This window comes from Mycobacterium sp. THU-M104 (genome assembly GCF_049197365.1).
In the GTDB taxonomy this organism is placed as follows: domain Bacteria; phylum Actinomycetota; class Actinomycetes; order Mycobacteriales; family Mycobacteriaceae; genus Mycobacterium.
This window is the reverse complement of record NZ_JBMIOP010000046.1, coordinates 1-114,218: the sequence shown is the minus strand read 5'-3', so window position 1 is coordinate 114,218 and position 114,218 is coordinate 1. Positions and strand designations below refer to the sequence as shown.

Sequence of the window (114,218 nt, the reverse complement as noted above, 5' to 3'; positions counted from 1 at the left end):
CGGCGGGAAGTCGGCGGCCATCGTCCTCGACGACGTCGACCTCGCCTCCGCGATCCCGATGCTGGTGTTCTCCGGGATCATGAACACCGGGCAGGCCTGCGTGGCCCAGACCCGGATCCTGGCCCCGCGCTCGCGCTATGACGAAATCGTCGAGGCGGTGAGCACTTTCGTGCAGGCGCTGCCGGTGGGCCCGCCGTCGGACGCGGCCGCCCAGATCGGGTCGCTGATCTCGGAGAGGCAGCGCGCCCGCGTCGAGGGCTACATCGCCAAGGGCATCGAGGAGGGCGCTCGGCTGGTGTGTGGCGGCGGCCGCCCCGAGGGCCTGGACGCTGGCTTCTTCGTGCAGCCCACCGTCTTCGCCGACGTCGACAACAAGATGACGATCGCGCAGGAGGAGATCTTCGGCCCGGTGCTGAGCATCATCGGTTACGACACCGAAGAGGACGCGATCACGATCGCCAACGACTCGGTGTACGGCCTGGCCGGCAGCGTGTGGACCACGGACATCGACAAGGGCATCAAGATCGCCGAGAGGGTCCGCGCCGGAACCTACGCCATCAACTGGTATGCGTTCGACCCCTGCTGCCCGTTCGGCGGCTACAAGAACTCCGGCATCGGTCGCGAGAACGGGCCCGAAGGCGTCGAGCACTTCACCCAGCAGAAGAGCGTGCTGATGCCGATGGGTCACACCGTCGAGGGCTAGCCAGGACTGACACCCCGCGCGCCGAGCGTGCACTCACTACGAGGTTTCGACTCCTCGCGGTGAGTGCACGCTCGGCGTTTTTGGCTGGTGCGCGAGCGAGGCCATTATGCGATAAACCATAGAAATCGGGGCGTAACCTTTCGCCTCCAGCCGATAGCGTGACGGCCGTCTCAGAGATTTACAATGGTGCAGGGTTTACTTAGGGAATAAAAATTGCTTGCTGGACGGATGCCTTCTATGATTCTTAGCATAATCAAAGGCCGGACACGGCTGGGGAGAAAATCATGTGGATCATCGAACTCAATGTCGCCGGCTACCGGTTCACCCGTGAGCTACCCGACCTCATGCGGCGCCCCTTCCGGTTTGGTCCGCGCAGCATCTTTTGGTCGGTACCCCGGCATTCGCACGCTTCATGAGGTCAGCCAGGGACGGTGCGACCGTGTCGACGGCTAGGCGGACCACCACTGACAAGGCGCCTGACCGTTCCGCCACGAAGCGGTGCGACACGCGCACGAACATGCTGATCAGCGCCGCCGAGGTGATGCGCGAACGCGGGGCGGCCGGCGTGACCATCGACGAGGTGCTCGCCCGCAGCGGCGCGCCGCGCGGCTCGGTGTACTACCACTTCCCCGACGGGCGCAACCAGATCCTCAGCGAGGCGCTGCGGTACTCCGGCGACTCCATCACCGCGATGATCGACGACGCCGCGGGCTGGGGTGCTCGGGCCCTGCTGCGCGAGTTCGTCGGGTTCTGGGAACGCCTGCTGACCGACGGAGACTTCGGCGCCGGTTGCCCGGTGGTGGCGGCCGCGATCGGCTCGACCGACGACGAGCGCGCGCTGTCGAAGGAGGCCGGTGCCGTCCTCGGCCGCTGGTGCGCGGCGATGACCCGGGCGTTCATCACCGACGGCTTCGACGAGGGCGATGCGGCGTCACTGGCAGTGATGTCGATCGCCGCGCTGGAGGGCGCGATCCTGCTGTCCCGCTCGACGCGCAGCATCGACCCGCTCCACCACGTCGGCGATCAGATCGAATTCCTCATCAAGGCAAAGGAATTCGTCATCCGCAACGGCCTGCCCGACAAGCGGGAGAGCTAGTCGCTGGCCGGTAGCGGCTTGACCTCTTTGAGCTGCAGCGGCGTCGCGCCGATGCTCAGGCTCCCGGCGCCGGGCTTGGTCACCAGCACCTCGGCGCCGTCGTCGTCGACGTAGCGCTTGCCCATCACGCTGCCCCCGGCGAACGCCGGGTCGAGCTCGCCCGACCGCTCGGCGCCGATGGCCACCATAGGCGCACCGCCGCACCGCAGGTCGTCGAGGCTGTCGGCGCTTCTGACCACGATGACCTGGGTGTCGCACACCTGGCTGGCCAGACGGGTTCCGTTCTTGATCATGCGTGCAGTCCCTCCAACTTCTCGATGATCTCCCGGCGCAGCACCTTGCCGGTGGGGGTGGTCGGCAGTTCATCGCGGAACACGACCCGGTCCGGGGTGCGTGACCCGCGCAGGTTTTCGCGGACGAACTCACGCAGTTCCTCCGGGTCGGGCTCGCACCCCGGGGCCGGCACCACCACCGCGACGATCGCCTGGCCCCACTGCGCGTCCTCCACCCCGACCACGGCGACGTCGCGCACGTGCGGATGCTCGACGAGCACCTCCTCCAGCTCGGCCGGGGCGATGTTCTCCCCGCCGCGGATGATGGTGTCGTCGCTGCGCCCGCCGATGAACAGGTAGCCGTCCTCGTCGAGCATGGCGATGTCCTTCGTCGGGAACCAGCCGTCCGCGTCCAGCACGGAACCGATCCCGGTGTAGCGTCCCGAGACCTGCTCGCCGCGCACGAACAACTCCCCGGTCTGCCCCGGCCCGAGCAGCGTGCCGTTCTCGTCGCGGATCTGCACCTCCACGCCGGGCAGGGGCCGCCCGACCGAGGCCAGCCGCCGGGCGCCGGCGGCGTCGGACGCGGCCTGCGCCGCGCGGTGGTCGTCGGGGGTCAGCACCGCGATCGTCGAGCTGGTCTCGGTCAGACCGTAGGCGTTGACGAAACCCACCCCCGGCAGCAGTTCCAGCGCCCGGCGCACCAGCGGCAGCCCGACCTTGGAGCCGCCGTAGGCCAGGTTGCGCAGCGACGGCAGCTCGCGGGAGGCTGCGCCGTCGGCCTCCAGTGCGGTGACGATGCGGTCCAGCATCGTGGGCACCACCGTCGCCGTGGTCACCCGCTCGGCGTTGACCAGCCGGACCCACTCGCGCGCGTCGAAGTTGGGCAGGTACACCATCTTTCGCCCGGCGTACAGGTTCGACAGCGCGGCGCTCACGCCGGCGATGTGGTAGGGCGGCACACAGATCAGCGCCGCGTCGGTGTCGGCGGCCGAGGCGAATTCGACGCTGCCGGTCACGTAGCTGGTGAGGTTGTTGTGCGTGAGCTCGACGGCCTTGGGTTGCGAGGTGGTGCCCGAGGTGAACAGCACGATCGCGACCGAATCCGGGTCGGCGAACGCAGGGACGTCGGAGCCCGGCTCGCACTCGCGCGCGGCGGTCAGGAAGTCGTCGGAGAGCATCACCCGCGGCGAGGCGTCCCCGACCGCGTCGCGGTAGCGGGCGTCGACGATCACCAGCGGTTCGGGCAGCCGCCGGATCAGGGTCTGGATGCCCTCGGCCGACAGCCGGTAGTTGATCGGGGTGAACGCCACCCCGGCGCGGGCGGCCGCGAAGATCAGCACGGGCAGCATGTCGCCGCCGGTGCCGACGTACGCCACATGCCCGGCGCCCGAGGCCGCGATGACGCCCGCGCCGCCGTCGGCGAGATCACTGAGCTGCTGCGTGCTCAAGCGCACACCGTCACAGACGACCGCCGTGCGGTCGGGGCTGTCCGACGCGGCCATCTCGAGCAGCAACGAAATGCTCATCCTCGATCTTTCTGATCACCAGGCATTTTCGGATCGCACCGAGACTCTACGAAAATAGTGCACCGGGGTCAGGAGCCTGTCCAGCGCGGCGGACGCTTCTCGGCGAACGCGATGGCGCCCTCCTTCGCATCGTTCGACGCGAACACCGGGCCCAGGATCTTCATCTGTTCGGCGAACATGGTGTCGCGGCTCCAGCCGCGGGACTCGACGATGATCCGCTTGGTGGCCGCCACCGCGAGCGGCCCGTTGGCGGCGATCCGCTCGGCCAGCGCGATCGCTGCTTCCAGCGCCCGGCCCGGCTCGGCCAGCACGTTGACGAGCCCGAGTTCGTGAGCGCGCTCGGCGGGCAGATTGTCCCCCGTCAGGGCCAGCTCCATCGCGACCGCGTAGGGGATGCGCTCGGGCAGCCGCAGCAGTCCGCCACCACCGGCGACAAGACCACGCTTGACCTCGGGGATCCCGAACGCCGAGTCCCTCGACGCCACGATCAGGTCGGTGGCCAGCGCCAGCTCGGTGCCCCCGGCCAGGGCGTAGCCCTCCACCGCCGCGATCAGCGGCTTGTCCGGCGGGCGCTCGGTGAACCCCATGCCGCGGCCTTCGACGACCGGAAGCTCGCCCCGCGCGAAAGCCTTGAGGTCCATTCCGGCGCAGAATGATCCGCCCGCGCCGGTGATGATCCCCACCGACTGGCCGGCGTCGGCGTCGAGCCGGTCCATCGCGTCGGCCAGGCCGCGCGCGACCGCGGCGTTGACCGCGTTCTTGGCCTTGGGCCGGTTGATGGTGATGATCAGGATCCGGCCCCGTTGCTCGACGAGGACTTCGGGTTCCTCGGTGCCGGCCTGTTCGTTGCCTGTACTCACGGTGCGCCGGAGCTCCTCACCCAGTCAGTGGATAGTCCTGACTGATGGTAGCGGCCCCGCGAGTGAACCGGAAATAGCATTGACATCCTGCGAGAGCCTCGTTTCCATCCCCGGGGTGCCCGTCGGGCCAGGTTGCGGCCAACCCGCAGACCGCCACAGAATCGCACCGGCGACGCGCGGCGTGGGCAATACTCGACCCATGCCCAACAGCGACGTTCGCCCCGATTTGCGCACAATTGCCCGCTTCACGCCGCGGCACCTGGTCAGCCCCCGGACTCTGCGGGTCGTGCGGGCGGTGACGAAGCTGCGCGGACGCGACGGCGCCGGCGACGTCGAGGTGATCGACCTGGGCCCGGGCAGCGGCGTGCGGTTGTTCCGGCCCGTCGGCGCCACCGGGACGACGCCCGCGCTGCTGTGGATTCACGGCGGTGGATACGTGATCGGCAGCGCCGAACAGGACGACCCCGTGTGCCGGCGGTTCAGCACCCGCCTGGGAATCACCGTCGCGTCGGTGGAATACCGTCTGGCGCCCGAACATCCCTATCCGGCAGCGCTGGAGGACTGCTACGCGGCGTTGACCTGGCTTGCCGAGCTGCCGTCCGTGGATGCGCGGCGGCTGGCCATCGGGGACGCCAGCGCCGGCGGCGGGCTCGCCGCAGCCCTGGCGCTGCTGGCCCGCGACCGCGCGGAAGTCAGCCCCCGGTTCCAGCTGCTGGCATATCCCATGCTCGACGACCGGAGTTCGGAGTCCGGACACGACCCACACCACCGGCTGTGGAGTGCGCGCAGCAACCGGTTCGGATGGGCGGCATATCTGGGCGGCGCCGACCCGCAGGTCGCCGTCCCGGGCCGGCGCAACGACCTGAGGGGGCTGGCGCCGGCGTGGATCGGCGTCGGCACCCACGACCTTTTCCACGACGAAGACCTCGACTACACCGAAAGGCTGCGGGCCGCCGGGGTGGCGTGCCAGGTCGACGTCATCCCCGGAGCGTTCCACGGCTTCGACCTGTGGGCACCCAACACCGCAGTGTCACAACGCTTCTGCGACAGCCAGTGCGACCGTTTGCGTGAGGCGCTGACCGCGGCGGCCTGACCGCCGCTCACATCGCGAAGTAGGCGAGCTCGCCGCCGATGACGGTGGCCGCGACCATGCCGGCGTCCAGCTCGGCCAGCACCGTGGCGGGCGGCTCACTGAGCACGCAGAGGTCACCCGGCTGCCCGGTTTCGATGCTGCGGAAGCGGCCCGGCCGATCCGCCCGGCCGGTGAACATCCTCACGGCCCGGCGCGCTGACACGCTCTCGCCGGCGTTGAGAACGGCCCCGCTCGGTGTGGTGCGGTACACCGCGGCACGCATCGCGGTCCACGGATCCCCGTGGCCGAAGGGCATGTCCGTGGACAGCGCCACGGGAACCCTCGCGTCGAGCAACGATGCGACGCGCCACAGCCAACCGTGTTCGGCGGCGGGGATGTCGGCGAGGTATTGATCGCCGCGCTCGGCGACGAAGTTGGGCTGCGTCACCACCGTGACCCCGAGATCGGCAAGGTCGGCCAGGGTGTCGTCGGGCACCACGGCGGCGTGCTCGATCCGGTCCCGGGGATGGCTCCCGGCGACACGCAGGGCCGCGACCGTGACCACCAACTGGGCAGCGGTGACGCAGTGAATGGCGACCGGCCCGCCGACGGCGTGGCGGTCGCTGATCCAGCCGGCGAGCTCGTCGAGGTCGAGGCGATCCTCCCGCAGGATTCTCTTGCCCGGCGACAGGAAGCACAACCGCGGCCGGAACTCGCCGCGGCTGTGCGCCGACGACAACGCCTCCCTGTCGGCCGGATCCAGGTCGGGGGTCGCGTCGGTGACACCGGTGACGCCGTAGCTGGTGATGCGGCGGCCGAGTTCGGCCAGGTCGCTTTCGCGCCGCATCAGGGCCTGCGACCAGCCGCGGTCGGCGCTGCGCAGGCGCCCATCGGGATGCCCGGCCAGCCCGACCCGGCCCAGCGCCTCAGAGTTCAGGATCCACAGTGCGCCGCTGCGGTGCTGGATGCGTGCCGGGATCGTGGGCACCACGGCATCGAGGAAGTCGCGGTCCAACTCCCCGGCGACCGATTCGTGGTAACCGATGGCGCGAATCCAACCGTCGGGACCCGGCGTGGCATTCGAGAGCAGTTGCCTCAGCTCGGCCTCGGCACTGACGCCGGGCGGCCCGACGACGAACGAGTCCAGCGCGGCAGCGGCCGAGCGGACGTGCACGTGGTGGTCGTGCAGGCCGGGCAGGGCCGTGCCGCCGTTGGCGTAGAGCACCCCTTCCCCGCGCCTGGCGGCCAGGTCGTCCGAGGCCACGCTGACCTCCTGCACGAGCTCCTCCACCCTGATGTCGACGATCCTCCCGTCGAGCAACGCCGCTTGTTTGATCAGCATGCCGAGCAACGCCTTTCGGCGACCAGTAGGCGCACGGCGGCGTTGTCGGCGCCGAGTTCGGGCGCGGGCAGGCACCCGGTCGGTGGCCGCGGTGGCGGCGCCGCATCATGCGCCACCGCCGGCGCCTGCGCCTGCGCCGACGCGGCATACGTCGCGGCGATGCCGGCCATCGACACCCGGATCAGTTCGCCGCCACCGCGCCCCAGCGATTCGGTCACCGCCGCGACCGCCTCCAGACCAGTCAGGGGGTCGGCGATGGCGTCCGCGCAGAAGACCGGCCCCGCCGGGCCGACGCCCACCAGGCCGCCGCCGACCGCGGCGTCGTCCCCGAATGCGGGCCTCTCGGGCTGCTCGTCATATCCACTGATCTGCAACCAGATTCGTCCTGTCCGGGGTGCGACCTGCCCGGGCCCGAGCCCGCGGCGCGCCAGGGCCGCCGGGCGTGAACCCTCGATGACGACGTCGGCGGCCCCGAGGAGCTCACGCAACTCGCCAGCTGCGCTGTCGAAATCGACTGCATAGGAGAGCTTTCCGCCGTTGATCCAGTCGAAGAAGGCACGGCTGCCGGCCCGGGTTCCGTCCGGGCGGCCCGGGCTCTCTACCTTCACGACGGTCGCGCCGCACCGGGCCAACACCTGCCCGCACAGCGGGCCGGCCCACATCGACGACAGGTCGGCCACCAGCAGACCCGACACGCCGCGGGCGGGCGCACGCGGGCCCGCGCGGCGGATCCGGGGCGGTGCGGGTGCGGCCTCACCCAGTCGGGCCGCCGGAATGTCCAGCAGGACAGCACGTTCGGCGAGCTCCGATGCCGGACGCGTTGCGACCCATTGCGCGAGTACCGGCCACGGGTCTCCGGCCACGTCGTCGGCCTGCAGTAGCGCCGGGACGGCCCCGACGTCGGCGGGCCGCGACAGCGTGAGCGCACACCAGCCGTCGCGGGCGCTCAGCAGTCGGGTGGCACCCCCGGCCGACACCCGCCCCCCGCGGGCCAGTCCGAGCAGCGCGGCCCGCCCGGTCAGCAGACCGGCGGCGTCGACGGCCACGCCCGTGCGCGCGGTGACCGCGGCGGCCACACGTTCGGCCCGGTCCAGCACCTTCGCCCGGGAGAAGTCGGCGGGGCCGTCGGGCCGCCCGGTCAGGTAGGCCAGCCCGCTGCTCCCCCAACTTCCGGGCCACGCGTCCGGTGCCGAACTCACCGCACCATGGTGCACCCGGGCGCGCCCGGGTGGGAGTGGCGACGGGCCGCCAAGCCCCGATGGGGGCAACACATCCGCACGCCTGTGAGGCCGATACCGATTTATCGCGACCACAATTATGTTTTGACGGCAAATTATCAGGATTCGGTATGTCGTGTGGGCCTGGCGGCGGACCCGATCTTCACCACTCCCGCGCTACCCCTTCTTGGAACCGGCCCTTCTTGGAACCGGCCCTTCTTGGAACCGGTTGGGCCGTCGCGTCGGCGGTGCCGGGAACTGGTTGCACCGGTGGACTCCCTCGGGCCGCAGGAGACGCCGTCGGCAGGGCGCCGGCACCCGCTCGCAGCGGCGGGTCCCACATCACCATCGCTGGCACGGTGCGCCCATCCGCTGGCCTGCGGCCATTTCACCCCATGGGGGTTCCGCGCCACCGCCCGAGGATGGGCGAGCGCGTCGGCCGCGCCGACTGGCCGGAAGGTGCGCCAGCAGCCGATACCACAACCGAGCCCGCCCCGGCGACAGCGGGTCGCCAGAACGTACCCGGCGGCATCGAATGCCGTAGCCGTGGGCAACCTGACCCCGATATTCCCCGGAAAGTCGTACTAGAGGTATGCTGATAACCGGGTTATAGAACTTTCCGTGTCACCTCGGTCACATTACTGGGAGTAGGTCTTGTTCTCAGGTACATTCTGGACGTTCGACTTTGCCGACTCGTCGGCGCCCAGGGGGGCCACACACACGACCTTGCGGGTCAGGAATCGCGACGCTAGAAAGTTGAGTGGTCTGGATGTTAGGACTGGTCACGGCGCTGACTCCATTCCTCACGACGTTCTTTGATGCCGTCGACGCTCTCGCGGAGGCCCCGACCGCGGCCGGCGTTGCGATTCCGCCTCCGGCGCAGCTGACGACTTCCGTAAAGACACGGGCATCGACATGATCGATTTCGGTGCTCTGCCGCCGGAGGTCAACTCCGCGAGAATGTATGCCGGCCCCGGTGCCGTGTCGCTGTCTACCGCCGCGGTCGCCTGGGACAACTTGGCCGCCGAATTGGACTTCGCAGCGGGCTACTACAGATCAGTGGTTGCCGGATTGACCGCGGGACGATGGCTGGGCCCTGCGTCACTGTCCATGGCATCCGCAATCGGACCGTATGTGGCATGGACGGTCGGGCTTGCCGCGCGCGCGGCGGAGTCTGCCAGCCAAGCCAGACTCGCCGTGGAGGCCTACGAGGCCGCGTTCACGACGACGGTGCCGCCGCCCGTGGTCGCCGCCAACCGGGTTCAACTCGCGACGTTAACGGCCACCAATTTTTTCGGCCAGAACTCGGCGGCGATCGCCGCCACCGAAGCCGAATACGGTGAAATGTGGGCGCGGGATGCCGCGGCCCTCTACGAATACGCCGCGCATTCGGCCATCGCTTGCGAATTGACGCAACTGGTCCAGCCGCCGCAGGTGGTGGACCCGGCGGGGGCGGCCACTCAGGCGACGGCGGTTGCCAACTCCGCGGCGGCATCGCCGGCACAGCAGCTGTCGCTGGCCAACCTGGTTTCCTCGATTCCTTCCATGCTGTCGGCACTTTCGTCGCCCGCTTCGACCCTGGCGGGCCTCAGCGGCTCGTCGGCTGGTTTCGACGTGGCGGCCTACGCATTGCCCTCCTGGTCCATGGCGGCGGCAACCCCGGTCTATGCACTGTCCTCCGTGCTCGGAATCGCCCAGAGCGGACAGGGTTTGGCGGGGGCCTTCACCGCTGTGGAAGGAGCCGCGGAAGGTGCGGCCGCCGAGGCGGCCGGGGCGGCAGCCTCGGGCGCCGAGGCGCTCGGATCGCTCGGACCCGGACTGTTGGGGAGCCTCGGCACCGCGACCTCGCTGGGCCCCTTGTCGGTGCCGGCGAGCTGGACGAGCGTCATTCCCTCAGCCCAGATGATGAGCTCCGTCACCCCTTTGTCGGACGCCGGCCTGCACGGAGCCGGCATGCCGCCAAGCGTGCTGGGCGCGGCGCCGCGCGCCGCCATGGCTGGTGCGGCGAGATCGGTCGGGCCCCGGTACGGCAACATCCCCACGATCATGGCACGCCCTCCCTCCGGCGGATACGTGTAGGCCGGGTGATGACCACGGACCGGCTCTTTCCCCGAGCACATTCAGCAGCGGCTACAGCCGGCGGCGTCGTCGACGGCGGCGGTTCCCCCCGCTACTGGTGGTCGCGGCGCCAAGGCAAGCAATCGTGCGTAGTCAGCTCTCACGTCAGCGGCGGGTGGGTGCCGGCGGGCGAGCACGGGATCTGCTGGCATGGAACGGAGTTCGACGTCGAATGGCCCCTGCCGGTCACAGCGATCTCGGAGGAGCACCTCGGCTGGCCCCTGGTGACGAGCCGATTGGCGGCGGTAACAAGGGCGGCATCATGCTGATCGCCCCCCCTGGAGCCCGGTGCCGCTTTGAGGTGTCATCGCATCACCAATCGCGAGAAAGCATCGCCATGATCCCCGATACGCGGCCCGCTGCCACTGTGCGAATGGCCCTCAGCGGCAACATCGTCGAGCGTCGCGAATTCGACGAAGTATTGTCGGTCATCGCGTCCCGCCTGCAGTCGGCATCGAGTGTCGGCTTGGCGGTGGGGTCGGTCAACCTCGACCACTTGTGCCATTTCCACAACGCCAGCACGGCGCAGGCCGGCGCGCTGGAATGGCTGTTACTGGCCGACGGCATGCCGATCTCCTGGCGAGGCCGGCTGCTCACCGGCAAACGGTGGCCTCGAATCACCGGCACAGACCTGCTCCCCGGCGTGCTGCTGTTGGCCGAAAGGACCGGTCAGCGGGTCGGCTTCTTCGGCGGCAGCGTCGAAACCCACCGCCTGCTCTCCGGTGTTCTCCGTGAACGTTTTCCGGCGCTTGCTATTTCAGGAATGTGGGCGCCGGACGCACACAGCATCGCGTCGTGCTCCGCCGAGTGGGCTGCGGCGATCCGCAATGCACGCACCGACATTCTGATCGTCAGCCTCGGCAAGCCGCGGCAGGAGCAGTGGATCGACCAGCACGGCTGCGCGTCGGGTGCCCGGGTCTTCCTGCCGTGTGGCGCCGCGATCGGCCACTTGGCGGGCAACGTCAAGCGGGCTCCCGGCTGGATGCAGGACTGCGGCCTCGAATGGCTCTTCCGGTTGATCAACGAGCCCCGCCGGCTGGCGCGGCGCTATCTGCTGAACGGTCCCATCGCCTTACTGCGCGTGACACGGGCACAGCTCATCCGCTACCCGGGCGCGCATCACGCGGTCACGCCGGTCGGCGCCTGCGCCGACCCGTCCGACACCGGCCAAGTTTGGGTGCAGTCCGAAACGACGAGTGTGTAGGCACAGGTTGACGGTGATGACCTCGGTAATCCAGCGGCCGACGAATGGTTCACCGGTCACCGCTTGTCCGACACCGCCGCAGGGTCGAAATTCCGGGCAACGCTGGCAGATCCAGTATTCGCACCGGATACGTGCCACCGATTCGCTGATCGTCTGCGGGTCGGTGATGCTCGCCCAATACCTGCGGTTCGGCGCCTACCCGGAACTTTCGGGTTACCCGGGCCCGCTGATGACGCTGTTCTCCTTGGTTTTCATCGGTCTGTGGCTGTCGTGTCTGACGATATTCAGGACAAGGTCGACGCACGTCATCGGAGCGGGGATCGACGAGTATCGACGCATCTGCAGCGCGTCGTTCTGGACGTTCGGAATCATCGCGATGGTGACGCTCCTCGCCAGGATCGAGCTGGCCCGGGGCTATCTGGCCGTTGCACTTCCCGTCGGCACCATCGGACTGCTGACCAGTCGCAGCATGTGGCGCAGATACATCTGCGCCAAGCGTGGGCACGGCGAGTACCAGACGGCGGTATTGGCGATCGGACACCGGCGCGAGGTTTCACGCATGGTGCAGGAAATGCAGTGCAATCCAGGCGACGGTTACGTCGTCGTCGGGGTATGCATACCGGGATACGGTCCCCCCCGCGGCGAATCCCTGACGGCCGGAGACCGCGAAGTACCCATCCTCGGCGACGAATCCCACGCGCTGGACGCGATCGCCTGCTGCGGTGCGGACGCCGTGGTGGTGACCCAGACGGAGAAATTGGGTTTCCACGCGATCAGAAACCTGATGTGGCAGTTGGAAACGACGGATGTGGACCTGACGGTGTCGCCGGGGGTCGTCGACGTCGCCGGGGCACGGTTGACCCTGCGGCCCATCGCCGGATTCCCGCTTCTGCATGTCGAGAAGCCGCGATACGAAGGGACCCAGCGGTTTCAAAAGCGCGCGTTCGACTTCTTCTTCGCGCTGGCAGCGCTCTGTGCATCGTCGCCGCTTCTGGTCGCGTGTGCGATCGCCATCAAGCTGACGAGCAGAGGACCTGTCTTCTACCGTTCCGAACGCATTGGTCTCAACGGTCAGCCCTTCACGATGCTGAAGTTGCGCACGATGACAACAGGCGCCGATGCCCAAGTCGACCGTCTGCTGCACCTCAACGAGGGAGCCGGCGGGATCTTGTTCAAAATGCGTGAAGACCCGCGCATCACACCCGTCGGCAGAGTACTGCGCCGGTTCAGCCTCGACGAACTGCCCCAGTTCATCAACGTGCTGAAACAGGAGATGAGTGTGGTCGGGCCACGGCCGCCATTGCGGCGCGAAGTCGAGAACTACGACCGTCATGTCAATCGGCGGCTGCTGGTGAAGCCGGGCGTCACCGGAATCTGGCAGGTAAGCGGCCGTTCAGAACTTTCATGGGACGAGTCGGTCCGGCTGGATCTGTCGTATATAGACAACTGGTCGATGGCGGGCGACCTCATGATCATCACCAAAACGGTGAAAGCGGTTTTAGCAGGCCACGGGGCATACTAGGTGGAGTGAAACATGCCGATCTATAACCGGAAAAGCTCACCGCATCAACCGATTCACCGTCCGGTTTGCCGGTCGCCGTTTCTCCCGCCGCCCCCGTGTCCCCAACCCCCGCGCAGGCACCGCGGCCGATCCGGCGCAATCGTCGGAGCCGCCTTTCTGGGAGCCGGGATCGCGATGATTGCCGTGTTCTCGCGACTGCAGAGCAGCGACTTCAGTTCCCAGGACAGGCACTATCTGGCGGTGATCCGCAATCCCTGCGAACACAGCGAGGTCTTGGACACGACTCGTTGCAGCAGTTGGGGCCAGCAGCGGTGGCACTGGCCGGATAACAAAACACTGGTCAAGGATGCAAACGACGTCTGCGCGGCGGAGGCCGGTGCCCAGTGGGAGGAGAAGATCCGGACCGGCGGCAGCTTGATCGCGGCACGCCATCCCGCTTTCTTCGATTTGCAAGTTGGGGTGGAGGAGGTCGCGGCGCGCAATGTCTATTGCCCGAACGTGATTGCGCCCGCCGGCGAGAGCCCCGATCTCGCTGCGGCGACCGGGCTCAAGGGTACGCCGTGACGGTTTCTGCCACCTACGCAGCGTTCTTGCCACGCCGCTCCCCCTACCGCCGCTCTCCGAGCACCCGCACTGCCGGCGACGGCGCCCTGGCCGCGAAGTGTGGGCCGGCTTCGGTGTAGGCATCTCGTCGGCGCCCGCGCAGAGGCCCGCGTCCAGGCCATGCCGGCCGCACCGCCGGTCATCACCGTACGTCGGCGACCGCCACGAGAGCGGCACGAATTCGCGCAGCGCGCGTCCACGTTCTGGTTTATTAGAGGTGCAAGCCGCCTGAGCAGGCATCTGAGCAGGCATCTGAGCAGGCATGGAGAACACGAGGTGGCCCCCGGTCATGACTGAGCCGACCGCACCCGGAACGGGCGCGCCGGCGATACCCGTCGCGCGGCTGGCCCATGCGTTCTCGATCCAGCTGGTCTGTCGGACACTCGGGATGCTGGCCTCGGCGGTGTCGGTGGCGATGACCGCGCGGTTTCTGGGCCCCGGACGCTACGGCCAACTGACCGTGGCGGTCGCGTTCGTCGGCATGTGGATCAGCCTGGTCGACCTGGGTATCGGTCGCGTGATCGTGCGCCGCGTCGCCGCCGGAGGCGCCGACCTCGAACGACTCGTGCGGGTCTACAACGGACTGTCCCTGGTGTACAGCGTGCCGCTGGCGGCATTGGCAGCGGGCTCCGGGTTGCTTCTCTACCACGATCACGACGTGCGCGTGATGCTTGTGGTGTTGTCGGCACAGCTGCTCATGTTGACGATGACGACACGGCTGGAGCCGGTTTTTCTGGTCACCGTGCGGTTTTCCGCGGTGGCGATCTCCGACCTCGTCAGCCGGCTGGCCACGCTGGCCGCGGTGACTTTTCTGGTGTTCGAACGCGAGGACGTCATCTGGTTCGCGGTCGTACAGCTGATTCCGACAGCGTTGCAAGTTCTGATCCAGAGCCGTGCGGCCGGACGGCACGTGTCGTTGCGACCGGTCTTCGCGCCGCGGGAGGCTGCGGATCTGTTGCGGGACAGCTTTTTTCTGATGGGGGTGACGGTTATCACCGTCCTGTACTGGCGCGTCGACGGGGTGATCTTGTCTTTGGTGAACACGCATACGGAGGTCGGCGTCTACGGGCTGGCCTTCTCGATCGCGATCAACACCCTGATCGTGTCGGTGTTCTTCCTCAAATCCACACTTTCGACTGCCACGGAGCTGTTTTCGCGTGATGTCGTGGCATTTGCCGGGTTCATCCGCCGCAGTGTCGAGTTGATGTATTTTCCGGCGGTCCCGATCGCCGTAGTCGGCGCGTTGGTCGCCGGACCTCTGATCGCATTGTTCGGCAGCCAGGCGTTCGTGGAGCGCGGCGCGCCGACGCTGACGTTGCTGTTGACCGCGGTGGCACTGCGCTTCGTCACCACCACCCTCGGCGAGGGTCTGTTCGCCAGCCACCACCAGCGGTTCTGGTTCGGTTTGTCCGCCGCCACCTTGGCGATCAACGTCGTGCTCAACCTGGCTCTCGACGGCCGGTTCGGCGCCGTGGGGGCGGGTGTCGCATTGGTGTGCACGGAAGCGTTCAACATGACCGTCGCCAGCTGGTGGCTGCGCCGCCAGTGCGGTTACCGTACGCCGGTGATGTTCTTGCTGCGGGTGCTGATACCGACGGGAGCGAGTGTCGCGGTGACGGAGCTCCTTTCGGGTCAGCACGTCGTACTGGTTCTGGCCGCCGCCGCCGTCGTCTACCTCGCGACCAGTGCGGCGGTCGGCCCGCTCACCTGGTCGACGATGTCCTCCCTGCGCCGGATGCAGGCGACGCCATGACCCGTCGGGAGCGGGCCTACATGACCCGTCGGGAACGGGCACAGATGAAGCGCCAGATGGACCGCGCCTATCTGCGCCGACCGGCCCGCGGCAGCGTCGCGCCGCATTCCGAGCGCCCGCTCGCCGTGCTGATCGTGTCCCACGCGCCCCACGAACTGCTCGAGATGTGCCTGGGCAGCGTCGCCGAGCAGGTACCCGAACTACCGGTTTACGTCTACCACAGCGGCGCCGACCCAGATCCCCGTCGCGCGCAACTCGCCACCCTGTTCCCCGCGGTCCACTGGGTGCTGCGACCGGCAAACCTCGGCTCCTGCGCAGCGTTCAACGCGTTGGTGGAACAGACGCCGGGCGGCACCGACCTGTTGTTGCTCCATGCCCACTACCGCCTGCAGAGCCCGTTGGACCGCACCCGTAAGTTGCTGCGCCGGCCCGGCGTGGCCGCCGTTTCGCCGATGGTCCGTGACGACGCCGCACCCGGTCGGGAGCCGTGGGACTGCGCGACACGCCGCCGGACACTGATTCGCTCGCTGGTCGCGGCCGCGGGCTACGCCGAACCGCTCCGCGGCACCCCCGTGTCACACCTCCATGCCCGGCAGCCTCCCGAATCCGAAAGCATAGAAGGCTCTCTGAGCGCCAACTGCCTGGCGATCAGTCGGGCGGCGTGGGACGCGATCGGCGGCTTCGACGAGGAATTCCTCGGCCACGGTGAGGAAGCCGATTGGCAGGACCGTGCCCGCAGGGCCGGTTGGCGCATCCTGCTCGCCGACGAACTCGGGGCAGTCCGCGCTCAGCCGGCGCCCGGCGCGGTCGGGCGCGGAAACGATTCCACGGTCGGTCGCCTAGCGGCTGGTCAGCGCCGCGACCGGGATGTGGAACGCACCAACACCGCCCTGCTACTCGAACACCAGGCCGGCGTGCACGCCGCGGACCTGTTTCTGGTCGGCACGACGCTGTTGGAACGACTGCAGCACCCGAAAACAGCTGTGCGGGTTCGTGATCGCCGTCGCACAGACCTGCCGGCGATCGTGATCACCACCAACCGCCTCGTCTACGGGGGCGCCGAGCGGCAAAAAGCCCTGCTGGCCGCGGAATTGGACCGCCGCGGCTACCCGGTCACCATCGTGTGCATGCAACGCTTCGGCCCTTTGATCAAGGAAATTCCCCGGGGCGTGCGCGTGGTGCGCCAGCCCTGGTGGGCGCCGTTCGTCGACCTGCCCACGGGTCCGGCGGTGCTCATCGGTGGCGACACCAACACCGAGACGGGATTCGCCACGTTGTGGCGCGCGGCATCCCGCGATCGGCGCTGGCTGGTCGCTCCGCATGTCCCTCCCGAGGAGGACCGGCCGATCTACTCGCGGCCGCTCGCCGGGGCGATGTGCCGCGCGGACGGCTTCGTCGCACTGGCACAACGTCATTGGGAGATGCTTACGGCTACTCATCGGCTCAGCGGACGGTGCTTCACCGCACCCAACGGCGTCGCCGGGACCGGCTCGCCGACCCCCCGCGTCCGGGCGGCCGGCGAGCCGCCACACCTGGTGATGCTCTCCCGGATCGTCGAGCACAAAAACCCGCATCTGTTGATCGACGCGCTGGGCGGCCTCACCGATGCGCGGTGGAGGCTTTCGATCTTCGGTGACGGTCCTGATCGGGAGCGGTTGCAGGCCCTCACCCCCGCCGGGCTGCGCGAGCGGGTGCGGTGGTGCGGATGGTCAACGGGCCCGGGACCCGCACTGGCCGACGCCGATCTGCTCTGCGTCCCGAGCCGCTCCGAGGCATTCCCGCTGGTGATTCTCGAGGCCATGGCCCGGGCCGTTCCGGTTGCCGCGTCGGCGGTCTGCGCCGTTCCGGAGATGCTGGATTTCGGAGCAGCCGGCTTTGTCGTGGAGCCCGTGTCGGTGTCGGGATGGCGCGAACACCTGGCCCGGATCCTGGCAGACCCCGCCATTCTGCCGTCCGTTGGCCTTCGCGGCTTCGAACGCATGCGCAAGCACTACACCGTGGGGGCGATGACCGACGCCTATCTCGACGCCGTCAACGCCGTACTGTGATCGCGCCTCGAGTGCTGTGGCTTTCGCCGTGGATGCGGTCGCTGGCGCGCGTGCAGGCCGAAGCTCTGCGCCGCCGGGGAACCGACGTGCTGTTGGTGACCACCGACCAGCATCCGGAGTCCGACGCCGCGCGCGAGTACGAACTGGTGCTCGAACCGGGTTTACGAGCCGCTGCGTCGTGGCCCGCTATCTTCGCGGCCCGGCGCCGCGTTCGCGCATTTCGACCCGACGTGGTGATCACCGAACTGGTGCGCGATCCCCGCTGGATCGCGCTGGCCGGCCGGACGCCGCGGATTCAGCTGGTGCACGACGCCGGCCCGCACGACGCCGTAGAACAGCGGCGGGCCTACGAACCGGTGATATTCGACCGATGGGGCGCCCGCTCGGCCGCCACCCTGAGCTACAGCGGCTACGTCGCAGCCGCCGTCGCCACTCGCCGCGACGTAGCCGGCACGCGTGTGTATGTGTCGCCGCTCACCAGCGACCTGGACCCCACGCTGGTTCCGCCGCTGGTGGGGCCGCAAGGACGACACGGCTTCGCCATGGTCGGCCGACTGTACCCGTACAAGAACGTCGATGTCGTGCTGGCCGCCTGGCAACGACACGTCGACGGCGGCGGCTGGCGCGGCGACGACCTCGCGCTCATCGGCGACGGACCTGGGTACGAGGGCGCCCTGCCCGAACACACGCACCGGCTCTCCGGCTGGTACCGCTACCGCGACGTCGTGGCGGTACTGGCCGCCGCGAAAGGGTCGGTCACCCACTACCGGCGTGCCTCACAAAGCGGCGTTCAGGTGCTCTCGATGCAGCTGGGCGTGATGCCGATCGTCTCCCCCGCCGGCGGCCTGCCCGAATACCAGCCTCCTGGCTGCCCGCCTGTCGGTGTGGACGACGTGGCAGGGCTCGCCGCCACCTTCGATGCCCTGGCAGACCCGTTCACCGCGGCGACCCAGGGCGCCGCGGCGGCGCGCCACTATGCGCGCCGATTCGCCGTCGACCGCGTCGTGGACCGCTTGCTGGACGTCATCGCCGAGGTGCTGGCCGGTGCGGTGTGACGGCGAAATCGGCATACCCGTTCACCCCTTCTGGGCGACCAGCGCGACATTGTCCGAGAAAAGACCGAGCGTGCACAGCAAGGTGCCACACCAGCGGCGCAACGCAGACGCGGGCAACAGCCCTAAAATCTTTTCGACTGACGACTCGATCCGCAGGAATAAGAATCCCAACTTGTCAGAGTCAGCGAAATTTCCGGCGCCCAGGATCGTCACGAGCACACGAAATCTCCGGGGCACGAAACCACAGTGGACAGAGACGAAACCGGCCCGCCGCACCGCCTCGGCCAGTTCGCGGTTCGTATATTCTTTGAGGTGCGTCCCTTGTGGTTCGGCGATTTTGAAAACACGAGAAACGTCGTGTGGTCCGGTATATCTGTTCGGCGTGTTGAATACATATCGCCCACCCTTCTTTAGGATGGAATGGACGCCCCGCAAATGACAATCCAGATCGTCGGGATGAAGATGTTCGATCACTTGATCGGAGACCACGGCATCGTAAGTCCCGGCCGGCTCGAAGGCGCCCAGGTGCACACCGTCCGACCTTCCCCAGGAAAGGTTCGGGTGCGCGTCGGCCACCAGCGCTTCTCCGCGTTTGCCGGTGATCTCGCTCCCCTTGCAATGGTGGCCGTTGCGGGCCAGGAACACAATCAGGTCCCCTTGCCCGGATCCGATTTCATAGACCGACTTCGGCGGTGGACCGACTAATTGCAACCATCTCGCGAATCTTTCAGCGGGCGGTGCGGTGTCGGCATCGCCGGAGAACTTGTTGAGCCAGTCCAACTCGTCGTAAAGCCGCGTGTAACAACGATCGAAGACGCCCGATCTTTCGCCGGGGGCGGATTGAAGCAATTCTGCCGTCAGTTGTCTTTCAAGCTGCCAATGATGCAAAATCATCCGCCGGGTAATATCGACCTCGGCCGGGATGCTGTAGATCTTCTTGTAGCGGGCGATCAACTTTTTTTCCCTGGGTTCCATCAAGCTTCTATCCCTAGCTTCGCGATGAGCGGCCAACGGCGCGGGACACGGTACTGCGTGAACACCCCGGCATCGACATTTCAGCGTCGCCGTGAAATGCGCCCGCTGCGCACCACGATGACCACGGCACCGACGACGGCCACGGCGAGCCACGCTCCGCCGAACCACCACAGCCAGCCCAGGCCGGAGTTGCTTCCCGGTGTTGCGCCCGCAGCGACCACGTTCCTGGGATCGACGGTCACAGGATCATGCCCGGGCACGGACACCACCGCGACACCCCTGATACCCGACCAGTGCTTCCTGTCGCTGCCGAGCCACCTGAGGAGTTCGTCGAGCTGCGCGGGCGCGCCGTTGGACGTCGCGACCAGCAACGACCGGCCACGGTCGAAGACCGCTTGCAGGGAGCCGAACTGGATTGTCGGGTCCAGTGAGAGCGTGGCCGGCTTGCCGTCGGTCCCGAAGGCGTTGAGGGTGATCGGCCCGCTGGACCCCGCGGACACCGGTAGCACGACGTCGGGATGGTTCCATCCGTCCGCGGCGATCACCACGGCGGGATCGGAGGATTCGAGCGCTTTTTGCGGCGTCGTCACGACGGTGCCGATCGGGATCGAGCTGATGCGCTGCAGGCCCACCATGATGTCGGCGGCACGCGCGGTGTCACTGAAGGAGTGTGGCTCGATGCCCACCTGTACCCTGGGCATGAGCGCCTGCGGCACAGAACGCAGGCCGTCGGGCACCGGCGGCTTGGCCGGTCTGCTCTGCACGACGGTGTCGCCGTCGATGGTCAACGTGAGGGCCCGGTCTCCGGCGCCGACGATGGAGAAGTCGCCGCAACGTCCGGCGTTGGCCGCAAGATCCAATGTCACGTCAAGGGCGGTCCATCGCTGCAGCAGCCGATCCGGGACATCGACCCAGCGGTCGATCACACCATGACCGTCGGTGGGCCAATGGTCGATGGTCTCCTGTCCGATCGCCACGGCGATCTGGCCGCCCATGTCGGCCGGCGTCGGCGAGTAGGAACCCTGCAGGTGTACCCGGACCGCGTGGATGGACCTGCCAAATCGGGTCTGGTCCAACGGGATCGACACCTGCGGCCGCAGCGCCGTGGACGTGGCGAAGGGCATGCCCAATTCCCGCAGCGTGGTGCTGTCGCCGGGCAGCCGGACGCTGGGCTTCAGCGATCGCACAGAAGCCCGCGAAGCAAGGGCGAGTCCGGACAGATCGCTGAACAGCAACGCCGCGTTTGATTCCTCGGTCGGCCCCAGAGTGCCCGAGATCAACAGCCACGGCACACCGGTCGCACCCTGCAGGGAAAGCCCGTTGTCCGGCCCCTCTTTGACGACAATCTGCCGCTCCTGCGGTCCCGGCGGCGTCGGCGGCGCCGCCTGTCCGTCCCCCAGCGGGGCCACGACGATGTCGGGATCCTGCTGGCCGTAGTGCGCGGCCAGGGAGGTGGCGAGTTGAATCGCCGTGTCGGACTCTGCGGGCGAAGGCGACCGCGGCACGAATATGGTGATTTTGCGCAGCACCGGGGGCAAGAATTGGGCCACGGTGATGGGCGGTTGCTCGACCCCGGTGTAGCTGATCGATGCGCGGACAAGACGCAACGGGCTCCACGGGTAGACGCAAAACCCTTCTTCGGGGACGAGATATGCGCGCACTGACAACGTCACCCAGTCGTCCACCACTTCTGCCCCGGTCAGCGGTATGACGATCGGCGCCTGATCGGCGGTGGGCAGGTTCATCCTCATGATTTCGCGATCGTCCTGGGCGACGGAGATGATTCCCGAGCGAAAATTGATCGGCGGCTCGACGGTCGCATTCAATGCGGACGGCGTCAATCCGTGCGGGACCGGTACGCTCAACTGCGTTATGCCGTCTAATCCGTAGAAGACCATGTCTGAGTCGAACCCCAGATCCTTCAACGGCAGAGTCAGCCTGGCGGTCGTGTCGGTTTCGGCAGGCTCGGTCGTCGTATCCGGTTCGTCGGGTTCGGCCCACGATGGCGGCGCACTCAGGGCCAGGAATCCGATCACACCGGCCAGTGCAATGGCTCTGCCCAGTGACTTCGGCATCCTCACCCGATCAGTATGCATTGCTCATTGGACTTCAACCCAATTCATTGATGGTTCACTCTGCCCAGGGGTGCGAAAACCGATCCGGCCGGGGTTCCCGCTATCGCGCCTCACCGCCGAAATGTCGACGTGAATTGAACGAATTCAACGCGCGAGGGAGGCGGCAACCGGGTGAACGCAGATATCCGTCATGACCGTGGATCGGCGATCTTCCCGGCGGGGTCCGGTCCGGTCGCGGTGACCATGCCGCCGGCCGGATCGGCCCGCGCCGTGCGGGCCCTAAAACCCTGAAGGCCGTGACATGTGTTTGCTAGGGTCTCGACTGACTCCGGCGCCGCCGCCGGGGATTCCCCAGCGGGATGCAGCAGGCCGCAAGGAAGGACGCCGTCGGGTGCGCGAAGCACGGCCGCCGAGAGAGCGTCGTCCGCCGCGTGGATCGGCTCGCGGGTGAAGGCACCGGCGGCGACACGGCAGCCGATCCGGGTGCTCACGATCGGCAACGCACCGGCCGGGCCCGACAGCCGCGGCGGCATGGCGACCGTGATGCGATTGATCATCGAGGACACCGACCCGCGGTTCCACATCCGCCTCGTGACCACCTATGTCGACGCCTCCGCCGCGACGCGGCTGCGGACGGGCATCTCGGGCATGCTGAAGGCATCGGCGCTGCTGTTGTTCGGGTCCGTCGACGTCCTACACGTCCACTACTCGTGGCGCGGCAGCATCGTGCGCAAGTCCGTCCCGTTGTGCGTCGCGCGACTGCGGGGCGTCCCGTCGATCGTCCACGGCCACACCTCGCATTTCTTCCCGTGGCTCGACGGCCTGCCGCCGCCGCTGCGACGCGCCGTGCGGGCGGCGCTGCGCGCCGACTACTCGGTCGTGCTCGCCAGATCCCACATCGAGAAGTCCTGCACGCGGCTGGGATTCGACGAATCCCGCACCCGGCTGCTCTACAACCCGGTGGTCATGCCTGCCGCCACGCCGTCGCCGCGTTCGGGTCGGCCGTTGCGCGTGCTATCGCTGGGCAGACTGGGCACCAACAAGGGAACCTACGACCTTGTCCGCGCGGTCGGCATGCTGCGCGACGACATCCGGGCCAACGTGCGGATCACGTTGGCCGGTGACGGGGATGTGGACCAGGTGCGCGCATTGGTCCACGCCAGCGGGCTGGAGGACATTCTCGCCGTCGTCGGCTGGGTCGACTCCGCCCAGCGGGACCGACTGCTGGCCGACTCGGCGATCTTCGTCCTGCCCAGCTACAGCGAGGGACTGCCGATGGCGGTGCTGGAGGCCATGGCCAACGGGGTGACGCCGGTGACCACCGCGGTGGGCGCGATACCCGAGGTGGTCACCGACGGGGTGCACGGCTTGCTGGTCAGGCCCGGCGATCCCGTCCAACTCGCGGCCGCGCTGCAGTCGCTCGTCGCCGATGCCGACCTGCGCAACCGCCTGGCCGCCGCCGCGCACGCGCGTGCCGGCGAGTTCGACGTCGCCCACTGGCGGGAGGCGCTGCACGACTTGTGGCTCACCGCCGCACGCCAGGGGGCCGGGGGGCCCGGAACGCGGCGGTGAGCCCGTGGCCGCTGCCGTAGCGGCGCGGCAGCCCCCCGGAGACCATGAGCCGGAAGTAGGCGAATGACGAATCGCTGCCCACTGCCAACCGCGGCAGCGCCAGCGGGTCACAGTGCGCATCGGCGAATCCGGGGGCGGTCGACAACGCCCAGCGCACGCCGCGGCCACGCAGGACATCCTTGGCGCGCTCGTCGAAATCATGCAGGCGGCCGTTGGGATACGCGAAAATTGTGGGCTTCGAACCGGTCTCATGTTCGAGCACCGAGCACGAATCGACGATCTCGCGCTCGACGTCTTCGTCGCTGCAGCGCGCCAGAATCGGATGGGTCACGGTATGGGGATGCAGCGTCACCAGGCCGTCGCTGATGATCTCGTGCGCTTCGCCCCAGGAGAGCATCTCGAACGGGCCCGGTTCGCCGTCGCGGTAGCCGAGCACCGCGAGAATCTGCTGCAGCACCGCGATCCGTCGCGCGTCGGCCAGGTCTTTGAGCCGATCAACAGCGGCCGCGTAGACCCCGCCGCGGGCCGCGGTACCGCCGAGGGAACGTGTGCCCAGTCCCAGCGCGCTCAGGTCGACCTCGGTTGCGGTGGTGCGGGCGATGGCCAGCCAGAGCCGGTCGGGCCACAGGGTCTGGTCGCTGCCCATCGGACCTGTCGCCACGAACACCGCCGCGGGAAGCGTCAAATCGCGTAACACCGGGACCGCGTTTGTCGCCAGGTTGCGGGTGCCGTCGTCGAACGTGATGGCCACAGCGCGCGGCGGCAACGTCCCCGCCGCTAGCCGATCCAGGGCCTCGGCGAGCTGCAGGACGTCGAAATGCGCGCGGAGATAATGCAGTTGACGGCGAAAAAGCGCCGAGCCGAGCACATGCCAGCAGGGCGGCGACAGTGGTTCGTGTTCGACACCGTGGAACATCACGATCAGGAGCCGGTCGCGGTGGCGCCGCCGCGCGAATGCCGGGACCCCGAGGGCGCACAGCAGTCCGGCCGCGACGTTTTTCGTCCACGTGCGGATCGCGGCCGGCGCGAACTCCCTGACCCCTGCCATCATCTGTGAGACCCTAGCCCCGTTTTCCGCACCGATCGAGCGCCGGGCCTGACCTGGAGACCGATGACCGCACCGCCGGCGGTCACGCGCACCCCGGACACCTGCGGCCCGGCGCGATGACGCAGGCCGACAACAGATCCCGGCTGCGGGACGCCGGTCCGATCCGGCCGATGCGGTGGGGCCGCGACGCGCCGCGGCGGGCCGTGAACCGGTGCAGCCATCGCCACCACAAGCGCGCCGAACCGTGGATACGGTCTAAGGTGGCGACGTGGCCAGGCCGAGCGATGAACGGCTCCCCGAAACCCGTCGATCGTTCGACGGGACCGCGACGCGTGGCCGCCACTGCTACCACGGATTTCGGGCCGAGGTTGCGGCCGGCCGGTGCGAGCACCTGCCGGTGATCGCGTGAGCGGGCCACTGCGGGACATCCTGTGCCCGGCGCGTCTGACACACATCGTGGATGTCGGGGCGAGCCGGAGCTGCGGCGACTGGCCCTACACGCCGATGCTCGAAGCGGGTTTGTGTCATGTGACAGGCTTCGAGCCGGCGCGCGAGGCGTTGCTCGCCCTGCAAAAAGCGTGCGGGCCCAACGAGTCCTACCTGCCTTACGCTCTGGGTGACGGCACCACGCAGACCCTGAAGGTTTGTCCGGCTCCGGGCGGGATGACCAGCTTGCTCGAACCCGATCTGACAGCGCAAGGACTTTTCACGCTCTTCGATCCGTTCGGCGTGGTGGTCGATCGCGTCCCGGTCGACACGCACCGGCTTGACGACATCGATGAAATCGAGCATCTCGATCTGCTGAAGATCGACATCCAGGGAAGCGAGCTTTCCGTCTTCGAAAATGGCCGGAACAAGCTGGCCGGGGCGGTGGCAATTCAGACCGAGGTGTCGTTCATCACGTTGTATCAGAACCAGCCCTCATTCGGCGAGGTTGATGTGGAGTTGCGGCGTCAGGGGTTCCTACCGCACTGCATTGCCGGAGACGTCAAGAAGTGGATGATCGGCGACTTCGCTGTCGGCGGAAATCCCGAGCGGGCGCTGAATCAGATCCTGGAAGCCGATATCGTCTATGTGCGTGATTTCTTCCGTCCGGACGGGATGACCGACGAGCAATTGAAGCATTTGGCGCTGATAGGGCACCACTGCTACGGGTCCTACGACTTGGCGTTTCGCTGTGCGCGATTGCTGGAGGACAGAAACGCGGTGCCGGCAGGCGGCGCGCAACGTTATCTGAAAAGCTGCAAGAGTTCCTTACGGGGCAAAAGAGCGCGCTGGTGGGCGGAGTACAACGTGGCACGCCTGAAACAGCGCGGACAAAAATGGGTGAGGTCGGCGGCGCCGAGTTAGCAAACCGGCTGGAGTGGCGCCCCGGCAGTTGATGCCGCGCAGATGTCTACGGTCGCCACGACCGGGGCGCCGCGCGCACCGGGAACGCTACAGTGAACTGGTGCTCACCCTCGAGACGATAGTCGCCGAGGGCCTCTTCATCTGCCCACGCTGCGCCGGCCCGGTGCGCCCCGCCGACGGATCATGGCGTTGCTCGAACGCGTCCTGCCGATACGCCGAGGAACCCTTTCCCGTGGTTTCGGGTGTACCGGCACTTGTCGACTTCGACCGCAGCGTGCTCGACGCCGACAAGTTGCGGGCTTCGGGGGGTGCATCGCCGATCCGCCGGACCAGGTTCCACCGCGTGCTGAATCGACTGCTCCATCCGGCCAACACCACCGCGTCCGCCGGCGTTGCCCGCATGCTGCGTCTGCTCGGGGCCGATGATGACGCGGCGCGGCGAAGACCCCGAATTCTCGTGATCGGGGGCGGTACCCGGGGCGACGGCCTGGCGGCACTGTATGCCGAGCCGGCGGTCGATCTCATTGCCTTCGACATCTACGTCAGCCCCGCGGTGCAATTCGTCGGGGACGGACACGCGATCCCGCTGGCCGACGGCTCCGTCGACGGCGTGGTCATCCAGGCCGTGCTCCAGCACATGCTGGAGCCCACGGTTGTGGTGAGCGAGATCCACCGCGTTCTGCGCAGCGGCGGAATCGTCTACGCCGACTCGCCTTTTCTCCAGCAGGTGTGCGAAGGGCCCTACGACTTCACCCGTTTCACCGATAGCGGCCACCGGTACCTGTTCCGCAGCTTCGAGTGCGTCGACTCCGGCTGTGTGGCCGGAGCCGGCACGGCGTTGCGGTGGTCGCTCGACTATTTCGTGCGGGCGCTGACCCGATCGGTCCGGGCCGGCAGAGTCACGTCGCTGTGCTTTTTCTGGCTCAGCTACGTCGACCGAATGCTCGACCCGGGGCATTCACTGGACGCGGCCAGCAGTGTTTTCTTCCTCGGCCGCAAGAGCGCCGCCCCGATCACGCCGGCCCAGATCATCGGCTACTACCAGGGCCGAACGTGAGGGCCTTCGGGGCCGCACCGGCACCGACTTCGCAAGCCGCCGAAGTCAGACGCGCGCAGCCGCATACGCCGGCGCCGGGTTGACACCGATCCGGGCCCCGTCCCGGCCCGTGCTTGCCATGCCGGCGAACGCCGTCGTCGCACCGAGAGCAAGGCCCAGCGCCAAGGCGTCGATCGGCATCTCCGGCAGCGGCCACACGGCCGATATCGCCAGGAGTGCGGCGCTGACCGCGGCACTGATCTTCGCCGGCGCCGACGCACGGCGCAGCGCACGGATCAGCGGAGTGAGGGCGAACAGAGCGAACACCACCATGCCTACCGCCCCGGCTTTGACGCACCACCACAGGTAGAAATTGTGCGAGTAGGTGGGTTGGTACTTGGTGCTGAACTCGTCGTCTCCCGACGGCAGCTGATAGACGTAACCCAAGCCGTGGCCGAACACGGGTGCCCGGGCGATCGCGCGGTTGAGGTTCCTGATTTCCTGCAGCCTGTCCAGAGTCGACGTGTCGACGGCGAGCGCCCCCGTCGAAACCCCGCCGAGCACCCGGTGGTTGAATGCGGCGAACTGCTTTGCCAGCCATACTCCGCTCGACGAATCGCGCAGCACGAACAGTGTTCCTGCGACCGTCACCGCTGCCACCAACGCGGTGATCACCGCAAGGGCGGCCACCCGGCTCAGGCTCGCCCACCTGAAGCTGGAGAGCAAGGCCACGATGGTGGCCACCGCCAATGCGATCAACGTGTTTCGGCTGACGGACAGCAGCGTGATGATCAGCGCCGGAGGACCCAGTGCGAGAAACACCGCGGGCCTGATCTGCCCGACGACCGCGGCGGCGGCCAAGCCGGCCAGTACGGCGACGGCCAGAGATTGGGTGGAGACAATGATGCGGAGGGCATCGCCGGCGTCGGTCCCCGTCAGGTTTTCCGCCCGGCCGGCCAGCCGGACGGCATGCAACGAACTCACGACTGCCATGCCCGCGGAGAACCACAGGATCAGGACCATCGTGCGCACCACCCCCTTGACGTACCCGCCGTACACGACCAACAACGCCAAGATGTACCCGCCGATCATTTCGAGCAGGGTCGTCGATTCGAGCATGACGATGTCGGCGGCATGTCCGGTGACCACTCCGACGACGGTGAAGAACAGCACGGTCAACGTGAGCAGTCCGGGCAACAGGTAGTCGGCGAACCGCAGTTTCACGACCGGAAGCAGATAGCAGATCGCCAGCAGCAGCGCCACCTGGTAGGCGTTGATCACGCCCGGGCCGACGACTTTGCCGACGTGCAAGCCCGCCGGCAGCGCCGCGAAAGCCCAGAACAATGCGACCCCCACCATCGCCTCCCGTTTAGCCCAGTAAACGACCAGACTGAACATCGCCGCGATCAGCAGCGCTCCGTGGACGCTGTCGCGCACCGAGAACACCCCGACCAGGAAGCAGCCGAGCAGGAAAAGCCCTAGCGTCAATCCAGCCACCGCGAAGCGGTAGCGACCCCCCATGTAGAGGATCACGCCGGTCTCCTGGCTTTTACCCGATAGGTCTGGGCCGCGGCCCTGGTATGTGCGGGCACGCGGGTGTCGGTCAGCACGACCCCGACGACCTTCGCGCCCGCCAAACGCAGGGCGCTCAACGCCTCGGTGAGTTCGTCGATCGTGGTCCGCCCCGCCCGCACGACCAATACCGTGGCCTGCGTGGCTCCAGCCAAAAGTCCGGTATCGGCCGTAGCCAGCACCGGTGGGCCGTCAACCACCGTCTGGTCAAAGTGTGACGACAGTTCCGCCAGTACCGTGTCGATGACTTCCGGAAGGTAGGCGCTGCAGGGCAAAGCGTCGCGGCGGATGGATCGCGCCGCGAGGATGAACAGCTTCGACGTCGCCGTCGGCTTGGTGGCCTCCGCGGCGATGTCGGGGTTGGCCAGCGCGCTCGCCAACCCTTCCCCCGATGCGACCTTCAGCAGACTGGCGATCACGGGTCGACGAATATCGCCCTCGACCAGCAACACATCTTCGCCGAGTTCGGCGAAGGCCATCGACAGATTCAGCGCCGTCGTCGTGGTTCCTTCACCGCCGAACGGCGCCGCTATCAGCACCCGGCGAACGTCGGGCCCCATTGCCCGGAGCAATCGGGTGCGCAAGCCGCGCACGGCGTCGTCGAAGGTGACGTCGGTGCCGAACCGCGGCGCGGTGCCGCGCTTTCCGGGCAGCTCCGCCAAAGTCGGCAGACCCGTGACTTGTTCCACCTTCGCCCGGTCACGCACGCTGCGATCGCTGGCGTCGCGGGTCAGCGCCACCGCGATGCCCAAAAGCACTCCGGCGATAAGCCCGATCGCCATGTTGCGCATCGGCACCGGCCTGCTCGGCCGATCGGGTATCTCGGCCTGTTTGACCACCGTCGCCTTGGCGACCGGTCCCGATTCATTCGCCCGCCGCTCACCCGCGTCCAGTGGGACAAGATTCGAATCGAGCGTCGCGACCACCCCGGCAAAAGAATCGGCCATCGCCGCCGCGAACAATGCGGCGCGCTTGGGACCGGTGTCGGTGACGGTAATGGTGAACAGCATCGATTTCGCCGCGTACTTCACCTCGGTTTCGCTCACCAGAGTGTCGGGGCTGACCTGGAGCTGGAATTGGTTGACCGCGCGTTCTGCCACGGCGCGACCACCGGCGATCTCGGCATACGACGACAATCGGTCCAGGGCGGCCTGCCCGCCGTAGTAAACGTCAGTGAGGTCGGTCGCCCCGGAAAAGGAGATGAGAATTGTTGCCGAGGACTGGTATGCCTTGTTCTGAAAGACTGTGACGACCGCCGCACCGACCAGACACGCCAGCAACGCGCTGACGACGAGTTTCCAGCGCACGAGGAGGATCCGGACAAAGGTGCGGAAATCCATCCATCAACCTTCCTCGATACGGGTCACGCGAATGGCGTTGGTCCTCTGCACTGAATACCGCGACGCAAATTCCAGTGGCATTATGCCGCATCGCCGGCGGGTGACATCCCAAAGCAGTCCCGCCGCCTGAGCGGGCAACGCATTGTGCCGCCTCGTGCCCGCCGGCCGATCATCCTTGCGGAAGGAGCGTTCCGGTGCTCCCCACGTCCAGCGTCGCAATCGGATACGACCCGGAGTCATCCCGCCCGTCGCGCGCCAACTGCATGGGCGGATAGTTCACCACGTGTGAGGCGCCGGGTACGTGCTGTTGCCAGTCGACCGATGCCCGCAGCGTGTAGCGTCCCGGCGACAAGCCCGACAGGTCGATGCGCACCACCTCGGTGCTGGAAGCCGGGACCACCGCCCCGCGCGACGAGCCGGGTTCGTCGTGAACGAGTTTGTCGAGCTGGACCTTTGCCGGTAAGGCCCACACCCGTTCCCCGGAGGAATCCACCAGCTTGTAGACCGGTGCCCACCGCTCGAAGGCGGCCGCGGCACCGTAGTTGGTCCACACCACCGGCACGGTCACCACCTTGCCCGCCACCGGGTACGGCTTCGAGACACGTATCGCCTGCGATCCGGGCCGGGCCTCGACCGAATACCGATAGCCGGAAGAAGCGTTGGCCTGCGCCCAGAGCGCATACAACGCCGGGTCCATCGTCGATGCCGAATCCCGGTCCGGGAAGTCGAAGCTCGACATCATGCCCACGTGATAGCGGACCACGTCGTCGAGGCCTCTCCGGTAGTACGAGTGGGGGTCGGATCCGCGGGGCAGCTGGCACCACTCGGTCATCACCAGCGCCGAAGCCAGCCGCTGTTTGATCGCAGCGACGACCGGATCGTGGGTCTGCACGTAGTGAGATTGGGCGGACTCAGCCCATTCCGGCAGCACCGGGTAGACACCGAGGCAGTCGGAGCGAATCCCGACCGGCGCGGACAGTTTCGCGGTCACCTCGCCGGAGAGCATTTGGCGCACGATCTCCGGATTCGGCGGGTTGACCACCAACTGTTTGTGCGGGAAGGCACCCACATTGGCAGCCACCAGTTGCCGAATGGCGCCGACGGTGATGCTCTGATCGCGGAATTGGCTGTAATACCCCAGTTCAGCGATGCTGCGGTCGGGAGCCGGACCCGGCGCACCCAGCGCGCTGCGCAGATAAGCGACGTGGTTCTCGCTGAAGTCCCCGTACCCGGAGAACTCGAACACACTGAGCCGCTCATCCCGGTCATAGCGGCGCCCGAGCGCGGCGAGCAGATGCGAAAAAGCATTCAGGTAATCGGGGTTGTTCCAGTTGGGCACAACCTGCGTCACCCAGGCCTCGGGACTGTTCTGCGGTCCCGGATAGCTGGTGGTGGCGCCCGGACTGGCGGCGACCCAATCGGGAACCGCGATATTCGTGTGGTTGGGATAGAACTCGTCGCAACAGGAGTTGTACGCGAACACGCGAAGGGTCAGCCTCATGTTGCGTTTTTCCAGCTTCGTCAACGCGTCGTCGATGATCCTGAAGTCGAATAGACGGTCGTCGGGAGAATCGGCCGGTAATGTGCGCGGGTCGACGGGTTGCAGCTGACGCCATGAGACGCGCAGGCTGGCGTCGTGGGAGCCGGGCCATGCCGGATACTGATTGTCGGCCGGATTGCTTTGCGGGAAAAGCGGCTCCAAGAGATCCTCGTACTGACCACGCAACGGATTGGATATCTCGCGAACGGTATTCGGTAGTTGGTGGCTCACCAGCGCGGACGACCTCAACCTGGCGCCGCGCGCCCCGGACAACGGTCCGTAGTTGATGTGCGCGGCACATCCGCTCAACAACGCACATCCGCCCAACAACACCGTCGCGCATGCGGCCACGACCGGCGCGATCTTCTGCAAGGGACGGGATGGCCTCGCGGTGGCCGCACAGCTCGGTTGGCCCGCGCGGCGAATCACGATGTTACGCCTCGGGCGACCGGCTACGCTCATTGCCCACCTCGTTACCCGTCGTGAACCGCGCAGCGGGACGCGGCGTCGGACTTCTTATTTAACTCCGGCGGCGCGACTTGTAAACCCGTTCGAGAGGTATTTTCCGTAGCCTCCAGAGGACTGCTGGATGGGCAAGCAGCAAAGGGATTCCGGCTTGATGCCCCCAGCGCCGTGCCGGCTCCCGCACCGGACCACGTGGGCTTACCGCCGCCCGGATGGTGGCCGGGCTCCGTTCATCGCCGGGTGAAGTGCGACGCGTCGCTTGGGATGTCCAGCGTCGCAAGGGGATAGCCGCCGGAGCCGTCTCGTCCGTCGCGCGCCAATTGCATCGGCGGATAGTTCACCACCCGAGAAGCGTCGGGTTTGTGCTGCTGCCAGTCCACCACCGCGCGCAGCGTGTAATGCCCCGGTGACAAACCCTCCAGGGCCACAGTCACGGATTCGGTGAACGACGCCGGCGCCGGTTGCGCACCGGAATCTTTACCCCCGGAAGCGAGCAGATTACGTAGGACAACGGTTGCCGGAATCGTACGGACCACCGCTCCCGAGAAATCCACCAGCCGGTAACCGGGTACCCATTTCTCGGTAGCCGCGGCGGCGCCGTCGTTGGTCCAGGTGACGTCGATTTTCGCATTCCCGCCACGCAGCGACTGTGAACCCGGGCGGGCTTCCACCGAGTACCGATACCCGGCGAACACGTTGGCTCGCGCCCACAACACATACAAATCGGGGGCCATCGGTGCGTCCGAATCCCGGTCTGGAAAGTTGTAACTCGCCGTCATCGACACGTGGTAGCGCACCACGTCGCGCAACGCCTTTTCGTAGTAGGACCGCGGGTCGGTTCCATCGGGTAACTGGCACCACTCGGTGACCACTGGCGCCGTGGCAAGCCGGTTTTTCAACTCGTCGACGAGCGGGTCTTTCGACTGGACGTAGTACGACCCCTCTGCGTCTGCCCACACGGGCAGTGGCGCGTAAACACCGAGGCAATCCGAGCGTATCCCCACCGGCGCGGACAGTTTCTTGGTGACGTCCTCGGCGAGCAGTTGGCGCACGATTTCCGGGTTCGGCGTGTTGACCAGCAATTGAGTGTGAGGGAAGGCGCTCACGTTGGCCGCGACCAGCCGGCGAATGGAGTCGATGGTGATGCTCTGATCGCGAAACTGGCTGTAATAGCCGAGCTTGGCGACGCTGTCGTCGGGCGACGGGCCGGGGGCGCCCAGCACGTCTCGCAAGTACGCGATGTGGTCTTCGCTGAAGTCCCCATAGCCGGAGAACTCGAAAACGCTCAGCCGCTCGTCGCCGTCGTAGCGCCGTCCGAGCGCGGCGAGCAGCCCGCTGAACGCGTTCAGGTACTCGGGGGCGTTCCAGTTCGGGACCACATTGCTCACCCCGGGTGTCCACCACACTCGTTCCGGCCCGGTGTAAACGGTCGCGGCAGGGCGCATCCAGTCCGGAATCGCAATGTTGGTGTTGTCCGGATAGGACGCGTCGCAACAGGAGTTGTAGGAATGCACCCGAAGCATCAGCCGCATGTTGCGGTCGCCCAGACCGGCCAGCGCATCGTCGATCACGCTGAAATCGAACTTGCGATCGTCGGGGGCGTCGGCGGGCAGGGTGCGTGGATCGGTGGGCTGCAACTGCCGCCACGAGACACGGATGCCCGCGTCAGAGGACGCGGGCCACGCCGGATACTGCTTGTCCGCCGAATTTCCCTGCGGGAAGAGCGGTTCCAACAGGTCCTCGTACTGGCCGCGCAACGGACCGGGAACGTCTTGAACGACGGCCGGAATGGCCGGACTGACTATCGCGGACAGTGGCCCGGGGTTGACATGCCCGCCACCACACCCGTCCAGTGCCAGCGCCATGCACAGCGCCGACACCCATTTCCTCGACAAACGCAACATCGCCGATAAGTATGCAGGTCGCACGGCGACGGTCACGACCCGCGGTCGGTCGAGATCCGGGGCCAGAGCAAGGTTTCGCTGCGGCCGCGCCAGCCGGGCACACCGGTCGACTATGCTGACGCCCAGCACACCGCTGCCGGAGAGACGACAGATGCCCGTCGCACACTCAGCCAGACATTGGCTCGCCCCCGCGGCACGATCTGTCGCGCCGCGCCTGTTCTGGCGACGCAAGTACCACATTCTCCGCCGTCTCGGAGAATCCCGCCCGGAGGTCCAGTTGGCGGCCTCCCTGTGCGACCCGAACCGGGTTTCGCTCGACATCGGCGCCGACGTCGGCGAGTTCACGATCGCGATGTCCGCATCATCGCGATCGGTCATTGCGTTCGAGCCCAGACCCGCCCAGGCCCGCGACCTGGCATCGATGTTCCACGCGGTCGGGGCGGCGGTGCGGGTGGAAGCGGTGGCGTTGTCGGACACATCCGGTGTGGCCACCATGCGGTTGGTCGAGTCCGAACCGGGCCGAAGCACCATCGACACCGACAACCTCCTGGGCAACGTGAACGGCAGCCGGGTCACCCACGTCGACGTGCCGGTCATGCGCCTCGACGATCTGCACCTGGGTGATATCGGCCTGATGAAGATCGACGTGGAGGGCCACGAATTCGCCGTGTTGCGGGGGGCCGCGGACACCCTCACCCGTGACCGGCCGGCGGTTCTCGTGGAAGCCGAGGAACGCCATCACACCAACGCCCTCGCCGAGATCACCGCGTTCTTGACCGGACTCGGTTACGCGGGCCACTTCCAGATCGGCGAGGCCCGGCTGCCGGTCGAGGAGTTCGACGCAGCCGAATATCAGAATCCGGCGAACATCGGCGGCCCGCAGGACGGGTGGTCGGCACATGGCGTCTACGTCAACAACTTCGTCTTCGTGCCCAACGAAATGCGAGATCGGCACCCGGCTACGTGGTGACCCCAAAGCCTCCAGGCCAAGGCGGGGTTGGCGGCTGGCGCCGGACCGACTTCCCCGGCGTGTGCCGTGCTCGCCGGCGCAACGCGCGTGCTCGCCGCAACGGTGCGGCCGGCCGCGAGGCCCTCCCATTTCGCCGGGAGCTGGCGCTAGCATCGCGTACCGGCCTTTGCGGGCTCACCACCGACGCGGGAGACACGTCGTGAACAACTTCCGGCGGGTAGTACGGGGTGATCAGCGGCGACTCTCCAAGGATGGCGCGAAAGAGCTGGCCCGCGCCCTGGTGTGGCGCACCGACAAGACCATCACCCCCGATCTCCGTCGACGATTCGTCGCCCTCGGGCCGGCCGAACTGGACAGGTTCCGCAGTCACCTTCGGGAGAACTGGTCGACAAAGGATTATTGGAATTCAGAAATCGGTCGCGAGCAGCTCGAAGCCCACACCGTCGGGCGCCTGACCTATGACCGACACGAATACGTCCCATGGCTCAACTCGTTGCATCGCCTCGATGGGGCAAGGGTTTTCGAGATCGGCTGTGGAACCGGCTCGTCACTCTGCGCCTTGGCCGAGCAGGGCAGCGACGTCGTCGCCATCGACGTCGCACCGGAGTCGGTGGCGGTGGCCAAGGCGAGGTTGCGGTTACTCCGGCTCGGGGCGCAGTCACTTCATGCGATGAACGCCACCGAGATGGACTCCCACTTCGAGCACCGAAGCTTCGACTTCGTGATCTTCTTCGCTTCGCTTGAGCACATGACGCTCGAAGAGCGTCTGCGTAGTTTGCGGGCAGCGTGGAAGCTCCTGGCAGATAACGGCATTCTTTGTATCGTCGAAGCACCGAACCGCCTCTGGCTTTTCGACGACCACACCGCGGACTTGCCGTTCTTCCATTGGCTGCCCGACGAGATGGCACTGGAGTATTTCCGGCAGACACCCCGGTATCAGGCGTCACCGTTCGACACGAGTGCGGCGGGGGCCGGGCTCGAACTCACCCGCCGCGGCCGCGGTGTCAGCTTTCACGACATCGAGCTGGCACTGGGGCCCATCGGCGGCCTGGAATTCGAGGCCGACCGGCACAGTTTCCAGATCGAGCACAACGCACTTCGCCGGCTTCGCTATCGCCTCTCCGACACCCGCCGCTACGCCGGCCTGTTGCGCCGACAGCGCCCCGACCTGCCGATCGGGCTGTTCTTGCCCTACCTCGACATCGCGATCCGTAAAAGGCCCGCGTAAAGGACTGGGGCCGAGGGTTTTTGGGTGAATCGGAGGGGCACTTCCGGCTGGCAGGGCACGAGGTTGTGTGCTTGCGTCTGGCGGCGGGAGGGATTAGTCTTTTCGCGGCGGTTGCCTCCCACGGGTGACACGCCGCGCGGTTCTTCGCTTTTCTCTCGCGGAGCCGACTTCACAGACCGGGGATGGATGTCGAACTGGTTGCGCGATGCGGTGACGGACGTCAATTCGAGGCGGTCATTGTCGGGTCGCGCCCGCACGCGGCGATGGCGGCATCTTCTCGAGTTCTTCCCGGCTTTCGCGGAGATGCGGGTGCTGGACTTGGGGGGCACACCCGAGTCGTGGCGACTCGCGCCGGTGCGGCCCGCGTCTGTCACCACGGTGAACCTATTGGCGCCGGACTCGGTGACCGAGGGCGTCATCGCGATCCAGGGCGATGCGTGCGACCCGCCGAGGGCGGTTGCCCAAGACCGCTTCGACCTCGTGTATTCCAATTCCGTGCTCGAACATGTCGGCGGGCACACTCAGCGCCAACGCTTCGCGGACAACGTCCACGCCCTGGCCGACCGCCATTGGGTGCAGACGCCATACCGGTATTTTCCGATCGAACCGCACTGGCTCTTTCCGGGCATGCAGTGGCTGCCCTACGAAGCCCGCGTGCAGGTCTCGATGCGCTGGAACCGCGGTCACGTTCGGACGTACACCCGTGAGGACGCACAGGAGCAGGTCGATGAGATCGACTTGATCGGAATTTCGCAGATGCGCCGCTACTTTCCCACCTCGGCCATCTGGTACGAACGATTTGTCGGATTGATCAAGTCTTTGGTCGCGGTCCAGACCTGACGGCCGAGCGGCCCCGCGGCGACACCGCACGGCGCCACCGCCGTTCAGAACTGCAGCGCGCTGAACCGCCAGTCCAGCACCGGCCGGTCGGGCTCGCCCGCGGTGTCGCCGGCCGCGTAGACGAGTGAGCGAAGCCCGAGCACGCCCCCGTCGCCGGTGGGCTCGGCGGATTCGACGTGCAGCTCGCTGTAGAGGGTGTCGCCCTCGTACACCGGGCCGGTGTGGTCGCAGGACTGCCAGCCCAGCACCGTTGCCAGGTTGGGCAGCAACCTGCTCGCCTGCGCGAGCGCCAGCCCGATGGTGTGGCCTCCGTAGACCAGTCTGCGCCCACCGGCACGCGAATCATGATGCGCGGCGGCGATGTTCAGCGTCAGCCGGGCCAGTTCCGGCGCGCTGCTGACCACGTCACCGGTGCTGTGCAGCACCGCACCGGTGAGCCCGGCGTCGAAATGCGGGCCGGGCACCCGGGCGCGGAACACCGCGCCGTCCCACCGGGCCGTCGGATCCGAGGCCGGTGGTACCGCGTCGTCGCCGATCGTGGATAGGTCGTCGCCCGGCCTGTCTTCGCGGGGCCGCCAGTCCGGGCCGGCCGGCAGCATGGCACACCGGTAGAAGTCGAGCACCAGCCGGTCGGCCTGGTCGATCGTGGTCATCCGCAGCACCGCCATGCCCGTCGGCGTACGGCCAGGCTTCACCGAATTCGCGCGCAGGCCAACCACTTCCGTGCGGGTGTAGATGGTGTCGCCGATCACCGGGAAGCCGTGGAAGACAAGGCCGCGGTAGAACAGGTTGGCCTTGACGCGCTGGGTGGCCAGCGTCGACTGGCCGATCGCCACATCGCAGACCAGCGCCGGGTGCACCAGCGGGCCCGCCACGCCGGTCACCGCGGTGCACAAAACGGCGTCCAGCGCCAGCCGCAGCCGGTCGCCGACGATCGCCTGGTGGGCGGCGGCCAACCCCGACGACAGCGTCATCGGCGGCGCCCAGTCGAACACCTGGCCCACCGAGAGGTCGTCGAAGTAGGGCCCGCCCTCGCGCCGGCCCGCGTACCCGTTCGCACTCACAACGCCACATGCTGGCAGGCTGTCCGACCGAGGGTCAACACGGAGGGTGGTTCGCGCGTGAACGACGAGGAAGAGATGCTGGTCGCCACGGTCCGGGCGTTCGTGGACCGTGACGTCAAGCCGGCCGTCCGCGAGATGGAGCACGCCAACGCCTACCCCGAGGCGTGGATCGAGCAGATGAAGCGCATCGGCATCTACGGCCTGGCCATCGGTGAGGAATACGGCGGGTCGCCGGTGTCCACGCCGTGTTACGTGCAGGTCACCCAGGAGTTGGCGCGCGGCTGGATGAGCCTGGCCGGCGCCATGGGCGGTCACACCGTGGTGGCCAAACTGCTGACGCTGTTCGGCACCGAGGACCAGAAGCGGACCTACCTGCCCCCGATGGCCACCGGGGAGCTGCGCGCCACCATGGCGCTGACCGAGCCGGGCGGCGGCTCGGACCTGCAGAACATGGCCACGACCGCACTGCCGGACGGCCCGGACACCCTGCGGGTCAACGGATCCAAGACCTGGATCAGCAACGCGCGTCGTTCCGGGCTGATCGCGCTGCTGTGCAAGACCGATCCGCACGCCACGCCGCGCCACACGGGCATCTCGATCGTCCTCGTCGAACCGGGCCCGGGGCTCACGGTGTCGCGGGACCTGCCGAAGCTGGGCTACAAGGGCGTCGAAGCCTGTGAACTGTCCTTCGACGGCTACCGCGCTCCGCGCTCGGCCATCCTGGGCGGCGAACCCGGCCAGGGCTTCGCCCAGATGATGAAAGGGCTTGAGACGGGCCGCATCCAGGTGGCCGCGCGGGCGCTGGGGGTGGCGACGGCCGCGCTGCAGGACGCGCTCGCCTACGCCCGGCAGCGGGAGAGCTTCGGCCGGCCGATCTGGCAGCACCAGTCCATCGGCAACTACCTGGCCGACATGGCCACCAAGCTCGCCGCCGCGCGCCAGCTCACCCGGTATGCCGCCGAGCGCTACGACAGCGGCGAGCGCGCCGACATGGAGGCCGGGATGGCCAAGTTGTTCGCGTCGGAGGTGGCGATGGAGATCGCCCTGAACGCCGTGCGCATCCACGGCGGCTACGGCTACTCGACCGAATACGACGTCGAGCGATACTTCCGCGACGCGCCGTTGATGATCGTCGGCGAGGGCACCAATGAGATCCAGCGCAACGTGATCGCCGCGCAACTGATATCCCGCGGCGGCCTGTGACGGGGACGTGCAGCCGCCGGTCCGGCGCCAACGGGTGCCGCCCGCCGTTGCGTGTCGCGGCGTCGGTGCACGTCGCCGGCTACTGGTCTATCGCGTCCACCAGCCCCCAGCGCAGGGCTGTGTGGGCATCGATCGTCCTCCCCGACAACACCAGATACGCCGTGCGCCAACGCCCGATGCGGCGGATCACGCTGACGGACCCGCCCGCGCCCGGGATCAAGCCCAGCGCCAGCTCGGGCAGCCCGAACACCGTGTCGGCTGCGGCGTCGACCCACCCGCAGAAGGCCGCCATCTCCAGGCCGCTGCCCAGCACCCGGCCGTGCACCTGCGCGCGGCAGCCCCGGCCCAGCCGGGCGGTGAGTGCGTGCAGCGCCAGCGCCGGGCTGTGCCGGGTGCGGGCCAGGTGTGCGCCCGCCGGGTCGGCGAGCGTGCCGAATTCGGCGAGGTCTCCGCCGCTGCAGAACGAGGGACCATTGCCGCGCAACACGATTCCCGTCACCGAGGGGTCCAGTTGAGCGACGGTCAGCGCGTCGAGCAGCGCCGCGCGCGCGTCGGTGGAGAACGCGTTGTGCCGTTGCGGCCGGTTGAACTCGATACGCAGGGTGTCACCGTCACGCTGCAGTCGCACCGGGTCGGCGATCTCGGGCATGCTTGTCGGGCCGCGCTCATCGAGCCAGCGCGCGAACTCCGGACCCGCCTGCAGGGTCGAGTAGGCCAGCGACTCGGTCAGCACGCCGGCCAGCGCCGGGCCGGCGGGATCGATGCTGCGCAGCACGTCGTCGCAGACGCTGCTGGCGTGCGGCCAGCGGCGACAGCGCTCGCCGAGCTCAACCAAGGCGTCGGGCACCGAGTCGACGGTGACGACCCGGCGGTCCTCGCAGCACTGTTCAGAGAGGGTGAAAGTTGCCCGCTCGAGCCAGTATTCGGGCGCACCGGCGACCCGCCCGACGGCGATCACCACCCCGGGCGGCTGCCCTGCCGGCATCCTCTCGTCGGCCTGCGCCGGCTCGGCCAGATCGACTACGCGCAGCGTCACATCGAGTACTTCTCGACCAGCTCCCCCTTGTAGAGCTTGCCGGTGTCGGTGCGCGGCAGCTGCGCCTCGAACGAGATCGACCGGGGACACTTGTAGTGCGACAACCGATCCCGCAGCCATCCCAGCAACTCGTCGGCGAATTCCTCGGTGGCGTCGGCCGGGTCCACGGTCTGCACCACCGCCTTGACACGCTGGCCCATCTCGTCGTCGGGGATGCCGAACACCGCCGCGTCCAGCACCTTCGGGTGGGTGACCAGAAGGTTCTCGGTTTCCTGCGGGTAGATGTTCACCCCGCCGGAGATGATCATGTGGTGACGCCGGTCGGTCAGGTAGAGGTAGCCGTCGTCGTCGACGTAGCCGACGTCGCCGACGGTGACCCACCCGCGCCCGTCGCGGGAGGCGGCGGTTTTCGCCTCATCGTTGAGGTACTCGAAGAAAAGGCCGCCCTCGAAGTAGATCTCGCCGGCCCGCCCCGGGGGCAGCTCGTTGCCGTCCTCGTCGAGGATGTGGATCTGGCAGGACATCGGCTTGCCGACCGAGCCGGGGTGGGCCAGCCACTCCTCGGCGCTGATCAGCGTCGACCCGATCGCCTCCGAGGAGGCGTAGTACTCGTCGATGATGGGCCCCCACCAGTCGATCATCTGTTTCTTGATCTCCACCGGGCACGGCGCCGCCGCGTGCATCACCCTTTGCAGGCTGGACAGGTCGTACGAATTACGCACCGCCTCAGGAAGTTTCAGCATCCTGGTGAACATCGCGGGCACGAACTGGCCGTGCGTGACGTGGTGGCGCGCGATGGCGTCCAGACAGCCCTGCGGGTCGAATTTCTCCATCACCACCGTGGTGATGCCCCCGGCCTGCGCGCTCATCGACCACACCGAGGGCGCCGTGTGGTAGAGCGGCGCCGGGCTCAGGTAGATCGAGTCCGGGTTCATCCAGAAGCTCACCAGCGCCGACATCATGCCGGGCGCCTCGGCCGGCGCGACGTGCGGGAGTTCGCGTTTGATGCCCTTGGGGCGGCCCGTGGTGCCCGAGGAGTACTGCAGCAGGTCACCCTCGAGTTCGTCGTCGATCGGCGTATCGGGTTGGTCGGCAACGCATTCGGGGTAGCGCTGCCACCCGGGCAGATCGGCATCCTCCTCGCCCGAGGCGATCAGCAGCAGCTCGGGCAGGCCGCCGGGCAGGTGCTCGCCCAGGTTCTCGCAGATTTTACGCAGGGCCGCCGAGCCGACGATCGCCTTGGCTGCGCTGTTGTCGACGATGTAGGCGGCCTCGGCCGCGGTCAGGTGAGTGTTGATCGGCACGTAGTACAGGCCGCTGCGGCGCGCCGCCCACATCACTGCGTGGATGTGCTCGTTGTTCTCCATCAGGATCGCGACGGCGTCCCCCTCGACCAAACCGGCCTTGCGGAAGTGGTGCGCCAAACGGTTCGCCCGTGCCTCCAGCTCGTCGAAGGTGACGACCGTGCCCGACGGGTGGAGGATGACGGCCGGCTTGCCGGCACCGAGGTGCTCCCGAATCTGCATGCGCCGACTGTACCGCCACGGAAATTGACGGGTGTCAACTGTCCGCCGGGCAGGCGCGCCGGTTACTCGGTCTCGGCCAGACGCTGCTTGAGCGCCTCGAACTCGTCCCTGACGCCGGTGGGCAGCTTGTCGCCGATGAACTCGAACCATTCCTCGATCATCGGCAGCTCCTCACGCCATTCCGCGGGCTTGACCGCCAGCGCCTGCGCTACATCGCCGGGATCCGCGTCGAACCCTTCGAGGTCAAGGTCCGCGACCGAGGGCACCATCCCGATCGGGCTGTCCTGAGCGCCGGCTTTGTGCTCGATGCGGTCGACGATCCACTTGAGCACCCGGCTGTTCTCCCCGAACCCGGGCCATAAGAACTTGCCTCCCTCGCCGCGGCGGAACCAGTTGACGAAGAACACCTTGGGTAGCTTTGACTCGTCGGAGTTCTTGCCGATATCGATCCAATGCTGGAAGTAGTCGCCGACGTGGTAGCCCATGAAAGGCAACATCGCCATCGGGTCCCGCCGCACGGTGCCCACCGCGCCCTCGGCGGCGGCGGTCCGCTCGGAGCCCATGGTGGCCCCTATGAACACCCCATGCTGCCAGTCGCGAGCCTGCGTCACCAGCGGCACCGTGGTCTTGCGGCGGGCACCGAACAGGATCGCCGAGATGGGCACGCCTTGCGGGTCGTCCCACTCGGGCGCCAGGATCGGGCACTGCGACATCGGGGTGCAGTAGCGCGAATTCGGGTGGGCCGCGGTGGTTTCGCTCTCCCGGAAGTACCAGTCGTTGCCCTTCCAGTCGATGAGGTGCGGCGGCTCGCCCTCGAGGTCCTCCCACCACACGTCGCCGTCGTCGTCGACCGCCACATTGGTGAACACCGTGTTGCCCGCGGCGATGGTCCGCATGGCGTTCGGGTTGGACTTCCAGTTCGTCCCCGGCGCCACGCCGAAGAACCCCGCCTCGGGGTTGACCGCGTACAACCGGCCGTCCTTACCGAAGCGCATCCAGGCGATGTCGTCGCCGAGCGTCTCGGCGCGCCAGCCCGGGACGGTCGGCTGCAGCATGGCCAGGTTGGTCTTGCCGCACGCCGACGGGAACGCCGCCGCGATGTAGTACGCCTTGTTCTCCGGGGAGATCAGCTTGAGGATCAGCATGTGTTCGGCCAGCCAGCCCTCGTCGCGGGCCATCACCGACGCGATGCGCAGCGCATAGCACTTCTTGCCCAGCAGCGCGTTGCCGCCGTAGCCCGACCCGTAGCTCCAGATCTCCCGGGTCTCCGGGAACTGGGTGATGTACTTGGTGTCGCTGCACGGCCACGGCATGTCCTGCTGGCCCGGCTCCAGCGGAGCTCCCACGGAATGCAGCGCCTTGACGAAGAAGCCGTCGTCGCCGATCTTCTCCAAGGCCGCCTTGCCCATCCGGGTCATCACCTTCATCGAGACGACGACGTACTCGGAGTCGGTGATCTCCACACCCAGCTTGGGGTCCTCGGCGCCCAGCGGACCCATACAGAACGGCACCACCCACATCGTGCGGCCCCGCATGCACCCGCGGTACAGGTCGGTCATGGTGGCGCGCATCTCGGACGGGTCCATCCAGTTGTTCGTCGGACCCGCGTCCTCCTCGCGCTCCGAGCAGATGAACGTCCGGGACTCGACGCGCGCCACGTCGGCGGGGTCGGACAGCGCCAAGAACGAGTTGGGGAAGTTCTTCTCGTTCACCCGCTTGAAGGTGCCGGCCTCGACGAGCTGCTCGGCCAGCCGTTGCCACTCCTCGTCAGAACCGTCGGCGAACATCACCCGGTCGGGCTCGGTCAGCTCGGCGACCTCCTGGACCCACGACAGCAGACCCTGATGCTTCGTCGGTGCGTTATCCAGACCGGGAATGGTCGCTGAGGTCATCGAACTCTCCTGAATTCTCCTGTGTGCTTACGGGCGCCTGTACTGGTCAGTACTCATAGCCACGCCCACACAACGATTGACAAGGTGGCGTTGACTACAGGTTATCGTGAGCAACTTGTCGAGTGAGGCTCGGGCAGGTATAAGCCTGCTCACAACAACGATTCAGAAAACAGTGCCGAAAGTCGGCGATTCCTGCCATGTGCGCTCCTCGAGGACGGTCAGCCGGTGTCGGCATCCGTGACACGGCTCTCGGGTGGGCGTATACCCGGTTCGTCCAGTTCCTCACGCACGATCTCGAGCGCGGCGCGCAGCGCCGGCATCTCCTCGTCCCGCACCGCGGCCGCACGCGCCGCGGCGAGGGCGTGCTCGCGCAGCTCGGTGTCGATGGCGCTGATCCGCCGGCCGAACTGAGCGTTCTCGGCCTCCTCGCGGGCGACCAGCGCGGTGCTCAGCGCCGCCTCGGCGGCCAGCACCCGCGTCGCGACCAGCTCCTCCACCACCGAACGCAGCGACGCCGTCAGGTCGCCGGCCCAGCGGTCCAGCACCGCGCGGTCGTGCAACAGGCCACGCAGGTTGACCACCGCGAACGTGACAGCCAGTCCGACCGCCACACAGGCCGCGGCACCGACGAACTCCACCGCGGCATTCGGCCGCGGAGCCAGACCCGACACCAGCCGGCTCAGGGTCAGCGCCACCCCCAACCCGAATCCGGCGCCCAGCAGGGTCATCAGCCAGGTCTCCTGCCTTCGCGACCTCAGGGGTGGGGCGGCGGCGTCGACGGAAGGCGGCACCCCCGAGCCGGCCCCCGGATCCGCCGTCGAGAACGGCAGGTCCACCGGCACGCCCACCGCCTGGGACACGTCCGCCAGGTGGGTGGCGGTGCCCTCGGCGACCTCGGCGACCACCTCGTCCGCCCGGGCACGCGCCTGGGCCTCGAAGCCCGGCATGTCCCGGCGCGCCAAGTTCGCGGCGTCCTCCTGCAACTCGCTGCGCACCGACGAGCAACGGTTGCGCGCGAAGTGGGACAACTGGACCCGCGCCTGCTGGATCTGGCCGCGCAGCGCGATGGTCCGCTCGGATCTCGCCTGTCGCCGCTCCCGCAACGCGGTGCTGCGCTCGTCGCGCAACGCATCGACCCTGGCCCGGCGCCCGGGCCCGTCGGCTTCACGGTCGAATCGTTGCGCGGCATGCTGCAGCCGCGCCTCCCACGCCCGTAACCGGTTGCGCCGCGCGATGTCGGGATCGGCGAGCCGGGCAGCGACGCACTCGACCACCTCGTCCGCCCTGGGCTCACCGAGGTCGGGCAGGGCCGCCGCGCCCACCCACGGCACCCGGGCGTAGCGCGGCGCGTGCCCGGCCAGCGTCTCGCGGTTGGCCTCGATCACGTCGCGCCAGGCGTGGTGGACGTCAATCTTGGACACGACCCCCACCACCACATCGGTGCTGCCGGCCGCGGCGTCCAGCAGCGCGCAGTCGGACGGGGTCAGCGGGGCCGCCGCGGAGACGACGAACACCACGGCGGCCGGCGCGTCACCGGGAGCCAGGTCCGTCGACTCGACGAACGTGTGCTGCGGCAGCCGCTCGCGCAGCGCCTCGGCGATCGCGCTCACGCCGGCCAACCAGGGCCCGGCGACCAGCACCACGTCGCGGCGGGTGACGGCGGGCAGACCCAGCCGGGGCGCCACCGCCGCGATTCGGACGTCCACCCGGGCGGCCGCGTCGCCGCCATCGCCGCTCACCACGCTTGCCCCCACTGGTGCGGCAACGAACCGCAGGCCTGCGACCACAACCGCAGCGAACCCCTGGCGATGTCCGCGCCGCAGGCCCGGTGCAGTTCGCTGACGGGGCCCATCCTGCCGACGCTGTAGCGCTGCCACCATACGGCCCGGGGCAGGTGTGCGGCCCCGTCGGTGTGGCGGCCGTCAGCGGAGGGGGTGTCAACCTCGAGCCCGGCCGCCTCCGCCACATCCAGCGCGGCCGCCATCCGCGCCACCACGGTGTCGTCGCGGCTGAGGAAGCCGCCGATCCGCTCGTCGCCGACGGCGAGGGCCTCCAGTTCGGCGACGGCGTCGAGCACGCGCCGGTAACGTGCTTCGGCACCGACCGCGGACAGCGCGTCGAGTACGGCATCGACGCAGCTCAACCGCCGCAGCAGGACCCGCACCTGGGCCTGTGTCCGGCCCTGGCGCACCGCGGCCACCGCGATCGCGGTGCCGAACAGGTGCAGCGTCTCCAGCAGGCGCAGCCGCACGTCGGCGGGAACCGTGGACCGCGCCGTCAGGAACCCGTCGCAGGAGAGATCGAAGAGGTCCACGTGGCCGGGATGGTCGGGATGGTCGGGATGGTCGGGATGGTCGGGATGGTCGGCCAGCATCCGCAGCGCGGCCCACAGGCCACCATCCAGGCCGCCGAACGCCGTGACGGCCAGCGACCCGATCATCGGCTCGACGGGGACCCCGACCAGCGCCGAAAGGTCGGCGGCCCGGATGCGCGCTGCCACGATCGGTCCGTCACCGGTGCGTCCCGACAGAGAGCCGACCAGGTCGGCCTTGTTCAGCACCACCAGAACCGGCTGTCGGGAGCGGGCAATCGCCTCGGCGTCCTCGGGTTTGATCACCTCGGTGACGACGTGGACGATCACCTCGACGTCGGGCTCCACCCCGCCTGCCGAGAGGACCTCGCAGGCCACCGCCGGCCCTGCGGTGGCCTGCTCACCCGCCGCCTGCAGCCCGCGCGCCACCGTGCCGCGACCCGCCCCGCGGCGCCCACGGACCGCCACACGCAGCGGTGCGGCGGTGCGCTCGGCGATCGCCGTCACGCGGGGGTCGGCGTGCCCGGCGGCGAACCGCGTCAGCTCGTCGACGAAAATCCGGTGGCCCTGCCGCCTCATGTCCTGCCCCAATCCGGTCGGCACGCCCGCCTGACCGGCGCCGGACTCGACCGGCCCGGCGCCGTCGTCGACCGCTGTAAGGTCATTTCTGAGGCCGGGAGCGTGAGCCGCCCTGCCGGTGGTCGGGTCGACTCCCGGCCCACCACGGCGGCCTGCCTCGGCCCGCGTCGTCGCTGTGCGGTTCCACCGAATGGTGGCATCTGGATGAGGGAGACGCGAGCCACCGTTTATCTGTTACCAGCCGAAGGCAACCGTTGGGTATCAATCCGGACCAGGGGCGGCTACATCGGACATCGATGGGCCACCATGAACAGATGCATGCGCAGCCCGGCGTGGGGTTCCGTCCCGACACACCGGTGGATGCGAGCGCACCGGACATGACGTCCATACCGGACCCGCCCGTGGACGGTCACGACCAGCGCCTCCCGGCCACGAGTTTCCGCTCGCGGCGCTCCGCGCTGTCCGGGGCCCAGCGCGACACCTGGGAACGCCGCTGGCCCGAGCTCGGGCTGTCGCTGGGTGACCGGGAATCGCGAGCCGGCGAGCCGCTGGACACCCGAGCCTGGTTCGGCCGCGTCGCACCGGTGGTGCTCGAGATCGGCTGCGGCAGCGGATCGTCGACGCTGGCGATGGCCAAGGATGAGCCGGGCGTGGACGTGATCGCGGTCGAGGTCTACCGGCGGGGTCTGGCCCAGCTGCTGGTCGCGGTCGACCGCGACCAGGTGGGCAACATCCGGATGATCCGCGGCAACGGGATCGACGTGTTGCAACGCCTGATCGCCCCCGGCTCGCTGATCGGCGTCCGCGTGTTCTTCCCGGATCCGTGGCCGAAGGCCCGGCACCACAAGCGCCGCTTCCTGCAGCCCGTCACGATTGGCATGATCGCCGACCGGCTACTCCCCGGTGGTGTCCTGCACGCGGCGACGGACCATCCCGGTTATGCCCAGCACATCGCGCAGGCCGGCGACGGCGAACCGCGGCTGCGCCGAGCGGATCCCGACGCCCCGCTGCCGATCTCGGTCGCCCGCCCCACCACCAAGTACGAGACGAAGGCCCACGACGCGGGCAGCTCCGTGACCGAGTTGGTCTGGGTGCGGCCGGGATGAGGAAACGAACATGAGCCTCGCAGAAGAAACCCCAGCAACATCCGAACACCTGGACTCCCCGGGGGTGATCGCAGGCGGCGGCCTGTCGGGCTTCCAGCCGTCGGGCGGGCGGGTCCTGCTGGTGTGGGACGCGCCCAATCTCGACATGGGCCTGGGATCCATACTGGGCCGCCGGCCCACCGCCCTGGAGCGTCCCCGCTTCGACGCGCTGGGCCGTTGGCTGCTGGCGCGGACGGCCGAGATCAGCGCCGGCCGTCCCGGCGCCGTCGTGGAACCCGAGGCCACCGTCTTCACCAACATCGCGCCGGGCAGCGCCGACGTGGTCCGGCCCTGGGTCGATGCCCTGCGCAACGTGGGGTTCGCGGTCTTCGCCAAGCCGAAGATCGACGAGGACAGCGACGTCGATCGCGACATGCTCGCCCACATCGACCGGCGGCGCACCGAAGGGCTCGCGGGGCTGGTCGTGGCGTCGGCCGACGGTCAGGCGTTCCGTGAACCGCTGGAGGAGATCGCACACACGGAAGTGCCAGTTCAGGTGCTCGGATTTCGCGAACATGCGAGTTGGGCGCTAGCGTCGGATACCTTGGACTTTGTCGACCTGGAGGACATCGCCGGTGTCTTCAGGGAACCGTTGCCGCGGATCGGCCTGGATTCGCTGCCCGATCAGGGGGCGTGGCTGCAGCCTTTCCGGCCGCTGTCAGCGCTGTTGACCACCCGTGTGTGACACTGGGAAATCTATGCGCGGGTCGGTACCGATCCAGTAAGGAGCTTGCGTGTTCGCCTGGTGGGGTCGAACTGTGTACCGCTACCGGTACATCGTTATCGGGGTCACGGTAGCTCTGTGCCTGCTCGGCGGCATTTTCGCGATAAGTCTGGGTAAGCACCTCACGTCGAGCGGCTACTACGACGAGGGCAGCCAGTCGGTGAAGGCCTCGGTCGTCGGCGACGACGTCTACGGCCGGGACCGCAGCGGCCACATCGTCGCCATCTTCAAGGCACCCGAGGGCAAAACCGTCCAGGACCCGGCGTGGTCGAAGAAGATCACCGACGAGCTCAACGCGTTCCAGAAGGACCACTCCCAGCAGGTACTGGGCTGGGCAGGTTACCTGCGGGCACCCGACACCACCAATCCCGTCGTCAAGGGCATGGCCACCGACGACAAAAAATACACGTTCGTGTCGATCCCGCTCAAGGGTGACAACGACGACACCATCCTCGACAACTACAAGGACATCGCCCCGGCCCTGCAGAAGCTCGACGGCGGCACCGTCCAGCTCGCCGGACTGGAGCCGATTGCCAACGCCTTGACCGGCACGATCGCCAGCGACCTGAAGAAGTTGGAATATCTCGGGGTACCGGCGGTGGCGGTGGTGCTGTTCCTGGTGTTCGGCGGAGCGGTCGCCGCCGGCCTCCCGGCCATCGTGGGCGGGCTGACCATCGCCGGCGCGCTGGGCATCATGCGGTTTCTCGCCATCTTCGGCCCAGTGCACTCCTTCGCCCTCATGGTGATCTCGCTGATCGGCTTCGGTATCGCCATCGACTACGGCCTCTTCGTGGTGAGCCGGTTCCGGGAGGAGATCGCCGAAGGCTACGACACCGAGGCCGCCGTGCGACGCACCGTCATGACCGCCGGGCGCACCGTGGCGTTCTCCGCGGCACTGATCATGGTCTCGACAGCCAGCCTCCTGGTGCTGCCGCAAGGTTTCGTGAAATCGATGACCTTTGCGATCTTCGCCGCGGTGGGGCTCGCGGCGCTGCTGTCGATCTCGTTCCTGCCGGCGTGCCTGGGAATTCTCGGTCGCCACGTCGACGCGCTGGGGGTGCGGACCGCGTTCCGGGTGCCCTTCCTGCGTAATTGGAAGTATTCGCGGGCCTACCTGAACTGGCTCGCCGACCGGCTGCAGAAGACCAAGACCCGCGAAGAGGTCGAGGCCGGATTCTGGGGCAAGCTCGTCACCCGGGTGATGAAGCGGCCACTGGCGTTCGCCATCCCGATCGCTGTCGGCATGATCCTGCTGGTCATCCCGTTGGGCAACCTGTCATTCGGCGCCATCAGCGAGAAATACCTGCCGCCGGACAACCCGGTGCGTCTGGCGCAGGAACATTTCGACAAGCTCTTTCCCGGGTACCGGACCGATCCACTCACGCTGGTGATCCGGTCGACCAACCACCGGCCCGTTACCGACGCCCAGGTCGCACAGGTGCGCAGCCAGGCCATGGCGATCAGCGGCTTCATCGACCCTGACAACGACCCGACGAAGATGTGGCAGGAGCGCGCCTACGCGCCGGGTGCATCGAAGGACCCCTCGGTTCGGGTGCTGCAGAACGGACTCGTCAACCCCGACAGCGCGGCGGCCAAGATCGGTGAGCTGCGCAGCATCGCAGCGCCCAACGGCATCGAATTGTTGGTCGGCGGCACCCCGGCACTGATTCAGGATTCGATCCACAGCCTGGTGGACAAGGCTCCGCTGATGGCGGTCGTGCTGATCACCAGCACCATGCTGTTGATGTTCCTGGCGTTCGGGTCGTTCGTCCTGCCGATCAAGGCGGCGGTGATGAGCGTACTGACGATCGGCTCCACCCTGGGCATCCTGACGTGGATCTTCGTCGACGGGCACTTCTCGACGTGGCTGGACTTCACGCCGACACCGCTGATGGTGGTGATCATCGCGCTGGTCGTGGCCGTCGGCTATGGCCTGGCCACCGACTACGAGGTGTTCCTGGTGTCCAGGATGGTCGAGGCCCGTGAGCGCGGTATGTCCACCGCGGAGGCCATCCGGATCGGCACCGCCACCACCGGGCGTCTGATCACGGCGGCCGCGCTGGTGCTCGCCGTGGTCGCCGGATCGTTTGTGTTCTCCGACCTCGTGATGATGAAGTATCTCGCCTTCGGGCTGATGGCGGCGCTGCTGCTGGACGCGACCGTGGTGCGCATGTTCCTCGTGCCGTCGGTGATGAAACTGCTCGGCGACGACTGCTGGTGGGCGCCCCGCTGGGCCCGACGCCTGCAGAACCGCATCGGCCTGGGCGAGATCGACCTGCCCGACGAGCGCAAGCGGCCCACGATCAACGGCCGGCCCGCCCGGCCCCCGGTCTCGGCGAGGGCTCTGGCCGCCGCCCCGCGTGCACCGCACGACCCCACCCACCCGGTGGCGCCCGAACCGGTACGGCCCCGCCCGTCCGGCAGTGCGTCCGTCCCGACCCGCCCGGACGGCAACGCCACGACCACCCGGACACCGGGCGACGACAAGACTGCGGGCGCCGCATCCGGCAGTCAGAAGCCACCAGGCCGCGAAAAGTCGGCGGACCCCCGCAGCCCGGGTCAGCCCGCTCCGCCCCGGCCACCCTCACCTCCGACCCCGCCGCCGTCCAGCGGTCAGACCCGGGCCATACCGATCCCGACGAACGACAACGACAAGGCCGATGCCCCCGAACGGGCGCAACCCGGCGAACCGACGAAGGCCCTGCCGATCACGCGGTCGGATGCGAACGACTCCGAGACCGCCACGGAGAAGCTCAACGCCTACGGGCAGCAGCCCGGACAGAAGGACGCGAGCGACAACGCGCCCCAGCGCCGTCGCATCGGTGGCGCGCTCAGCGCCCAGGATCTGCTGCGGCGCGAGGGCCGGTTGTAGCGTCGGGGCTCACTCCCCGTCGGCGTCCGAGAGGTCGTCGGGTGCTGCCTGCACGATCGCCCCGACACCGTCGTCGGTCTGCCGTGCGGCCTCGACTTCGGGATCGGCGGCGAGCAACACCTGTAGCGCGTTGTTGAGGAACGCGACGGTCGGCACGGCCAACAGGGCGCCGACGATCCCGGCAAGGACACCGCCGGTGGAGATGGCCAGCACCACCCCGAGCGGGTGAATCGAGACCGCCCGCCCCATCACCAGCGGCTGCAGCAGATGGGCTTCGATCTGGTTCACCACCACCAGGACACCCAGCGTGATGAGCGCGTAGAGGAATCCCTTGGCCAGCAGGGCGACCATCACGGCCAGGAAACCGGCGATCACCGCACCGACCAGCGGGATGAAGGCACCCAGGAACACCAGCGAGGCCAGGGGCAGGGCCAGCGGTATCCCCATGATGGCCAGGCCGGTGCCCACTCCGGCGGCATCGGTCAGCGCCACCAGGAACGTGGCCCGCACGTACCCGATCAGCGAGCCGTACCCGGCCCGGCCCGCCTGCAGCACCCGGTCGCGGGAATGGGCGGGAATGAGCTTGGCGACGTAGTGCCAGATGTTGCGCCCGCCGTACAGGAAAAAGGTCAGGGTGAAAAGGACCAGCACCGCCGCGGTGACCAACTCGGTGATGGTCGCCGCAGTGGACAGCGCCCCGCTGGTCAATTTCGCCTGATTGTTGCGCAGAGCCTCGATCGCGGCGTTGCCCGCGCTGTCGATCTGGTCACCGCTCAGGTGCGGCGGCCCCTGGATGAGCCACCGACGGGCGGAGTCGATGCTCTGGGTGACCTGGTCGGTGAGGCCGGGAAGGCCGTCGATGAACTGGGTGATGACGAACGCCAGGATGCCGCCCAGGGTCGCGACACCGCCGAGCAGGACCAGCGCCACCGCCCCGCCGCGGGGCAGGCCACGCCGGTCCATCCAGTCGACCGCCGGCACCAGCAGCGCGCTGAGCATCAGCGCCAGCAACACCGGGACGACGATGATCTCCAGCTTCTTGAGGACCCAGGCGAGGGCGACCAGCGCGGCGAGGATGACCAGCAAACGCCACGCCCAGGCCGCGGTCTTACGGACCAGGGGCTCGACCGCGGAGTCGTCAGAGGGCGTGTCGACGTTTCCCGACATTGCGCCAGCTTATCGGGGTACGCCGGCAGGCCCTCGCGGCCAGCACGATCCGGTTACGACGCCGACACGGTCGGCGTCGCGTCACGACTGCCGCGCCAACTGCACCGTTACCCTGAAGCACGTGTCTCACGACGCGCCCGCCCGCAAGCTCGACCTGCCCCGCGAAGAGACCTCGCGGGGCAAGTACTGGTGGCTGCGGTGGGTCATTCTCGGCATCGTCGGGACCGTACTCACCGTCGAGGTGTCGTTGGGCTGGGACCATCTGACCAAGGGCTGGGTCAGCGTCTACGAGGCCAACTGGTGGTGGCTGCTGGCGTCGGTGGCGGCGGCGGCGGCGTCGATGCACAGCTTCGCGCAGATCCAGCGGACGCTGCTGAAATCCGCTGGGGTCCACGTCAAGCAGTTGCGGTCGGAAGCCGCTTTCTACGCCGCCAATTCGTTGAGCACCACGCTGCCCGGCGGGCCGGTGCTGTCGGCCACGTTCCTGCTGCGCCAGCAACGAGCCTGGGGCGCCTCGACGGTGGTCGCGTCATGGCAGCTGGTGATGTCCGGGGTGCTGCAGGCGGTGGGCCTGGCGCTGCTGGGTCTGGGCGGGGCGTTCTTCCTGGGTGCGAAGAACAACCCGTTCTCGTTGCTGTTCACCCTCGGGGGGTTCGTCGCATTACTGCTGCTCGCCCAGGCGGTGGCGTCGCGCCCGGAACTGATCGACGGCATCGGTTGCCGGGTGTTGTCATGGGTCAACTCCGTGCGCGGCAGGCCGCCAGACACCGGCCTGGACAGGTGGCGCGAGACGCTGATGCAGCTCGAGTCGGTGAGCCTCGGTCGGCGCGACCTGGCCATCGCGTTCAGTTGGTCGCTGTTCAACTGGATCGCCGACGTCGCCTGCCTGGGTTTCGCCGCGTACGCGGCCGGCGACCACGCGTCGGTCGCCGGGTTGACGGTCGCCTACGCGGCCGCCCGCGCGGTCGGCACGATACCTCTGATGCCCGGCGGGCTGCTGGTCGTCGAGGCGGTGCTGGTGCCGGGCCTGGTGTCCAGTGGCATGTCGTTGCCCAGCGCCATCTCGGCGATGCTGATCTACCGGCTCATCAGCTGGTTGCTGATCGCCGCCGTCGGCTGGGTGGTGTTCTTCTTCATGTTCCGCACCGAGAACGCCGATGACTCCGGCGTCCCCGACGGCGAGGATGCCGCCCCGGCCGCCGGGTCGCCGTGCCGGGAGCAATCGCCGGCCGATCCGACAGGGAACGCCCTGCAGGGCCCCCTGCCGCCGCCCGATCACGACCCGGCGGACGGTAGTTAGCGGACGGTAGTTAGCCGACGGTGTTTCCCCGCGGCGCACCCGACAGCGGGTCGGCACCGGTCGTCCCGCCGACCGGCAGCGCGCCGGGCGCGCCCGGGAGGCCGGAAAGGCCGCCGCCACCCTGCATCTGCTGCATCAAGCCCATGACCTGAGGAAGACTGACCGGAAGCTTGCACTGCAGCGACAAGCCCGTCAGCGGCTCGGAGATCTTCTGCATGTCGGCGGCGACCTTGGGATTGGCCTCGAAATAAGTCTTCAGCGACCCGAACGACTGCGGCCCGGACTGTTCCTGCAGCAACGTGGTCATCGTCTGGTTGGCCTCGGGGTGAGCATCCAGGTAGTCGCCCATCGACTTCACGACCGAACCCGCCGTCCGGGCGACCTCGCTGGCCGAGCACGGGTCCTTGGCCCCGCTCGCGGGCGGCCCGGCAGCCACTGCGGCGCCGGCGACTACGCCGGCCACCAGGGTCGCGAGCAACCCTCCCGGTACTCTGCGGAGTCGGCTGCACGCGGTCACGGGGCCTGCGGTCACGGGGCCTGCGGTCATCGAAAAATCCTCCCTGCTCGCGCCGACGCGGCCGGTGTCCCCCAGGGGCCGGGCCGTCAGATCGGCTGCGGTCAACGGCCCTGTGTGTCGCGGGGTCACCCTGTCCTCCCACGCGGCCATCGGCCATCCTGCCAGCCGGGCGGTATGGCTACCACCGCGTGTGACCGACATCCCGCTCGGGACGGAACTCGCCCTCGCAGGGTCACCGATGCACAACGACTTGGCCGCGTCTTGGCAACATCGGTGTCATCGCAGCTCAGCAACCGAATCAGCCAGACACCTACACAAGCGTCTGCGGTATCCTCGCCTGCACGCGTTGCGCAAGAAGAAACCGGGGAGCCCGAGATCCAGCAGTACATGATGCGCGTCAGCCGCAACCTTCGCAGATGGCGCTGGTTTGTGTTCGCGGGCTGGCTGCTGGCGCTGGTGCCGGCGGTGTATGTGGCGCTGACTCAGTCGGGCAATCTCACCGGCGGTGGTTTCGAAGTGGCCGGCTCGCAGTCGCTGCTGGTCCACGATCAACTGCAGGACCAATACCGCGATCTGGGGGCGTCGTCGCTGGCGCTGGTGGCGGCGCCGCGCCCGGACGCCAGCTATCAGGACATGAGCGACGCGGTGGCAGAGCTCAGACACATCGTCACCCAGTTCCCCGGCGTCACCGAGGCGCCCAGCCCCGGGCAGCGGCCACCGCAGCCCGACCGGCCGTACGTGCTGTCGCTGCGGCTGGACGCCCGCAATTCCGGCACCAGCGACGTCGCCAAACAGCTGCGCACCAGGGTGGGCGTCAACGGCGACCACTCGGGCCGGACCGCCGACGGCCGGGTGCGCCTGTACGTCATCGGCCAGGGTGCGCTGAGCGCGGCCGCGGCGGCCAACACCAAGCACGACATCGCGGCCGCGGAACGCTGGAATCTGCCGATCATCCTGATCGTGCTGCTGGCGGTGTTCGGCTCCCTGGCCGCCGCGGCGATCCCGCTCGCCGTCGGCGTCTGCACCGTCGTGGTCACCATGGGCCTGGTCTATCTGCTGTCCACCTACACCACCATGTCGGTGTTCGCGGCACCGACCGTGTCGATGTTCAGCATCGCGCTGGCCGTCGACTATTCGCTGTTCATCCTGATGCGCTACCGCGAGGAGCTGCGCTCCGGCCGTCAGCCCCGCGAAGCCGTCGACGCCTCGATGGCCACATCCGGGCTGGCCGTGGTGTTGTCCGGGCTGACCGTCATCGCCTCCATGACCGCCATCTACCTGATCAACACCCCGGCGCTGAAGTCGATGGCCACCGGGGCGGTCCTGGCCGTCGCGATGGCGATGCTGACATCGACCACGCTGACACCGGCGGTGCTGGCGACGTTCGGCCGCGCGGCGGCCCGGAGGTCCACGCTGCTGCGCTGGTCGCGCCAGCCGGACTGCACCGAGTCCCGGTTCTGGACCCGTTGGATCGGCGGGGTGATGCACCGGCCGTGGATCTCGGCGCTGGCGGCCTCGGCCGTCCTGCTCGTCATGGCGGTGCCCGCCGCGTCGATGGTCCTCGGCAACAGCCTGCTGCGCCAATTCGACTCCTCCCACGAGATCCGCGCCGGGGTGGCCGCCGCGGCGCAGGCGCTGGGCCCCGGCGCGCTCGGGCCGATCCAGGTGCTCGTCACGTTCCCCGACGGTGATGCGGCCTCACCCGACCACAGCGAGCTGCTCGCCGCGGTCCGTCAGCGAATGGCGCAGGCCCCCGACGTCACCTCGGTCTCACCTCCGCGATTCGCCGACGACAACGGCAGTGCCCTGCTCTCGGCGGTGCTGTCGGTCGACCCCGACGAGCTGAGCGCCCGCAAGACCGTCGGCTGGCTGCGCGCGCAGTTACCCAAGGTGCCCGTCGCGGGAACCGTACGGGTGGACGTCGGCGGGCCGACCGCGCTGATCAAGGACTTCGACGACCGGGTGTCGCAGACCGAGCCGCTGGTGCTGGTGTTCGTCGCTCTCATCGCGTTCGTGATGCTGCTGCTGTCCATCCATTCGGTGTTCTTGGCGCTCAAGGGCGTGGTGATGACGCTGCTGTCGGTGGCGGCCGCCTACGGCAGCCTGGTCATGGTGTTCCAGTGGGGATGGCTGGCCGATCTCGGTTTCCCCCGGCTCAATTCGATCGACAGCACCGTGCCCCCGCTGGTGCTCGCGATGACGTTCGGGCTGTCGATGGACTACGAGATCTTCCTGCTCACCCGCATCCGGGAACGCTTCCTGCACACCGGCAACACCCGCGATGCCGTCGCGTGCGGCGTGAGCACCAGCGCCCGCACCATCACCAGCGCCGCCCTGATCATGATCGCGGTGTTCATCGGGTTCGCGTTCGCCGGCATGCCGCTGGTCGCCGAGATCGGCGTCGCATGCGCCGTCGCGATCGCGGTCGACGCCACCGTCGTGCGGCTGGTCCTGGTACCGGCGCTGATGGCGATGTTCGCGCAGTGGAACTGGTGGATCCCGACCTGGCTGTCGCGTGTACTGCCGTCGGTCGACTTCGACCGGCCGCTTCCCGAGGTCGACCTCGGCGACGTCGTGGTCATCCCCGACGACATCTCGGCGTTGGTCGCCCCCGGCGCCGACCTGCGAGTGGTGCTCAAGTCGGCCGCGAAGCTCAAGCACCTGGCTCCCGACGCGATCTGCGTGGCCGACCCGCTGGCCTTCACCGGCTGCGCCCGCAACATCGCCACGACCGGCGCCGCGCGGGACCGGGGGCGGGGCCCCGGCCAGATCCCCCACCACGTCGACATCGACGGGGACCGGGCGCTGGTCGCGGCGGGCCCAGCCCCAGCCCGCAACGGCAACCGCAACGGCAACGGCAACGGCGCCGCGAAGCCGGCCGGGGGGCGCGCCACCCGCAACGGCATCACCCGCGCGATCTCCGGGAGCGACCGTCCGGTGCATCCGATCACGCTGTGGCGGGGTCGGCTGTCGGTCGCCATCGACGCGCTGCAAACCAGCGGGGACACCGGCGAGGAGGCGAACTTCGAGCGGCGCAGCCCGGTGGAGACCGCCAACGTGCAGCTGCCCAGCGGGGATCGCCTGCTGGTCCCGACCGGTGCCGAGGCGCTGCGCCTCAAGGGGTACCTGATCATGTGCCGTAACACCAGCCGCGACTACGCCGAATTCGCGGATATGGTCGGCACGGTCGAACCCGAAACCGCCGCGCTGGTTCTGGGCGCAATGGACGAGTACTACTGTTGTCAGTCATCGGGGCGGGATTGGATAGCCACCCAATTGGTCCGTCGTCTCGCAGATCCACATCCTTGCGACTTCACCGCAGAGCGGTGGTCCGGACCGGACGCCGCGGCGGACTGGGACGACGTCAGGCAGCGCTGCTTGTCGGTGGCCGTAGCCATGCTGGAGGAGGCGAGGTGACGTTGACATCCGACCGGCGATCCGCGTCGCCGTCGCCCGACGGCGAACCCCGGCCCGACGGCGAACCCCTGCCCGACCCCGACCAGCTGGTCGAATTCTGGTCGACCGCCGCCGTCCGTTCGGCGTTGCAGGGCGGGGACATCGCGACCTGGAAACGGATCGCCGCGGCCCTCAAGCGCGACCCGTACGGGCGGACCGCCCGCCAGGTCGAAGAAGTACTCGGGGCCACACGGCCGTATGGGATCACCGGCATCTCCAGGGCCCTGTGGGAGGTGCTGGAACGAGCACGCACGCATCTGGAAGCCGACGAACGCGCCGAAGTGGCCCGCCATGTGCGCGTGCTGATCGACCGGTCGGGTCTGGCCGAACACGAGTTCGCCTCCCGCATCGGAGTGGACCCGAACGACCTGCTCACCTACCTCGACGGCCGCACCAGCCCGTCGGCCTCGCTGATGATCCGGATGCGCCGGTTGTCGGACCGGTTCGTCAAGGTCAATTCCCCGCGCGCCGCGCAATCCAACTGATCCCTCAGCGGGAGTTGACCGGCACCACGTCGGACACCAGCCACACGCCTCCCCGCTTGACCAGTCCCACCCGCAACGCCGGTGCCGCGCGGCTGGGCGGCTGACCGGGAGCGCTCTGCGTCACCCGCAGGATCACGGCCACACTGGCCACCGCCGGTCCGATGGCCTCGACGCCGGCCGCCAGCGCGGTGGCCTGCGCCGTGACGTTCTGTCGGGCGAGTTCGGCGCTGGACTTGGTGTACTGCTCCCTGAACGCCCCCGCCCGTTCCGGCACCGTCATCGCCGCAGCCCGGTCGATGGAATCCGCCGGCGCTCCCGGGGCGAACGACGCCATCGCCTCCGCCATCCCGGTGGCGGTCTGCACCACCGCGCGCGAGTCCCGGCCGAAGGCGCGGTCGGCCCTCGTCCAGTGCGTATATCCGGTCAGCACCGCCGCCGCCAGCGCGGCCGTGCACAGGAAGACGACCGCCAGCCGCAGCCCCGGGGCCTGGTCGTCGGTGCCGACGCTGACCGAGTCGCGGCGCAGCAACCAGGCGTTGATCGCCACGCCCTCCACGATCAGCAACACCAGCGCCGAGCATGCCGAGACCCACCACAGCGGCCAGTCGAGCACCACCCCGATCGCCAGCAGCGCGGCGATCGCGGCCGTCGGGGCCGCGATGTCGAAGGCCGCCAGCCGCCAGACATTTCTCATCGGATCGAACCCAGTCTCATCGGATCGACTCCAGCTTGGAGATCATCAGCTTGCCGTCCACCTCGGAGACGTCGAGCCGCAGATTCCAGTGCACCGTCTGCGGCTTGGCGCCGGCGTTCTCGCTGACCGACGTCGCGACCAGCAGCACCGAGTCCGTGCGGCTGGCGAACGGCGGCAACTTCGTCGTCACGAGGGACCTGGGGGGCGTCGCGCCGCCGGGCTGCGTGTCCAGGTTGCGGTGCAGCGTGTCGATCGCCACCGCCTCGATGCGGCCGCTGCTGCGCGACTGCAGCTTCTCCACCACCTGACGGTAGGGATGCACCGCCGCGTCGAACTCGGCACTGAGTTCCCCGACCGTCCCGTCGTGCAGCCGCTGCAGGCTGGTGTCGATGTTGCCGCTGTTCATGTTGATCAGCACGCCCGCCCAGTCGGCGGCGGTCTGCATGACGCGGGTCAGGTAGGTGCGCTCGGCGACCGCGTCGCGATGGCCCGACCAGACGAGACCCCCCAGCACGACGGCGACCACCGCGAGCACACCGAGAACGGCCGAGGCCACACCGTAAAGGGAGAAAATCCGGTCGCCGGTGGGCCCGATCTCCGGCGGGGCGGAGTCGTCGGGCTCTTCGCGCGCCGGTGACTCGGATTGCTCGCCGTCGGACATGGCCCGATCGTCGCACCCCCGCGCAGATGGAAGGATGGCAGGGTGACAGTTGAGGCCATCCGCTCGGGCATCGACCTGAGCCATGTCGACCGCAGCACCCGCGCCCAGGACGACCTGTTCGGGCATGTCAACGGCCGGTGGCTGGCCGAATACGCCATACCCGCCGACCGGGCGACCGACGGCGCGTTCCGCCAGCTGTTCGACCGCGCCGAGGAGCAGGTGCGCGACCTGATCGTCGAGGCCAGCGCCGGGGGTGCGGACGCGGGCACTGACCAGCAGCGCATCGGCGACCTCTACGCGAGCTTCCTCGACGAGCAGGCCGTCGAACGCCGAGGCCTGCAGCCGCTACTCGAGGAGTTGGCGGCCATCGACGGGGCCGCGAGTCCGGCCGCGCTGGCCGCGGTGCTGGGCGCCCTGCAGCGCACCGGGGTGGGCGGCGGCGTCGCGTTGTATGTGGACACCGACTCCAAGAACTCGACCCGCTACCTGGTGCACCTCACCCAGTCGGGCATCGGGTTGCCCGATGAGTCGTACTTCCGCGACGAGACACACGCCGAGGTTCTGGCCGCCTATCCGCGGCACATTGCGCGGATGTTCGCGCTGGTGTTCGGCGGCGACCCCGAGAGCCACGCCGAGTCCGCGGCCCGCATCGTAGCTTTGGAGACCAAAATGGCCGCCGCGCACTGGGATGTGGTCAAACGCCGCGACGCCGAGCTCACCTACAACCTGCGCACGTTCGCCGAGGTGCAGGAGCAGGGGGCGGACTTCGACTGGGACGGCTGGGTCACCGCGCTGGGTGGCACGCCCGATGCCGTCGCCGAAGTCGTTGTGCGCCAACCTGACTACCTCACCGCCTTCGCCGCATTGTGGGGAAGCGAGGACTTCGAGGACTGGAAGCGCTGGGCGCGCTGGCGGGTGATCCGGGCCCGCGCCGCCTGGTTGACCGACGTCGTCGTCGCCGCCGACTTCGACTTCTACGGACGGCTGCTGACCGGCGCCGAGCAGATCCGCGACCGCTGGAAGCGGGGCGTGTCGCTGGTGGAGAGCCTGATGGGCGATGCCGTCGGAAAGCTTTACGTGCAAAGGCATTTTCCGCCCGGCGCCAAGTCCCGCATCGACGCGCTGGTGGAGAACCTGCAGGCTGCCTACCGCCTGTCCATCAGCGATCTGGAGTGGATGACGCCGCGGACCCGCGAGCGCGCGCTGGCCAAGCTGGAGAAGTTCACCGCCAAGGTGGGCTACCCGACGAAGTGGCGTGACTACTCCACGCTGGTGATCGACCGCGACGACCTGTACGGCAACTACCGGCGCGGGTACGCCGTCGGCCACGACCGCGAGCTGTCCAAGCTCGGCGGGCCGGTCGACCGCGACGAATGGTTCATGACGCCGCAGACCGTCAACGCCTACTACAACCCGGGGATGAACGAGATCGTCTTCCCCGCAGCGATTCTGCAGCCGCCGTTCTTCGACGCCGAGGCCGACGACGCGGCCAACTACGGCGGGATCGGTGCGGTGATCGGCCACGAGATCGGCCACGGTTTCGACGACCAGGGCGCCAAGTACGACGGCGACGGCAACCTGGTCGACTGGTGGACCGACGAGGACCGCACCGAGTTCGCGGTCCGCACCAAGGCTTTGATCGAGCAGTATGACGCGTACACGCCGCGGGCGCTGACGCACCACCAAGGGCCGCCCCACGTTCAAGGCGCCTTCACGGTCGGGGAGAACATCGGCGACCTGGGCGGGCTGTCCATCGCGCTGCTGGCCTACGAGCTGTCGCTGGGCGGGCAGCCCGCCCCGGTCATCGACGGACTCACCGGGGTACAGCGGGTCTTCTACGGCTGGGCCCAGGTGTGGCGGACCAAAGCCCGTGACGCCGAAGCGATCCGGCGGCTGGCCGTCGACCCGCACTCACCCCCGGAATTCCGCTGCAACGGCGTCGTGCGCAACATCGACTCGTTCTACGAGGCTTTCGGGGTCGCCGAGGGCGACGCACTGTTCCTGGAGCCGGTGCGGCGGGTCCGCATCTGGAACTGAGCCCGGCACGCCAGTCCCGCGCGAGGGTGCTAGTAGTCGTGCCCGTTGATTCGTCGGGCCCGTTCGCTGAGGTGCCGAGACTGCGGTGGCGGCGCCGTCGGGCGAAAAAGGTAGCGCTGAACGCAGTCTCGACGTCGTCAGCGCAGACTCGGCACCAGCGGCGTCTGGCAATAACCCCCGACGAACTTACGAACGAGACCACTAGTTCATCCAGTCGGCAGAGCCGTCGTTCTTCTTGTAGCCGCCACCGGTGGAGTTCTTCACGATGATCGGGTCGCCCGCGCCGAAGTTGTCGTAGAACCATTTCGCGTTGGCGGGGCTGAGGTTGATGCAGCCGTGACTGACGTCGCGCTTGCCCTGGTCGTTCACCGACCACGGCGCGCTGTGCACGTAGTCACCGACGTTGTCGAAGCGGACCGCGTCCGCCACGGTCACCTTGTAGCCATAGGCGGAGTTGACGGGCACCCCGTACGTCGAGGAGTCCATCACCACCGAGGCCTTTTTGTCCTGGACGTAGTACGTGCCGTTGGGGGTCTGGTGGCCTCCGGCCGCCATCCCCATCGACATCGGGAAGGTCTTCTCCACCACGCCGTTTCGGGTGACGGTCAGCTGGTGTGTGGCGTCGTCGGCCGTCGCCAGCAGCGTGTCGCCGGTCATGAAGTTCGAGACGGTGCCCCCCGCGTCGATGGTCACCAGGGTGTGTGCGGGCCAGAAGCTCAGCGGCCGCCAACGCAGCTGCGTCGGGGTCATCCAGTAGAACTTGCCGGGCACCGCCGGAATCGACGACACGTGCACCGCGTCCACGGCGGCACCGGCGTCGTCGACGCGGCCGGGGAAATTGATGATGATCGGCTGAGCGACCCCGACCGTCGACCCGGTCACCGGGACGAACCTGGGCGTGCCGAACGGCGCGGCACCGGTGAACGGTGCCGGGTTCTGCCCGGCCATCGGGCCCACTGCGGTCGGCTGCGCCACGGGCCCCGGCGCCAGCGGCCCGGGCAGCGGATCAGCGGGGGGCACGCCCCACGGCAGCGGGGCGGGCGGGTCCAGGGGCCCGGCGACCAGCCCGGGATCACCGGGGGTCGGTTCCGGGTCCGCCACGGCGGGACCCGCGGTCAGCAGCAGCAGCGGCGCCACAACCGCGGCCACCCCGGCCGCGCTCCGAGACATGAGGCTCCCGCGGCTGCGGGCCCTCGTCCAGCGCGACATGTCGATCCCTCCCGTCACGTCACCTTCTGGACACAGTGTGGCACAGCGCGGTGACCAGCTACCTTTTGCGCGGCGGCCGTAGCGTCGCAAAACGACCTCAAACGGCACTTTGACGTGCAGATTTATGAATCACGTGCGCTTGTCGGTACGACGTGCAGCTTATTCCTGTTGGCGGCCGCGCCGACCAGTGCGACACCCATCAGGCCCGCCGAGGCGGTCAGCATCAGGGCGATGCTCCGCTCGTACAAGAGCCCGCCGGCCAGCGACCCCGCCATGATGCCCACCTGGAAGGCCGTCACATACAGGCCCGACGCGCCGTCGGGGTCGTCGGACCCGTTGCGCATCGCCGCGGCCTGCATCATCGGCGACACGGCGGTCGCCATGGCTCCCCACAGCACGATCGCGCCGGTCCCGATCAGCACGGTCACACCGTTGAGCCGGCCGCCGAACGCCAGCGCCGTCAGCACCGCGAACGCGGCCGTCAATCCCGCCATGCAGCAGATGATGGCGCCCCGGGGCCGGCGGTCCAGCGGGCGCGCCACCAGCGGCATCACCAGCAGGCCCGCGACGCCGTAGGCCGCCAGCAGCCAGGCCAGGTTGGGCCCGTGCACGCCGACGACGTTGCGGATGATCACCACGATGAACGTGTAGGACACGAAGTGGCCGGTGACCGCGACCATCGCCAGCAAACTCACCACGATCAGCGCTCCGTTGCGGTGGTGCCGCGACCGGCGGCCCACGTGGGCCAGCTGGCCCTCGCTGAGCACCATCTCGGGCAGCACGAGCCGGGCCGCCACCGTGACGACGGCCGCCGCGACGGTGATGCACACGACCGCCAGGCGCCAGCCCCACATCAGGCTCAGGGCGGCTGTCAGCGGGCTACCGACGACCAGCGCGAGGCTGGTCCCGACGTAGATCGACGTGGTCGCCCGCCCGGCGTGGCTGGGGGGCACCAACCGGGTCGCGATCGGGGCGATCACCGACCACAGCAAGCCGTGGGTGAGCGCACAGAGCACCCGGCCCGCGGCCAGCACGGCAAAGTTGGGCGCCAGCGCCGAGATGACCTGCGAGGCGGTCAGGCAGGTCAGGCTGAACAGCAGCGCGCGCCGACGCGGCAGGTGCGCCGTCCAGCGCACCAGCGGGACCGTTGTCAGCGCGGCGACCAATGCGTACCAGGTCAGCAGGGTTCCCACCGCGACGAGGCTGACGTGGAGGTTGCGCGCGATCGCCGGCAGTGCACCGACGGGCAGAAGCTCTGCGGTGACGTAGGTGAAGGCCGCCGCGGCCAGCACAGCGAGCTGCGCGGCAACCCGTGGCGTCCACGTTCGCGCGGCAACGGTGGCGGTTTCGGCAGTCATGGCAGTCATCGCTTCGGGGCGCGCGACTTCTCGGGCGAGGTGCTTGCGAGATCACGCTGCCCCTACGGTACGCACCGCATCGACGGGTTCCCCCGTCTTTGGGCTTCAACACGCCTGTGTCATCAGGAACGCACCAGACGCGCGATGGCGGCCGACGCCTCGGCCAGTTTGTCCTCGGCGTCATTGTCGCCCTCGGACACGGCGCGGGTCACGCAGTGATTGAGGTGCTCGTCGAGCAGGTTCAGGGCCACCGAACGCAGGGCGCTGCTGACCGCGCTGATCTGGGTGAGGACGTCGATGCAGTACTTGTCGTCCTCGATCATGCGGGCGATGCCCCGCACCTGCCCCTCGATACGCCGCAGCCGCTTGGCGTAATTGTCCTTTTGCTGCGAGTACCCGTGTGCGGTCGTCATCGGTTTTCTCTCCCCTGCCACTGCGCGCCTGCCGTGGGGCCGCCCCACGGCCCCGAATTCTACCCTGTACCCCGGTGGGGTATGACCCGCACATGTGCCGCGTCGCGGGCTCGCGCATACTTGCACGATGGCAACACCAACCGATTCGACGCCCGTCTCGGACATCAAACCGCGTAGTCGCGACGTCACCGACGGCCTGGAGAAGACCGCCGCACGTGGCATGTTGCGGGCCGTCGGCATGGGCGACGAGGATTTCGCCAAGCCGCAGATCGGGGTCGCCTCGTCCTGGAACGAGATCACGCCCTGCAACCTGTCCCTGGAGCGCCTCGCCGTGGCGGTCAAGGAGGGGGTGTTCGCCGCGGGCGGCTACCCGCTGCAATTCGGCACCATCTCGGTGTCCGACGGCATCTCGATGGGGCATGAGGGCATGCACTTCTCGCTGCCGTCGCGCGAGCTGATCGCCGACAGCGTCGAAACCGTGATGCAGGCCGAGCGGCTCGACGGCTCGGTGCTGCTGGCCGGCTGCGACAAGTCGCTGCCCGGGATGCTGATGGCCGCGGCGCGCCTGGACCTGGCGTCGGTGTTCCTCTACGCCGGCACCATCCTGCCGGGGATGGCCAAGCTCTCCGACGGCAGCGAACGCGAGGTCACGATCATCGACGCCTTCGAGGCGGTGGGCGCCTGCATCCGCGGGCTGATGCCGCGTGAGGACGTCGAAACCATCGAGCGCGCGATCTGCCCCGGCGAGGGCGCCTGCGGCGGCATGTACACCGCGAACACCATGGCTTGTGCCGGCGAGGCGCTGGGCATGTCGCTGCCGGGCAGCGCGGCCCCGCCGGCCACCGATCGCCGCCGCGACGGCTACGCCCGCCGCAGCGGCGAGGCCGTCGTCGGCTTGCTGCGGCGCGGGATCACCGCCCGCGACATCCTCACCAAGGAGGCGTTCGAGAACGCGATCGCGGTGGTGATGGCGTTCGGCGGCTCGACCAACGCTGTGCTGCACCTGCTGGCGATCGCCCACGAGGCCGACGTGGCGCTGAGCCTCGACGACTTCAACCGGATCGGGTCGAAGGTCCCGCACCTGGCCGACGTCAAGCCCTTCGGCCGGCACGTCATGTCCGACGTCGACCACATCGGCGGCGTGCCGGTGGTGATGAAAGCCCTGCTGGACGCGGGTCTGCTGCACGGTGACTGCCTGACGGTGACCGGTCACTCCGTTGCCGAGAACCTGGCCGCCATCGCCCCGCCGGACCCCGACGGCAAGGTGCTGCGCGTGCTGGACGACCCCATGCACCCGACCGGCGGGATCACGATCCTGCGCGGGTCGCTGGCCCCCGACGGCGCGGTGGTCAAGACCGCCGGCCTGGAATCTGACGTGTTCGAGGGCGCCGCAAGGGTTTTCGACGGCGAGCGGGCGGCGCTGGACGCCCTCGAGGACGGCACCGTCACCAAGGGCGACGCCGTGGTGATCCGCTACGAGGGCCCCAAGGGCGGGCCGGGCATGCGTGAGATGCTCGCCATCACCGGCGCGATCAAGGGCGCCGGGCTGGGCAAGGACGTGCTGCTGCTCACCGACGGCCGCTTCTCGGGCGGCACCACCGGCTTCTGCGTGGGGCACATCGCTCCGGAGGCCCTCGACGGCGGGCCGATCGCCCTGCTGCGCGACGGCGACCGGATCCGGCTCGACGCCGGCGCCCGCACCCTCGACGTGCTGGCCGATCCGGACGAATTCGCCGCGCGCCGCGACAGCGTCACACCGCCGGCGCCGCGGTACACCTCCGGTGTGCTCGCCAAATACGTCAAGCTGGTCGGGTCGGCGGCCGGCGGCGCGGTCTGCGGTTAGGCCGCGCCGCCGATCACCGCCGGCCCGGTTATCCCGGCCCTCCCCTGGTTCCGCGACACGTAAACCGTTGCGACGACACGCCGGTGGGAATCGCATTGATTTATGTCTCGCGCGGCGGATGCGCCCACGCTCCTCGCCCTGGCGTCGTCTAGCGAACCAGCGCGACGGCGAAGCCGTCCCAGTCTTTGGCTCCGACGGTCTGGATCACCGCGGTGTCCAGGCGGGGATGATCACCCATCAGCTGCAGCGCCTGGCGGGTCGCCAGCGCCGCCGCGTCCGCGGCCGCCGGGTCGAGGATCTTGCCCTCGCGAATCACGTTGTCCAGAACGATGACCGCGCCGGGACGGGCCAGCGTGACCGCCCACTGCAGATAGGCGACGTTGTTCTCTTTGTCGGCGTCGATGAACGCCAGGTCGAACGGGTCGCCGGTGAGCGTCGGCAGCGTCTCCAGCGCCGCCCCGACCACCACCTCAACCCGGTCAGCGACCCCGGCGCGCTGCAGATTGGCGCGGGCGACCTCGGCGTGCCTCGGCTCGTATTCCAGGGTGACCACCCGCCCGCGGGGGCCGGCCCCCCGGGCCAGCCAGATGGCGCTGTATCCGCCCAGGGTGCCGATCTCGAGGATCCGCCGGGCGCCGACCGCCCCGGCCAGCAGGCTGAGGAATTTGCCCTGCTGCGCGGAGACGGCGATCGGGGGCAGGCCGGCCGCGTGGCTGGCCTCCGCCGCCGCGGCCAGGGCCGGGTCGTCGCCCAGCATTGTGGTATCGAGGAATTCGTCGACGTCGCGGGGCGTGGGTTTCGGGCTCATGCCGACAACACTAGCCGGACGCGGCCCGTGTCCGCACCGACCGACGGGCCGCCGTGAAATTCGGCCGGCACCGTTCCCATATACCCGCGTGGGGTATACAGTGGGACGGCACGAGAAGTTCACGACATCAAGGGGTGATCCATCATGGCAAGCTACGAAGCCGGAACTTTGCTGACCTGTGGCCACGAGGGCTGCGGCTGCCGCGTCCGCATCGAAGGGCCCTGCCACTGCTCGGGCGCCGGTCAAGCCTACCGCTGCACCTGCGGCGACGAGTTGGTGCCCGTCAAGTAGATCCGGCACCGCCGGTCCTACCTTCGGGCTCCTGCCCTGCTGCCGCCACCGCCCGAACGGGCGGTCGGCGGGCCGGGCGGTGGCGGTCAATCGCAGGTCGGCCGCCCCGACAGATGCGCGACGAGCCGCCGGGGTCGGAGTTCCACCCGGTGAAAACCCAGAAAAGGCAAGCACCTTTCGGCGTCGGCGGTCAGATACAGCTCAGATACAGCTGCGTGATGTCGGCCCCTGCACGGTCACCGAGGTCGACGACGTCGACATCGGCGGTGATGCCGTCGCCACCGACGACCGACAGACCGCGATATTCGAAATCACTGCAGGACAAGCCGTGGCCGAACGCGAACATCGAGGTTTGGCCCGTCCGGGCGCGGCAGTTCAGCGCTGGCCACCCGCGGTCCGCGGCGGAGCCCGTCGAGCAGGTACACCGCCGGTGAATTCGCTCCGCTGCTTGGGAACTGGGCTTTGATGTCGCGCCCCATCGACGGTGCGGGCGCTTGCAGATACTCGACCGGCAAACCCTGTCGAGACAAGACCCGCCCGGTCGCCGGCCGGTAAATGCGACGTCACCGTCGATGGGGTCAACGTCAGCGAGGTCAACATCGGCCACGCCCGCGTGGCCGTCGCGGCGGCCGAGCGCCACCGGCGGGTGCACTTCCAGCTCGGTGACGCCGAAGATCTTCGACTGCCCGACAACGCGTTCGACGGGCCGGTCTGCGAATATCCGCTGTGCGTGTTGCCGGACGAAGACGCCGCCCGCCGGTTCCCGCGCATCCTGCGCCCGGGCGGCCTGGCCGGAATCAGCGATGTCACCATCACCGACGCGGGCCTACCGGCCGAGCTGACCGCACCGGCGGCGCGGGTCGCCTGCATCGCTGATACCCGGTCGGTCGCCGAATACACCGAGACCCTCGCCGGCGCGGGACCGCACGTACGACACACACCCAGGCTCACGACGACGGCCCGCTGACGATGATCGAACGCACCGACTCCCGGATCGCCGCGCTGCGCATCGCAGCGCCACGAACTCTCGCCGACCACGGTATTCAACCCGCTACCGTGCTCGCATACACCCGGTTGGCGACCGATGCCCTCAACGCGGGCCGCATCGGATACACCCTGATGATCGCGGAGGAAACATGACACACCCCCTGATGGCCGGTAAACCTCTCGCCGCACGCATTCAGCCGGCGTATCGCCGGATGACCGACACACTGAACGATCTCGGCTGGCTGCCGAACGTGGTGCTGCGGCTCACCGTCGGGTTCATGTTCTTCAGCGGCGCCGTGGGCAAACTCGGTGATCTCGGGAAGTTCACGGCCATGTTTGCCGGCCTGGGCATTCCCGCCGCGCAGGTGCTCGCCCCGTTTACGGCTGTGGTGGAACTCGCCGGTGGCGCGGCGTTGATGCTGGGCCTTGGCACCCGGCTGGTGTCATTGGTACTTGCCGGGGATATGGTCGGCGCGCTGATCACCGACATCGGTCCGAGCCTGGTGCAGAAGTATCCGGATCTGTGGCATTTCCTCAGCAATGTGTTTTATTCCCCGGAGTGGCTGCTGATAGGGCTGCTGGCGTGGCTGCTGTGTGTCGGAGCCGGCAAGGCCAGCGTGGACGCGGTCGTAGGTCGACGTTCGGCGGCGCTGACCACCCTGGGATGAGCGAGCATGGACCCACCGCTTGCACGCCGCCGGGGGCAGCGCCGGTACGGTCGGCGACCTCAGCCCGCACCTCAGGGACGACGGCCCGGCGGGACAATCCGGGTTCGCCGTAGCGCGCCAGAAAGCAGTTCTCCGCCGAAAACCGCAGCGGTGTGGCCGGCGCGGCGATGACGACGTCGACGACCTCGGTGCTCGTCGTCGGTCATCCGGGCCTCGACCTCGCGCCCCCACAGGGCCGGGTCGCTCACCGCGCGCCCTGGGTGGCGTAGACGACGCGCAGCACGTGCCCCGCCTCGGGCCCCATCACCAGTTCGGCCAGCGCGCAGCTGGTCGCGACGAACTCCGAACCGTGCGGCGGCTGCGCCCGGCACAGGTGGTGGGCCACCTCGTGGAGCACCACCAGCTCGCGCAGCGCCCAATCGGCGCTGTCGCGGTCCGGAACCGCGATGACGCCCGCGCCGTCGCGGCTTTCGTAGTGCGCCGCGATGGCGGACCGCCGCGAGCGCACCCTCAGCGGCGAGACGTCGGGCCACTGTCGCCGCACCGCCGGTAACGCAAGCACCTCGTCGACGTAGCGCTGCACAGAAGCCACCGAGCCGAATCGGGCCTCCGGCGGCAGCGTCAACTGCGTGCCGAAGAACTCGACCGCCGGTGACCCGTGCTCCGCGGCGCGGTCGAACAACATGCGGACGAACCCTTCGGCCGCATACACTTTGGCGCGCTGGGAGTCCCGCGGGGCACCCGCCGGACTCACCGGCCCAGCGCGGTCCGCGCCCCCGGGAGCTCGGGGCTGTCGCCCAGCCGCGCCCGCCGCCCCGCGTGGTCCCCGGCGCGCCGGGCCGCCGAGGAATATCCGGCCGACGCGCTGGTGGCCCGCCACGTCCCGCGCGCCTTCGATGCGCCGCGGTAGTGATCGCGCAGCTCGAGCTCCTTGTCCCGCAGCGCCACAGCAGTGCCCGGTGCGCGCTCGCGGTCCTCGGTGGCCTCCCGGCGGGCCTGTTCGCGGGCCTCGGCCAGGCGCCGGCCCACCCGCGCCCCGAAGGCGAGCTGGAAGTTGAGCCGGGCGGTGATGGTCGGGGTGGGCCGGTGCGCGCCCGAAGCCAGATAAGCGTCCGAGGCCCGCACCATCTGGACGACCAGGCCGGCGTAGAGCGCATGGGTGGCGTCGATGTCCTCGGCGAACCCGTAGGCGTAGAGAAAAGTCGAGTTCGACGCCACGTCGCAGCGCACGTCGTTGGCCGCCGCGATACCCACGAACAGCTGCACGTAGGTTCGCAGGCCTCGGGTGCCTGCCGTACCGATGGTGATGGTCCGCTGCGTAGGTGCCTGCGCCGGCGAGCGGCCGGCCGCGTGGGATCGCGCCACCGCCAGGTCGATGGACGCGGCCGTCGCCAGCCGTTGCGCGGCCCCCATGAACGCGTCGGCCTCGTGCGGGTTGTCGGTGCCTTCGGCCTGGCGCAGCAGGGCGGCGATGCGGGCCAGCATCTTGTCGTCGCTCATAGGCGCCAAACTACGGCAGGCCTACGACATCCCGCGCACGGGCGCTCACAGGCGCTGCAGGATCCAGGAGACCACGTCGCCGAGGACCTCGTCGCGCTCCGGTTCGTTGAAGACCTCGTGGTAGAGCCCCGGATACACCGTCAACTCGACGTCAGCCGAGCCCGCGCACTCGACCAGGCGGCGGCTGCCGGCGACGGGCACCAGCCGGTCTTCGGAACCGTGCACCACCAGCAGCGGCGCGGTCAGCGCGGGTGCGCGCTGCGGCATCGTCTCGCCGACCCGCACCAGCGCCCGGCCGATGCCGGCCGGGACCTTGCCGTGGTAGACCAGCGGATCGTCCTGGTAGGCCGCCACCACGGCCGGGTCGCGCGAGATGGCGTCGATGTCGAGTTCCTGTACCGGCAGGCCGGGAACCAGGATGCCGAGCACCTTGGCGGCGAGCACCAGCAGCGGCGACAGCTGATCCTGGGCCGCGACCGCCGGACCCGACAGGACCATCAGGTCGTAGCTGTCCGGACGTTCGACCCCGTAGGCGAACACGATCCCACCGCCCATGCTGTGCCCGAGCACCACGCACGGCAGGCCCGGGTGTTCGCGGGTCGCGATGCGCACCAGCGTGTCGAAGTCGCCGGTGTACTCGCAGATGTCGCGCACCAGCACCCGCTTGCCGCCCGAACGCCCGTGGCCCCGGTGGTCGAGCGCATAGGTGAGAAGGCCGGCGTCGCCGAAGCGCCGCGCGACGTGGTCGTAGCGGCGGGCATGCTCGCCGAGGCCGTGCGACACCACGACCAGCGCCCGCGGCGGAGCGTCGGGCGTCCACACGTCATAGACGATGCGCACGCCCCCGACGCCGTCGAAATCATGTTCGGAGCGAGTGGTGACCATTACGGGCAGCGTAATGGTTCAGGACGCGCCTCGCGGGCCGGCGAGCCGTTAGTCTCGTGCGGGTGGCGCCTCTCACGGAAAGGCTTCTTCGCCGGCTCGCCGTGACAACCTCGATCTGAAGACTTCACCCTGAAACCGGAGCACCGATGACCGATTCGCCCTACGCGACGCCCGTGCCCGGTGAGCCGCTGTTGCTGTTGGGGGCCTTCGGCCTCGGCGACGTCGGCTGTGTGGCAGAGGAGTTCTTCGTCTCCGGGACGGCGTGCGGCTACGTTCCGGCCGCTCCGCTGGGTCCGGATGGCCGGTGGAGCGTAACTGCGGGCGCGACAGCGGATTACACCACCCGGATGGTGGTGGTGACGCCGGCCGAGCGGGCCCGGTTCAACGGGACGGTGCTGGTCGAATGGCTCAATGTGAGCGGCGGCATCGACGCGCCTGCCGTGTGGATGATGGCGCACCGCGAAATCGTGCGGGCGGGATATGGCTACGTCGCGGTGTCGGCCCAGCGGGTGGGGGTCGAGGGCGGTGGCGGCCTGCTGGGTGCGGACCTGTCGCTGAAAAAACAGGATCCGCGGCGCTACGCGTCCCTGTGCCACCCCGGCGACGCCTTCTCGTACGACATCTTCTCCCACGTTGCCGGACTCCTCTCCGACAACGGCGCCGACGGCGTGTTGAGGGGGCTCGGCGCACGCCACGTGATCGCGGTGGGTGAGTCCCAGTCGGCCATGTTTCTGACAACCTATGTCAACGCCGTGGACCCGCTCGCCCGCGCCTACGACGGCTTTCTGGTGCACTCGCGGTTCGGGCCCGCCGCGCCACTGGACGGCGCCTCGATCTTCGAGGAATCCGCAGGGCCCGATGCCGTCCGGTTCCGCCGCGATCTGCGCGTCCCGCTCGTCGTGATCATCACCGAGACCGATCTTTTCGGCGGCGCGCGGCACGGCTACTACTTCGCGCGCCAGCCCGGCAACGAGCGGCTGCGGGTCTGGGAGATCCCCGGTGCCGCCCATGCCGACAACTACACGATCCAGGTGGCGCCCATCGACAGCGGCAGCGCGCCGCTCGACGACCTCGTGCGGGCTTATGCCCCCACCAGCACGCTGATGGGCCGACAACTGGGGCATGACATCAACTTCGCGCCGCAACACCATTACGTCGTTCAGGCGGCGCTCGACGCGTTGCACACGTGGGTGCGGACCGGCCGGCCGGCACCGCAAGCCCCACCCATCGAGGTCGACGACACCGGCTCTCCTGCCGCTGTTCTGGATTCCAACGGGCTCGCGCTCGGCGGCGTCAGGACCCCCTGGGTGGACGTGCCGACCGCGCGGACCTCCGGGGTCGGTGGCCAGGACAGCGTCATGTCGGCGCTCTTCGGCTCGGGGGAGCGGTTCGACTCCGCGACGCTGCGACGGCTGTACCCGGGCGGGGCCGGCCAGTACCTCGAGAGCTTCACCGCCGCGCTGGACAGCGCGATCGGCTCGGGGTTCGTCCTGGCCGCCGACCGCGAAGAGATCCTGCGGCTGGCCGCCACGACGTATCCGGATTAGAACAGGAGCAGCCGCCTGACCGGGCTGACGCCGGCGATGCTGGACGGCACACTGCGCGATGCGCAGCAACCGCTCACCATCGCAGTGGCCTGACCTAGAGTGGGCATGACGGACGGGAGCCGACATGTCTCAACCGCAGCCGCGGCACGCGGCGCCGAACTCCACCCGGAACGTCACCGCGATTCGGACCCTACGGTTCTGGGCGGCGCCGCTACTCATCACGCTGGCCCTGATGTCGGCGCTGTGCGCGCTGTACCTCGGCGGGATCCTGAACCCGAGGACCAACCTGCGGCACTTCCCCATCGCGGTGGTCAATGAGGACGCCGGCCCTGCGGGCGCGCGGATTGCCGACGGTCTGGTTGCGGGCCTGGACAGCCAGAAGTTCGACATTCGGGTGATGTCCAAGCAAGAGGCCATGCTGCTGCTGGACAGAGCCCAGCTGTACGGCGAGGTCGTGATACCGCCGACCTTCTCATCGAGCCTGCGCGAGTACGGTGCAAGTGCGATCACACCGACCCGGGCGAGCCGGCCGGTGATCACGATCGCGACCAATCCGCGGGCAGGCACGCTGGGAGCCAGTATCGCTCACCAGACTCTGGACATGGCGATGGCCATCGTGGAAGGTCAAGTGGGCCAGCGGCTTACCCAGGATGTCGCGGCCCAGGCCGAGGGAAACCCGCTGACCGGGGCGGCGGCGGTCGGGCTCGCCACCCCCATCGACATCAAAGCGACGGTGTACCGTCCGCTGCCGAACGGCACCGGAAACGGACTGTCGGCGTTCTACTACTCGCTATTGCTGCTCCTGGCGGGTTTCACGGGCAGCATCGTGGTCAGTGCACTGGTGGACACGCTACTCGGTTACGTGCCGGCCGAATTCGGCCCGGTGTATCGCTTCGCCGACCACGTCCACATCTCACGATTCCATACGCTGCTGCTGAAATGGGGCATCATGGTGATGCTGGCGCTGCTCGTCTCGGCGGCTTACCTGGCGATCGCCGACTGGCTCGGCATGCCCATCGACCTCGGCTGGCAGCTGTGGGCCTACGGGGCGTTCGCGATCGCCGCGGTGGGTGTCACGTCGGCTTCTCTGCTCTCGGCGCTGGGCTCCGTCGGCCTCCTGGTGAGCCTGTTGATCTTCGTGTTCTTCGGGCTGCCGTCGGCAGGCGCCACGGTCCCACTGGAAGCGGTGCCACCGCTGTTTCGCTGGCTGGCCGAGTTCGAACCGATGCACCAGGTGTTCCTGGGCGCGCGTTCGCTGCTGTATCTCAACGGTGATCTGGATGCCGGCTTGTCCCAGGCATTGTGGATGACGTCCATCGGCCTTGTCATCGGCGTTCTGCTGGGCGGCGTCGTCACCTATTTCTACGACCGCAAGGGTTTCCACCGTATCCACGGAGCGACCGAGATGGCGATCGCCGTCGACCACCAGACCCAGCATCAGGCGCGCCAACGGGCGGGCGGGGGCAAGCACGAGAACCCCTTGGGCACCGCGGCCGAAGACGTGGCCGAAAGCTCAAGCGGGCAAACGTAATTGGCACGCGACGCAAACGTCACCCGCACGTGACTTATGTTGACAGTGTGACGGGTGTGCACAATGCTGGCAGAGCTGACGTTCACCTCAGAGCCGAAAGGGCTACCGTGCCGACACTGACGGGCGTCCTGCGCCGACTGGCGGTCTTGGGCACCGCCGCGGTCGCTTACGCCCTGGCCGCTGCCACCACGGGCCAACCCGTGGCGAACGCTGCAGACGGGCGCGATCAGCTGGCCAACGCGATCAACGCCACCAAGGGCACCTACCTGGTCTACAACTTCGGCGGCGGCCACCCCGCGCCGATGCTCAACGCCGCCGGCAGGTGGTACGAGATGGGCAACGGCGGACACCTGATGATCATCAAGAACGCGTCCGCGCGGCTTGCACCGCATCTGCTGGTCGACACCCACCGGGGTGTGCAGGCGCGCTGTGAACACAAACCGGGTGCCCGCACGCACGAGGGGCTGTGGCAGGCGTCCGAGTTGTATACGCCGCTGAACGCCTGGCAGCGTATGGGGCAGCCGACGATCGCGGTCAACGCGAACTTCTTCGACGTGCGGCCGCAGTTGTCGGGGTCGTGGCGACACACCGGCTGCAGCTCGCCGCTGGGCGCCTTCGTGGACAACACGCACGGGCAGGGGCGGGCCAACCAGTCCGTCACCGGCACCGCCGTGTACCCGGGCAAACAGGGCCTGTCGGGCGGGGGGGAGGCGTGGAGCGCGCTGACGACGATGATCATGCCCACCGGCGGCGCGCCGTATGTCGTGTGGCCCAAATCCAAACAGGACTATGACGCCGCAACCCCGGTGGTCGCCGACCTGCTCGACAAGAACGCGAGGTTCGTCGCGGTGTCGGGGATCGGCTTGCTGGCCCCCGGCAACACCGGGCAGTTGAACGACGGCGGCCCCAGTGCGGCGCGCACGGCGCTGGCCTACGCGCGCCAGAAGGACGAGATGTACGTCTTCGAGGGGGGTAGCTACACCCCCGACAACATGCAGGACCTGTTCCGCGGTCTGGGCAGCGAGTCGGCGGTGCTGCTCGACGGCGGCGGCTCGTCGGCCATCGTGCTGCGACGTGACACCGGGGGCATGTGGGCCGGGGCGGGTTCGCCGCGCGGCTCCTGCGACACCCGGCAGGTGCTGTGCGACTCGCACGAGCGGGCACTGCCCAGCTGGCTGGCGTTCAACTGATGCGCGGCCGCCCCGTCAGACGTGCGGCGTCAGATCCAGCGAGGTGATGGTCGTCATCCTGGTCACCAGCCAGCGCCCGTCGGAGCGTTTCATGAACAACCGATAGGACAGGTACTTCAGCGCGGGGACGTTCTTGGTCAGCGGACTGGTCGACGACGTGTTCGTGTAGACGATGACGACGGCGTTGGGCCCATCCAGCGATTCGACCGCCGCGCCGGTGACCTCGGTGCTGTTGGTGACCTTGGCCTGCTTGTTGGGGGCCACGATCGAGTCGACGAATTTGCGGTACTGGGCTTCGAAGTCGCCGCTGAGATAGCCCGCTGCGCGATCGGCGAGGGTGTTCATGTTCTCCGGTGTGTAGGTCCACAGCGTGGTGATCGCATTGGCCGCGGTCCGCGCCACGCGGAGCTTCGTCGCGGCGGTGGCGCGGTCGACCAGGTAGGGCTGCACCGCCGCGCCGGCGAACGCCGCAGATCCCACGAACAACGACGCCGCGACGGCAAAAGCGACGGCGAGGCGCGTTCCGGCCGGACGCCTGGTCCGGGCGGAGCCGTGTTCGGGGGCCGTCGCGGTGCCGTCGGCGCTCTCGTCCGGGACGGCGGGCTCGGTCACGTCCGGTGGCGCCGCATCGGCGGTGACGTCGCCGCCCGCAGCGCCCGCAGCGGCGGTCAGATCACCTGTGCCAGGTTGCTGATCTTCCACTGATTTCCTTCCTGCGTCGCGGTTGCCATCCAACGGTTGGTGTTCTCGACCACTTGCTTCTCGTCCGCCGACTTGGATGTCACCGCGGTCGCCACCATCACGCTGGCGCTGCCGTCGTCGTTCCAGCGTTCCACGCCGGCGTCCAGCACGGTGCCCGTGGCCGGTTCGGCGCGGGCCAACTGCAGCAGGATGCTGTTCGCGTTCGCCCGGAACTGCTTGGCGAAGTCCCCGGTCGCCTCGGCCAGTATCCGTGTCACGTAGTCGTTGGCGTGAAAAGGATCGATGGAGGTGAACTGCGTCATGAAGCCGGTCACGTAGCCGAGCGCCGCACGGTCTCTGGACGCGACGCGCTCGTGGTGTTCGTGAGAGGCGAGCATCAGGCTGCACACCGCGATCGCCGCCGCCATCACCAACGCGGCGGCCGCGGCGATCAGCGGTAAGCCTCGCGGCCTTGGGCCCGGTACCGATCGCGTGACCAGCAGCGGCGCCTCGCCGGACTGAAACCTCCTTCGCGGACTCACTTTTCACCCCCGCCCGATTTGGGTTTGGTCAGCACGGTGAGGTCGTCGACGCGCCAGTCGGCCCCGCGTTTGGCGAAACGCACCCGAACGCTCGCGGTGATGTAGCGCTCGTTCGGGCTCGCGCCGCGGCGACCCTGCAGGAACAGCAGCATCGTGGCCCGATCCGGGCTCGCCGACTGGATCGAACTGTCGGTCACCCAGTATTCGTTGATGACGGGGTGGCCCTTCGCCACGACCTCCTGCTGCGTGGCCAGCGTGCCCCGGTAGCTGTCGGTGGCCAGCGATCGGGCGCGCGCGAAGTCGTCGTCGAGCGATTTCGGGTCGTAGGTCAGCATCTGCGTAACGATCGTCGGCCCCTGTATCGCGAGTTGCGCGACGGTCTGATCGGTCGCGCGTTCGCGGGAATAGACCAGCGCATAGCCGGCCGCCGAGCCCGCGACGCAGACCGCCGCCGCGGTGAGCAACGCCCCCGCGGTCCACCGCCGCATCGTGCGACGGTCCGTTTCGGCAGAGCGCACGTCGGTGCGCAACACCATGTCGGCGAACGTGCGGCGCCCGGAATCCCACAGCGGCCAGAGCCATCCCACCACCGAAGCCACGTCGAGCAGATGGGCCAGGTCCCGCAGCAACAACCCCCACGCGCCCGGTGCGCCGCCGTCGCGGCGCCGCACCGAAATCCCGCACACACCGCGGCCCGGGCTCGAGCCGGTGACGGCCGGCAGCACCCACCGATTCACCAGCACCCACAGGATCGCCAGCCCACCGACGGACACCCACAGCCACCACCACACCGGATGTTGCCGGACCGTCAATGCCACCAGTGCCGACGTCGTCGTCACCGCAGCGCCCGGGACGACGTCCAGCGCGAGCGCACAGGCGCGGAGGTGCCACCGCGCCAGAGCGCCCGGCGGTGAGACTTCCGTAGTGGGAGTTTCCTCGACCACCACCGTCACTTGGTCACCTGGTCGAGTTTGGAGATCTTGTACTGTCCGTCGGACAGGGCCATCTCGGCCCGCAACCGGTAGCCGGTTTCGTTCTGCGTCTCGTCGGTGGCGAACTTGACGCGCAACGCGACCAGCACATCGACCGAGCCGTCGTCGTTGTTGCGCTCGACCGCCGCCCGCACGTCGGACACCTGCACGTGGACGTTCGCGGCCTGATAGGCCTGCACCAGCATGCTCGTGTACAAGACGGCCTGCGCGCGAAAGGCGCCGGTGCCGCAGTCGATGATCTTCTGCTCGCTCGCCGCCATCGCGTTCGGGTCCGGCGCCTGGGTCGCCGACACACACTCCACCGCCGCCTGCAGCGCCGCGGCGTCGTTGCGGGCAACGGCCAGGGCTTCCCGATGAAAATGCTGCGCGAGGTAACCGCCGGCACCGACGGCGCCGGCGCCCAGTAGCAGCACCGCCACGATGCCTACCGCCCAGCCACGCCCCAGCCGCGACGGTCCGCGCCGAACCCCTGCATCGAAGGCCTCCCCCGCATCCGCGGACCTCGCGCCCGGGTCCCCCTGATCGGTGTCAGAAGCTGCGGAAGCCTCGGGAACAGCGGACGCCTCGGATTCCGGGAGGCCCCCGGTCATGTCCTGGGTGCGCAACGAATCATCCGCGTCGATGGGGTTCAACCGGCTGGCGCCAGCATCTCCTTCCATCCGTCGTCTCCTGTTTTGGTCGAGTTTTCGACGGAATACCTGACCCCGTCGGGCCCCACCAGTTCGCCGCTCTGGGGGCTGTAGACCGCGGTGGGAGGCCCGCCCGGAGTGTAGACGCACGGGTTGGGCTGCTGCCCGTTGCATTCCACCGAACCGGTCCCGGGCCGCGTCAGCGGGTCACTGGTGGCCGGGGGCGTGCCCGAGACCTGGTCCGACGGCGCAGGGTTGCGGCCGTTGTTGACCGACGGCGCCGGGATCACCATGCCCGGTTTGACCGGCTGGTCGCACCGCGCCCCGGGCGCCGGGCAGGTCAGGATCTGGTTGGGCTCGCCGTACCAGGGGTTGGTGCCCGCCGGGACGTACGGCTTGGGGTCGCGGCATTCTCGCGGTGTGGCGGCGCGCTTGCCGGGCACGTCCACACAGGGAATGTTGCGCGACCCGCGCACGCTGTTGGCCGGCGTGTCCATGGGAATCTTGCAGTAGGTGCCCGACGGCAGGGGTACCAGGCTGGTGTCCGCCGGTGAACGCCACTGCGAGGCGGGGATGAACCCGGTCAGGCACGGCGGCGGCTGGTTGATCGACAGCGCGAGGTCCAGGTCGGCCATGTTCGGGTTCGGCGCGGCGACCGTCTGGGCGGCCGAGGCGCCCTGCGGCAGCAACACCAGCACCTGCTCCACGCCGGCGTGGTAGCGCTTGAGCAGGTCGAACACGACCTCCAGGTTGGCCAGCGTCTGGGGCAGCGAGTCCCGGACGTCGCCGAAGATCTCGTTGACCTGATCGGCGGTCGGCGCCGCCTGGCGCAACACACTCTTGACGGTCTGATCCTGCTGGGCCGTCTGCGCGGCCAATCTGTTCAGATTATGCGCCCAGCGCTGGATCGCGTCCCCGGACTTGACCTGGCTGTCGAGCAACGGCCCTGAGTTCTGGACGATGTCGTTGACGTCGGCGACATTGGTGTTGAAGTCCCCGACGATCGCCTGGGTGGCGTCGACCAGCCGCTGCAACGCCGGGCCCAAACCACCGACGGATTGCGCTGTCTCGTCGAGTAGTTGGCTGATCTTGCCCTGGGGCAGCGCGGCCAGGCCCTTGTAGGCGGTGTCGAGCGCCGGCCCGATGGCCGCGGGCACCGTGCCCTTGGTGATCGTCTGCCCGGGCGAGAGGTACTTGCCGGGTCGACCTGCCGACACCAGGTCCAGGTACTGCTCGCCAACCGCCGACACCGAGTGCACGTTCGCCGTGACGTCGGCCGGGATCTTGTAGCGACTGTCGATGCTCATCGTCGCGTGGGCGCCCCGCTCGGTGGGTGCGACATCGGTGACCGTCCCGATCGTGACCCCGCGATAGGTGACGTTGGCCGTGGGATACAACCCCCCCGAGGCGGGCAGGTCCGCTTGGAGGGTGTAGCGGCCGATACCGACCAGGCTCGGGATCTGCAGGTAGTAGACGCCCAGGACCAGCATTGAGATCACCGTCAAGATCGCGAACGCGACGAGCTGGCGTTTGACGAAGGAGGTCAGCAATTCCGGTCTCCCCTCTCCACCAGCGGACCACCGGGCGCGTCGTTGGGGTTCGGGGTGTAGCGGACGTCGGGGATCATCGTCTCCGGGTCGTGTCCGAACGATTGCTCGAGCGCGCGCAATGCGCCCGACAGTCCGGTGCCGGTGAGGAAGGCGTTGTCGATGGCGCTGTAGGTCAGGTCCAGCGTCAGCGAGATGTTGAGGTAGTCACCGCGGAAGATGTTCGGCACGGTGTCGATGTCGAACGGCTGGGTGAAGATCAATTTCAGCGCGCCGATCAAAAACGGCGAGCCCCGTCCCAGCTCCTTGAGCGGGCACTGCAGCGCCTGCAGGTCGGTGTGCAGCGGCCCGCGCGCCTCCGAGAGGTACTGGTCGGCGGATTGGCTGAGCCGCCCTATCGCATCGGTGGCGTTGATGAGCAGGTCCTTGGTGGCGGCGAAATGCTCGAGCAGCGGCGAGACGTCGGTCAGCACCCGGTCGAGGACGTCGGCTCGTCCGCCCACGTAGGTCAGCAAACGGTTGGTCGAGTCGATCGCGTGGGTGATGTCGTGGCGCTGTTCGTCGAGCTGGGTGATGAAGGTGTCCAGCTTGCCCAGGAACGAACGAATCTCGTCGCCGCGCCCGTTGAGGATGTTGTACACCTCGTTCTGCAGCACCTCCAGGTTCGGGATGCCGCCACCCCGCAGGATCAGCGCGAGGCTGGCCAGGGTCTGTTCGGTGGTGGGAAACGCCGACGAGTGCTTGAGCGGGATGGTGTCGCCGTCGGTGAGCAGCTGCGTCGACGGATGCGGCGGTGCCGCCAGCTCCACGTGCTGGGAGCCCAGCAGGGACGTCTGGCCGATCTTGGCGGTGGTGTTCCTGGGCAGTCTGACGTTCTTGTCGATGCCCAGCGTCAGGGTGGCCACCCAGTTCTTCAGCTGGATCGCGCGGATGGAACCCACGTAGACGTCGGCGACCATCACCTTGCTGTTGCCGTTGATCGCCAACGTGTTGGGCACCTGCACGAAAATGGTGTAGGAATTCGCCCCCGTGCCCACACCGCCCGGGATCTCCACATTGGAAATCCCTCTCCAACCACACGAACTGACCAGCACCGCGACCACGCCGAGCGCCAGTCCCTGCCCGCAGCGGCGGCGGATCGCGCGCAACGCGCTCATCGTTACCCGCTCGGTCCGATTATTTGGTCCACTCTTCGCGCGCAACGCGCTCATCTTTACCCTCATTGGCCCAGCCCTGCGGCTATGGGCGCCGGTGTCGGTGCGACGGGACCAGGTATGACGCCCGGGCCCGGTGGCGGCGGCGGGATGGGAACCTGTGGCGGGATCTGGCCGATGACGGGAGCTATCGGGTTCTCGTCGTAGGCGTTCGGCGGCCCCGGCGGGGTTTGCAGGTTCGACTGGACCGGCTCGATGTCGGGGCCACCCATGAGTTCGGCCAGCGATTCCGGAGTCATCAAACCAGCGGTGACCGGACCCACCTGTTGCCCTTGCATCCCCGGGGCCACGATCCAGCCCGGCTGGGTGTTGCGGTGCGACGTGGGCGTATCGGGCACCCAGATACCCGGCACGGTGGTGTCCTTGTACCCGTTGGGCGGCTGCAGGCGCGGCTCGGAGTAGGCGACCTCCTTGGGCAGCACCTCGGCGGTGCTGAACAGATTCACCCCGAACGGCGGGTAGTTGAACTTGATCGCGTCCAGGATCGGCGCGAGGTATTGCGCACAGAGTTCGGCGGAATCCTGATATCCCAGCCGGCTGCCCGCCTGGATCGCGCTGCAGATGAACTGCATCGGGTTGGCGAAGTTGGTGATCGCGGTGATGGCCACCACCGAACCGTGCGACGGGTGGTACACCTGGTTGACGTTCGACAGCGCGGTCGGACCGACGTGGAGGAAGGTCTCCAGCCCGTTGAGGGAATCCGGTTGCAGCACAGTGTTTGTCGTGGTCTGCAGGTTGGCGATGTCCTGGACGAACACCTGCCGGTTCTTTTCCAGGAACGGGCGCACCGTGGACAACAAGCCGTCGAACTGCTGCACGGCATTGGCCAGGGCCCCGTCGGAACTCGTAAGCCGGGTGGTGAAATCGGCCAGGTTCTGGTTCAGCGCAACGAACTGCTGGTCGTCGGCGTGCAGCGCGTTGACGAACAGCGCCAGGCTGTGCACTACCGCAAAGAAGTCGCCGCGACCCTCGTTGAGTGCGGTCAACGCCTGCGAAAGGCTGTTGAGCGTCGTGTTGAACTGTTTGCCCTTGCCGGCCAGCCCGTCGGCGTAGGCCGTGATCACCTCGCCGAACGGCCCCGTCGGCTGCTCCTTGGTGGGGCCCAGCTTGGACACGATGTCGGTGATGCTGTTGCGCAGCTGGTCCCACTCCACCGGCACCTGGGTGCGGTTCTCCGGGATCACGGCGTTGTCGGCCAGCACCGGGCCGCCCTTGTACGGCGGCTCCAATTGCAGGGAGCGTGACGCCACCAAAGTGGGGTTGAGGATCACCGCGGAGGCGTTGGCGGGAACCTTGTACTTGTTCTCGTAGTGGAAGGTCACCTTCATCTTGTCGCCGGCCGGTTCGATCTTGTCGATCTGCCCGACCCGCAGGCCCATGATCTGGACCTTGTCACCCGGGTACAGCGCGTTGGCCGCCGGGAAATAGGCCACCACCGTGTTGGTGGTCAGCTTCTCGTACAGCCGGATGGCGACGTAGCCTCCGAACAAGGCCAGCGCCACCACCAGCGACCCGATGATCACCGACGCCCGCGACAAGGTGGGCAGTCGCAGGTTGCGGATGTCAAAGATGGTGCTCAATTCTGGCTACCTCCCCCGGCTGCGCCGCTGCCGCCGGTCCCGCCCGGGTTGATGAACGGCGCCGGTAGCTGCTCACCGGGCCCGGCCGGTGCCGCGGGCCCCGGCGGCAATCCCGGTGCGAATGTCGAGGGGGGCGGCGTCGGTCCGGCCGGCGCGAGTTGCTCGGTGCGCGCGCCCGGCGGTGCCTGCGTCGGCAGCGGCACCGGGGTGCCCGGCACGTCCGGCGGTGGGTCGCCCGGCCGCCCGGCGATCGGGATGCCCGGCGTGGGCGGCAGGCCGTCCGGGTTCGGCGGCGAGGTCTGCACGTCGATCGGCGCAAGGAAGCCCGGGCCACCGAACGGCCCGCTGATGGCGCCGAGGCAGGGCAGCGGGTTGTCGGGCCGGGGCAGCGCGTCGGCGGCCGGCGCGTACGAGCACGGCGACCCGGGCGGTACGGCCGGTCCGGGGTGCTCCGGCGTCCCCTCCAGGACCGGGGGCGCCGGTGGCGGCGCGCCGTTGGGGAATCGGGTGCCGTTCGGGTCGGGGAATCGGTAGGCCGGCAATCCCGCGCTGCGCCAGAAGTTCTCCGGGTCGATGCCGCGCTTCTTGAACGCCGCGTCGACCCAGGGCTGAACGATTTGATACAGGGCCAGGTTGTGCAGGACCACCTTGAAAAATGGTCCCGACGCGACGGCCTCGTTCAACGACGGAAGGAACTTGCCGACCTCGGTAAGCCCTTCGGCGATGTCGTCTTTGCGCTGCACCAGGATGTCGCTGAGTTGATGTAATTGTTCGAACAGGTGGTTGAGGTTCGGGTTGTCGTCGATGAATCCCTTGATCTGCTGCGAGAACGCGGCGACGTTGGCCAACAGGGCGTCGATGGCCTGGCCGCGTTCGTTGAAGGCCGCCAGCAGGGCCTTGGCGTTGACCAACGCCCGATCGACCTGTTCGCTACGGTCCCCCAGCACGGCGGCCACCTGATTGGACTGGGCCAGTAGATGTTTGATCTGCTCGTCGCGCTTTCCGAGGGTGTCGGAGAACTTGGCCACCCCGTCCAGCGCGGCACTCAGGTGGGGGTAGGTCTGGTCGATGGTGTGCGACAGCACGTGCAGCGACTGCTTGACCGCGTCGATGTCCCACCCGGAGGCGGCCTTGGTGACATCGAAAAATGCGTCGTAGATCTGGTACGGGGTGGTGCTCTGGCCGATCGGCAGGGTGGCCCCGGGCCGCAGCCGCGCCGAACCCCGCGTCTCGATCTCCAGCACCTTCTTGCCCAGGATCGTGTCGGTCTTGACAGCCAGCCGGCTCTCGGTGCCGATCGTGTGGGTCCCGATCGAGAACTTCATGAGCACGTGGTCGCCGTCGATCTCGAGGCCCTCCACCCGGCCGACATTCATGCCCGCGATGCGGACCTTGTCGCCGGTGCTGATGCCCCCGGAGTCGGAGAACTGCCCGTAGTAGCTGGGTTTGGCGAAGAGCATCGGAACACTGGTGAAGCTCTGGGCCACGCCGAGGACGAGCAGCATCACCAGGATGCCCATCAAGCCGATCCGGGGCCGGTTGGCCGGTTCCAGTGTCCTCATTGCGGAGTGCACCTCCCCGTCGGCTGCTGGAAGAGCCGGACCGTGCGGACCGGACCACCAGGCTGCAAACCGTTGAGCTTGACGGTGATGTCGCAGGCGTAATAGTTCACGAAGTCCCCGTAAGAGCCGATGGCGCGTCCGATCATGTTCAACGCGGTCGGCACCTTGTGGAGGTAATCGTTCAAGGCCTCGCGCTGGTCGATGAGCGGCTGCTGCACCGCGTCCAGGTAATTGAGGTTCTTGTGCAGCAGAACGCGATCCTCGGCCAACAGGTCGGCCACCGTCCCGGCGGCGTTGCTGATGTGCGCGATCCCGTCGGCCAACTGCTGACGGTGGTCGTTGAGCCCGGTGATCAGCACCTCGAGTTTGTCGATCGTCTGGTCGAATTGTTTGCGGTGCCGGACCGTCGTGTCCAGGACGATGTTGAGGTTCTTGACGACCTCGCCGATCGCCTGGTCGCGTTCGCCGAGTTGGGCGGTCAGTTGCGCGGTGTGATCCAGGATGTCGTTGATCGTGCCGCCCTGACCCTGGAACACCGTGATCAGCGTGGTGGCGATGGTGTTGACCTTCTCCGGGTCCAACGATCGGAACAGCGGCTTGAATCCGCCGATCAGCGCGTCGAGGTCCAGCGCAGGCGAGGTGCGCGACAGCGGGATGAACCCGCCCGGTGGGAGCACCTTGTCGGCGCCCTCCCCCTCGCCGCGGCCCAGTTCCAGGTAGCGGTCACCGATCAGGTTCAGGTAGCGGATCTGTGCGGTGGTGGACTGGTACAGCGGCAGGCCGCGCTGCACGGCGAAGTCGACCCGTGCCCGCTTGCCGCCGTCGACCAGATGCACCGCGCTGACCTTGCCGACCTCCACTCCGGAGGCCCGGACGAACTGGCCGGGGCGCAGCCCGCTGACGTTGCTGAACTCGGCCGAATACCCATTGGTACGGTCGAAGCGCATCTGGCCGAACACCACGATGATCATCACGGTGAACAGCAGCAGCACCGCCGAGAAGATGCCGAGTCGGATGAGCGTACCGGTGATTTTCATGGGTTGATCGTGTTATCCCCTACCTGGCGGCCCCAGACATACTCGATCGCATACGGCGACCCGGTGTCGAGGTGGTTGTACGGCGCGAGGCTGTTGCCGGTGTCGACGACGAGCTCGGGCGCCGGCCACAGGTCGCGGGTGATCTGCTGCCAGCACCCCGGGGCACCACCCGGGCCGCCGTGGGCGTTCACCCGCGGCAGGTTCTCCGGATACATGTAGGGGTTGGGCGCCCCGCCGACCACACCGGCGATGCCGCCCAGTCCCATCGTCAGCGCGGCGGAGGCGACCAGCGACAGCGGATTGAGCACCAGCCCCAGCCCGGACAGAGCCTCGGTGTGGGTGTTCTGCGAGTAGCCGTTGCCGCCGAGGAACGATGCGACCTTGGGTTCGATGTCGTGATAATTACGCAGGCCGCAGTAGATCTCGGGGCTGTAGGTGTCCAGCAGCTGCGCGGTGGGCACCAGGTCCTTGGCGCCGCGCGCCAGATACGGACCGCCCTTGTCGAACAGTTCCGCACCGGTGTTGCCCATCCCCGCCGCCGACAACAACGCCGCATCCAGGTCCTTCTGCTGCGCGTTGAGGGTGCGCGAGGTGATCACCGCGTTGTCGAGGAAGTCGAACAAGTCCGGCGAGGCGTCGGCATAGGTGTCACCCAAGTTTGCCAACTGTCTTATGTTCGAGCGGATCTGGGGCATCTGCGGGTTCACGTCGTCGAGCACCGCGTTGCCGTTGACGATCGACTGCCCGAACTTGTCCCCCAGCCCCGACAATGCCTCGGCGGCCGCACTCAGCGTCAGGTTCAGCTTCACCGGATCCACCCGCTGCGCGATCGAGGTGATCGTCTGGAACAACGTGTTGATCTCGGTCGTCACACTGCGCGCGTCGATCACCGTCGACGGCGTGATCCGTTGCGCCGTGGGATTCTTCGGCGCCGTCAGCGACACGTACTTGCCGCCGAACACCGTGGTCGCCTCGACGTTGGCGGTCACGTTGGCCGGGATCAGATGCAGGTACTTCGGTTCGACGTCCAGGGTGAACTTCGCCGCGGGCCTGCCGTCGCGCTGCGTCTCGACGATGTCGGCCACCCGGCCGATCTCGACCCCGTTGTAGGTGACCTTCGAGCCCGGGTCCATCACCAGCCCCGCCCGCGACGCCAGCATCGTCAACTTCGCCTTCGGCGTGAAATCACCCCGGAACTGCCCGTACACCAACGCGAAAATCACTGCGAGAGCGACCACCACCGCGAGGCCGGCCGATTTGTAGGGCGGCTTGTGCTGCTTGTTGATCTGGACTGTCATGGCAGCTACACCGTCAGCGCGAAGTTGGGGTTGACGCCGTAGAGCGCCAGCGCGGCCGACAACACGACAACTTGCACCGAGACCAGCGAGAAGCGCATCGAACGGCCGACGGCCTCGCCGACGCCCACGGGCCCGCCGCCGGCTTCATACCCGTAGAAGCAGTGCGTGATCATCACGATCGCGGTGATGATGATGGCCTCCAAAAATGACCAGAAGACGTCATCGGGGCGCAGAAACGTGCGGAAATAGTGGTCGTAGGTGCCATAGGACTGCCCGTAGAACATCGTCGTGGTGATCTGCGGGGACAAAAATGACATGATCATCGACAGCGAGTAGAGCGGGATGATCACGACCAGCCCGGCCATGATCCGCGTCGTCGCCAAGAACGAGATCGACTTGATGCCCATCACTTCCAGGGCGTCGATCTCCTCGCTGATGCGCATCGCGCCCAGCTCGGCGGTCGCTCCCGCGCCCACCGTGGCCGCCATCGCGATGCCGGTCACCACCGGGGCCGCGATACGCACGTTGATCAGTGCGGCGAAGAACCCCGTGAACGCCTCGACGCCGATGTTTCCCAGCGACGCGAAACCCTGGATGGCGACCAGCGAACTGCCCGACAGTGTCACGAACCCGACGATCGCGACGGTGCCGCCGACGACGGCCATTGCGCCGGTGCCCATTCCGATCTGGGCGATCAGCCGCAGCGTTTCCTTGCGGTAGTTGCGCAGCGCATGGGGAATCTGCCCGATGGCCACCGCCCCGAACCAGCCCATCCTGCCGATGTCGTCGAGCGCGCGGCCCGCCGCGCCGCCGTAGCGGTCGAGGTTTTCCACCGCCCGCGGGAAGCGGGAGCGCACCACACCAGAAGTCGTCACGTCAGTGCCCCGTCCCGAACCGCACACCGATCGTGGTCAGCACCACGTTGACCGCGTACAACGCGACCACGCACAACACCACCGTCTCGTTGACCGCGGTGCCCAGGCCCTTGGAGCCGCCGCGGACCGTCAAACCCCGGTAACACCCGACCAGCCCGGCGATCAACCCGAACATGGCCGCCTTGACCGTCGCGATGACCACCTCGGGCAGGCCGGTGATCACCGTCAGCGTGGCCAGGTACGCACCGCCGGACACGTTCTGCAGGTAGACCCCGAACAGGTATCCCCCGACGAGCCCGACTGTGATCACCAGCCCGTTCAGCAACGTGGCGACCAGGGTGGCGGCGATCACCCGGGGCACCACCAGCCGGTGGATGGGGTCGATGCCCAGCACTTCCATCGCGTCGATCTCCTCGCGAATGGTGCGTGCGCCCAGGTCCGCGCAGATCGCCGTCGACCCGGCGCCGGCCACCACCAGCACCGTGGTCAGCGGCCCCAGCTGCGTGACCGCGCCGATCGCCGCGACCGAACCGGACAGATCGGCGGCACCGAACTGGATCAGCAGGACATTGAGGGTGAAGATGAGCAGCACGGTCAGCGGGATCGAGACCATGATGGTCGGCAGGAATGCCACCCTCATGATGAACCAGCACTGCAGAAAGAACTCCCGCCACTGGAACGGCCAGCGGCCCAACGCCTTCCCGGTCAGCACGCACATCCGGAAGAATCCGCCGATCACCGTCAGCGGCCCCTGCATCTGGTCGCGCAGATAGCCGGCCAGGTGAGGGCCGCGCCGACTGGTCGACGTCGACGTCACCGCGAGCCCCTCACGCCGGTCGCGCCCGGCCGAAGGGATCCAAGGTGATCGTGCCGCACGCCCCCTCCTTGCCGCCCGACTTGTGTGACAACCGCCCGGCTACGCACGAGCAGTAACCAGGACCACAGGAATGTACCCGATGGCCATGCACGTGTGAACCGCATCGGCACAATTAACCCTTCGTTGACGGTGGGTAAACGTTACAGTTTCCGTCAACCGCCCTCGGTGTCGATGGAATCGTTTGTCGCGGAATGCTTTTGAGAACTGTCCAGAGCCCCGTAGCGGATCCGCAATTCGTTCTTGAGCACCTTGCCGGCGGGATTGCGCGGCAACGCCTCGACGATCTCGAGCGCCTTGGGATGCTTGTAGCGCGCCAGCCGTTCGGTCAGGAACTCGTCGAGCTCCTCGAGCCGCAGCTGCTCACCGCTGATGGCCACAACCGCGATCGGCACCTCGCCCCACTTCTCGTGGGCCCGGCCGACGACGGCGACCTCGACGATGCGCTCGTGACTCGCCAGGACGTTCTCCACCTCGGCGCAGTAGATGTTCTCGCCGCCGGAGATGATCATGTCCTTCTTGCGGTCGACGACCCAGACGTAGCCGTCGGAGTCCATGCGCACCAGGTCCCCGGAATGAAACCAGCCGCCCGCGAACGCCTCGGCAGTCGCCTGCGGGTTGTTCCAGTAGCCGCTCATCAGCGTGGGCGCCCGGTAGACGATCTCGCCGACCTCGCCGACGGGAACGTCGTTCATGTTCTCGTCGACGACGCGGGCCGCCACCGTCGGGATCACCTTGCCGACCGAGCCGCGCTTGCGGATCGCGTCCTCGCCCAGCAGCATGCATGTCACCGGCGACATCTCGGTCTGGCCGAACGCGGCCAGGATCTGGGCCCCGGGGAAGGTCGCCGACATCTCCCGCAGCAGCGCGTCCGGCGCCGGCGCGGCACCCCAGGAGATCACCCGTAACCTCAGGTCGCGGGGTCGGGCCCGCTGCTCGGCGCACACGGCCTGCCACTGCGCCGGGACCAGGAAGATGCCGGTGACCTTTTCTGCCTCCAGAACGTCGAGCAGCTGTCCGGGCTCGAAGGCGCCGAGCGGATAGATCACCGTCGGCGTGCCCAGCAGCATCCCGGTCAGCATGTTGCCGATTCCGGCGATGTGGAAGAACGGGACGCCGATGAAGCCGACATCGTCGTTGATGCTGGCTCCCATCGTGTACAGGCCGGTCATCGCCTGGCCGGTCAGGTTGGCGTGGGTCAGCACGGCGCCTTTGGGGCGGCCGGTGGTGCCCGAGGTGTACATGATCAGCGCCGGCGACTCGGTCGGGACGTCCACCGGCTGGTGGGAGGCGCCGGTCTCGCCGATGAGGTCTTCGTATCCCAGCCCGTCGCCTTCGGTGGCGCCGCCGGCGACCACCATCGTCTCCAGCAGCGGCTGGCTGCGGCACACCGCGGCGGCCACCGGAGCCAGCACCGACTCGGTGACGACCACCCGCGCTTGGCAGTCCGCGACCAGGCAGGCGACCTCGGAGGGGGTGAGGCGAAAGTTCAGTGGGACGGCGATGGCCCCGAGCATGTGGGCCGCCAGCACCGACTCGACGAACTCCACGCGGTTGAGCATCAGGACCATGACCCTGTCGCCGAAGCCGACTCCCCTACGACTCAGCGCATCGGCCAGGGCCGAAACCCGGCGGTGCAGTTCCTTCCACGTCACCGTCCCGCCGAGGAAGCGCAGCGCGGTCGCGTCCGGCTGCATCAGCGCGTGTCGCTCGAGCTGGTTGACCCAGTGATGCCTGCGGGCCCGGTAGGGCTGTTCCCCGTAGGACTGTTCCCCGTAGGGCTGTTGTGGCGCCGATTTCCGGGACTGTGCAGTCGCTGTCCGCTGGCCGGCCGATTGCGCGGTCAACTGATGCCTTCCCCTTCACCCTCGCATCGCGTGCGCAGGTTTGATATTTGATTAAACATGGTGTTGTGTAGGTCACAGTATGGCCTCGACGGCCCCCCTGACAAGCTCCGAAAGCCCTGGCAACCCGCGTGAACGCTCCGCTATCGATCCGGCCGAGGAAACGGCGGCCGCTGCGCCGGGCGCAGTTGTCCGACGAGGTGGCGGGCCACCTGCGTGCGGCGATCATGTCGGGGACGCTGCGCCCGGGAACGTTCATCCGCCTGGACGACACCGCGGCCGAGCTCGGGGTCAGCGTCACGCCGGTGCGGGAGGCCCTGCTCAAGCTGCGCGGCGAGGGCATGGTGCAGCTGGAGCCGCACCGCGGCCATGTCGTGCTGCCGCTGACCCGCCAGGACATCCAGGACATCTTCTGGCTGCAGGAGACGATCGCCAGGGAGCTGGCGGCCGCGGCCACCGAGCGCATCACCGACGCCCAGATCGACGAGCTCGAGTGCACCAACCACGCCCTGGCGGCGGCCGTGGAGTCCGCGGACGCCGAGGCGATCGCCGACATCGAGTTCGCGTTTCACCGCGTCTTCAACCAGGCCGGCGGCCGGATCAAACTGGCCTGGTTCCTGCTGAACGCCGGGCGCTACATGCCGGCGCGGGTGTACGCGGGCGACCCGGAGTGGGGCGCGGCCGCGGTCGACAACCACCGGATGCTGATCGCCGCGCTGCGCCGCCGCGACGCCGCCGCCGCCGTCGAGTACACCGTGCGGCAGTTCACCGACGCCGCGCAGCGGCTCACCGACATGCTGGAGCGCGCCGGGATCTTCGCCTGACCCGGATTTCACCGTGGATGGCCGTAGGCCTCGATCCACCGATGAAGTAGCTGTCCGTAGGGCGTCCGGATCAGGAAAAGCGCCCCTCGAGCTGTGCTGATTGATGGCCTTGACGCAGTGATCGCCCGAGGTCGGAAAGGCACTTCCGGTGCACGTGGGTTCAGGCCGTCACGATCGGGTCGCGAGGTAGATGGTGGCGGCCGACTGGCCCCGGGTAAGGGGGTTGTCGAACCAGATCTGCTGGGCGTCGACGTCGGTGAAGACGGTGTGGAGGACGGAGCGGAAGTCGTCGTCCGGTGCATCGTCGGACCACATGGCGAACGTGCCGCCGGGGGCGAGATGAGCGGATGCGGCTTGTAGGCCGTCGTGGGTGTAGAAGGCTGCGTGCGGTTGGTGCAAGACGTGGCGGGGCGAGTGGTCGATGTCGAGCAGGATCGCGTCATAGGTTCGGCCCGGCTGCTGCGGATCGAAGCCCACCGAACCTGTCGCGGCCGCGAAGAAGTCCGCGCACACGAGCGAGACGCGGGGGTCGGTGGCCAGACCGGCTGTATCCGGGAGCAGATCGCGCTCGTGCCAGTCGATGACGGCATCGGAGTATTCGATGACCGTGACTGTGTGAATCCGGTTGCACTTCAGAGCTTCTCGCGCGGTGTAACCAAGCCCGAGCCCTCCGATGATCACGTCCAAACCCAGCCCCGGCGTCCTTGCCAGTCCCAGCCGTGCCAGCTCGCTTTCGGCGACGGTGAAGAGGCTGGACATCACATACTCGTCGTCGAGCTTGACCTCGTAGACGTCGGCACGCACCGTCAGGTCGAATCGGCGCCGCAAGCTGATCACACCCATCGGCGTCTGCTGCCAGCCCAATTCCACGAAGCGTGGGGTCATCGACGCGATGATAGCCGAGCGTGAAAGCGATCCCGGTGGCGGAATTCCGCTTGGGTGCAGGGGGATGGTTGCAACACTTCGTGGTCACTTCGCCCCGAAATAAGCTCGCGCCGGCCTGGAGTGCGGGTCAAAGCGCGGTCGCACTATGCCTCGGTTTCCCGCTCTCTGAGTCGTTCCGGCTACTGTCCGGGGCCCTCCCGTGTGGGAGGATCCGGTCTGGGAGTACCGATGTCGACTGGGAGAGCGGGAAATCGGGTGGATACTCGGTATCGAGGTCGAGCTGCGGCTGGCTCGGTGGTCCTGTCGCTGTGGGGCCGGAACCGTGCCGGTGAGCCGGGGATGCCGCGGCGCCGGTTGGGCGGACGGCCCGGTCGTTGAGGTGACCGGCGGCGCCGGCGTGGTGGGCTTGAATCAGGTGGGCGATCTTGACGCTGTTGTGGGTGAGCACGCCGAACCCGCACGAGGTTCGCGCGCCGGTGAGTCCGTCGAGCAGGATGCGGTCGAAACCGCAGCGGCGTTTCATGTAGGAGATGCAGTCTGACCGAGGACCCTCGCGAATACCCTGGATTTGCCCGACGCCGTACATCCCTTCCGTCTTCAACCCGATCAACAGTCCAAAACGTAGGCAGAACACGGCGTTGGAGCCCAAAACCCCTGGTCACGGACCCGCGACTATGGCAGAAGAGCCGAAACGAGTCCGGGCATGACCACTGTCGACCCCGCCGAGATTGAAGCCGCAGCGGAAACTCTCACCGCGGTGCGCGGTAATCTCCGCGCTGCGGCCGATCTGGCAGCTTTGCATACGACACAGCTGCTGCCTTCAGCGGCTGACGAAGTCAGCACCGCGCTCACTGCACTGTTCAACGCACACGGGCAGTGGTACCAGCAACTCGCACAGACAGCAGATGAGCGGCATCAGCAGTTCATTCGGGCGCTCTCCGCCGCCGGCGACACGTACCAGCAGACCGAACTGACGTCGGCCGCAGCGATGGGTGGATCGAACCAGATCGCATTCATCATGGGCCCAACCGCGCTGCCGAATCCCACACCGGCATATCTCGCCGAAGTGGATCGAATGTTCATCCAGCCCTACTTTCCTGGGGCTACGCCAGTGGGGCTCCCTACCCCCGAGCAACTGACACCGCTGTTCGGGTCGATGCCGCTTGATCGGTCGATCGCGATCGGCCTCGCCGATCTCCAATCGGCGCTTGCGGCTCCACTCAGCACGGGACAGCACGCCGTGGTGTTCGGCAACTCGCAGTCGGCGATGATCGCAACCGAGGAGATCAGATCGCTGATGGCGGCCGGAGCTCCGGACACTCACCAGCTGTCATTCATCCTCGCGGGGAATCCGAACAATCCCGTCGGCGGTCTCGCCGAGCGATTCACCGGCGGCTACATCCCCGGTTTGGGGATCCCACTGAACGGTGCGACGCCACCGAACTCGCCGTACTCAACATGGATCTTCACCAACCAGTACGACGGAGTTGCCGACTTCCCGCAGTACCCTCTGAACCTGGTGTCGGACGCCAACGCACTAGCTGGCATCGCACTGGGAACTCACGATTATTCGGGGCTCTCGCCTCTCTCTGGGGCAAATGCGTTGGCCCTACCGACATCACCCGGCTACTCCGGAAATACGCAGTACTTCATGGCGCTCACGCAGAACTTGCCTCTCGTTCAACCGCTTCGCTGGCTGCCGTCGCCGTACGGCAACGCGATCGCTGACCTGCTACAGCCTGACCTGCGCGTGATCGTCGATATGGGGTACGGATCGGGGGAGTACGCCAACCTCCCGACACCGGCATCTCTGTTCGAGATACCGAACCCGGGCGCGATCCTGCCGGCGTTGGCGCACGGAGCGATCCAGGGCCCGACCGCGGCGCTCGTCGACCTTGGATTGCTGCCGTCGACCTATTACCCGATGGGTCAATATCCGTTCAGCCCGGTGCTCGATCCAGGATTGAACTTCCCGATATCGCAGACACAGGTGACGGGTGTGTCCGTGCTGATGGGGTTCGAAGGGTCACTGGCGCGATCACTCTGACTCAGTTATCCAAGCAATCGAGTTGGGCAAGCAAACCGGACGCCAAATCATCATCTACACGAAAACAGGAGGATGATATTGATGCGTCAGCGACTAAATCAGAAGCCTCCAGTAGCCACCCAAACCAGGCACACTGTCCCGACCATCGCAGCTCATCCAAGAATTCGAGATCAAGCGGACAGTTGTTCGGCGCGCTGCTTGAGGTTGTCGGCGAGATGGTCGAGGACGGTGTTGAGCAGTTGCTTGACCATGGGCACGGGGATCGGCATCGAGGTCTCGACGTCCATGTCGACCGTCAGCAGGCTCGACGCCCCGGTCTCCACCACGCTGAACAGCTGCTCCTGCTTGGAGAAGAGGTCACCCTGCTGCAGCACCGTCTGGATCTGGTTCTCCCCCGGATAGTAGACAGCCTGGATGAAGGTGCTCTCCATGCCCTGCACCTCGGTGTCGAGCCGCAGCTGGCTGGGCCGCCCATCGTCGTAGCGGGCGAGCACCCACAGGCCCCGGATTCCCTCGTTCCACTCCGGGTACCGCTCGAAATCGCCGACGATGGCCATGATCGCCGCGGCGCCGGCGCCGACTTCGACCGTCTTGCTCAGAACTGGCATGGACAAAGCATATCTATTGGCCCACATGGGCCGTCGACAGCAGCGCGCGGATCGGGTCGGGAATCGGCACCGGCTTGCGGGTGTCCCGGTCGACGTAGACGTGCACCCAGTGGCCCAGCGCAGTGATCGGCCGGGCATCTCCTTGACCGTTGTCCGTTCGGAACAACCCCAACCGGTAGGTGACGCTGCTGTTGCCGAGCCGCGTCACCGCCACGCCTACCGCCAGGCTTTCGGGGAAGGCCAGCTCGGACAGGTAGCGGCAGCCCGACTCGGCGACGATGCCCAGCGCGGGCGTGGTGATCGGGTCGAGGCCGGTGCTGGTGTTGATCCAGGCGTTGATCGCGGTGTCGAAAAGCTGGTAGTAGACCGCGTTGTTGAGGTGGCCGAACATGTCGTTGTCGGCCCACCGGGTGCCCACCGGCCACAACACCGGGAAGTCGTCGCTGGTGAGCCCCTCCGGTGCGGGCGGAATTGCCATGGGTTGATTCCAGCACGGCGCCGCCACCTCGGGCGCAGGGGCGCGACCGGTTCGGCGTGCGACTCGTCGAGGCGGTGGCCGTCGTCGGTGCGCACCGTAGTCACCGATTGCTGCGCCGGCCGTCACGCCCGCGCAGAGGCTTGGGTCCTGCGCGAGGGTCACCGCGCCGGCCCCGCAGCGCCGCGCAGCGCAGTGCAGTGGACAAGGAGTGCCCCTGCAGCGCGAACAGAAACTCGGAGACCGCCCAGTCGGGCAGCAGCGAGTCGCAGCCGTGGCAGGTGCGCGGAAACACGTGCAACTCGGCCGAGACTCCGGCGCGCAGCAGCGTCGGCGCGTAGTCGACGGCCTCGTCGCGGAACGGGTCGATCTCCGCGCAGGTGATCACCGCCGGCGCCAGACCACCGTACCGGTGGCCGGGCCCAGATAGTGGCGCCACATCAGGTCGGCGGCCTCGCTGTCGAAGGCCGGGCTCGTGGTGAACTCGGCTTTGGAGGCCGTCGATCGGTCGTCCAGCACCGGCTGGTGCAGCAGCTGGAACGCGACCGGCGGCAGCGACCCGTCGGCCGCGCCGTGCGCCGGGCAGGCGGCCAGAGTGGCCCCGGCGCTGCTGCCGGCGACCGCCAGGCGCGCCGGGTCGACGCCGAGTCGCGCAGCATCGTTTGCGACCCAGCGCAGCACGGCGCTCGCGTCGTCGAAGGCGGCTGGGTAGGGGTGCTCCGGGGCCAGCCGGTAGTCCACCGAGACCACCGTGCAGCTGCCGCGACGGGCGAGTTCCAGACACTGGCGGTGGTCGGTGTCCAGGTTGCCCAGCGCGAAGCCTCCGGCGTGACAGTCGACGACCTGGACGCCCCGCGCATCGGTCAGCTCGGCGGCCAGGCGGCGCCGCTGGTTGAACGGCTCGCGGATGAGTTCGATTGCGAACGGGGAGAAATCAGTACGCGTGGTGGCGACGGCACGCAGGGCGGGGTCGAGCCGATCGGCCCCGGCCAATTCCGTCATCGGGACGCCCCGCCCGCTGACGTGGCCGTGCCGGCGGGGGCGGGGGCGGGGGCGTCGAGGCTTGAGTAGCCGGGCTTGAACCTGCGGGTCATCCCCCAGAAGCTGCGCGCGCTGCGCAGAGTCAGCGTGCCCGCACCTGCGCGTTGCCGACCGCCTTTTCGAGCAGTCGCAGGGGTCCGCCGGGGCTCCGTGGCTTCCACCGGGCGCCCAGCACGCGCATCATCGGCTGGTAGGCGCCGGTGAACATCTCGGTGAAGCTCGCGCTGCGCCCGCGGCCCAGCGCGAGGGCCTTGCACAGGGAGTGCAGCGTGTGGCCGTAGTACCTCTTCATCGCTCGAGCCGGACCAGCTGCGGCTCGGCCGGAGACCACACATCGCACAGCAGCTTCTCGACGGGATCGCCTGTGGCACAGTTGTTCCCAACCGCAGCCAGGGCATGGCCCTTGAACGTCCGGGCCGCCGCGCTGAGCACGTGCTGGGCCCGGCTCATCGCCCGGTCCACGTTGGGTGGCCACTCGTCGCCCCCCAGCGCGACCTCGGTCAGCCGCCCGTCCAGCGACGCCAGCACCCGGTCCCGGACGCGCGGGTCGGCCCGGAACGCCGCCGCACTGACGGCCCGGCTGCGATCGGCGATCTCGGTCTCGCACCACCCGGACCGGCATTCCGACACCGCGACGCCGAGGATCCGCAGTGCGCGGGTGTCGCAGCTCTGCGGCAGCCGCACGCTCACCTCCCAGCCGGCCATCACGCGGTCGTAGAGCCAGCCCCCGGCCGATTCCACGACGTCGGCGGCGCCGGTTGCGACGACGTCGAGCCGGTAGCGCAGCGGTGCGGCGTCGGCGGGGGTGACCCGCGTGGCGGCGGCCCGACCGCTCGCGCGGAGGTCGAACGTTGGGGTGACCATCAATCCATCCCTCACCGCCGGACGCCAGGAGGAGCTGGCGTGTCGGCGCTTGCGTTGGGACGCGACTCACCCGACAGCGTGACACTTTGACGACTATTTGCAACGGTTCGGCGGGCGGGTCACGACCCGCGACGCGCCTCGAGTTCGGCGAGGATCTCGTCGGTGTGCTCTCCCAATTCCGGTGCGCCAGAACGTGGTGCCCATGGCGTGCCGTGGAAGTCCGCCGGCGTGGCCACCATCGTCACGCCGGCCTCACCGTCGGGCACGTCGACGATCCCGCCCGCGGCGTGGAACTGCTCATCGGCGACCACGTCCTCGAGCGTGTTGACCGGTGACCAGAAGAAATCGGGTTCGGCGGCGAAGGACTGCGCCCATTCGTCGAGCGGTCGGGTCGCGAAAATCTCGTCGAGCGCGGCGATGAGCGCCACCGCGTTCTGGGCGCGGGAGCGAGCGTCGGCGAACCGCGGATCGATCAGCCATTCCGGACGGCCCACGGCGCGGCACAACGCGGGCCAATGCCGGTCGGCCTCGAGGCCGACGATCCAGAATCGGCGCCCGTCGCCGGCGGTGTAGTTGTTCATGCACGGGTTGCCCATCGATTCGCGCTGCCCGATGGCGATCTGCTGGCCGGTCAGCAGGTAGGTGTTCAGATCGAAGCTCACGGTGTAGGCGCCCTGCCGGTACAGCGACGTGCTCACCAGCTGACCGGCCCCGGTGCGTTCGCGCGCGATCAGGGCCGCACAGATGGCCGCGGTCAGGGTCATGCCGGCCGAGTGGTCGCCCATGCCGCCTCGCTGGAACGGGGGCGTGTCGCCGGGCCGGGTGAGCAGGTGCGCCAGCCCGGCGCGGGACCAGAACGCGGCGACGTCGTAGGCGGCGCGGTCGGCGTCGGGCCCGGCCTCGCCGTAGCCGGTGATCAGTCCGTAGACCAGCCGGGCGTTGCGGGCCGACACCGACTCGTAGTCCAGACCGAGCCGCTGCAGCGCGCCGGGGCGCACGTTGGTCACGAAAACGTCGGCGCCGGAGAGCAACTCGAAGGCGGTGTCGCGATCCGCCTCGGTGGTCAGGTCCAGCACGATGCTGCGTTTGCAGCGGTTGTCCATCTCGAACGGCGGGTTGACACCGAGGTCGCACCCCAGCATCCGGCCGAACATGCGGCCCGGATCACCGCCCGGCGGTTCGATCTTGATGACGTCGGCACCCCAGTCGGCCAGGATTGCCCCGGCGGCCGGGCCGGCCACCCAGACCCCGAGTTCGACGACTTTGACGCCCTCCATCGGTCCGGCCATGGGTAAGTTCCTACTCCGCGGTGGTGGTTCCCGCCGTCGGCGGGTCCCCGGCGACGCGTCTCAGGCGCTCAGGGCACCGGCACTTGCGGCGGGCCGGCCGCCACCGGGACGATACCCGGCGCCTGCAGCGGACTCGGCGCAACCGGACCGAGCCCCGGCAGCTGGAGCGGGCCAGAACCTCCCCCGAGCCCCGGCAGCTGGAGCGGCATGCCGGAACTGCCACCCAAACCCGATAGCACGGAGGGCATTTGACCGCTGGCCAGCGACGACATGACGCTCGGGCATTGCGACTGGATCGCCATGCTGGCGACGCCTCCGATCATGTCCGGCGGCAAGCCCGGTTTGCCCGACAATTGCGACGCGAGCGTGGCCAACGTCGCGCCGGGCTTGACCAGCATCGGGCACAGCGACTGCCCGATACCGGTGAGGGTGTCGTTGAATGAGCCGGCACCGCCCGCGCCGGCGCCATTGAGCACGCTGGTGATGGGGTCGGCGGGCGGGTCGGCGTGCGCGGGGGCCAGCGCCATCGCTCCAACGGCGACGACGCCCACCGTCACCGCGAGCGGCCGCAGCGCTGCGGAGGCCGCCGGGCGGACCGCGGAGGCGCGATGGGCCATCTGCTCGATCCAGGGGGGGTACATCTTCAGTGGGGTCATGTTCAGTGGGGTCATGCGTCGCTCCTCAGCGGTCCTCAGCGATGTCCAGCTGTCGTGGAAATGCATCAGCACCAATCAATTTCACTTTGGTAACAGTGGTCCCCTTACGTCACATTTACAACACGGTCAGGTCAAGGTTTGTGATCTGAGCGTTTCCTTACCGTTGTCATAACGGCGCTCGTGCGACGCTCCCCGGTTTGCTATCGAGGAGCCCGAGCGTCGGTATGGCCGGAGTTGGCACTACGAGCGGCATCGGCCGGCTTCGCCGGCAGCGCGAACCGAGGTACCTGATTGTGGGTTCACTAAGGGATATCCGCCGAAATTCTCATTCCCCCCAAGGAGCACCAGGACCGTTTCTGAGCACTGGGCGAAGCTGAGTTTTGCTCGGCGGGCGGCCTCGAACGGTGGTGGTTCGACTGACGTTCCGCGTTCTTCGCCCCGGGTGGGCGCACGCATCGGGGTAGGCCACCGCCCGGTTAGCGGCGCTCCCGTCCGCCTAGCGATAGCTGGGGCGCCCGAGGCCCAGCGCGTGCTGGGCGATCATGTTGCGGAACACCTCAAGGGTGCCGCCGTAGATCCCGGTCGGAAGTGCCAGTCGGAAAAGGTATTCGGTCACGCCGTCGTCGGCGGAGCCTTCGGCGTCGGTGGGCAGGGCCGCCGCGGTCCCCAGGATGTCCATCAAATCCGGGGAGATGTCACGCATGGTCTGCGCGATCGCCACCCGCCCGAACATGGTGGGCGTCGACAGCGCCGCCGCCATGCGCGCGAAGCTGCGCCCGAGTCGGTGTTTCACCGACTCGTCGTCCAGCCGGCGATGCCCGTCGCGGTCGGGTCGCGACGCGATCGCCGCGACGGTGTCCACCGCCTCGGCCATCACCACACCGTGGCCGGCCATGGTCGCGACGTCTTGCAGGCCATGCTCTTCGCGTTGGCCGGTGCCGTGCTCGACGTCCAGCGCCGAGCGCATCACCGTCCAGCCCGCGTTGACCTCGCCAATCCGGTAGAGGTCGTCGACGCGCACGTCGGTGTAGTAGGCGATGTTGGTTCGGTCGCCGTCCACGGTGCGGATGGGCTGTATCTCGATGCCCGCGGAGTCCAGCGGCACCAGGAACATGGTCAGGTTCTTGTGCTTGGGCCCCTGCACGTCGGTGTTGGTCAGCAGGAAGACGTAGGTGGCGTTCTGCGCGTTGGAGGTGAACATCTTGGCGCCGTTGATGACCCAGCCGGTTCCATCGCCGGCCCGCGCCGCCCGCGTCTTGCAGGTGGCGACGTCGGAACCGCCCTCGGGCTCGGTGTAGCCCAGGCACAGCAGGATCTCGCCGGACAGCACCCCCGGTAGCACCGCCTCACACAGCCGCGGTTCACCGAACTGCTGCACCAAGCGCGCGACCACCGACGTGGTTCCCCAGTGATACCAGGGCGTATGGGCCCTGGCGATCTCGAGTTCGAAGATCGGCCGGCGCACCGGGCTGAACCCGCCGTCTTCCTCGGACCGCCAGTCCGCGGCCAGGTATCCGGCCTCGCCCAGAGCCAGATGCACCTGCTGGTCGAAGTTCTCGCCGGTTTGGCGATCGCGGCGACGCACCTCGTCGGTGACGTGCTCGGCGATGAAGGCGCGCGTCTCATCGAGGAACACCTGGCCGGCGACCGACAGTTCGACCCGGGAGAAGTCCATCAGCGTCCTTGGATGACGAGTTTCCCGAAGCGCTCGATGCTTTCCAGCGCGTGCGCCAGACTGTCGCCGGGCAGCCCGACCTGCAGCCAGTTCACCCCGAGGGACGCCAGCTTGTGCAACCCGGAAAGATAAACGCCGGAATGGAATTCGTCACCTCACGGGCCACCGCCGGCGGAGTTGGCGAACGCGATGTCCAGCGTCGAGAAGTCCCTGCCCGCCTCGTCGCAGCGGCGCCGCAGGTCCTCGATACCCGCGGCGAGGCGGTCCTGCGAGTCGATCGAGGCGGTGCCCGCCGTCTGCGCCAGCGCGGCCGGAGCCGGAAACGGGCACCAGCCGTCGCCGTACTGCGCGCACGCCGGCGCGCCGACGCGGTGTTGCCGCCGATCCAGATCGGCGGGTGTGGCCGGCTGAGCGGGCGCGGGCGCGCGGTGATGCCACGCGCGGTGAAATGCCTTCCCTCGAACGACAAGTCGTCGGTGGTCCACGCGGCGCGGATCACCTGCAACGCCTCCTCGAACAGCTCGGCACGCTCGTCGTAGTCGACGCCGAGCGCCGCGAACTCCCGCTTGAGGTAGCCCACGCCGACCGCCAACGTGAACCGGCCGTTCGACAGCAGGTCCAGTGTCGCACCGGACTTGGCCACCACGAACGGGTTTCGGTACGGCAGCACCACGATGTTGGGTATCAGCCGCAGCGTGGTGGTCGTGGCCGCCGCGAAGACCAGGGCGACAAAAGGATCCAGGGCGTCGTGGCCGCCGGCTTCCAGCCACCGCTGCGACGGCGCTGGGTGGTCGGTGAAGCCGAACCCGTGGAACCCGGCCGCCGCCGCGACCGCCGCGATGCCCTCCCCGGTCACCAGTTCCGAATTGTAGGGATGGGTGTGCATCGGGTGGGTGAAGGCGAAGCGCATCGATCCGCCCGTCAGAACCGTGAGCGCGCGTCGATCGTGGTGTCGCTGGTGCGCAGCGGCCGGATCAGCGCCTCCTGGGCGAACGAGGCCAGCAGCGCACCCTCCTCGGAATGCACCGTGCCGCGCACGTAGGACATTCCCGCGCCGACCTGGGTGCTCTCGTGGGTGTAGAGCAGCCAGCCGTCCCAGCGCACCGGCTCGTGGAAGGCGACCGAGATGCTCATCGGGGCGGTGGACACCGTCAGGTGCGCCTGGTCGGTGCCGATGCCCGGGTGCGCGCGCATGGTGGTCGAGATGCCCAGGTGCCCGGTGAAGTACGCGACGAGCGCCTTGGCCAGGTCGTCGCGGGTGGGGATCGGATCGTAGTGCAGCCACGCGTGCAGCTCGGGCGGGCCGACCTCGTCGGGGCTGTTGACGTCCACGACGTCGACCAGCCGCAGCTGCCGCCCGGCCGTCGGCATCTCGGACACGTGGGAATCGGCCGGGGCGGCCACATCCGGCCGCGGCAGGTGGTGGCGGATGACGTCGGCGGTGGGGACGTCGGCCAGCACCGTGATGCTCAGGCAGCGCCGGCCGTTCTGGTGCACGGCGACGACCGCCGTGGCGGTAGACCGGCCCTCGGCCACGACGTCGAGGACGAATTCGACCGGCGGACCGACCGCCACGGCGCGGGAGAACACCGCGTGCGCCGAGCGCACCGACTTGTCCGGGAATCGTTTGGCCACCGCGACGATCGCCTGGGCCAGCACCTGAGTGCCCTCCGCGACCCGCCGTTCGTCGCCGCCGGCCCCGACGTCGACGCCGGTGTCGCCGAAGAACCGGTCCTGGCCGTCGGCCCGCACGTCGAACAGGTCGAGCAGGCCCTGCACCGTCCACTCGGTCTGCTCGGATTCCTCGGAGACCTTGCTCAAGTCCGCTCTACCTCTCGCGCTCGCAGCTCAGGGTTCAGCGTGACAGTTTCCGTTGGTGTTGTAAACATTGGTGACGCGAGGCAATGCTTCTCACCGGACGACAAGGCCGGTACACGCGCCCAGCGGGCATTGCGTTTCCGGAAAGGAGCGCACCGCCGGGCACTTGTCCGGCACATTGACACCGAGACCCGCGGTGCACGACACTTTCTCGGTGGTTTGTAACGGCGCGGGCCGCGTCTTCGCCGGCGAACCCGACGGCCCGCCCGACGGCATGGCGCTGGGCGGCCCCAAGCGCCGCGCGCTGTTCCTGCTCTCGGGCACCGGCGCCTACCCTGAGCTACTGCGGGACACTCGGCTGTCCCGCCTGGACGCGGTGACGGTCGACACGCCCGGCGCCGGCCTGCCGTGACATCCGAGAGGCGCACATGACCGACTCCTATTACGAGCTCATCGACGACGCGGACGCCCTCGGCCAGAAGTTTCGGGCCACCGACCTGGTGCGCGGCACCTGGTCGGCGACGATCCAGCACGGCGGCCCGGTCTCGGCGCTGCTGGTGAGGGCCATGCAGCGATGCGAAAACCGCGACGACACCCGACTGACCCGGGTCGTGATCGACCTGCTGGGCGGCGTGCCGGCCGACGGCGACCTGTGGGTCGGTGCGCAGCTGCAGCGCGGCGGCAAGCAGATCGAGCTGGTCGGCGCCGAGATGCTGGCGCCGGGCCCCGAGGGTGAACCCCGTCCGGTCGCGCGCGCCACCGGGTGGCGGTTCCAGCAGCAGGACACGACGGCGGTGGCGCACGCCGCGACTCCCCCGCCCCGCCCCCGGACCGAGGCACGCGACCGTAACCTGAAGGCCAAGGACTGGGACCGCAACTACGTGCACAGCCTCGACTGGCTGTGGCTGACCGAACCGATGGGCGAGGGCCCGGGTGAATCCTGGATCAACCCGACCGTGGACCTCGTCAAGGGCGAGACCATGACGCCGCTTGAGCGGCTGTTCGCGGTCGCCGACTGCGCCAACGGCATCGGCAGCAAGCTTGATATCCGCGCGTGGACGTTCCTGAACACCGATCTGGCCGTGCACGTGTTCCGCATCCCCGAGGGCGAGTGGATCGGCATTCGCGCCGAGACCAGCTACGGTCCCGACGGCGTCGGGACGACGAACGGCACGCTGTTCGACGAGTGGGGCGCGGTCGGCTCCATCCAGCAATCGGTGCTGGTGCGCCGGCGCCCCGGCGCGACTTCGTAGAGTTTCAGCCATGAGCCAGCCGGCGTCGGTCACGGACACCGACACCTCGACGCGCCAGCGGATCCTGGCGGCCACTGCCGAGGTGCTGGGCCGTAACGGCAAGACCAAACTGAGCCTGTCCGAGGTCGCCGCCCAGGCCGGGGTGTCGCGTCCGACGCTGTACCGCTGGTTTGCCTCCAAAGCGGAACTGCTGTCGGCGTTTTCGAACTACGAGCGGCAGACCTTCGAGAGCGGCCTGGTGCGGGCCACCGCCGGACTCAAGGGCGTCGACAAGCTCGACGCCGTCCTGCGGTTCATCGTCGACTACCAGCATTCGTACTCGGGGGTGCGCATGGTCGACGTCGAACCCGAGCACACCATCGCCCAGTTCGCCCGTGCCATGCCGGAGATGCGCGCGGGCCTGCAGCGGCATCTGCCCGGCCCCAATGCCGCGGTGAAGGCGGCGACCGTGATCCGCATCGCCATCTCGCACTACATCGTCCGCAGCGACGACGCCGACCAGTTCCTGGCTCAGTTGCGCCACGCCGTGGGGATCAAGCCGCAGGGCTGATCACTCGAAGAGCACCGCGGCGTTGAGATAGCCGGTCGGGTCCAGCGCTGCCTTGACCGCCCGCATCGCGGCGATGTCGGCGGGTTCGCGCGACATCCCCAGGTACTGGCGTTTGCGGCTGCCGACGCCGTGCTCGGAGCTGACGTTGCCGCCGCACCCGGCGATCAGGTCCATCATCGGCCCGTACACCGCCTGCTCTCGTTCGACCGGGCAGCGCAGCACGTTGAGATGCAGGTTGCCCTCCCCGACGTGGCCGAACAACAGCGGCAGCGCGTCGGGCGCGTGCGCACCCAACAGCGCGACCGTCTCGCGGGCGAACCCGCCGATCGCCGCCAGTGGCAGCGACACGTCGAACTTCAGCGGCGGCCCGTACACACCGAGCACCTCGGCCAGCGACTCCCGAACCTGCCACAACCGTTGCTGGGCAGCGACATCCACGCCCACTGCGGGTTCCCCGCACAGCTGCACACCGTCGAGCAGGTCGGCCAGCCGTTCGGTCTGGTCGTGGTCGGCCGCCAGTTCCACCAGCAGCATCCAGTCGCCGTCCACCGGCACCGCCACCCCGAGGTGCGCACGGATCAGCGCGCCCGCCCGGCCGTCGATCAGCTCCAGCGCCGCGATCCCGTCCACGTCGCGGAACGTCCGGCCGGCCGCCACGAGCGCCTCCAGGTCGGCGAACCCGCACACGGCGGTCACCCGGTGCGTCGGCGCGGGGTGCAGCCGCAGGTCGAGCGCAGTGATGACGCCGAGGGTGCCCTCGGCGCCGACGAACAGCGCCGGCAGGTCGTAGCCGGTGTTGTCGCTGCGCACCAGGCTGTGCCGGCGCAGCAGCGAGCCGTCGGGCAGCGCCACCTGCAGGCCGAGCACCTGCTCGCCCATGTTGCCGTAGCGCACCGTGCGCAGGCCGCCGGCGTTGGTCGAGGCCATGCCTCCCACGGTGGCCGTGTCCCGGGCGGCCAGATCCACCCCGAACACCAGGCCCGCGGCGGCGGCCGCGTGCTGCACAGCGGCCAGCGTGGCCCCGGCACCTGCCTCGACGCGGCGCTCCACGGTGTCGACGTCACCCAGCGCGCGCAGCCGCTCGGTGGACAGCAGCACGTCGTCGTGCTCGGGTACGGTGCCGGCCACCAGGGAGGTGCGGCCGCCCTGCACGGTGACGTGTGCCCCGGCGTCGCGACACACCCGCAGCACCGCGGCGGCCTCTTCGGCCGAACCCGGCCGCACCAGCGCGCCGGCCCGGCCGCGGTAGCGCCCGGTGTGGTCGACGGCTCGGCCGGCCAGGACGTCGGGGTCGGTGACGACGTGGCCCGGCCCGACCACGGACTGAAGCGCGCGCAGCATGCTCGCGGTTATAGCACCGCAGCCGTCAGAACTCCTTGTGCGGCACGTCGGCCACCAGGCCGCCGTCCATGACGAACTCGGCGCCGGTCGCATACGACGACTCGTCGCTGGCCAGGAACAGCACGAACGTGGACACTTCCCGCATCTCGCCGGGGCGGCCCAGCGGGATGGTCACCAGGTCCTCGGGCAGGTTCGCGGTCATCGGGGTGCGGATGAAGCCGGGGTGCACGGAGTTCACCCGGATGTTGTGCGGCGCCAGCTCCAGGGCCGCCGACTTGGCCAGGCCGCGCACCGCCCACTTCGAGGCGACGTAGGGGTGCACCGCCGGCGCGCCGCGCAGACCCTCGATCGAGGACACATTGATGATCGAGCCGCCCCCGGCCGCGGTCATCGGCTCGACGGCCACCCGCATGCCCAGGAAGGTGCCGGTCAGGTTGACGTCGATCACCTTCTGCCACTTGCCCAGATCGAAGTTCTTCAGCTGCCCCAGTGCGACGATGCCGGCGTTGTTGACCAGCACGTTGAGCTTGCCGAACTCACCGGTGGCGGTCGCGACCGCGGCGTCCCACTGGTCGGGCTGGGTGACGTCGAGGTGGACGTAGCGGGCCGCGTCGCCGATCGTCTCGGCCAGCGCCTTACCCTCGTCGTCGAGGATGTCGCCGATCACCACCTTGGCGCCCTCGGCGGCCAGCAGGCGCGCGTGCTCGGCGCCCATGCCGCGGGCGCCGCCGTGATTGTGGTCGCCTTTGCGGCTGCTCGGCACGATGTCCACGGCGTAGGACGGCTCGCCGGTGATCTCCACGCGGTAGGAGCCGTCGCCGGAAGCGGGCTGGGGCAGGTCGGGCCGCAGGTCGGGCCGCAACCGGGTGATGTGCTCGATGACGATGGCGGGGTGGCCGCCCACCATCCCGCGGATCTCGAACTGCAGCACGGCCAGCGTGCTCTTGGCCACGCGAACGACCGCGATGTCGAAATCCTCGGGTGCGGGCTCGCGCTGGTAGGACTCGGCGATCTCGTCGACCTCGATGCCCAGCCCGGCCGCCAGCTGCCGGATCGCGGTGCCCCAGGCGATGCTGAGCACGCACGGTTGCAGCAGCATCGGGATCTCGTCGAGCGGACGGCCGAAGCCCATGTAGTGCATCACTTCCGCGCCGTCGTAGCCGGCGTAGTCGTGGATCTCCATGCAGCGCACCTGTTCGACGCGCCGGCAGGTCCCGGCCAGGGCCAGCGGGATCAGGTCGTTGACGAATCCCGGGTCGACACCGCTGATGAAGTTGCTCGAATTGCCTTGCCGGGCAGCATTTTCGACGCGCGCGATGTACTTGTCGGGCATCACGCCCCACGGGTACTGCAGCAGCCCTGGCGACGACCCGACGACGTTGATCCCGGCGGCCAGGATCCGCATGACGTCGGCCATCGCGTCCGGTAATCGGGTGTCGCCCATCGCGCAGTAGACGACGCACTCGGGCCCGGTGGCCAGCACGGCGTCAAGATCGGCCACCGCCGGGACACCTGTGACGACCTCGTCGTCGAGCGCGACGCCGCACAGCGCGCCGGCGTCCTTGGCCACCTTCTCCGCCGACGAGGGAACGACGTTCGCCGCCGTGGTGGATCAGGTGCGCAAGGAACTCGCCCCGCAATACCTGGCAGATACGCGGATCAGCCTGTCCCACCTTGCGCGTGAACTCGGTTACGCCGAGCAGAGTGTGACACAAGCAGCCGCGGCGTCGAATTCCCCGGCGGCCGGGCTGTGGGCCCCGTGCTGCGACGTGTTCCGCCGACGACCGACTCGGCAGGGCCGGGACAGGACGCGCCGGAGCTCTTACGGACCCAGCGGCGAGGTCTGGCGGATCGTCTCGTCGCGGATGAGCCCCCGCAGCAGCGCGGTGCTGAACTCGGCGGCGATCTCCTTGGCGCTGCGCCGCCCGCTGGGCCGCAGCCAGCGGTAGCTGCCCAGCGTCATGCCGATGTAGCCCAGTGCCACCACGTGCGAGTCGCACTCGTAGAACTCACCGCTGGCGATCCCGCGGTCGATGAGACCGTGCACGTGCTCGTAGACCTGCGCTTCCTTCTCCCGCACCTCGGCAACCTGTTCGGCGGTGAACCACTCGGTGATGTAGGGCGCTTCCTGGAAGTAGACGGCGGCGCGCTCGGGGTTGTCGGCGATCCCGCCGAGCAACCGTGCGGTGTACTGGTAGAACGCCTCGCGGGCCGTCCACGACGGGTCGTCGTGGACGGCGGCCAGCGTGCCCTCGGCGGCCTGACGGTAGATGTCGAACAGGATCAGCGCCTTACTGGCGTAGTAGTGGTAGACAGTCGCCTTGTTCAGCCCGATGACATCGGCCACGTCGTCCATCCGGGTGCCGTGATAGCCGCGGGCGGCGAACAGCGTGGTGGCAACGGCCAGCAACTCCTCGCGGCGGGAAACCCCGTTCTCGGTTGGCATCTGCACTCGCTATCGTCCATTGCCGGGGCCGGGCGCGACCCCGGACCAGGCTAGCCGTCAATCAACTGGTTGGACAGTTTATGCGGGTGTTGCGCCGCGGTGGAGGGGACTAGACTGACCGGCGAACCAGTCGCGACTGACCACAGGGGTGGCCCAATGGATCCGAGCCCGGACTACGACGCGAGCGACGAGATCGAGTTCTTCTTCCGTTACGTCCCGTGGGGTCTGCGCGGAGTCGTCGACGGCAACGGCTACCCGCCGCCGGCCTATCCGCCCGTCTGAGCCCGTCTGACCGGCAGCATCGGCGCTCGAAACCTGCTCAGAGCGCCTTGAGCTCCTCGGCGATCTCGGTCACCGACTTCTTCGCGTCCCCGAACAGCATGGTCGTTCCCTCGCCGTAGAACAGCGGGTTGTCGATGCCCGCGAACCCGGAGTTCATCGACCGTTTCAGCACGATCACCGACTTGGCCTTGTCCACGTTGAGGATGGGCATGCCGTAGATCGGGCTGGACGGATCGTTGCGGGCCGCCGGGTTGGTGACGTCGTTGGCGCCGATGACGATGGCGACGTCGGTGCGGGCGAACTCGTCGTTGATGTCGTCCATGTCCTTCATCGCGTCGTAGTCGACCTCGGCCTCGGCCAGCAGCACGTTCATGTGCCCGGGCATGCGGCCGGCAACCGGGTGGATCGCGTACTTCACCGGTACGCCGCGCTTCTCCAGCAGGGACGCCATGTCCTTGACCGCATGCTGGGCCTGCGCTACGGCCAAGCCGTAGCCCGGGACCACGATCACCTGGTTGGCGTAGGCCATCTGGATCGCCGCGTCGGCCGCCGAGGTCGCCTTGACGACCTTGTTACCGCCTTGACCACCAAGGCCGCCGGCCGGCGCCATGCCGCCACCGCCGAACCCGCCCGCCACGATCGCGGGGATGGAGCGGTTCATCGCCTTGGCCATCAGATTGGTCAGGATCGAACCGGAAGCACCGACGATCATGCCGGCCACGATCATCGCGGTGTTGTTCAGCGCCAGCCCCGCCGCGGCGGCCGACAGCCCGGTCATCGCATTCAGCAGGGAGATGACCACCGGCATGTCGGCGCCACCGATGGGCAGCACCACCATCAGGCCGAGCACACCCGAGGCGGCCAGCAGGCCGATCATCCACCACAGCGACACGCCGCCGCTGCAGGGATGCGCGTGCAGGCCGATGACCACCGCGGCGGCCACCGCCGCGATCAGCAGCAACAGGTTGACGAGTTGCTGAGCCTTCCCCAGGCCGATGGGCCGGCCGGGCAGGATTTCCTGCAGCTTGCCGAACGCGATGATCGAGCCCCAGAACGAGATCGAGCCGATGATCGCGGCGAACAGCGAGGCCACCACGATGTGCACCGTCGGTGACTCGTTGTGCTGGAAGGCCGAGAAGCCGGTGGTCTCGAGGAATTCCGACAGCGCGATGAGCGCGACGGTGCCGCCGCCGACGCCGTTGAAGAACGCCACAAGCTGCGGCATGGCGGTCATCTTGGTCAGCCGTGCCGGCGGCACGCCGAGCACCACACCGACGACCAGACCGGCGATGATCAGCGGCCACTGGGTGGTGTCGCGGATCATGACCAGCGTCGCCGCCACCGCCAGCGTCATGCCGACCGCGGCGATCAGGTTGCCGCGCACCGCGGTCTTGGGGCCGGTCAGGCCCATCAAGCCGTAGATGAACAGCGAGAACGAGATGATGTAAAGGACGGTGATCAGGTAATTCATTTGCCCGCAGGCCCTCCTGCTTTGTCGCCCTTCCCGGCCGCGGCGGCCGCAGGCTTCTTGCCCTTGAACATGCCCAGCATCCGGTCGGTGACGATGAATCCGCCGATGACGTTCAGCGTTCCGAACACCACCGCCACGAACATGATGATCTGTAGGGCGATCGACGGGTGCTCGACCTTGCCGAACACCACCAGCGCGCCCAGTACCACGATTCCGTGGATGGCGTTGGTCCCCGACATCAGCGGGGTGTGCAGGGTGTTGGGGACCTTGGAGATCACCGCGAACCCGACGAACCCGGACAACACCAGGATCGCCAGATTCTGCAACAGCTCGTCGTACATCAGGAGTCCTCTCCGGTGCGCGTCACGCAGGCCGCCGCGATGATCTCGTCGCCGAAGTCGGGGGCCAGCGTGCCGTCTTTGATCATCAGTTCCAGCAGGGCCGTGATGTTCTTGCTGTACAGCTCGCTGGCGTGCTCGGGCATCGTGGCCGGCAGGTTCAGCGGTGCCGCGATGGTGACGTCGTGGCGGACCACGGTCTGGCCCGGTTCGGTGAGCTCGCAGTTGCCGCCGGTCTCCCCGGCCAGGTCCACCACGACGCTGCCGGGTTTCATGCCCTGCACCGCCGCAGCGGTCACCAGTCGCGGCGCGGGCCGGCCCGGCACCAGCGCGGTGGTGATCACCACGTCGAATCCGGTGATGGCCTTCTCCAGTGCTTTTTGCTGCTGCGCGCGCTCCTCCTCGGTCAACTCCCGGGCGTAACCGCCCTCGCCCGCGGCGTCGATACCCAGGTCGAGCCACTGGGCGCCCACCGAACGCACCTGGTCGGCCACCTCGGGGCGCACGTCGTAGCCGGTGGTGCGCGCGCCGAGCCGCTTGGCGGTCGCCAAGGCCTGCAGCCCCGCCACCCCGACGCCGAGCACCAGCACGGTGGCCGGCTTCACGGTGCCCGCCGCCGTGGTCAGCATCGGGAAGAACCGCGTCGACTCCCAGGCCGCGACCAGCACGGCCTTGTAACCGGACACGTTGGCCTGCGAGGACAGCGCGTCCATCGCCTGGGCGCGTGAGATACGCGGAATGGCCTCCAGCGCGTAGGCCTGCACCCCGGCGCTTCTCAGCGCGCCGATGCAGTTGTCGGCATTGCGGGGCGCCAGGAAGCCGACCAGCGTCTGGCCGCTGTGCAGCTTGGCGACCTCGGCAGCGCTGGGCGGGGCCACCTTGACGACGACATCGGCGCCCCACGGGTCGCCGATGCTCGCCCCGGCCTCGATGTAGAGGGCGTCGGGAAGCAGCGCCTTCTCGCCGGCGCCGGATTCGACGACGACGCTGACACCTCTTTTCACCAGCGGTGCGACCGCCTTGGGGACCAGCGCGACCCTGCGCTCGCCGGCCCCGGACTCGGCGACCACACCAACCCTGACCGGCGTTGTCTGCGAATCTGTCATGACACGTACATCTACTTTCCCGTGCTTTCTGCCGATGGATGTCCCCACCGATGGATACGGCGCCGGCCCAGCCGCGCGCTTGGCTACCTTAACGCGCGCCGCGTCCGCCACCGACCTGTGATCACCCGGGCAGACTTCCCCGGCAACCGGTCGGCTGTCCCGGTCGATGCTTCGCCGCCCTGCGGCGATTCGCTAGCCGTTGCCGCGTTGTGGGGCCACAAGAAAGCGTTGTGTTGCGACGCCGCGTTCAGAGAGCCGCGTGTCCACCAGCCGCGCCGTCACCACATGCCGTCACCACACCGGCCTTCACCACATCGGCCTTCACCACATCGTGATGTCCTGGTCACGTTCGGCGGCCGGGCGTGGCCCGAAGTAGCGCCGCTCGGATTCTTCGATGGGCACGTCGTTGATGCTGGCCTCGCGGCGCGCCATCAGCCCCGACGGGTCGAACTCCCACAGTTCGTTGCCGTAGCTGCGGTACCACTGGCCGTCGCGGTCGCGGCATTCGTACTGGAACCGCACCGCGATGCGGTTGCCGTGGAAGTCCCACAGGCTCTTGCGCAGCGAGTAGCCGAGTTCGCGCCGCCACTTGCGGGTCAGGAACGCCACGATGGCGTCGCGGCCGATGACGTGTTCGCCGCGGTTGCGCCACCGCGACTCCGGTGTGTAGGCGCGGCTGACGCGTTCGGGGTCACAGGTGTTCCAGGCGTCCTCGGCGGCCTGGACCTTGTGTATCGCCGTCGCGCGGGTGAACGGGGGAAAGGGGGGCAACGTCTCGGTCATGGCACAGATCGTGCGGGAAGTTGACCGCCTGTCAAATGCGAGCGGCCGCAGGTGCCCTATCGTGACGGGCATGGACTTCGCGATGTCGGCCAAAGCAAGCGACTACCACCAGCGGCTGGCCGACTTCATGACCGAGCACGTCTTCGAAGCCGAGGCCGCCTACGACGCCTACCGTCTCGAGGCCGGCCCCCATGACCACACCGTCCCGCCGGTCGTCGAGGAACTCAAGACCAAGGCCAAGGACCGCGGCCTGTGGAACCTGTTCCTGCCGGCCGAGTCGGGCCTGACCAATCTCGAGTACGCCCCGCTGGCCGAGCTGACCGGCTGGAGCCTGGAACTCGCGCCCGAGGCGCTCAACTGCGCCGCGCCCGATACCGGCAACATGGAGATCCTGCACATGTTCGGCACCGAGGAGCAGCGCACCCGGTGGCTCCACCCGCTGCTCAACGGAGAGATCCGCAGCGGCTTTTCGATGACCGAACCCGCGGTGGCCAGCAGCGACGCCCGCAACATCGAGACCACGATCGAGCGCGACGGCTCCGACTACGTCATCAACGGCCGCAAATGGTGGACGTCGGGGGCCGCGGACCCGCGCTGCACGATCCTGATCGTGATGGGCCGCACCAATCCCGACGCGGCGAGCCACCAGCAGCAGTCGATGGTGCTGGTGCCCATCGACACGCCGGGTGTGACCGTGCTCCGCTCGACGACGGTGTTCGGCTTCCACGACCAGCCCGGGCACAGCGAGATCGTCTACGACAACGTCCGGGTGCCGGTCACCAACCTGCTCGGCGAGGAGGGGGGCGGCTTCGCGATCGCCCAGGCCCGGTTGGGCCCGGGCCGCATCCACCACTGCATGCGCGCGCTGGGCGGCGCCGAACGCGCGCTGGCCCTGATGACCGAGCGGGCCCGCAACCGGGTGGCGTTCGGCCGGCCGCTGGCCGAGCAGGGCGTGGTGCGCGAGGCGATCGCCGCGTCGCGCAACGAGATCGACCAGGCCCGGCTGCTGTGCGAGAAGGCGGCGTGGACGATCGACGAGCACGGCAACAGGGCCGCCCACCTGCTGGTCTCCCAGATCAAGGCGGTCGCCCCGCAGGTGGCCTGCGACGTCATCGACCGCGCCATCCAGGTGCACGGTGCCGCCGGCGTCAGCGAGGACACTCCGCTGGCCCGGATGTACGGCTGGCATCGCGCGATGCGGATCTTCGACGGACCCGACGAGGTGCACATGCGGACCATCGCGCGCGCCGAGATCGGCCGGGAGAAGTCGCCGTTGGCCGCGGCGGTCACGTCGCGTGGCTGAGGCGTTACGGGAACTGTCGGGGACCTGGAACTTTCGCGACGTCGCCGACACCGTATCCGCGCTGCGACCCGGGCGGCTGTTCCGTTCCGGCGAGCTGAGCCGGCTCGACGACGAGGGCCGCGCCACGATGCGGCGGCTGGCGATCACCGACGTCGCCGACCTGCGGTCGTCGCGGGAGGTGGCCCGGCGCGGGCCGGGCCGGGTGCCCGACGGCGTCGACATCCACCTGCTGCCGGTCCCCGATCTCGCCGACGACGACCCCGCCAACGGCGAGGCCGGGCAGGCGCCGCACGAGCACGCGTTCCAGCAGCTGCTGCAACGCGAGGAGGGCCTGCCGGTCGACGAGGCCGCAACCCGCTACATGATCGACGAATACCGGCAGTTCCCGGTGCGCAACGGGGCGCAGCGCGCGCTGCGCCGCGTCGTCACGCTGCTGGCTGCCGGGCGCCCGGTGCTCACGCACTGCTTCGCGGGCAAGGACCGCACCGGCTTCGTGGTGGCGACGGTGCTGGCGGCGGTCGGTGTCGACCGGGACGCCATCGTCGCGGACTTCCTGCGCAGCAACGACGCCGTCCCCCAGTTGCGGGTGCAGATCACCGAGATGATCCACCAGCGCGCACAGGCCCCGGTGACCGCGGAGGTGGAAACCTTCGCCGAGGCCCGGCTCTCGGACGGGGTGCTGGGAGTGCGCGAGGAGTACCTGGACGCCGCATGGCAGCGGATCGACGGCGAGTTCGGGTCCCTGCAGGCGTATCTGCGCGACGCGGGCATCACCGCTGCCGACGTGGGCCGGTTGCGCGACGCACTGTTCGCCTGAGCACCGGCGCCGTCACACTTTCGGAAAACGAGCCGCAAAAGATGCATACCGAGACGCAGATCACGTCTAGGATGGCACGAGCCGACTGCTGGGCCGGCCGCGAAGACGGTGATGCGCGGCCCGACGTCGGCACAACTCAACAGTCCTGGCCGGAAGGGAATGCCCGATGACGAGCATGCTTGTACAGCCCCAGTTGATAGGGTCGGCCGCGTCGGACGCGGCGGGAATCGGCGCGGCGATCGACCAGGCCCGCGCCGCGGCCGCGGCGCAGACGACCGGGCTGGTGGCCGCGGCGCAGGACGAGGTGTCGGAAGCCACTGCAGCGCTGTTCGGCTCATTCGGCCAGGACTACCAGGCGCTGCTGGCGCAGGCGAGCGCGTTCCACGAGCAGTTCGTGGCGGCTTTGAGCGGCGCCGGGAACGCCTACGTGCAGGCCGAGGCGGGTGTCGCCGGCACCCTGGGC

At 68.3% G+C, this 114,218-nt stretch carries 100 protein-coding genes and 5 pseudogenes (1 of these 105 running past the window's edge); 42 read left to right on the top strand and 63 right to left on the bottom strand.

The window, feature by feature from the left end; genetic code table 11:
* Positions 1-703, top strand: the final stretch of a protein-coding gene (locus ACOJVU_RS04890; RefSeq protein WP_421528746.1) for an aldehyde dehydrogenase. It extends 767 nt beyond the left edge of the window; 703 of the gene's 1,470 nt are visible here — the last part of the coding sequence; its start codon lies beyond the left edge, outside the window; the stop codon is at positions 701-703.
* A 517-nt stretch (positions 704-1,220) separates the two neighbouring features.
* Positions 1,221-1,799: a TetR/AcrR family transcriptional regulator gene (locus tag ACOJVU_RS04885; RefSeq protein ID WP_421528745.1), complete on the top strand. Its 579-nt coding sequence runs from the start codon at positions 1,221-1,223 to the stop codon at positions 1,797-1,799.
* On the opposite strand, the gene ACOJVU_RS04880 is transcribed toward ACOJVU_RS04885, so the two are convergent.
* From ACOJVU_RS04880 to ACOJVU_RS04870, 3 genes are all read right to left on the bottom strand, one after another.
* Positions 1,796-2,092, bottom strand: a complete 297-nt coding sequence (locus ACOJVU_RS04880; protein ID WP_421528744.1) for a hypothetical protein — start codon at positions 2,090-2,092, stop codon at positions 1,796-1,798. The genes ACOJVU_RS04885 and ACOJVU_RS04880 overlap by 4 nt on opposite strands.
* Complete coding sequence (locus tag ACOJVU_RS04875; protein ID WP_421528743.1) at positions 2,089-3,600, bottom strand: class I adenylate-forming enzyme family protein; 1,512 nt, start codon at positions 3,598-3,600, stop codon at positions 2,089-2,091. Before ACOJVU_RS04875 ends, ACOJVU_RS04880 begins: the two co-directional genes overlap by 4 nt.
* Before the next feature lie 68 nt (positions 3,601-3,668).
* Positions 3,669-4,460, bottom strand: coding sequence for a crotonase/enoyl-CoA hydratase family protein (locus ACOJVU_RS04870; RefSeq protein ID WP_421528742.1), 792 nt, complete (start codon positions 4,458-4,460; stop codon positions 3,669-3,671).
* A gap of 199 nt (positions 4,461-4,659) precedes the next feature.
* Here ACOJVU_RS04870 and ACOJVU_RS04865 point away from each other — a divergent pair, with 199 nt between their 5' ends.
* A complete protein-coding gene (locus ACOJVU_RS04865; protein ID WP_421528741.1) occupies positions 4,660-5,553 on the top strand; it encodes an alpha/beta hydrolase in 894 nt (297 codons plus the stop codon).
* A gap of 7 nt (positions 5,554-5,560) precedes the next feature.
* Here the strand turns inward: ACOJVU_RS04865 and ACOJVU_RS04860 are convergent, their stop codons facing one another.
* Entirely contained in the window at positions 5,561-6,874 is a 1,314-nt protein-coding gene (locus ACOJVU_RS04860) for an amidohydrolase family protein (protein ID WP_421528740.1), read from the bottom strand.
* A complete protein-coding gene (locus ACOJVU_RS04855) occupies positions 6,868-8,073 on the bottom strand; it encodes a CoA transferase (RefSeq protein ID WP_421528739.1) in 1,206 nt (401 codons plus the stop codon). Before ACOJVU_RS04855 ends, ACOJVU_RS04860 begins: the two co-directional genes overlap by 7 nt.
* A gap of 933 nt (positions 8,074-9,006) precedes the next feature.
* Here ACOJVU_RS04855 and ACOJVU_RS04850 point away from each other — a divergent pair.
* The 7 genes from ACOJVU_RS04850 to ACOJVU_RS04820 all read left to right on the top strand — a co-directional run bounded on the left by ACOJVU_RS04850 (position 9,007) and on the right by ACOJVU_RS04820 (position 18,394).
* Complete coding sequence (locus ACOJVU_RS04850) at positions 9,007-10,170, top strand: PPE family protein (RefSeq protein WP_421528738.1); 1,164 nt, start codon at positions 9,007-9,009, stop codon at positions 10,168-10,170.
* Between the two features lie 154 nt (positions 10,171-10,324).
* Positions 10,325-11,413, top strand: coding sequence for a WecB/TagA/CpsF family glycosyltransferase (locus tag ACOJVU_RS04845; protein ID WP_421528737.1), 1,089 nt, complete (start codon positions 10,325-10,327; stop codon positions 11,411-11,413).
* A gap of 16 nt (positions 11,414-11,429) precedes the next feature.
* Positions 11,430-12,935, top strand: a complete 1,506-nt coding sequence (locus ACOJVU_RS04840) for a sugar transferase (protein WP_421528736.1) — start codon at positions 11,430-11,432, stop codon at positions 12,933-12,935.
* 174 nt (positions 12,936-13,109) lie between these two features.
* On the top strand, positions 13,110-13,499 hold the full coding sequence (locus ACOJVU_RS04835; protein WP_421528735.1) for a DUF732 domain-containing protein: 390 nt from the start codon (positions 13,110-13,112) through the stop codon (positions 13,497-13,499).
* A 328-nt stretch (positions 13,500-13,827) separates the two neighbouring features.
* Positions 13,828-15,291, top strand: a complete 1,464-nt coding sequence (locus tag ACOJVU_RS04830) for an oligosaccharide flippase family protein (protein ID WP_421528734.1) — start codon at positions 13,828-13,830, stop codon at positions 15,289-15,291.
* Positions 15,292-15,335: 44 nt separating this feature from the next.
* Positions 15,336-17,339, top strand: coding sequence for a glycosyltransferase (locus tag ACOJVU_RS04825; RefSeq protein ID WP_421528765.1), 2,004 nt, complete (start codon positions 15,336-15,338; stop codon positions 17,337-17,339).
* An 11-nt stretch (positions 17,340-17,350) separates the two neighbouring features.
* Positions 17,351-18,394: a glycosyltransferase gene (locus tag ACOJVU_RS04820; protein ID WP_421528764.1), complete on the top strand. Its 1,044-nt coding sequence runs from the start codon at positions 17,351-17,353 to the stop codon at positions 18,392-18,394.
* Positions 18,395-18,415: 21 nt separating this feature from the next.
* Here ACOJVU_RS04820 and ACOJVU_RS04815 read toward each other — a convergent pair whose 3' ends face one another.
* Both ACOJVU_RS04815 and ACOJVU_RS04810 read right to left on the bottom strand, forming a co-directional pair.
* Positions 18,416-19,369 (bottom strand): class I SAM-dependent methyltransferase, encoded by a 954-nt coding sequence (locus ACOJVU_RS04815; protein ID WP_421528763.1) that lies wholly within the window; start codon positions 19,367-19,369, stop codon positions 18,416-18,418.
* Between the two features lie 80 nt (positions 19,370-19,449).
* A complete protein-coding gene (locus ACOJVU_RS04810; protein ID WP_421528733.1) occupies positions 19,450-21,465 on the bottom strand; it encodes a hypothetical protein in 2,016 nt (671 codons plus the stop codon).
* A gap of 426 nt (positions 21,466-21,891) precedes the next feature.
* Between ACOJVU_RS04810 and ACOJVU_RS04805 the strand changes: the two genes are divergently transcribed.
* The gene (locus ACOJVU_RS04805) at positions 21,892-23,016 is read left to right on the top strand and encodes a glycosyltransferase family 4 protein (protein WP_421528732.1); all 1,125 of its coding nucleotides are present in this window, start codon (positions 21,892-21,894) and stop codon (positions 23,014-23,016) included.
* Here ACOJVU_RS04805 and ACOJVU_RS04800 read toward each other — a convergent pair.
* Entirely contained in the window at positions 22,970-24,067 is a 1,098-nt protein-coding gene (locus ACOJVU_RS04800; protein ID WP_421528731.1) for a polysaccharide deacetylase family protein, read from the bottom strand. The genes ACOJVU_RS04805 and ACOJVU_RS04800 overlap by 47 nt on opposite strands.
* 265 nt (positions 24,068-24,332) lie before the next feature.
* Between ACOJVU_RS04800 and ACOJVU_RS04795 the strand changes: the two genes are divergently transcribed.
* The 3 genes from ACOJVU_RS04795 to ACOJVU_RS04785 all read left to right on the top strand — a co-directional run bounded on the left by ACOJVU_RS04795 (position 24,333) and on the right by ACOJVU_RS04785 (position 26,471).
* Complete coding sequence (locus ACOJVU_RS04795; protein ID WP_421528730.1) at positions 24,333-24,473, top strand: hypothetical protein; 141 nt, start codon at positions 24,333-24,335, stop codon at positions 24,471-24,473.
* Positions 24,470-25,414, top strand: coding sequence for an FkbM family methyltransferase (locus tag ACOJVU_RS04790; RefSeq protein WP_421528729.1), 945 nt, complete (start codon positions 24,470-24,472; stop codon positions 25,412-25,414). The genes ACOJVU_RS04795 and ACOJVU_RS04790 overlap by 4 nt, the downstream gene beginning before the upstream one ends.
* A 100-nt stretch (positions 25,415-25,514) precedes the next feature.
* Complete coding sequence (locus ACOJVU_RS04785) at positions 25,515-26,471, top strand: class I SAM-dependent methyltransferase (protein ID WP_421528728.1); 957 nt, start codon at positions 25,515-25,517, stop codon at positions 26,469-26,471.
* A 45-nt stretch (positions 26,472-26,516) separates the two neighbouring features.
* On the opposite strand, the gene ACOJVU_RS04780 is transcribed toward ACOJVU_RS04785, so the two are convergent.
* The 4 genes from ACOJVU_RS04780 to ACOJVU_RS04765 all read right to left on the bottom strand — a co-directional run bounded on the left by ACOJVU_RS04780 (position 26,517) and on the right by ACOJVU_RS04765 (position 33,271).
* Positions 26,517-27,983 carry an O-antigen ligase family protein gene (locus ACOJVU_RS04780; protein ID WP_421528727.1) on the bottom strand — a complete coding sequence of 489 codons (1,467 nt, stop codon included), beginning with the start codon at positions 27,981-27,983 and terminating at the stop codon, positions 26,517-26,519.
* Positions 27,980-29,362, bottom strand: a complete 1,383-nt coding sequence (locus ACOJVU_RS04775) for a Wzz/FepE/Etk N-terminal domain-containing protein (RefSeq protein WP_421528726.1) — start codon at positions 29,360-29,362, stop codon at positions 27,980-27,982. The genes ACOJVU_RS04780 and ACOJVU_RS04775 overlap by 4 nt, the downstream gene beginning before the upstream one ends.
* 169 nt (positions 29,363-29,531) lie before the next feature.
* Complete coding sequence (locus ACOJVU_RS04770) at positions 29,532-31,364, bottom strand: hypothetical protein (RefSeq protein WP_421528725.1); 1,833 nt, start codon at positions 31,362-31,364, stop codon at positions 29,532-29,534.
* 233 nt (positions 31,365-31,597) lie between these two features.
* Entirely contained in the window at positions 31,598-33,271 is a 1,674-nt protein-coding gene (locus tag ACOJVU_RS04765; protein ID WP_421528724.1) for a hypothetical protein, read from the bottom strand.
* A 151-nt stretch (positions 33,272-33,422) separates the two neighbouring features.
* Between ACOJVU_RS04765 and ACOJVU_RS04760 the strand changes: the two genes are divergently transcribed.
* From ACOJVU_RS04760 to ACOJVU_RS04750, 3 genes are all read left to right on the top strand, one after another.
* On the top strand, positions 33,423-34,241 hold the full coding sequence (locus ACOJVU_RS04760) for an FkbM family methyltransferase (protein ID WP_421528723.1): 819 nt from the start codon (positions 33,423-33,425) through the stop codon (positions 34,239-34,241).
* Positions 34,242-34,440: 199 nt separating this feature from the next.
* Positions 34,441-35,469 carry a class I SAM-dependent methyltransferase gene (locus tag ACOJVU_RS04755; protein WP_421528722.1) on the top strand — a complete coding sequence of 343 codons (1,029 nt, stop codon included), beginning with the start codon at positions 34,441-34,443 and terminating at the stop codon, positions 35,467-35,469.
* A 186-nt stretch (positions 35,470-35,655) separates the two neighbouring features.
* A complete protein-coding gene (locus tag ACOJVU_RS04750) occupies positions 35,656-36,309 on the top strand; it encodes a methyltransferase domain-containing protein (protein ID WP_421528721.1) in 654 nt (217 codons plus the stop codon).
* A gap of 44 nt (positions 36,310-36,353) precedes the next feature.
* On the opposite strand, the gene ACOJVU_RS04745 is transcribed toward ACOJVU_RS04750, so the two are convergent.
* The gene (locus ACOJVU_RS04745; RefSeq protein ID WP_421528720.1) at positions 36,354-37,373 is read right to left on the bottom strand and encodes a MaoC family dehydratase; all 1,020 of its coding nucleotides are present in this window, start codon (positions 37,371-37,373) and stop codon (positions 36,354-36,356) included.
* Positions 37,374-37,430: 57 nt separating this feature from the next.
* Here ACOJVU_RS04745 and ACOJVU_RS04740 point away from each other — a divergent pair, with 57 nt between their 5' ends.
* Positions 37,431-38,576, top strand: coding sequence for an acyl-CoA dehydrogenase family protein (locus ACOJVU_RS04740; RefSeq protein WP_421528719.1), 1,146 nt, complete (start codon positions 37,431-37,433; stop codon positions 38,574-38,576).
* A gap of 79 nt (positions 38,577-38,655) precedes the next feature.
* Here the strand turns inward: ACOJVU_RS04740 and ACOJVU_RS04735 are convergent, their stop codons facing one another.
* The 5 genes from ACOJVU_RS04735 to ACOJVU_RS04715 all read right to left on the bottom strand — a co-directional run bounded on the left by ACOJVU_RS04735 (position 38,656) and on the right by ACOJVU_RS04715 (position 45,920).
* Positions 38,656-39,561: an enoyl-CoA hydratase/isomerase family protein gene (locus ACOJVU_RS04735; RefSeq protein WP_421528762.1), complete on the bottom strand. Its 906-nt coding sequence runs from the start codon at positions 39,559-39,561 to the stop codon at positions 38,656-38,658.
* A 47-nt stretch (positions 39,562-39,608) separates the two neighbouring features.
* A complete protein-coding gene (fadD4, locus tag ACOJVU_RS04730; RefSeq protein ID WP_421528718.1) occupies positions 39,609-41,138 on the bottom strand; it encodes a fatty-acid--CoA ligase FadD4 in 1,530 nt (509 codons plus the stop codon).
* A gap of 62 nt (positions 41,139-41,200) precedes the next feature.
* On the bottom strand, positions 41,201-43,030 hold the full coding sequence (locus ACOJVU_RS04725; RefSeq protein ID WP_421528717.1) for a phosphoenolpyruvate carboxykinase (GTP): 1,830 nt from the start codon (positions 43,028-43,030) through the stop codon (positions 41,201-41,203).
* 218 nt (positions 43,031-43,248) lie between these two features.
* A complete protein-coding gene (locus ACOJVU_RS04720) occupies positions 43,249-44,769 on the bottom strand; it encodes a hypothetical protein (RefSeq protein WP_421528716.1) in 1,521 nt (506 codons plus the stop codon).
* Positions 44,766-45,920 (bottom strand): hypothetical protein, encoded by a 1,155-nt coding sequence (locus tag ACOJVU_RS04715; RefSeq protein WP_421528715.1) that lies wholly within the window; start codon positions 45,918-45,920, stop codon positions 44,766-44,768. Before ACOJVU_RS04715 ends, ACOJVU_RS04720 begins: the two co-directional genes overlap by 4 nt.
* 296 nt (positions 45,921-46,216) lie before the next feature.
* Between ACOJVU_RS04715 and trmB the strand changes: the two genes are divergently transcribed.
* From trmB to ACOJVU_RS04700, 3 genes are read left to right on the top strand one after another with little or no spacing between them, the layout of a single operon-like run.
* A complete protein-coding gene (gene trmB, locus ACOJVU_RS04710; RefSeq protein ID WP_421528714.1) occupies positions 46,217-47,026 on the top strand; it encodes a tRNA (guanosine(46)-N7)-methyltransferase TrmB in 810 nt (269 codons plus the stop codon).
* A gap of 10 nt (positions 47,027-47,036) precedes the next feature.
* Positions 47,037-47,750, top strand: a complete 714-nt coding sequence (locus ACOJVU_RS04705; protein ID WP_421528713.1) for an NYN domain-containing protein — start codon at positions 47,037-47,039, stop codon at positions 47,748-47,750.
* Positions 47,751-47,799: 49 nt separating this feature from the next.
* Complete coding sequence (locus ACOJVU_RS04700; protein WP_421528712.1) at positions 47,800-50,661, top strand: MMPL family transporter; 2,862 nt, start codon at positions 47,800-47,802, stop codon at positions 50,659-50,661.
* Positions 50,662-50,670: 9 nt separating this feature from the next.
* On the opposite strand, the gene ACOJVU_RS04695 is transcribed toward ACOJVU_RS04700, so the two are convergent.
* Positions 50,671-51,828, bottom strand: coding sequence for an AI-2E family transporter (locus tag ACOJVU_RS04695; RefSeq protein ID WP_421528711.1), 1,158 nt, complete (start codon positions 51,826-51,828; stop codon positions 50,671-50,673).
* A gap of 121 nt (positions 51,829-51,949) precedes the next feature.
* Between ACOJVU_RS04695 and ACOJVU_RS04690 the strand changes: the two genes are divergently transcribed.
* On the top strand, positions 51,950-53,128 hold the full coding sequence (locus ACOJVU_RS04690) for a lysylphosphatidylglycerol synthase transmembrane domain-containing protein (protein ID WP_421528710.1): 1,179 nt from the start codon (positions 51,950-51,952) through the stop codon (positions 53,126-53,128).
* Positions 53,129-53,138: 10 nt separating this feature from the next.
* Here the strand turns inward: ACOJVU_RS04690 and ACOJVU_RS04685 are convergent, their stop codons facing one another.
* Positions 53,139-53,675: a hemophore gene (locus tag ACOJVU_RS04685; RefSeq protein WP_421528709.1), complete on the bottom strand. Its 537-nt coding sequence runs from the start codon at positions 53,673-53,675 to the stop codon at positions 53,139-53,141.
* A 357-nt stretch (positions 53,676-54,032) separates the two neighbouring features.
* Between ACOJVU_RS04685 and ACOJVU_RS04680 the strand changes: the two genes are divergently transcribed.
* Both ACOJVU_RS04680 and ACOJVU_RS04675 read left to right on the top strand, forming a co-directional pair.
* On the top strand, positions 54,033-57,062 hold the full coding sequence (locus tag ACOJVU_RS04680) for an MMPL family transporter (protein WP_421528708.1): 3,030 nt from the start codon (positions 54,033-54,035) through the stop codon (positions 57,060-57,062).
* Between the two features lie 68 nt (positions 57,063-57,130).
* A complete protein-coding gene (locus tag ACOJVU_RS04675) occupies positions 57,131-57,586 on the top strand; it encodes an XRE family transcriptional regulator (protein ID WP_421528761.1) in 456 nt (151 codons plus the stop codon).
* A gap of 4 nt (positions 57,587-57,590) precedes the next feature.
* Here the strand turns inward: ACOJVU_RS04675 and ACOJVU_RS04670 are convergent, their stop codons facing one another.
* Together ACOJVU_RS04670 and ACOJVU_RS04665 are read right to left on the bottom strand one after the other, a co-directional pair.
* Positions 57,591-58,280: a hypothetical protein gene (locus ACOJVU_RS04670; protein WP_421528707.1), complete on the bottom strand. Its 690-nt coding sequence runs from the start codon at positions 58,278-58,280 to the stop codon at positions 57,591-57,593.
* A gap of 16 nt (positions 58,281-58,296) precedes the next feature.
* A complete protein-coding gene (locus ACOJVU_RS04665; protein WP_421528706.1) occupies positions 58,297-58,941 on the bottom strand; it encodes a hypothetical protein in 645 nt (214 codons plus the stop codon).
* A 42-nt stretch (positions 58,942-58,983) separates the two neighbouring features.
* Between ACOJVU_RS04665 and ACOJVU_RS04660 the strand changes: the two genes are divergently transcribed.
* On the top strand, positions 58,984-60,978 hold the full coding sequence (locus ACOJVU_RS04660; protein WP_421528705.1) for a M13 family metallopeptidase: 1,995 nt from the start codon (positions 58,984-58,986) through the stop codon (positions 60,976-60,978).
* Between the two features lie 201 nt (positions 60,979-61,179).
* Here ACOJVU_RS04660 and ACOJVU_RS04655 read toward each other — a convergent pair whose 3' ends face one another.
* The 3 genes from ACOJVU_RS04655 to ACOJVU_RS04645 all read right to left on the bottom strand — a co-directional run bounded on the left by ACOJVU_RS04655 (position 61,180) and on the right by ACOJVU_RS04645 (position 63,958).
* On the bottom strand, positions 61,180-62,187 hold the full coding sequence (locus tag ACOJVU_RS04655) for a L,D-transpeptidase (RefSeq protein ID WP_421528760.1): 1,008 nt from the start codon (positions 62,185-62,187) through the stop codon (positions 61,180-61,182).
* 122 nt (positions 62,188-62,309) lie between these two features.
* A complete protein-coding gene (locus ACOJVU_RS04650; RefSeq protein WP_421528704.1) occupies positions 62,310-63,554 on the bottom strand; it encodes an MFS transporter in 1,245 nt (414 codons plus the stop codon).
* Positions 63,555-63,667: 113 nt separating this feature from the next.
* On the bottom strand, positions 63,668-63,958 hold the full coding sequence (locus ACOJVU_RS04645) for a metal-sensitive transcriptional regulator (RefSeq protein ID WP_421528703.1): 291 nt from the start codon (positions 63,956-63,958) through the stop codon (positions 63,668-63,670).
* Between the two features lie 127 nt (positions 63,959-64,085).
* On the opposite strand from ACOJVU_RS04645, the gene ilvD reads away from it, so the two are divergent.
* A complete protein-coding gene (ilvD, locus tag ACOJVU_RS04640) occupies positions 64,086-65,801 on the top strand; it encodes a dihydroxy-acid dehydratase (RefSeq protein ID WP_421528702.1) in 1,716 nt (571 codons plus the stop codon).
* A 148-nt stretch (positions 65,802-65,949) separates the two neighbouring features.
* Here ilvD and ACOJVU_RS04635 read toward each other — a convergent pair whose 3' ends face one another.
* Positions 65,950-66,609: an O-methyltransferase gene (locus ACOJVU_RS04635; RefSeq protein WP_421528701.1), complete on the bottom strand. Its 660-nt coding sequence runs from the start codon at positions 66,607-66,609 to the stop codon at positions 65,950-65,952.
* Between the two features lie 144 nt (positions 66,610-66,753).
* Between ACOJVU_RS04635 and mymT the strand changes: the two genes are divergently transcribed.
* Positions 66,754-66,900, top strand: coding sequence for a metallothionein MymT (mymT, locus tag ACOJVU_RS04630; protein ID WP_407684854.1), 147 nt, complete (start codon positions 66,754-66,756; stop codon positions 66,898-66,900).
* 190 nt (positions 66,901-67,090) lie between these two features.
* Here mymT and ACOJVU_RS04625 read toward each other — a convergent pair whose 3' ends face one another.
* Together ACOJVU_RS04625 and ACOJVU_RS04620 are read right to left on the bottom strand one after the other, a co-directional pair.
* Entirely contained in the window at positions 67,091-67,246 is a 156-nt protein-coding gene (locus tag ACOJVU_RS04625; protein ID WP_421528768.1) for a hypothetical protein, read from the bottom strand.
* A gap of 55 nt (positions 67,247-67,301) precedes the next feature.
* Positions 67,302-67,427, bottom strand: a pseudogene (locus ACOJVU_RS04620) (diacylglycerol acyltransferase/mycolyltransferase Ag85A); the annotation flags it as partial.
* On the opposite strand from ACOJVU_RS04620, the gene ACOJVU_RS04615 reads away from it, so the two are divergent.
* The 3 genes from ACOJVU_RS04615 to ACOJVU_RS04605 are packed head-to-tail and all read left to right on the top strand — an operon-like array spanning position 67,385 to position 68,555.
* On the top strand, positions 67,385-67,867 hold the full coding sequence (locus tag ACOJVU_RS04615; RefSeq protein ID WP_421528700.1) for a methyltransferase domain-containing protein: 483 nt from the start codon (positions 67,385-67,387) through the stop codon (positions 67,865-67,867). The pseudogene ACOJVU_RS04620 and the gene ACOJVU_RS04615 overlap by 43 nt on opposite strands.
* Positions 67,868-67,869: 2 nt before the next feature.
* A complete protein-coding gene (locus ACOJVU_RS04610) occupies positions 67,870-68,040 on the top strand; it encodes a hypothetical protein (RefSeq protein WP_421528699.1) in 171 nt (56 codons plus the stop codon).
* Between the two features lie 59 nt (positions 68,041-68,099).
* The gene (locus tag ACOJVU_RS04605; RefSeq protein WP_421528698.1) at positions 68,100-68,555 is read left to right on the top strand and encodes a DoxX family protein; all 456 of its coding nucleotides are present in this window, start codon (positions 68,100-68,102) and stop codon (positions 68,553-68,555) included.
* 244 nt (positions 68,556-68,799) lie between these two features.
* Here ACOJVU_RS04605 and ACOJVU_RS04600 read toward each other — a convergent pair whose 3' ends face one another.
* From ACOJVU_RS04600 to ACOJVU_RS04590, 3 genes are read right to left on the bottom strand one after another with little or no spacing between them, the layout of a single operon-like run.
* Positions 68,800-69,309 carry a TIGR04338 family metallohydrolase gene (locus tag ACOJVU_RS04600; protein WP_421528697.1) on the bottom strand — a complete coding sequence of 170 codons (510 nt, stop codon included), beginning with the start codon at positions 69,307-69,309 and terminating at the stop codon, positions 68,800-68,802.
* A complete protein-coding gene (locus ACOJVU_RS04595) occupies positions 69,306-70,055 on the bottom strand; it encodes a DUF2786 domain-containing protein (RefSeq protein ID WP_421528696.1) in 750 nt (249 codons plus the stop codon). The genes ACOJVU_RS04600 and ACOJVU_RS04595 overlap by 4 nt, the downstream gene beginning before the upstream one ends.
* 45 nt (positions 70,056-70,100) lie before the next feature.
* Complete coding sequence (locus ACOJVU_RS04590) at positions 70,101-70,940, bottom strand: alpha/beta hydrolase (RefSeq protein ID WP_421528695.1); 840 nt, start codon at positions 70,938-70,940, stop codon at positions 70,101-70,103.
* Between the two features lie 146 nt (positions 70,941-71,086).
* On the opposite strand from ACOJVU_RS04590, the gene ACOJVU_RS04585 reads away from it, so the two are divergent.
* The 3 genes from ACOJVU_RS04585 (at position 71,087) to ACOJVU_RS04575 (ending at position 75,208) form a co-directional block, all read left to right on the top strand.
* Positions 71,087-72,487, top strand: a complete 1,401-nt coding sequence (locus tag ACOJVU_RS04585) for an alpha/beta hydrolase domain-containing protein (protein ID WP_421528694.1) — start codon at positions 71,087-71,089, stop codon at positions 72,485-72,487.
* Between the two features lie 124 nt (positions 72,488-72,611).
* Positions 72,612-74,018 (top strand): DUF3533 domain-containing protein, encoded by a 1,407-nt coding sequence (locus ACOJVU_RS04580; RefSeq protein WP_421528693.1) that lies wholly within the window; start codon positions 72,612-72,614, stop codon positions 74,016-74,018.
* Between the two features lie 56 nt (positions 74,019-74,074).
* On the top strand, positions 74,075-75,208 hold the full coding sequence (locus ACOJVU_RS04575) for a phosphodiester glycosidase family protein (RefSeq protein WP_421528692.1): 1,134 nt from the start codon (positions 74,075-74,077) through the stop codon (positions 75,206-75,208).
* 15 nt (positions 75,209-75,223) lie between these two features.
* Here the strand turns inward: ACOJVU_RS04575 and ACOJVU_RS04570 are convergent, their stop codons facing one another.
* The 13 genes from ACOJVU_RS04570 to fadD5 form a co-directional block, all read right to left on the bottom strand.
* Positions 75,224-75,910: a hypothetical protein gene (locus tag ACOJVU_RS04570; RefSeq protein WP_421528691.1), complete on the bottom strand. Its 687-nt coding sequence runs from the start codon at positions 75,908-75,910 to the stop codon at positions 75,224-75,226.
* On the bottom strand, positions 75,877-76,431 hold the full coding sequence (locus ACOJVU_RS04565) for a mammalian cell entry protein (RefSeq protein WP_421528690.1): 555 nt from the start codon (positions 76,429-76,431) through the stop codon (positions 75,877-75,879). The genes ACOJVU_RS04570 and ACOJVU_RS04565 overlap by 34 nt, the downstream gene beginning before the upstream one ends.
* The gene (locus ACOJVU_RS04560) at positions 76,428-77,384 is read right to left on the bottom strand and encodes an RDD family protein (protein ID WP_421528689.1); all 957 of its coding nucleotides are present in this window, start codon (positions 77,382-77,384) and stop codon (positions 76,428-76,430) included. Before ACOJVU_RS04560 ends, ACOJVU_RS04565 begins: the two co-directional genes overlap by 4 nt.
* Positions 77,381-78,082: an Mce protein gene (locus tag ACOJVU_RS04555; protein WP_421528688.1), complete on the bottom strand. Its 702-nt coding sequence runs from the start codon at positions 78,080-78,082 to the stop codon at positions 77,381-77,383. Before ACOJVU_RS04555 ends, ACOJVU_RS04560 begins: the two co-directional genes overlap by 4 nt.
* Positions 78,052-79,602, bottom strand: a complete 1,551-nt coding sequence (locus ACOJVU_RS04550; RefSeq protein ID WP_421528687.1) for a virulence factor Mce family protein — start codon at positions 79,600-79,602, stop codon at positions 78,052-78,054. Before ACOJVU_RS04550 ends, ACOJVU_RS04555 begins: the two co-directional genes overlap by 31 nt.
* Positions 79,596-80,756 carry a virulence factor Mce family protein gene (locus ACOJVU_RS04545; protein ID WP_421528686.1) on the bottom strand — a complete coding sequence of 387 codons (1,161 nt, stop codon included), beginning with the start codon at positions 80,754-80,756 and terminating at the stop codon, positions 79,596-79,598. The genes ACOJVU_RS04550 and ACOJVU_RS04545 overlap by 7 nt, the downstream gene beginning before the upstream one ends.
* Positions 80,757-80,818: 62 nt before the next feature.
* Positions 80,819-82,393, bottom strand: coding sequence for a virulence factor Mce family protein (locus ACOJVU_RS04540; RefSeq protein ID WP_421528685.1), 1,575 nt, complete (start codon positions 82,391-82,393; stop codon positions 80,819-80,821).
* A complete protein-coding gene (locus ACOJVU_RS04535) occupies positions 82,390-83,955 on the bottom strand; it encodes an MCE family protein (protein ID WP_421528684.1) in 1,566 nt (521 codons plus the stop codon). Before ACOJVU_RS04535 ends, ACOJVU_RS04540 begins: the two co-directional genes overlap by 4 nt.
* On the bottom strand, positions 83,952-84,992 hold the full coding sequence (locus ACOJVU_RS04530; protein WP_421528683.1) for a virulence factor Mce family protein: 1,041 nt from the start codon (positions 84,990-84,992) through the stop codon (positions 83,952-83,954). The genes ACOJVU_RS04535 and ACOJVU_RS04530 overlap by 4 nt, the downstream gene beginning before the upstream one ends.
* Positions 84,989-86,290 carry an MCE family protein gene (locus ACOJVU_RS04525; RefSeq protein WP_421528682.1) on the bottom strand — a complete coding sequence of 434 codons (1,302 nt, stop codon included), beginning with the start codon at positions 86,288-86,290 and terminating at the stop codon, positions 84,989-84,991. The genes ACOJVU_RS04530 and ACOJVU_RS04525 overlap by 4 nt, the downstream gene beginning before the upstream one ends.
* A 5-nt stretch (positions 86,291-86,295) precedes the next feature.
* A complete protein-coding gene (locus tag ACOJVU_RS04520; protein ID WP_421528681.1) occupies positions 86,296-87,165 on the bottom strand; it encodes an MlaE family ABC transporter permease in 870 nt (289 codons plus the stop codon).
* A 1-nt stretch (position 87,166) separates the two neighbouring features.
* Positions 87,167-87,922 carry an MlaE family ABC transporter permease gene (locus ACOJVU_RS04515; protein ID WP_421528759.1) on the bottom strand — a complete coding sequence of 252 codons (756 nt, stop codon included), beginning with the start codon at positions 87,920-87,922 and terminating at the stop codon, positions 87,167-87,169.
* A 272-nt stretch (positions 87,923-88,194) separates the two neighbouring features.
* Positions 88,195-89,886: a fatty-acid--CoA ligase FadD5 gene (gene fadD5, locus ACOJVU_RS04510; RefSeq protein ID WP_421528680.1), complete on the bottom strand. Its 1,692-nt coding sequence runs from the start codon at positions 89,884-89,886 to the stop codon at positions 88,195-88,197.
* A gap of 128 nt (positions 89,887-90,014) precedes the next feature.
* On the opposite strand from fadD5, the gene ACOJVU_RS04505 reads away from it, so the two are divergent.
* On the top strand, positions 90,015-90,707 hold the full coding sequence (locus tag ACOJVU_RS04505; RefSeq protein WP_421528679.1) for a GntR family transcriptional regulator: 693 nt from the start codon (positions 90,015-90,017) through the stop codon (positions 90,705-90,707).
* A gap of 168 nt (positions 90,708-90,875) precedes the next feature.
* Here the strand turns inward: ACOJVU_RS04505 and ACOJVU_RS04500 are convergent, their stop codons facing one another.
* Positions 90,876-91,592 carry a spermidine synthase gene (locus ACOJVU_RS04500; RefSeq protein ID WP_421528678.1) on the bottom strand — a complete coding sequence of 239 codons (717 nt, stop codon included), beginning with the start codon at positions 91,590-91,592 and terminating at the stop codon, positions 90,876-90,878.
* 703 nt (positions 91,593-92,295) lie between these two features.
* Here ACOJVU_RS04500 and ACOJVU_RS04495 point away from each other — a divergent pair.
* The gene (locus ACOJVU_RS04495) at positions 92,296-93,639 is read left to right on the top strand and encodes a PE family protein (protein ID WP_421528677.1); all 1,344 of its coding nucleotides are present in this window, start codon (positions 92,296-92,298) and stop codon (positions 93,637-93,639) included.
* A 170-nt stretch (positions 93,640-93,809) separates the two neighbouring features.
* On the opposite strand, the gene ACOJVU_RS04490 is transcribed toward ACOJVU_RS04495, so the two are convergent.
* The 10 genes and pseudogenes from ACOJVU_RS04490 to ACOJVU_RS04445 form a co-directional block, all read right to left on the bottom strand.
* Positions 93,810-94,247 carry an SRPBCC family protein gene (locus tag ACOJVU_RS04490; protein WP_421528676.1) on the bottom strand — a complete coding sequence of 146 codons (438 nt, stop codon included), beginning with the start codon at positions 94,245-94,247 and terminating at the stop codon, positions 93,810-93,812.
* 13 nt (positions 94,248-94,260) lie between these two features.
* Positions 94,261-94,725, bottom strand: a complete 465-nt coding sequence (locus tag ACOJVU_RS04485; protein ID WP_421528675.1) for an acyl-CoA thioesterase — start codon at positions 94,723-94,725, stop codon at positions 94,261-94,263.
* Positions 94,726-94,825: 100 nt separating this feature from the next.
* Positions 94,826-95,724, bottom strand: a pseudogene (locus ACOJVU_RS04480) (alpha/beta hydrolase).
* A 121-nt stretch (positions 95,725-95,845) separates the two neighbouring features.
* Positions 95,846-96,055, bottom strand: coding sequence for a hypothetical protein (locus tag ACOJVU_RS04475; protein ID WP_421528674.1), 210 nt, complete (start codon positions 96,053-96,055; stop codon positions 95,846-95,848).
* Positions 96,052-96,627, bottom strand: coding sequence for a hypothetical protein (locus tag ACOJVU_RS04470; protein ID WP_421528673.1), 576 nt, complete (start codon positions 96,625-96,627; stop codon positions 96,052-96,054). Before ACOJVU_RS04470 ends, ACOJVU_RS04475 begins: the two co-directional genes overlap by 4 nt.
* A 119-nt stretch (positions 96,628-96,746) precedes the next feature.
* Entirely contained in the window at positions 96,747-97,916 is a 1,170-nt protein-coding gene (locus ACOJVU_RS04465) for a CaiB/BaiF CoA transferase family protein (protein ID WP_421528672.1), read from the bottom strand.
* Positions 97,917-97,984: 68 nt separating this feature from the next.
* On the bottom strand, positions 97,985-98,647 hold the full coding sequence (locus ACOJVU_RS04460) for a hypothetical protein (RefSeq protein ID WP_421528671.1): 663 nt from the start codon (positions 98,645-98,647) through the stop codon (positions 97,985-97,987).
* A gap of 421 nt (positions 98,648-99,068) precedes the next feature.
* The gene (locus ACOJVU_RS04455; RefSeq protein WP_421528670.1) at positions 99,069-100,247 is read right to left on the bottom strand and encodes an acyl-CoA dehydrogenase family protein; all 1,179 of its coding nucleotides are present in this window, start codon (positions 100,245-100,247) and stop codon (positions 99,069-99,071) included.
* Positions 100,247-101,157 (bottom strand): annotated as a pseudogene (locus ACOJVU_RS04450) (LLM class F420-dependent oxidoreductase). Before ACOJVU_RS04450 ends, ACOJVU_RS04455 begins: the two are co-directional and overlap by 1 nt.
* 11 nt (positions 101,158-101,168) lie before the next feature.
* Positions 101,169-102,068, bottom strand: coding sequence for an acyl-CoA thioesterase (locus ACOJVU_RS04445; RefSeq protein WP_421528669.1), 900 nt, complete (start codon positions 102,066-102,068; stop codon positions 101,169-101,171).
* 205 nt (positions 102,069-102,273) lie between these two features.
* Here ACOJVU_RS04445 and ACOJVU_RS04440 point away from each other — a divergent pair.
* The 3 genes and pseudogenes from ACOJVU_RS04440 to ACOJVU_RS04430 form a co-directional block, all read left to right on the top strand.
* A pseudogene (locus ACOJVU_RS04440) lies at positions 102,274-102,477 on the top strand (SMP-30/gluconolactonase/LRE family protein); the annotation flags it as partial.
* A 16-nt stretch (positions 102,478-102,493) separates the two neighbouring features.
* Positions 102,494-103,318 carry a thioesterase family protein gene (locus tag ACOJVU_RS04435; RefSeq protein ID WP_421528668.1) on the top strand — a complete coding sequence of 275 codons (825 nt, stop codon included), beginning with the start codon at positions 102,494-102,496 and terminating at the stop codon, positions 103,316-103,318.
* Positions 103,319-103,328: 10 nt separating this feature from the next.
* Positions 103,329-103,868: a TetR/AcrR family transcriptional regulator gene (locus tag ACOJVU_RS04430; protein WP_421528667.1), complete on the top strand. Its 540-nt coding sequence runs from the start codon at positions 103,329-103,331 to the stop codon at positions 103,866-103,868.
* Here ACOJVU_RS04430 and ACOJVU_RS04425 read toward each other — a convergent pair whose 3' ends face one another.
* From ACOJVU_RS04425 to ACOJVU_RS04410, 4 genes and pseudogenes are all read right to left on the bottom strand, one after another.
* Entirely contained in the window at positions 103,869-105,209 is a 1,341-nt protein-coding gene (locus ACOJVU_RS04425; protein ID WP_421528666.1) for an FAD-binding oxidoreductase, read from the bottom strand.
* Positions 105,210-105,234: 25 nt separating this feature from the next.
* Positions 105,235-105,975: an SDR family oxidoreductase gene (locus ACOJVU_RS04420; protein ID WP_421528758.1), complete on the bottom strand. Its 741-nt coding sequence runs from the start codon at positions 105,973-105,975 to the stop codon at positions 105,235-105,237.
* Positions 105,976-106,542, bottom strand: a pseudogene (locus tag ACOJVU_RS04415) (diacylglycerol kinase); the annotation flags it as partial.
* Between the two features lie 489 nt (positions 106,543-107,031).
* On the bottom strand, positions 107,032-107,655 hold the full coding sequence (locus ACOJVU_RS04410; protein ID WP_421528665.1) for a TetR/AcrR family transcriptional regulator: 624 nt from the start codon (positions 107,653-107,655) through the stop codon (positions 107,032-107,034).
* Between the two features lie 156 nt (positions 107,656-107,811).
* Between ACOJVU_RS04410 and ACOJVU_RS04405 the strand changes: the two genes are divergently transcribed.
* Positions 107,812-107,937 (top strand): hypothetical protein, encoded by a 126-nt coding sequence (locus ACOJVU_RS04405; protein WP_007167223.1) that lies wholly within the window; start codon positions 107,812-107,814, stop codon positions 107,935-107,937.
* A gap of 37 nt (positions 107,938-107,974) precedes the next feature.
* Here ACOJVU_RS04405 and ACOJVU_RS04400 read toward each other — a convergent pair whose 3' ends face one another.
* The 4 genes from ACOJVU_RS04400 to ACOJVU_RS04385 form a co-directional block, all read right to left on the bottom strand.
* A complete protein-coding gene (locus ACOJVU_RS04400) occupies positions 107,975-109,408 on the bottom strand; it encodes an NAD(P)(+) transhydrogenase (Re/Si-specific) subunit beta (protein WP_421528664.1) in 1,434 nt (477 codons plus the stop codon).
* Positions 109,405-109,749: an NAD(P) transhydrogenase subunit alpha gene (locus ACOJVU_RS04395; protein WP_421528663.1), complete on the bottom strand. Its 345-nt coding sequence runs from the start codon at positions 109,747-109,749 to the stop codon at positions 109,405-109,407. The genes ACOJVU_RS04400 and ACOJVU_RS04395 overlap by 4 nt, the downstream gene beginning before the upstream one ends.
* Complete coding sequence (locus tag ACOJVU_RS04390; protein WP_421528662.1) at positions 109,749-110,852, bottom strand: Re/Si-specific NAD(P)(+) transhydrogenase subunit alpha; 1,104 nt, start codon at positions 110,850-110,852, stop codon at positions 109,749-109,751. Before ACOJVU_RS04390 ends, ACOJVU_RS04395 begins: the two co-directional genes overlap by 1 nt.
* A 321-nt stretch (positions 110,853-111,173) precedes the next feature.
* Complete coding sequence (locus tag ACOJVU_RS04385) at positions 111,174-111,635, bottom strand: DUF1348 family protein (RefSeq protein ID WP_421528661.1); 462 nt, start codon at positions 111,633-111,635, stop codon at positions 111,174-111,176.
* A gap of 82 nt (positions 111,636-111,717) precedes the next feature.
* Here ACOJVU_RS04385 and ACOJVU_RS04380 point away from each other — a divergent pair, with 82 nt between their 5' ends.
* The 3 genes from ACOJVU_RS04380 to ACOJVU_RS04370 form a co-directional block, all read left to right on the top strand.
* Positions 111,718-112,938 (top strand): acyl-CoA dehydrogenase family protein, encoded by a 1,221-nt coding sequence (locus tag ACOJVU_RS04380; RefSeq protein WP_421528757.1) that lies wholly within the window; start codon positions 111,718-111,720, stop codon positions 112,936-112,938.
* Positions 112,931-113,755 carry a tyrosine-protein phosphatase gene (locus tag ACOJVU_RS04375; RefSeq protein WP_421528660.1) on the top strand — a complete coding sequence of 275 codons (825 nt, stop codon included), beginning with the start codon at positions 112,931-112,933 and terminating at the stop codon, positions 113,753-113,755. Before ACOJVU_RS04380 ends, ACOJVU_RS04375 begins: the two co-directional genes overlap by 8 nt.
* 166 nt (positions 113,756-113,921) lie before the next feature.
* Positions 113,922-114,218 (top strand): PE family protein (locus ACOJVU_RS04370; protein ID WP_421528659.1); only part of this gene is annotated, 297 nt, incomplete at its 3' end.

What these genes read in the sequence shown, in the direction of transcription:
- ACOJVU_RS04885 (WP_421528745.1), top strand. Translation starts at nt 1,221, where the DNA reads ATGCTGATCAGCGCCGCCGAGGTGATGCGCGAACGCGGGGCGGCCGGC.
- ACOJVU_RS04880 (WP_421528744.1), bottom strand. Translation starts at nt 2,092, where the DNA reads ATGATCAAGAACGGAACCCGTCTGGCCAGCCAGGTGTGCGACACCCAG.
- ACOJVU_RS04875 (WP_421528743.1), bottom strand. Translation starts at nt 3,600, where the DNA reads ATGAGCATTTCGTTGCTGCTCGAGATGGCCGCGTCGGACAGCCCCGAC.
- ACOJVU_RS04865 (WP_421528741.1), top strand. Translation starts at nt 4,660, where the DNA reads ATGCCCAACAGCGACGTTCGCCCCGATTTGCGCACAATTGCCCGCTTC.
- ACOJVU_RS04860 (WP_421528740.1), bottom strand. Translation starts at nt 6,874, where the DNA reads ATGCTGATCAAACAAGCGGCGTTGCTCGACGGGAGGATCGTCGACATC.
- ACOJVU_RS04850 (WP_421528738.1), top strand. Translation starts at nt 9,007, where the DNA reads ATGATCGATTTCGGTGCTCTGCCGCCGGAGGTCAACTCCGCGAGAATG.
- ACOJVU_RS04840 (WP_421528736.1), top strand. Translation starts at nt 11,430, where the DNA reads ATGACCTCGGTAATCCAGCGGCCGACGAATGGTTCACCGGTCACCGCT.
- ACOJVU_RS04835 (WP_421528735.1), top strand. Translation starts at nt 13,110, where the DNA reads ATGATTGCCGTGTTCTCGCGACTGCAGAGCAGCGACTTCAGTTCCCAG.
- ACOJVU_RS04830 (WP_421528734.1), top strand. Translation starts at nt 13,828, where the DNA reads ATGACTGAGCCGACCGCACCCGGAACGGGCGCGCCGGCGATACCCGTC.
- ACOJVU_RS04825 (WP_421528765.1), top strand. Translation starts at nt 15,336, where the DNA reads ATGAAGCGCCAGATGGACCGCGCCTATCTGCGCCGACCGGCCCGCGGC.
- ACOJVU_RS04815 (WP_421528763.1), bottom strand. Translation starts at nt 19,369, where the DNA reads ATGGAACCCAGGGAAAAAAAGTTGATCGCCCGCTACAAGAAGATCTAC.
- ACOJVU_RS04810 (WP_421528733.1), bottom strand. Translation starts at nt 21,465, where the DNA reads ATGCATACTGATCGGGTGAGGATGCCGAAGTCACTGGGCAGAGCCATT.
- ACOJVU_RS04800 (WP_421528731.1), bottom strand. Translation starts at nt 24,067, where the DNA reads ATGATGGCAGGGGTCAGGGAGTTCGCGCCGGCCGCGATCCGCACGTGG.
- ACOJVU_RS04775 (WP_421528726.1), bottom strand. Translation starts at nt 29,362, where the DNA reads ATGGATTTCCGCACCTTTGTCCGGATCCTCCTCGTGCGCTGGAAACTC.
- ACOJVU_RS04770 (WP_421528725.1), bottom strand. Translation starts at nt 31,364, where the DNA reads ATGAGCGTAGCCGGTCGCCCGAGGCGTAACATCGTGATTCGCCGCGCG.
- ACOJVU_RS04765 (WP_421528724.1), bottom strand. Translation starts at nt 33,271, where the DNA reads ATGTTGCGTTTGTCGAGGAAATGGGTGTCGGCGCTGTGCATGGCGCTG.
- ACOJVU_RS04760 (WP_421528723.1), top strand. Translation starts at nt 33,423, where the DNA reads ATGCCCGTCGCACACTCAGCCAGACATTGGCTCGCCCCCGCGGCACGA.
- ACOJVU_RS04750 (WP_421528721.1), top strand. Translation starts at nt 35,656, where the DNA reads ATGTCGAACTGGTTGCGCGATGCGGTGACGGACGTCAATTCGAGGCGG.
- ACOJVU_RS04735 (WP_421528762.1), bottom strand. Translation starts at nt 39,561, where the DNA reads ATGCCGGCAGGGCAGCCGCCCGGGGTGGTGATCGCCGTCGGGCGGGTC.
- fadD4 (WP_421528718.1), bottom strand. Translation starts at nt 41,138, where the DNA reads ATGCAGATTCGGGAGCACCTCGGTGCCGGCAAGCCGGCCGTCATCCTC.
- ACOJVU_RS04725 (WP_421528717.1), bottom strand. Translation starts at nt 43,030, where the DNA reads ATGACCTCAGCGACCATTCCCGGTCTGGATAACGCACCGACGAAGCAT.
- ACOJVU_RS04715 (WP_421528715.1), bottom strand. Translation starts at nt 45,920, where the DNA reads ATGAGGCGGCAGGGCCACCGGATTTTCGTCGACGAGCTGACGCGGTTC.
- trmB (WP_421528714.1), top strand. Translation starts at nt 46,217, where the DNA reads ATGGGCCACCATGAACAGATGCATGCGCAGCCCGGCGTGGGGTTCCGT.
- ACOJVU_RS04705 (WP_421528713.1), top strand. Translation starts at nt 47,037, where the DNA reads ATGAGCCTCGCAGAAGAAACCCCAGCAACATCCGAACACCTGGACTCC.
- ACOJVU_RS04695 (WP_421528711.1), bottom strand. Translation starts at nt 51,828, where the DNA reads ATGTCGGGAAACGTCGACACGCCCTCTGACGACTCCGCGGTCGAGCCC.
- ACOJVU_RS04685 (WP_421528709.1), bottom strand. Translation starts at nt 53,675, where the DNA reads ATGACCGCAGGCCCCGTGACCGCAGGCCCCGTGACCGCGTGCAGCCGA.
- ACOJVU_RS04680 (WP_421528708.1), top strand. Translation starts at nt 54,033, where the DNA reads ATGATGCGCGTCAGCCGCAACCTTCGCAGATGGCGCTGGTTTGTGTTC.
- ACOJVU_RS04670 (WP_421528707.1), bottom strand. Translation starts at nt 58,280, where the DNA reads ATGAGAAATGTCTGGCGGCTGGCGGCCTTCGACATCGCGGCCCCGACG.
- ACOJVU_RS04665 (WP_421528706.1), bottom strand. Translation starts at nt 58,941, where the DNA reads ATGTCCGACGGCGAGCAATCCGAGTCACCGGCGCGCGAAGAGCCCGAC.
- ACOJVU_RS04655 (WP_421528760.1), bottom strand. Translation starts at nt 62,187, where the DNA reads ATGTCGCGCTGGACGAGGGCCCGCAGCCGCGGGAGCCTCATGTCTCGG.
- ACOJVU_RS04650 (WP_421528704.1), bottom strand. Translation starts at nt 63,554, where the DNA reads ATGACTGCCATGACTGCCGAAACCGCCACCGTTGCCGCGCGAACGTGG.
- ACOJVU_RS04645 (WP_421528703.1), bottom strand. Translation starts at nt 63,958, where the DNA reads ATGACGACCGCACACGGGTACTCGCAGCAAAAGGACAATTACGCCAAG.
- ilvD (WP_421528702.1), top strand. Translation starts at nt 64,086, where the DNA reads ATGGCAACACCAACCGATTCGACGCCCGTCTCGGACATCAAACCGCGT.
- ACOJVU_RS04635 (WP_421528701.1), bottom strand. Translation starts at nt 66,609, where the DNA reads ATGAGCCCGAAACCCACGCCCCGCGACGTCGACGAATTCCTCGATACC.
- mymT (WP_407684854.1), top strand. Translation starts at nt 66,754, where the DNA reads ATGGCAAGCTACGAAGCCGGAACTTTGCTGACCTGTGGCCACGAGGGC.
- ACOJVU_RS04625 (WP_421528768.1), bottom strand. Translation starts at nt 67,246, where the DNA reads ATGTTCGCGTTCGGCCACGGCTTGTCCTGCAGTGATTTCGAATATCGC.
- ACOJVU_RS04610 (WP_421528699.1), top strand. Translation starts at nt 67,870, where the DNA reads ATGATCGAACGCACCGACTCCCGGATCGCCGCGCTGCGCATCGCAGCG.
- ACOJVU_RS04605 (WP_421528698.1), top strand. Translation starts at nt 68,100, where the DNA reads ATGACCGACACACTGAACGATCTCGGCTGGCTGCCGAACGTGGTGCTG.
- ACOJVU_RS04595 (WP_421528696.1), bottom strand. Translation starts at nt 70,055, where the DNA reads ATGAGCGACGACAAGATGCTGGCCCGCATCGCCGCCCTGCTGCGCCAG.
- ACOJVU_RS04590 (WP_421528695.1), bottom strand. Translation starts at nt 70,940, where the DNA reads ATGGTCACCACTCGCTCCGAACATGATTTCGACGGCGTCGGGGGCGTG.
- ACOJVU_RS04585 (WP_421528694.1), top strand. Translation starts at nt 71,087, where the DNA reads ATGACCGATTCGCCCTACGCGACGCCCGTGCCCGGTGAGCCGCTGTTG.
- ACOJVU_RS04580 (WP_421528693.1), top strand. Translation starts at nt 72,612, where the DNA reads ATGTCTCAACCGCAGCCGCGGCACGCGGCGCCGAACTCCACCCGGAAC.
- ACOJVU_RS04555 (WP_421528688.1), bottom strand. Translation starts at nt 78,082, where the DNA reads ATGGAAGGAGATGCTGGCGCCAGCCGGTTGAACCCCATCGACGCGGAT.
- ACOJVU_RS04545 (WP_421528686.1), bottom strand. Translation starts at nt 80,756, where the DNA reads ATGAGCGCGTTGCGCGCGATCCGCCGCCGCTGCGGGCAGGGACTGGCG.
- ACOJVU_RS04535 (WP_421528684.1), bottom strand. Translation starts at nt 83,955, where the DNA reads ATGAGGACACTGGAACCGGCCAACCGGCCCCGGATCGGCTTGATGGGC.
- ACOJVU_RS04530 (WP_421528683.1), bottom strand. Translation starts at nt 84,992, where the DNA reads ATGAAAATCACCGGTACGCTCATCCGACTCGGCATCTTCTCGGCGGTG.
- ACOJVU_RS04525 (WP_421528682.1), bottom strand. Translation starts at nt 86,290, where the DNA reads ATGACAGTCCAGATCAACAAGCAGCACAAGCCGCCCTACAAATCGGCC.
- ACOJVU_RS04515 (WP_421528759.1), bottom strand. Translation starts at nt 87,922, where the DNA reads ATGCAGGGGCCGCTGACGGTGATCGGCGGATTCTTCCGGATGTGCGTG.
- ACOJVU_RS04500 (WP_421528678.1), bottom strand. Translation starts at nt 91,592, where the DNA reads ATGACCCCACGCTTCGTGGAATTGGGCTGGCAGCAGACGCCGATGGGT.
- ACOJVU_RS04495 (WP_421528677.1), top strand. Translation starts at nt 92,296, where the DNA reads ATGACCACTGTCGACCCCGCCGAGATTGAAGCCGCAGCGGAAACTCTC.
- ACOJVU_RS04490 (WP_421528676.1), bottom strand. Translation starts at nt 94,247, where the DNA reads ATGCCAGTTCTGAGCAAGACGGTCGAAGTCGGCGCCGGCGCCGCGGCG.
- ACOJVU_RS04485 (WP_421528675.1), bottom strand. Translation starts at nt 94,725, where the DNA reads ATGGCAATTCCGCCCGCACCGGAGGGGCTCACCAGCGACGACTTCCCG.
- ACOJVU_RS04475 (WP_421528674.1), bottom strand. Translation starts at nt 96,055, where the DNA reads ATGAAGAGGTACTACGGCCACACGCTGCACTCCCTGTGCAAGGCCCTC.
- ACOJVU_RS04470 (WP_421528673.1), bottom strand. Translation starts at nt 96,627, where the DNA reads ATGGTCACCCCAACGTTCGACCTCCGCGCGAGCGGTCGGGCCGCCGCC.
- ACOJVU_RS04465 (WP_421528672.1), bottom strand. Translation starts at nt 97,916, where the DNA reads ATGGCCGGACCGATGGAGGGCGTCAAAGTCGTCGAACTCGGGGTCTGG.
- ACOJVU_RS04455 (WP_421528670.1), bottom strand. Translation starts at nt 100,247, where the DNA reads ATGGACTTCTCCCGGGTCGAACTGTCGGTCGCCGGCCAGGTGTTCCTC.
- ACOJVU_RS04435 (WP_421528668.1), top strand. Translation starts at nt 102,494, where the DNA reads ATGACCGACTCCTATTACGAGCTCATCGACGACGCGGACGCCCTCGGC.
- ACOJVU_RS04430 (WP_421528667.1), top strand. Translation starts at nt 103,329, where the DNA reads ATGAGCCAGCCGGCGTCGGTCACGGACACCGACACCTCGACGCGCCAG.
- ACOJVU_RS04425 (WP_421528666.1), bottom strand. Translation starts at nt 105,209, where the DNA reads ATGCTGCGCGCGCTTCAGTCCGTGGTCGGGCCGGGCCACGTCGTCACC.
- ACOJVU_RS04410 (WP_421528665.1), bottom strand. Translation starts at nt 107,655, where the DNA reads ATGCCAACCGAGAACGGGGTTTCCCGCCGCGAGGAGTTGCTGGCCGTT.
- ACOJVU_RS04405 (WP_007167223.1), top strand. Translation starts at nt 107,812, where the DNA reads ATGGATCCGAGCCCGGACTACGACGCGAGCGACGAGATCGAGTTCTTC.
- ACOJVU_RS04400 (WP_421528664.1), bottom strand. Translation starts at nt 109,408, where the DNA reads ATGAATTACCTGATCACCGTCCTTTACATCATCTCGTTCTCGCTGTTC.
- ACOJVU_RS04395 (WP_421528663.1), bottom strand. Translation starts at nt 109,749, where the DNA reads ATGTACGACGAGCTGTTGCAGAATCTGGCGATCCTGGTGTTGTCCGGG.
- ACOJVU_RS04390 (WP_421528662.1), bottom strand. Translation starts at nt 110,852, where the DNA reads ATGACAGATTCGCAGACAACGCCGGTCAGGGTTGGTGTGGTCGCCGAG.
- ACOJVU_RS04385 (WP_421528661.1), bottom strand. Translation starts at nt 111,635, where the DNA reads ATGACCGAGACGTTGCCCCCCTTTCCCCCGTTCACCCGCGCGACGGCG.
- ACOJVU_RS04380 (WP_421528757.1), top strand. Translation starts at nt 111,718, where the DNA reads ATGTCGGCCAAAGCAAGCGACTACCACCAGCGGCTGGCCGACTTCATG.